80 protein-coding genes, 2 tRNA genes and 3 pseudogenes (1 of these 85 running past the window's edge) are annotated in these 100,247 nt (G+C 72.4%); 45 read left to right on the top strand and 40 right to left on the bottom strand.

The window, feature by feature from the left end:
• Positions 1-122: 122 nt before the first annotated feature.
• The 4 genes from MTQ01_RS19555 to MTQ01_RS19540 form a co-directional block, all read right to left on the bottom strand.
• Complete coding sequence (locus MTQ01_RS19555; RefSeq protein WP_247491966.1) at positions 123-1,820, bottom strand: hydantoinase B/oxoprolinase family protein; 1,698 nt, start codon at positions 1,818-1,820, stop codon at positions 123-125.
• Positions 1,817-3,871 carry a hydantoinase/oxoprolinase family protein gene (locus MTQ01_RS19550; protein ID WP_247491965.1) on the bottom strand — a complete coding sequence of 685 codons (2,055 nt, stop codon included), beginning with the start codon at positions 3,869-3,871 and terminating at the stop codon, positions 1,817-1,819. The genes MTQ01_RS19555 and MTQ01_RS19550 overlap by 4 nt, the downstream gene beginning before the upstream one ends.
• A 239-nt stretch (positions 3,872-4,110) precedes the next feature.
• A complete protein-coding gene (locus MTQ01_RS19545) occupies positions 4,111-4,389 on the bottom strand; it encodes a hypothetical protein (RefSeq protein WP_247491963.1) in 279 nt (92 codons plus the stop codon).
• Between the two features lie 264 nt (positions 4,390-4,653).
• Complete coding sequence (locus MTQ01_RS19540) at positions 4,654-5,670, bottom strand: ABC transporter substrate-binding protein (protein WP_247491961.1); 1,017 nt, start codon at positions 5,668-5,670, stop codon at positions 4,654-4,656.
• An 83-nt stretch (positions 5,671-5,753) separates the two neighbouring features.
• Between MTQ01_RS19540 and MTQ01_RS19535 the strand changes: the two genes are divergently transcribed.
• The 13 genes from MTQ01_RS19535 to MTQ01_RS19475 all read left to right on the top strand — a co-directional run bounded on the left by MTQ01_RS19535 (position 5,754) and on the right by MTQ01_RS19475 (position 22,705).
• Entirely contained in the window at positions 5,754-6,806 is a 1,053-nt protein-coding gene (locus MTQ01_RS19535) for an iron ABC transporter permease (protein ID WP_247491958.1), read from the top strand.
• Positions 6,803-8,083: an iron ABC transporter permease gene (locus MTQ01_RS19530; RefSeq protein ID WP_247491957.1), complete on the top strand. Its 1,281-nt coding sequence runs from the start codon at positions 6,803-6,805 to the stop codon at positions 8,081-8,083. Before MTQ01_RS19535 ends, MTQ01_RS19530 begins: the two co-directional genes overlap by 4 nt.
• 134 nt (positions 8,084-8,217) lie before the next feature.
• Complete coding sequence (locus tag MTQ01_RS19525; RefSeq protein WP_247491989.1) at positions 8,218-9,012, top strand: ABC transporter ATP-binding protein; 795 nt, start codon at positions 8,218-8,220, stop codon at positions 9,010-9,012.
• A gap of 487 nt (positions 9,013-9,499) precedes the next feature.
• Positions 9,500-11,089 (top strand): aspartate aminotransferase family protein, encoded by a 1,590-nt coding sequence (locus MTQ01_RS19520; RefSeq protein WP_374207804.1) that lies wholly within the window; start codon positions 9,500-9,502, stop codon positions 11,087-11,089.
• A gap of 117 nt (positions 11,090-11,206) precedes the next feature.
• On the top strand, positions 11,207-11,782 hold the full coding sequence (locus MTQ01_RS19515) for a hypothetical protein (protein WP_247491955.1): 576 nt from the start codon (positions 11,207-11,209) through the stop codon (positions 11,780-11,782).
• A gap of 227 nt (positions 11,783-12,009) precedes the next feature.
• Positions 12,010-13,278, top strand: a complete 1,269-nt coding sequence (locus MTQ01_RS19510; RefSeq protein ID WP_247491954.1) for an alanine racemase — start codon at positions 12,010-12,012, stop codon at positions 13,276-13,278.
• A complete protein-coding gene (locus MTQ01_RS19505) occupies positions 13,275-15,236 on the top strand; it encodes an IucA/IucC family protein (protein WP_247491953.1) in 1,962 nt (653 codons plus the stop codon). The genes MTQ01_RS19510 and MTQ01_RS19505 overlap by 4 nt, the downstream gene beginning before the upstream one ends.
• Complete coding sequence (locus MTQ01_RS19500; RefSeq protein ID WP_247491952.1) at positions 15,233-16,627, top strand: lysine N(6)-hydroxylase/L-ornithine N(5)-oxygenase family protein; 1,395 nt, start codon at positions 15,233-15,235, stop codon at positions 16,625-16,627. Before MTQ01_RS19505 ends, MTQ01_RS19500 begins: the two co-directional genes overlap by 4 nt.
• Positions 16,624-18,216 carry a hypothetical protein gene (locus MTQ01_RS19495; RefSeq protein ID WP_247491951.1) on the top strand — a complete coding sequence of 531 codons (1,593 nt, stop codon included), beginning with the start codon at positions 16,624-16,626 and terminating at the stop codon, positions 18,214-18,216. The genes MTQ01_RS19500 and MTQ01_RS19495 overlap by 4 nt, the downstream gene beginning before the upstream one ends.
• Positions 18,213-20,069: an IucA/IucC family protein gene (locus tag MTQ01_RS19490; protein WP_247491950.1), complete on the top strand. Its 1,857-nt coding sequence runs from the start codon at positions 18,213-18,215 to the stop codon at positions 20,067-20,069. Before MTQ01_RS19495 ends, MTQ01_RS19490 begins: the two co-directional genes overlap by 4 nt.
• On the top strand, positions 20,066-21,430 hold the full coding sequence (locus MTQ01_RS19485; protein ID WP_247491949.1) for a glutamine synthetase family protein: 1,365 nt from the start codon (positions 20,066-20,068) through the stop codon (positions 21,428-21,430). The genes MTQ01_RS19490 and MTQ01_RS19485 overlap by 4 nt, the downstream gene beginning before the upstream one ends.
• 559 nt (positions 21,431-21,989) lie before the next feature.
• A complete protein-coding gene (locus MTQ01_RS19480; RefSeq protein ID WP_247491948.1) occupies positions 21,990-22,202 on the top strand; it encodes a hypothetical protein in 213 nt (70 codons plus the stop codon).
• Positions 22,199-22,705, top strand: a complete 507-nt coding sequence (locus MTQ01_RS19475) for a type II toxin-antitoxin system HicB family antitoxin (RefSeq protein WP_247491947.1) — start codon at positions 22,199-22,201, stop codon at positions 22,703-22,705. Before MTQ01_RS19480 ends, MTQ01_RS19475 begins: the two co-directional genes overlap by 4 nt.
• 551 nt (positions 22,706-23,256) lie before the next feature.
• On the opposite strand, the gene MTQ01_RS19470 is transcribed toward MTQ01_RS19475, so the two are convergent.
• The gene (locus MTQ01_RS19470; protein WP_247491946.1) at positions 23,257-24,468 is read right to left on the bottom strand and encodes an acyl-CoA dehydrogenase family protein; all 1,212 of its coding nucleotides are present in this window, start codon (positions 24,466-24,468) and stop codon (positions 23,257-23,259) included.
• A gap of 14 nt (positions 24,469-24,482) precedes the next feature.
• Complete coding sequence (locus MTQ01_RS19465) at positions 24,483-24,944, bottom strand: SCP2 sterol-binding domain-containing protein (protein ID WP_247491945.1); 462 nt, start codon at positions 24,942-24,944, stop codon at positions 24,483-24,485.
• Between the two features lie 68 nt (positions 24,945-25,012).
• Here MTQ01_RS19465 and MTQ01_RS19460 point away from each other — a divergent pair, with 68 nt between their 5' ends.
• A complete protein-coding gene (locus MTQ01_RS19460) occupies positions 25,013-25,672 on the top strand; it encodes a TetR/AcrR family transcriptional regulator (protein WP_247491943.1) in 660 nt (219 codons plus the stop codon).
• Positions 25,673-25,852: 180 nt separating this feature from the next.
• Here MTQ01_RS19460 and MTQ01_RS25000 read toward each other — a convergent pair whose 3' ends face one another.
• Together MTQ01_RS25000 and MTQ01_RS19450 are read right to left on the bottom strand one after the other, a co-directional pair.
• A complete protein-coding gene (locus tag MTQ01_RS25000) occupies positions 25,853-26,728 on the bottom strand; it encodes a MaoC/PaaZ C-terminal domain-containing protein (RefSeq protein WP_282613865.1) in 876 nt (291 codons plus the stop codon).
• Between the two features lie 4 nt (positions 26,729-26,732).
• Positions 26,733-28,082 (bottom strand): 3-oxoacyl-ACP reductase, encoded by a 1,350-nt coding sequence (locus MTQ01_RS19450; protein WP_247491941.1) that lies wholly within the window; start codon positions 28,080-28,082, stop codon positions 26,733-26,735.
• Positions 28,083-28,156: 74 nt separating this feature from the next.
• Here MTQ01_RS19450 and MTQ01_RS19445 point away from each other — a divergent pair, with 74 nt between their 5' ends.
• From MTQ01_RS19445 to MTQ01_RS19430, 5 genes are all read left to right on the top strand, one after another.
• On the top strand, positions 28,157-29,467 hold the full coding sequence (locus MTQ01_RS19445) for an acetyl-CoA C-acetyltransferase (protein ID WP_247491939.1): 1,311 nt from the start codon (positions 28,157-28,159) through the stop codon (positions 29,465-29,467).
• A gap of 104 nt (positions 29,468-29,571) precedes the next feature.
• Positions 29,572-31,488 (top strand): long-chain fatty acid--CoA ligase, encoded by a 1,917-nt coding sequence (locus MTQ01_RS19440; protein WP_247491937.1) that lies wholly within the window; start codon positions 29,572-29,574, stop codon positions 31,486-31,488.
• A gap of 196 nt (positions 31,489-31,684) precedes the next feature.
• Positions 31,685-32,662, top strand: coding sequence for a hypothetical protein (locus MTQ01_RS19435; protein ID WP_247491935.1), 978 nt, complete (start codon positions 31,685-31,687; stop codon positions 32,660-32,662).
• Between the two features lie 352 nt (positions 32,663-33,014).
• The gene (locus tag MTQ01_RS25320) at positions 33,015-33,128 is read left to right on the top strand and encodes a putative leader peptide (protein ID WP_374207802.1); all 114 of its coding nucleotides are present in this window, start codon (positions 33,015-33,017) and stop codon (positions 33,126-33,128) included.
• A gap of 385 nt (positions 33,129-33,513) precedes the next feature.
• Positions 33,514-34,404 (top strand): glutathione S-transferase C-terminal domain-containing protein, encoded by an 891-nt coding sequence (locus MTQ01_RS19430; RefSeq protein WP_247491933.1) that lies wholly within the window; start codon positions 33,514-33,516, stop codon positions 34,402-34,404.
• Between the two features lie 143 nt (positions 34,405-34,547).
• Here MTQ01_RS19430 and MTQ01_RS19425 read toward each other — a convergent pair.
• The 6 genes from MTQ01_RS19425 to htpG form a co-directional block, all read right to left on the bottom strand.
• A tRNA-Cys gene (locus MTQ01_RS19425) sits at positions 34,548-34,619 on the bottom strand.
• Positions 34,620-35,001: 382 nt separating this feature from the next.
• Positions 35,002-35,499, bottom strand: coding sequence for a DUF5709 domain-containing protein (locus MTQ01_RS19420; RefSeq protein ID WP_247491932.1), 498 nt, complete (start codon positions 35,497-35,499; stop codon positions 35,002-35,004).
• Between the two features lie 142 nt (positions 35,500-35,641).
• A complete protein-coding gene (locus MTQ01_RS19415; protein WP_247491931.1) occupies positions 35,642-36,487 on the bottom strand; it encodes an ABC transporter permease in 846 nt (281 codons plus the stop codon).
• The gene (locus MTQ01_RS19410; protein ID WP_247491930.1) at positions 36,484-37,503 is read right to left on the bottom strand and encodes an ATP-binding cassette domain-containing protein; all 1,020 of its coding nucleotides are present in this window, start codon (positions 37,501-37,503) and stop codon (positions 36,484-36,486) included. The genes MTQ01_RS19415 and MTQ01_RS19410 overlap by 4 nt, the downstream gene beginning before the upstream one ends.
• A 195-nt stretch (positions 37,504-37,698) precedes the next feature.
• Complete coding sequence (locus tag MTQ01_RS19405; protein ID WP_247491929.1) at positions 37,699-38,547, bottom strand: pentapeptide repeat-containing protein; 849 nt, start codon at positions 38,545-38,547, stop codon at positions 37,699-37,701.
• A 310-nt stretch (positions 38,548-38,857) separates the two neighbouring features.
• Positions 38,858-40,780 (bottom strand): molecular chaperone HtpG, encoded by a 1,923-nt coding sequence (htpG, locus tag MTQ01_RS19400; RefSeq protein WP_247491928.1) that lies wholly within the window; start codon positions 40,778-40,780, stop codon positions 38,858-38,860.
• Positions 40,781-41,462: 682 nt separating this feature from the next.
• Between htpG and MTQ01_RS19395 the strand changes: the two genes are divergently transcribed.
• Complete coding sequence (locus MTQ01_RS19395) at positions 41,463-42,947, top strand: Glu/Leu/Phe/Val dehydrogenase dimerization domain-containing protein (RefSeq protein WP_247491927.1); 1,485 nt, start codon at positions 41,463-41,465, stop codon at positions 42,945-42,947.
• A 301-nt stretch (positions 42,948-43,248) separates the two neighbouring features.
• Here MTQ01_RS19395 and MTQ01_RS19390 read toward each other — a convergent pair.
• From MTQ01_RS19390 to MTQ01_RS19355, 8 genes and pseudogenes are all read right to left on the bottom strand, one after another.
• A pseudogene (locus MTQ01_RS19390) lies at positions 43,249-43,899 on the bottom strand (lactate utilization protein C); the annotation flags it as partial.
• Positions 43,896-45,346, bottom strand: a pseudogene (locus tag MTQ01_RS19385) (lactate utilization protein B). The pseudogenes MTQ01_RS19385 and MTQ01_RS19390, both read right to left, overlap by 4 nt.
• Positions 45,343-46,107: a (Fe-S)-binding protein gene (locus MTQ01_RS19380; protein ID WP_247491926.1), complete on the bottom strand. Its 765-nt coding sequence runs from the start codon at positions 46,105-46,107 to the stop codon at positions 45,343-45,345. The pseudogene MTQ01_RS19385 and the gene MTQ01_RS19380 overlap by 4 nt, the downstream one beginning before the upstream one ends.
• Positions 46,108-46,487: 380 nt before the next feature.
• Positions 46,488-47,030, bottom strand: coding sequence for a hypothetical protein (locus MTQ01_RS19375; protein WP_374207801.1), 543 nt, complete (start codon positions 47,028-47,030; stop codon positions 46,488-46,490).
• Positions 47,031-47,357: 327 nt separating this feature from the next.
• On the bottom strand, positions 47,358-49,598 hold the full coding sequence (locus MTQ01_RS19370) for a helicase (protein ID WP_374207803.1): 2,241 nt from the start codon (positions 49,596-49,598) through the stop codon (positions 47,358-47,360).
• Between the two features lie 520 nt (positions 49,599-50,118).
• Entirely contained in the window at positions 50,119-50,364 is a 246-nt protein-coding gene (locus tag MTQ01_RS19365) for a hypothetical protein (RefSeq protein WP_247491923.1), read from the bottom strand.
• A gap of 348 nt (positions 50,365-50,712) precedes the next feature.
• Positions 50,713-51,090, bottom strand: coding sequence for a VOC family protein (locus MTQ01_RS19360; protein ID WP_247491922.1), 378 nt, complete (start codon positions 51,088-51,090; stop codon positions 50,713-50,715).
• Positions 51,091-51,234: 144 nt separating this feature from the next.
• Positions 51,235-51,308, bottom strand: a tRNA-Pro gene (locus MTQ01_RS19355).
• 275 nt (positions 51,309-51,583) lie between these two features.
• Here MTQ01_RS19355 and MTQ01_RS19350 point away from each other — a divergent pair.
• Together MTQ01_RS19350 and MTQ01_RS19345 are read left to right on the top strand one after the other, a co-directional pair.
• On the top strand, positions 51,584-52,147 hold the full coding sequence (locus MTQ01_RS19350; RefSeq protein WP_247491921.1) for a hypothetical protein: 564 nt from the start codon (positions 51,584-51,586) through the stop codon (positions 52,145-52,147).
• 240 nt (positions 52,148-52,387) lie between these two features.
• Positions 52,388-52,612 (top strand): CDGSH iron-sulfur domain-containing protein, encoded by a 225-nt coding sequence (locus MTQ01_RS19345; RefSeq protein WP_247491986.1) that lies wholly within the window; start codon positions 52,388-52,390, stop codon positions 52,610-52,612.
• A 60-nt stretch (positions 52,613-52,672) separates the two neighbouring features.
• Here the strand turns inward: MTQ01_RS19345 and MTQ01_RS19340 are convergent, their stop codons facing one another.
• Positions 52,673-53,713, bottom strand: a complete 1,041-nt coding sequence (locus MTQ01_RS19340; RefSeq protein ID WP_247491920.1) for an iron-containing redox enzyme family protein — start codon at positions 53,711-53,713, stop codon at positions 52,673-52,675.
• Positions 53,710-54,924: a glutamate--cysteine ligase gene (locus tag MTQ01_RS19335; RefSeq protein ID WP_247491919.1), complete on the bottom strand. Its 1,215-nt coding sequence runs from the start codon at positions 54,922-54,924 to the stop codon at positions 53,710-53,712. Before MTQ01_RS19335 ends, MTQ01_RS19340 begins: the two co-directional genes overlap by 4 nt.
• A gap of 457 nt (positions 54,925-55,381) precedes the next feature.
• Here MTQ01_RS19335 and MTQ01_RS19330 point away from each other — a divergent pair, with 457 nt between their 5' ends.
• The 7 genes from MTQ01_RS19330 to MTQ01_RS19300 all read left to right on the top strand — a co-directional run bounded on the left by MTQ01_RS19330 (position 55,382) and on the right by MTQ01_RS19300 (position 63,239).
• Entirely contained in the window at positions 55,382-56,623 is a 1,242-nt protein-coding gene (locus MTQ01_RS19330; protein ID WP_247491918.1) for a PP2C family protein-serine/threonine phosphatase, read from the top strand.
• A 174-nt stretch (positions 56,624-56,797) separates the two neighbouring features.
• Entirely contained in the window at positions 56,798-57,247 is a 450-nt protein-coding gene (locus MTQ01_RS19325) for a VOC family protein (RefSeq protein WP_247491917.1), read from the top strand.
• A 704-nt stretch (positions 57,248-57,951) separates the two neighbouring features.
• Positions 57,952-58,713 (top strand): DeoR/GlpR family DNA-binding transcription regulator, encoded by a 762-nt coding sequence (locus MTQ01_RS19320; protein WP_211039924.1) that lies wholly within the window; start codon positions 57,952-57,954, stop codon positions 58,711-58,713.
• 284 nt (positions 58,714-58,997) lie between these two features.
• Positions 58,998-60,362 (top strand): sugar ABC transporter substrate-binding protein, encoded by a 1,365-nt coding sequence (locus MTQ01_RS19315; protein ID WP_247491916.1) that lies wholly within the window; start codon positions 58,998-59,000, stop codon positions 60,360-60,362.
• On the top strand, positions 60,359-61,360 hold the full coding sequence (locus MTQ01_RS19310; RefSeq protein ID WP_247491915.1) for a carbohydrate ABC transporter permease: 1,002 nt from the start codon (positions 60,359-60,361) through the stop codon (positions 61,358-61,360). Before MTQ01_RS19315 ends, MTQ01_RS19310 begins: the two co-directional genes overlap by 4 nt.
• On the top strand, positions 61,360-62,253 hold the full coding sequence (locus tag MTQ01_RS19305) for a carbohydrate ABC transporter permease (RefSeq protein WP_247491914.1): 894 nt from the start codon (positions 61,360-61,362) through the stop codon (positions 62,251-62,253). The genes MTQ01_RS19310 and MTQ01_RS19305 overlap by 1 nt, the downstream gene beginning before the upstream one ends.
• Positions 62,250-63,239, top strand: a complete 990-nt coding sequence (locus MTQ01_RS19300) for a zinc-dependent alcohol dehydrogenase family protein (protein WP_247491912.1) — start codon at positions 62,250-62,252, stop codon at positions 63,237-63,239. The genes MTQ01_RS19305 and MTQ01_RS19300 overlap by 4 nt, the downstream gene beginning before the upstream one ends.
• A gap of 216 nt (positions 63,240-63,455) precedes the next feature.
• Here MTQ01_RS19300 and MTQ01_RS19295 read toward each other — a convergent pair whose 3' ends face one another.
• Complete coding sequence (locus MTQ01_RS19295; RefSeq protein WP_247491910.1) at positions 63,456-64,652, bottom strand: thiolase family protein; 1,197 nt, start codon at positions 64,650-64,652, stop codon at positions 63,456-63,458.
• Between the two features lie 120 nt (positions 64,653-64,772).
• Here MTQ01_RS19295 and MTQ01_RS19290 point away from each other — a divergent pair, with 120 nt between their 5' ends.
• The 4 genes from MTQ01_RS19290 to MTQ01_RS19275 all read left to right on the top strand — a co-directional run bounded on the left by MTQ01_RS19290 (position 64,773) and on the right by MTQ01_RS19275 (position 68,186).
• Positions 64,773-65,798 carry an NAD(P)-dependent oxidoreductase gene (locus tag MTQ01_RS19290; protein ID WP_247491908.1) on the top strand — a complete coding sequence of 342 codons (1,026 nt, stop codon included), beginning with the start codon at positions 64,773-64,775 and terminating at the stop codon, positions 65,796-65,798.
• A 245-nt stretch (positions 65,799-66,043) separates the two neighbouring features.
• Complete coding sequence (locus MTQ01_RS19285) at positions 66,044-66,709, top strand: glycosyltransferase family 2 protein (protein ID WP_247491907.1); 666 nt, start codon at positions 66,044-66,046, stop codon at positions 66,707-66,709.
• Positions 66,706-67,491 (top strand): DUF2064 domain-containing protein, encoded by a 786-nt coding sequence (locus MTQ01_RS19280; RefSeq protein ID WP_247491906.1) that lies wholly within the window; start codon positions 66,706-66,708, stop codon positions 67,489-67,491. Before MTQ01_RS19285 ends, MTQ01_RS19280 begins: the two co-directional genes overlap by 4 nt.
• Entirely contained in the window at positions 67,488-68,186 is a 699-nt protein-coding gene (locus MTQ01_RS19275; protein ID WP_247491905.1) for a bifunctional 2-polyprenyl-6-hydroxyphenol methylase/3-demethylubiquinol 3-O-methyltransferase UbiG, read from the top strand. Before MTQ01_RS19280 ends, MTQ01_RS19275 begins: the two co-directional genes overlap by 4 nt.
• 195 nt (positions 68,187-68,381) lie before the next feature.
• Here MTQ01_RS19275 and MTQ01_RS19270 read toward each other — a convergent pair whose 3' ends face one another.
• Both MTQ01_RS19270 and MTQ01_RS19265 read right to left on the bottom strand, forming a co-directional pair.
• Positions 68,382-69,752, bottom strand: a complete 1,371-nt coding sequence (locus tag MTQ01_RS19270) for a hypothetical protein (RefSeq protein WP_247491904.1) — start codon at positions 69,750-69,752, stop codon at positions 68,382-68,384.
• Between the two features lie 87 nt (positions 69,753-69,839).
• Positions 69,840-70,043 carry a hypothetical protein gene (locus tag MTQ01_RS19265; protein WP_247491903.1) on the bottom strand — a complete coding sequence of 68 codons (204 nt, stop codon included), beginning with the start codon at positions 70,041-70,043 and terminating at the stop codon, positions 69,840-69,842.
• A 222-nt stretch (positions 70,044-70,265) separates the two neighbouring features.
• Between MTQ01_RS19265 and MTQ01_RS19260 the strand changes: the two genes are divergently transcribed.
• Entirely contained in the window at positions 70,266-71,324 is a 1,059-nt protein-coding gene (locus MTQ01_RS19260) for an MsnO8 family LLM class oxidoreductase (RefSeq protein ID WP_247491902.1), read from the top strand.
• Here MTQ01_RS19260 and MTQ01_RS19255 read toward each other — a convergent pair.
• From MTQ01_RS19255 to xylB, 6 genes are all read right to left on the bottom strand, one after another.
• Complete coding sequence (locus tag MTQ01_RS19255) at positions 71,264-72,625, bottom strand: carboxyl transferase domain-containing protein (RefSeq protein ID WP_247491901.1); 1,362 nt, start codon at positions 72,623-72,625, stop codon at positions 71,264-71,266. The genes MTQ01_RS19260 and MTQ01_RS19255 overlap by 61 nt on opposite strands.
• The gene (locus MTQ01_RS19250; protein WP_247491900.1) at positions 72,622-74,073 is read right to left on the bottom strand and encodes an acyl-CoA synthetase; all 1,452 of its coding nucleotides are present in this window, start codon (positions 74,071-74,073) and stop codon (positions 72,622-72,624) included. The genes MTQ01_RS19255 and MTQ01_RS19250 overlap by 4 nt, the downstream gene beginning before the upstream one ends.
• A 238-nt stretch (positions 74,074-74,311) precedes the next feature.
• Positions 74,312-75,082 carry a DUF4239 domain-containing protein gene (locus MTQ01_RS19245; RefSeq protein WP_247491899.1) on the bottom strand — a complete coding sequence of 257 codons (771 nt, stop codon included), beginning with the start codon at positions 75,080-75,082 and terminating at the stop codon, positions 74,312-74,314.
• A gap of 218 nt (positions 75,083-75,300) precedes the next feature.
• Positions 75,301-75,879, bottom strand: coding sequence for a hypothetical protein (locus MTQ01_RS19240; RefSeq protein ID WP_247491898.1), 579 nt, complete (start codon positions 75,877-75,879; stop codon positions 75,301-75,303).
• A 391-nt stretch (positions 75,880-76,270) separates the two neighbouring features.
• The gene (locus MTQ01_RS19235; RefSeq protein WP_247491897.1) at positions 76,271-77,617 is read right to left on the bottom strand and encodes an ROK family transcriptional regulator; all 1,347 of its coding nucleotides are present in this window, start codon (positions 77,615-77,617) and stop codon (positions 76,271-76,273) included.
• A 175-nt stretch (positions 77,618-77,792) separates the two neighbouring features.
• Positions 77,793-79,220 carry a xylulokinase gene (gene xylB, locus MTQ01_RS19230; RefSeq protein ID WP_247491896.1) on the bottom strand — a complete coding sequence of 476 codons (1,428 nt, stop codon included), beginning with the start codon at positions 79,218-79,220 and terminating at the stop codon, positions 77,793-77,795.
• Positions 79,221-79,351: 131 nt separating this feature from the next.
• Between xylB and xylA the strand changes: the two genes are divergently transcribed.
• The 4 genes from xylA to MTQ01_RS19210 all read left to right on the top strand — a co-directional run bounded on the left by xylA (position 79,352) and on the right by MTQ01_RS19210 (position 83,447).
• Positions 79,352-80,548: a xylose isomerase gene (gene xylA / locus MTQ01_RS19225; protein ID WP_247491985.1), complete on the top strand. Its 1,197-nt coding sequence runs from the start codon at positions 79,352-79,354 to the stop codon at positions 80,546-80,548.
• 175 nt (positions 80,549-80,723) lie between these two features.
• Positions 80,724-81,023 (top strand): hypothetical protein, encoded by a 300-nt coding sequence (locus MTQ01_RS19220; RefSeq protein WP_374207798.1) that lies wholly within the window; start codon positions 80,724-80,726, stop codon positions 81,021-81,023.
• 467 nt (positions 81,024-81,490) lie between these two features.
• Entirely contained in the window at positions 81,491-82,387 is an 897-nt protein-coding gene (locus MTQ01_RS19215; RefSeq protein ID WP_247491895.1) for a septum formation family protein, read from the top strand.
• A gap of 262 nt (positions 82,388-82,649) precedes the next feature.
• On the top strand, positions 82,650-83,447 hold the full coding sequence (locus tag MTQ01_RS19210) for an SGNH/GDSL hydrolase family protein (RefSeq protein ID WP_374207797.1): 798 nt from the start codon (positions 82,650-82,652) through the stop codon (positions 83,445-83,447).
• 304 nt (positions 83,448-83,751) lie between these two features.
• Here the strand turns inward: MTQ01_RS19210 and MTQ01_RS19205 are convergent, their stop codons facing one another.
• Both MTQ01_RS19205 and MTQ01_RS19200 read right to left on the bottom strand, forming a co-directional pair.
• Positions 83,752-85,068, bottom strand: a complete 1,317-nt coding sequence (locus tag MTQ01_RS19205) for an SWF or SNF family helicase (RefSeq protein ID WP_247491894.1) — start codon at positions 85,066-85,068, stop codon at positions 83,752-83,754.
• Positions 85,061-88,096: a DEAD/DEAH box helicase gene (locus MTQ01_RS19200; RefSeq protein ID WP_247491893.1), complete on the bottom strand. Its 3,036-nt coding sequence runs from the start codon at positions 88,094-88,096 to the stop codon at positions 85,061-85,063. The genes MTQ01_RS19205 and MTQ01_RS19200 overlap by 8 nt, the downstream gene beginning before the upstream one ends.
• Positions 88,097-88,414: 318 nt before the next feature.
• On the opposite strand from MTQ01_RS19200, the gene MTQ01_RS19195 reads away from it, so the two are divergent.
• On the top strand, positions 88,415-88,597 hold the full coding sequence (locus MTQ01_RS19195; RefSeq protein WP_247491892.1) for a hypothetical protein: 183 nt from the start codon (positions 88,415-88,417) through the stop codon (positions 88,595-88,597).
• A gap of 91 nt (positions 88,598-88,688) precedes the next feature.
• Positions 88,689-89,594: pseudogene (locus tag MTQ01_RS19190) on the top strand (oxygenase MpaB family protein); the annotation flags it as partial.
• A 222-nt stretch (positions 89,595-89,816) separates the two neighbouring features.
• On the opposite strand, the gene MTQ01_RS19185 reads toward MTQ01_RS19190, so the two are convergent.
• Entirely contained in the window at positions 89,817-90,245 is a 429-nt protein-coding gene (locus MTQ01_RS19185) for a PPOX class F420-dependent oxidoreductase (RefSeq protein WP_247491891.1), read from the bottom strand.
• Positions 90,246-90,373: 128 nt separating this feature from the next.
• On the opposite strand from MTQ01_RS19185, the gene MTQ01_RS19180 reads away from it, so the two are divergent.
• Positions 90,374-90,766 carry a roadblock/LC7 domain-containing protein gene (locus MTQ01_RS19180; RefSeq protein WP_247491982.1) on the top strand — a complete coding sequence of 131 codons (393 nt, stop codon included), beginning with the start codon at positions 90,374-90,376 and terminating at the stop codon, positions 90,764-90,766.
• A 576-nt stretch (positions 90,767-91,342) separates the two neighbouring features.
• Here the strand turns inward: MTQ01_RS19180 and MTQ01_RS19175 are convergent.
• On the bottom strand, positions 91,343-93,856 hold the full coding sequence (locus MTQ01_RS19175) for an RNA helicase (protein ID WP_247491890.1): 2,514 nt from the start codon (positions 93,854-93,856) through the stop codon (positions 91,343-91,345).
• Positions 93,857-94,012: 156 nt separating this feature from the next.
• On the opposite strand from MTQ01_RS19175, the gene MTQ01_RS19170 reads away from it, so the two are divergent.
• Positions 94,013-94,807 carry a metal-dependent hydrolase gene (locus MTQ01_RS19170; RefSeq protein WP_247491889.1) on the top strand — a complete coding sequence of 265 codons (795 nt, stop codon included), beginning with the start codon at positions 94,013-94,015 and terminating at the stop codon, positions 94,805-94,807.
• A 212-nt stretch (positions 94,808-95,019) separates the two neighbouring features.
• Here the strand turns inward: MTQ01_RS19170 and MTQ01_RS19165 are convergent, their stop codons facing one another.
• Positions 95,020-95,472 carry a MarR family winged helix-turn-helix transcriptional regulator gene (locus MTQ01_RS19165; protein WP_247491888.1) on the bottom strand — a complete coding sequence of 151 codons (453 nt, stop codon included), beginning with the start codon at positions 95,470-95,472 and terminating at the stop codon, positions 95,020-95,022.
• 213 nt (positions 95,473-95,685) lie between these two features.
• Here MTQ01_RS19165 and MTQ01_RS19160 point away from each other — a divergent pair, with 213 nt between their 5' ends.
• Entirely contained in the window at positions 95,686-97,500 is a 1,815-nt protein-coding gene (locus MTQ01_RS19160; RefSeq protein WP_247491981.1) for an ABC transporter ATP-binding protein, read from the top strand.
• A gap of 103 nt (positions 97,501-97,603) precedes the next feature.
• On the opposite strand, the gene MTQ01_RS19155 is transcribed toward MTQ01_RS19160, so the two are convergent.
• Positions 97,604-98,008: an NUDIX domain-containing protein gene (locus tag MTQ01_RS19155; protein ID WP_247491887.1), complete on the bottom strand. Its 405-nt coding sequence runs from the start codon at positions 98,006-98,008 to the stop codon at positions 97,604-97,606.
• A gap of 196 nt (positions 98,009-98,204) precedes the next feature.
• Here MTQ01_RS19155 and MTQ01_RS19150 point away from each other — a divergent pair, with 196 nt between their 5' ends.
• Positions 98,205-98,867, top strand: a complete 663-nt coding sequence (locus tag MTQ01_RS19150; RefSeq protein ID WP_247491886.1) for a nuclease-related domain-containing protein — start codon at positions 98,205-98,207, stop codon at positions 98,865-98,867.
• 169 nt (positions 98,868-99,036) lie between these two features.
• Here MTQ01_RS19150 and MTQ01_RS19145 read toward each other — a convergent pair whose 3' ends face one another.
• Positions 99,037-99,432, bottom strand: coding sequence for a VOC family protein (locus tag MTQ01_RS19145; protein WP_247491885.1), 396 nt, complete (start codon positions 99,430-99,432; stop codon positions 99,037-99,039).
• Between the two features lie 346 nt (positions 99,433-99,778).
• Here MTQ01_RS19145 and MTQ01_RS19140 point away from each other — a divergent pair, with 346 nt between their 5' ends.
• On the top strand, positions 99,779-100,247 hold the 5' portion of the coding sequence (locus tag MTQ01_RS19140; protein WP_247491884.1) for an O-acetyl-ADP-ribose deacetylase. It continues 68 nt past the right edge of the window; the window shows 469 of its 537 coding nt (coding positions 1-469); its start codon is at positions 99,779-99,781; the stop codon falls past the right edge of the window.

Genomic DNA, 100,247 nt, shown 5'->3' with positions numbered 1-100,247 from the left:
CGTGCCCAACCGCCGTGCCCAACCGCCGTGCGCCGCCCCGCCGTTCGCCCCGAGCGTCCCCGCGGCCCCGGCGGCTCGTCCCCGCCGGCCCGCCCGCGCCGCGCGTCAGTCCGCGCCGTGCGTCAGTCCGCGGGGGCGGCGTACGCGGTCCGCGCGGCTTCCGGGGTGATGTGACCGTCCCGCAGATCGGCGGCGACCGCGGTCCGGTCGCGCTGCTCGACCGGACCGAAGCCCCCGCCGCCGCCGGTGGCGCACCGCACCACGTCGCCCGCGCGCAGCGCCATGCCGTTGCACTTGAGCAGTCGGCGCTCGTCCTCGCGGCCGGGGTTGACGACCACCTCCGGCGGCGCGGCGTCCCGGCCCTCGAAGAGCCCCCAGGCCGGGGTCAGCGAGCGCTCGAACCACAGCGAGACGGTGCAGTCGGCCAGTGCCTCGTACTCGCGGACCACCCCGTTGCCGCCGCGCCACCGACCGGCTCCGCCGGAGTCGGGGCGGATGCCGTACTCCCGGACGCGCAGCGGGAACCGGCTCTCCAGGACCTCGACGGGGATGTCCTTGAGCGAGCCGTTGACGTTGTTGATCAACGCGTCCTGGCCGTCCGAGCCCTCCCAGGCGCCCCAGCCGCCGAGGGTGGCCTCCAGGCTGACGTACGGCCTGGTGTTGCGGGGGTCGACGCCGGCGAACATGACGATCATCGAGTCGCCGTGGCTGGCCGCGGCGACCCGGTCGGGGAGCACGGGTGCGAGCGCCTTGGCCACCAGGTCGATGAGCAGACCCAGATGGGAGAAGTACCACTGGCAGGCGGCGGGCGGCAGGGCGCCGAAGACCGAGCCCTCCCGGACCCGTACGGACAGCGGTCGGAAGGAGCCGCCGTTGCCGGGGACGTCCGGGCTGACCAGCAGCTTGTAGCCGACCCGGCAGGCCGAGACGGCCTGTGCGGCACCGCAGTTGATCGGCCCCACCGTCTGGTCGGCCGATTCGGTGATGTCGAACTCCAGCCGGTCGCCGCTGACGGTGACGCGCAGCCGCACCGGGACGGTGGTGTCCAGGTCGATGCCGTCGTTGTCGAGCACTCCCTCGGCGGTGTACACCCCGTCGGGGATGCCGCGCACGACCTCGCGCTCCAACTCCTCGGTCTGGCGGAAGATCTCGTCCCGGGCCGCGCGCAGCCGTGCGGTGCCGAAGCGGTCGACCAGCTCGGCGAGCCGGGTCTGGCCCATCCGGATGGTGGCGATCATGGCGTTCATGTCGCCGGTGGTCGGGTACGGGAAGCGCACGTTGGTGGCGATGGTGTCGATGACGCCCTTGACCTCCTCGCCGCCCTCGACGAGCTTCTGCGGCCCCATCCGCAGACCCTCCTGGAAGATGTTCACCGAGTCCATCGACCCGCCCGGGTCCTTGGAGCCGACGTCGATCCAGTGCGCACGCGTCGCGGTGAAGCCGACCAACTCCTCGTCGGTGAAGACGGGGCCGAAGATGGTCACGTCGTTGAGGTGGGTGCCGCCGAGATAGCTGTCGTTGAGGATCCAGACGTCACCGGGCTGCCACACCTCCCGCCCGAAGCGCTCCTCGGTGGCGCGGGTGCAACTCTCCAGGTTGCCGAGGAAGATGGGCAGTCCGGCGGACTGGCCGAGCACCTGGTGCTCGTCGTCCAGCAGCGCCACCACGCAGTCCCCGCACTCGTAGATGATCGGGGTGTAGGCCGAGCGCATCAGGGTGGCGTTCATGTCGTCGGCGGCGGAGATCACGGCGTTGCGGATGATCTCCACGGTGACCGGGTCGACGGTGACCGGGTCGAGTGTGGTGTCCGGAGCGGTCACTTCTTCTCCTCGCGTATGACGAGCGAACCGTGCGCGTCCAGGCGCAGCCGGTGTCCGGGCGGTACGACGGTCGTCGCGGTCGGCTCCCGCACGAGTGCGGGGCCGCTCAACTCGTGGCCGGGCGCGAGCACTTCGCGGTCGACCACGACGGTCTCCAGCGGTCGGCCGTCGAAGACCACCGGACGGGTGCGGTGCGCGAAATCCTGGTGCGCGGCCGCGGGCAGCAGCTCGGGCGGCGCTGCGTCCAGCGCACCCAGCGCGGTGGTGCGCAGCGCGACGAACTCCAGCGGGGCGCCGGGGTTGGCGTGGCCGTACCGCTCCTGGTGGAGGTCGGCGAAGCGCGCGGCGATCCTGGCCGGGAAGTCCTCGTGCAGCGGCTCGCGCGGGTCGGTCAGCGGCACGGTGAGCGTGTACTCCTGCGCCTGGTACCGGATGTCGGCGGCGCACTCGGTGCGGCGGCGTGCGGCGGGCACACCCTCGCTGTCCAGCGAGCCGAGGGCTTCCGCCGCGGTCTTCTCCAGCAGCTCGGCCATCTCGGCGCGGTCGAGGTCCTCCTCGGGCCGGAAGAACGGCTCCGCGAAGTCCCGGCGGATCTCCGTCTCCAGCATTCCCCAGGCAGAGAAGGCGCCGGGGAAGCGCGGGACGACCACTTCGGGGATGCCCAACTCCCGTGCCAGGGCGACCGCGTGCATCGGCCCCGCGCCGCCGAAGGCGACCAGCGAGAACTGCCGCGGCTCGATGCCGCGGGAGACGGTGATGGTCCTGACCGCCTGCGCCATCTTGGCTCCGGCGACCTCGCAGATGCCCTCGGCCATCGCGACCGTGTCCAGGCCCAGCCGCTCGCCGAGCGATCCGACCGCTTCCAGGGCGAGTTCGGAGCGCGGCGCGAACTCCCCGCCGGCGAAGGTGGCTTCGTCGATCCTGCCGAGCACCAGGTCGGCGTCGGTGACGGTCGGTTCGGTTCCGCCGCGCGCGTAGCAGGCAGGGCCGGGAGTGGCGCCGGCGGAGCGCGGGCCCACCCGCAGCCCGCCGGCCTCCTGCCAGGCGACGCTGCCGCCGCCGGCGCCGATGGTGTGGATGTCGACCACGCTCATCAGGACCGGCAGCCCCTCCAGCCGGGCCTCGGAGGTGACATCCGGTCGGCCGTCCACGACCAGCGAGACGTCGAAGGAGGTGCCGCCCATGTCCATGCAGATCAGATGTGGCCGCTCCAGCGTCCGGGAGAGTGCGACGCCGCCCATGGTGCCGCCGACCGGTCCCGAGAGCAGCGTCTGCAACGGGCGATGACGTGCGGAGTCGGCGGTGTTGACGCCCCCGGAGGACTGCATGACGTGCAGTGGCACCGCGAGCCCGCGCTGCTTCAGGGTCGCGCCCAGCGTGCTCAGATAGCGCTGCACCACAGGCCCGATGTACGCCTCCAGCACGGCCGAGGAGGTGCGCTCGTACTCCCGCCACTCGTTGGCGGCCTCGTGCGAGAGCGAGACGGTGACGTCCTCGCCCAGCTCCTCGCGCAGGAGTTCGCGGGTGCGCAGCTCGTGTGCCGGGTTCGCGTGGCTGAAGAGGTACGCCACGGCGACCGCCTCGAAACCCTCGTCCCCGAAGCGGCGGGCGGCGCGGCGCACCGCGTCCTCGTCCAGCGGCGTCAACTCGCTGCCGTCGGCGGCGAGTCGGCCGCCGATCGGCTCGATGTCACCGCGCGGCACCAGCGGTTCGGGCTTGCGGTAGTGCAGGTCGTACAGCCTCGTCCGGGGGCCCCGGGCGATGTGGTACGTGTCCGAGGCGCCTTCGCTCGCGAGCAGGAGGACACGGGTGCCGCGGCGCTGGAGGAAGGCGTTGAGGCCCTGGGTGGTGCCGTGGACGAGGAAGGAGATGTCGGCCGGACCCGCTTCCCCGGGCGGTAACACTGTGGACAGCGCGGCGATGACGCCCTCGGTCAGATCGTGCGGAGTGGTCGACGCCTTGCCCGCGCGATAGCGACCGGTCCTCTCGTCGTAGGCCACGACATCGGTGAAGGTGCCCCCGATGTCCATGGACACACGCAACCCGCTCATCTTCGAGCCCTCGCTTTGTGCTCTCGGTGGCATGAACGCGCTCAGGCTAGGCGAATCGCGACAACTTCGTCAGGGGTCAAGCGGGTTGTCGGCCATGACTGCGACCGGAAAGATGCAGGTGGGGGCCGTGGGAGTGGTGGAGCCGGTGGGGAAGGCGGAGGCAACGGGGTGTGGGGGACGCGGCGGAGAGAAGTGTCGCAGGGTGCGGGTGCGGTGGCGGTGCGGGCACAGGTCCGGTGCTACTGGCGAGGCAGACGAGGTTGGCGGCGTCGCCAGGTGGCGTAGTCCACCAGCGTGGTCCACTCCTGGTCGAAGTCGCCGGGGACGGTGCGGTGTTCGGCGCTCCACTGGCGCGCCAGTGCGGCGTAGATGGGGGTCGGGGCGGCCTGCTGAACCGTTTCGTCTGCTGCAGACCCGGAGGGCTTCCGTTCGCCCGCGAGGAGGGCGTCGGGCCTTCGCTCCTCGGGTCGTTCGCTCCGCCAGCGGGTCGCGGACTGTGGGGTACTGGTGGAAGTCACGTTTCTTCAACGCCCCACCGGTGCCCGGGGTCACGCGCCCCGCACATCGGGACGCGCATCGCTCGCGCACCCCGCGCGCACTCTCCCGCTCACGCCCGTCCCGCACGCCCGCACGCCCGCCCGTCCCCACCCGGCCGGCCGCACGTCCGCATGCCCCCGCACGTCCCCGGCCGCACGCCCTCGTGCGCCGTGCACCCGCCCGGACGCGGCGCGAGGGCCGGAACCGGCGGTCCGGTCCCGGCCCTCGCGGGCGCTGCGGCGGGGTCAGTTGCGGGCGGCGTCCACCTTGTACGTCTTGGCGATGTCGTCGAGCACCGAGTCGGCGCCGTAGAGGCCGACCGCCAGCATCCACGTGATGTCGCTCATCTCGTGGACCTCGCCCTTGAGTTGCTTCCACAGCGGATTCGCCTGGAACTTGTCCTTGGACTTCTGCGAAGCGCCCTCGGGGTCGGGGAAGGCGGTGACGAAGATGTCGTCGGCGTCGATCCGCTTGATCTCCTCCTCGGAGATGTCCGCGTTGAAGCCCTTGCCCCGGGCGTCCTCGGGCATCTCGAAGCCGAGGTCGCCCACGATGACGCCGGTGTAGGTGTCCTCCTTGTACAGGCGGGTCGGGCCGTCGACGAAGCGCACCACGGAGACCGTCGGGTTGCCGTCCTCGGACTTGCGGACCGCGTCGCCGATCGTCTTCGCCCGCTTCTCGAAGCCCTCGATCCGGTCCTTGGCCAGGTCCTCCTTGCCGAGGGTCTCGCCCACCAGTTCCAGGTTCTCCTTCCAAGTGGCCCCGGTGGTCTCGGTGAAGACCGTCGGGGCGATCTTGGAGAGCTGCTTGTAGATCTTCTCGTGGCGGACCTTCGCGGAGAGGATCAGATCCGGCTTGAGCTTGATGATCTCCTCGAGCTTGACCTCCTCCAGGAGGCCGACGGGCTTGGCGTCCTTGCCGTACTTGCGGGCGTCGTCGCCGAAGTACTCCGGCAGCGGCTCGTCGGGGGCGGCGAAGGTGGTGTAGCCGACGACGTCCGTCTTGAGGGCCAGCGTCGCGTCGACGAAGGTCATGTCGAGGGCGACCACGCGCTCGGGGACCTTCTTGACCTCCGTCTCGCCCATGGCGTGCTCGACGGTGCGGGGGAAGGCGGAGCCTGAGGAGCCGGAGGAGCCGCCCTTGGACCCGTCCGTATCCTTGTCCGAGTCCGAGCTGCCACACGCGGCGGTGGCGAGCAGTCCGGCGGTGATGGCGACGGCGCCGACGGTACGGCCGAAGCGACTGAGCCAACGGGCTCTCATCAGGGGTCCCCTCTCTCATGGGATTGCGCGACCTAAAGATAGGCTCGCCTAACTTAAAGCACGGCGCCGCGGAGGGAATCGTGATGCAAGCGCTATCTGCGCCGCCCGCAGAACGGGTGACGTCGCAGGTCGCGAGGGGGCAGCGGGGCAAACGGTGGCTGGGGCTGCTGGTGTTGGCGGCGCTGGTCGCGGTGGCGGTGCTGCTGAGCGTCGCCTACGGGGCCAACTCGCTGACTCTCGGGCAGGTCTGGCACGGACTGTGGTCGCCGAACGGCACCGAGGGCGACATCGTGGTCCGCCGACTCCGGCTGCCGCGCACGGCGTTGGCGCTCGTCGCCGGACTCGCGCTCGGCGTCGCCGGGGCGCTGATGCAGGGCCACACCAGGAACCCGATCGCCGACCCGGTGGTGCTCGGCGTCAGCGCGGGGGCCGGGATGTGCGTGGTCGCCTCCATCTCGCTGCTGGGGATCGGGGGGCTCTACGGCTACATCTGGTTCGGCTTCGTCGGTGCGGCGGTGGCCAGCGCCATCGTCTACCTCGTCGGCACCCTCGCACGCGGCGGTGCCACCCCCATCACCCTCGCCCTGGCCGGAGCCGCGGTGCACGCGCTCTTCACCGCTCTCACCGCGGGCATGGTCATCATGGACCGCGCGGCCCTGGACACCTACCGCTTCTGGACCGTCGGCAGCGTCAGCGGACGCCCGATCGAGACGACCGTCCAGTTGCTGCCGTTCATCGCGATCGGACTGCTGCTCGCCGCCGCCAACGCACCCGGCCTGAACGCGCTGTCGCTGGGCGAGGACGTCGCCCGCTCGCTGGGCGTACGGATCGGCGCCACCCGGGCAACGGGGATGGCCGCGATCACTCTGCTCACCGGCGCGGCGGTCGCGGTGTGCGGGCCCATCGGATTCGTCGGTCTGGTGGCGACACATGTGGCGCGCCACTTCACCGGCCCCGACTACCGGTGGATCGTCGCGTACTCCGGGCTGCTGGGTGCCGCGCTCATGGTCGCCGCCGACACCCTGGGCCGACTGGTGGCGCGGCCGGGGGAGTTGGAGGTGGGCATCATGCTGGCGCTCCTCGGAGGGCCGGTCTTCGTCTACCTGGTGCGCCGTGTGAAGCCGGTGAGGCTGTGAACGACGACACCACCGGTACGGGTGGACGGGCCGCTGCGCCCGTCGACGACGGAGCAGACGCGACGACGGAGAAGACCGTGAGCGGAGCCCAGCGCGGAACCGGCGGCGAATCGGGGCCTGCGAGCACCGAACCCCCGACCACCGGACCTCCGAGCACCGGGCTTCCGGGCGGCCCGAAGGCCGGGCCTGCGAGCGCGAAGGCGCGCGGCGCCGTCGCCGTACCCGGCCGCAGACCGGTGCGGCTGGGGCCCGTTTCCACCGTGTGGCGCCCCCGTGCGGTGCTGCTGCCGATGGTCGTCGCGGCGCTGCTGTGCGCGGCGGTGGTGATGAACGTCGGACGCGGCGACATCTCCGTGCCGGTGCCGAACGTCATCGCCGTCCTGCTCGGCGGCGGCGAGGACATCGACCGGCTGGTGGTCTACGAACTGCGGCTGCCGCGCTCCCTGGTGGGGGCGCTGGTCGGTGCCTCGCTCGGCCTGGCCGGCGCCATCTTCCAGAGCATCGCCCGCAACCCCCTCGCCAGCCCGGACATTCTCGGCATCACCTCGGGCGCCGGCGTCGGTGCGGTCGCGGTGATCGTGATCGGGGGCGCCAACGGGGGAGTGGGCGGCCTGCTGGCCGAGGTGGGCGTTCCGCTGGCGGCAGTCGCGGGCGGCCTGGCCGCGGCGGGGGTGGTCGCGGCGCTGTCCCTGCGGCACGGACTCAGCGGCTACCGCGTGCTGCTGATCGGCGTCGGCGTCAACGCCGTGCTGACCAGCGTGCTCTCCTGGCTGCTGCTCAAGGCCGACATCGTGGACGTCGGACGCGCGCTGATCTGGCTCAACGGCAGCCTCAACGGCGCGGGTTGGGACACCGCCAGACCCGCGGCGCTGGCACTGGCCGTACTGCTGCCGCTCGGTGCGGTGCTCACCTTCCAGCTCGGCGCGCTCGCCTTCGACGACGACACCGCGACCGCGCTGGGCGTACGGCTGGCCCTCGCCCGCGGTGCGCTGCTGATCACCGCGGTGCTGCTGACGGCCACCGCGACGGCCGCCGCGGGGCCGATCGCCTTCGTGGCGCTCGCCTGCCCCCAACTCGCCCTGCGGCTGCTGCGGTCCGGCACACCGCCGCTGCTGACCTCCGCGCTGCTCGGCGCGGCGGTGACGGTGTGGGCCGACGTGCTCGCCCGCACCGCGTTCGGCGGTGTGGAGCTTCCGGTCGGTGTGCTGACCGCGGCTCTCGGAGCGCCCTATCTGCTGTACTTGCTCATCCGGAGCGGAAAGGCCCGTACGTCGTGACCGACATCCTCAAGGACCGCGGCACCCCGGGTGACCGCGGCGCCCCGAAGAACGGCGGTGTCCCCGACGGCAGCCCGCGCGCACGCCGTTCGCCGGAGGAGGCGAAGGCGCCCCGCACCGCGGACGGCCGGGCGGTGCGGCTGCGCGCCGACCGGCTGACGCTCGGCTACGGCGGCCGGGCGGTCGTCCACGAGCTGGATCTGGACATCCCCGACGGCTCGGTGACCGCGATCATCGGCCCCAACGGCTGCGGGAAGTCGACACTGCTGCGCGCCTTCGGACGGCTGATGAAGCCGATGAGCGGCAGCGCGCTCCTGGACGGAACGCCGATCCACCGGCTGCCGACCCGTCGGGTCGCCGAGACGGTCGGCCTGCTGCCGCAGACCCCGCTGGCGCCCGAGGGGCTGACCGTCGCCGACCTCGTCGCGCGCGGTCGGCACCCCCACCAGACCTGGTACCGCCGCTGGGACGCCGGCGACGAGGAGGCCGTCGCCCAGGCGCTGCGCCGCACCGGCACCTACGAGTTGGCCACGCGCACCCTGGACGAACTCTCCGGCGGTCAGCGCCAACGCGCCTGGATCGCGATGGCGTTGGCCCAGGAGACCGAGCTGCTGCTGCTGGACGAGCCCACCAACCACCTCGACCTCGCGCACCAGGTCGAGGTGCTGGACCTGGTGGGCGAGCTGAACCGGGAGACGGGCCGTACGGTGGTGGTGGTGCTGCACGATCTCTCGCTGGCCGCCCGCTGCGCGGACACCCTGGTGGTGATGAAGGACGGCAGGATCGTCGCGCAGGGGGCGCCCGCCGACGTCCTGACCGAGGAGCTGCTCGCCGACGCCTTCGGCCTCCGGGCGCGGGTGCGCCACGACGAGGAGACCGGCGTGCCGCTGGTCATACCGCTCAGCAGGCAGGCGGTGAGGAGCGACTGACGGGCCGTGGGCCCGCGGCAGGACGCGGCTCGGATGTGACCACCGCCATGGCGTTCCGAGATCCACGACCAAGGCGGTTAGGGTAGCCTAAGTACCTGCGTCGGTCGGTTGTCGCGCACGAGTCATGGCACCAAAACGGCCGTGGTCGATCCGTAATACCGCGGCAGTCCGGGCACACTGCACAGCAGCACTGACCCGCCAACTCGCCCACCTCTTCGAAGGGTTCGCTCATGCTGCGTTCTCCCTCCTCGGCGTGCCGGAAACCGTGCGTCCGCGCCGTTTCCCGCCCCGGCTCCGCCGCCCACGGCGGCAGAACCGGGACACCCGAGGTGCCCGAGGCCGTCGTACCCATGGATCAGGAGCCTGCCGCGTGAGCGAGTACGCAGCCGGGGCCGAGCGCCCCGCAACCGACGCCGACCCCGTACACGGCGCCGACCCCGTACACGGTGGCGGGTTCGCGCACCGCACCGAGAGCCGGGACCGCTCCGTGACAGCTCCGGCGGCCGGAGCAGCCCCGGCCGGAGCCGCCGCGGACGCCACCGCCGTCGCGGCGGGGGCCGGCGACCCCGCCGCGCTGCGTGCCCTGACCGCGGTCGCGCTCGAGGCGCTCGCCGACGGCGCCGCCCGACGGGACGGCCCGCTGCCCGCCGGCGGTCCCGAGGAAGTCGCCCGGCGGACCCGGGCGTTGATCACTCCGCTCCTTCCCGAGCAGGGTGTCGGTGCCCAGGACGCGCTGTACGACGTCGTACGGGCCGCCGCCGAGGGCGCCGCCGACCCGGCCGACCCCTACTGCGTCGCGCACCTGCACTGCCCGCCGCTGGCCGTGGCCGCTGCCGCGGACCTGGCGGCCTCCGCGCTCAACCCCTCGATGGACTCCTGGGACCAGGCGCCGGGCGCCGCGGTCATCGAGGAGGAAGTCACCGCGGAACTGGCCTCGTTGGTCTACCCCCGGGAGTCCGCCCCGGACGCGGTGATCACCAGCGGCGGCACCGAGTCCAACCTGGTGGCGCTGCTGCTGGCCAGGGAGCGCGCCCAGGCGCGCGGCGAGCGCACCGTGCAGGTGCTGGTCGGGGAGAACGCGCACCACAGCGTCCGACGGGCCGCCTGGATGCTGGGGCTTCCGGTACCGGTGACGGTGGAGTGCGTGGAGGGGCGGATGGTGCCGGCCGCCCTGGACCGGGCGCTCGCCTCGCTCGGTGGCGGTCCCGCGCTGGTGGTGGCGACCGCCGGCACCACCGACGAGGGCCTGATCGACCCGCTCGCCGAAATCGCCCGAGTCTCCCGGGCGTTCGGCGCCGAGATGCATGTGGACGCCGCGTACGGCGGACCGCTGCTGTTCAGTCCGGAGCTGGCGCCCCGGCTGCACGGCATCGAGGAGGCCGTCTCGGTCACCTACGACCTGCACAAGCTCGGTTGGCAGCCGGTCGCCGCGGGCGTACTCGCGGTCGCGGAGGCGGACAGCCTGAAGTTCCTCTCGCTGAGCGCCGACTACCTCAACGCCGACGACGACACCGAAGCCGGCCTGCCCGACCTGCTCGGCCGCTCCATCAAGACCTCCCGGCGCCCGGACGTGCTGAAGATCGCCGCCACCCTGCGCGCGCTGGGCCGCGACGGTCTCGGCCGCACCGTCGAGCACTGCGTGCGCACGGCGACCCGCTTCGGTCAGGACATCGACCGGAACGAGGCGCTGCGCCGCCGGACGGGGGCTGAGGGCATCTCCACGGTGCTCTTCCGGCCCGTCGCGGCCGACCGACTGCCCGACGAGGCCGGTGACGCGCTCGTCGCGGCGATCCGGCGGCAGCTGCTCGCCGAGGGGCTGGCGGTGCTCGGCCGGGCGACCGTACCGGACTCCGACGGGGTCAGGCGGGTCTGGCTCAAGGCGACGCTGCTGCACCCGCGCACCACCGCCGACGATCTGGGCGGACTGCTGCAACTCGTCGTGGAGCGCGCGGAGTTCCTGGCCGGGCAGGTGCCCGGACCGCGGCAGGGACAGCCCGCGCCGCGGCAGGGACAGCCCGCGCCGCTGGAGGGGCCCGGCTCGTCCGCCGCCACCCGTCTGCAGTCGGTGACGCTCTGAGATGACCGGCCTCTTAGCCCACCCCCCGACCCGCCGGGCCGCACCGGGTCGTCGCCGCTGAGCGACGGCCCCGGCCGCCCGCTCACCGACCCTGCCACCGCCCGAAGGGGATGCCGCATGAAGAACGCCACCACCGAGAGACCCGCCGGCGCAGCACCGACCTTCGTCCGTCTGGACGGCCCGGCCGTCGCCGCGGACCCGCAGCCCTTCGCCCGGGCCTACGAGCAGTGCTACGCACACGCCGCGCAGCTCAGCGACCACAGCGACCCGCCGATCGGCGACCGGCTGATCCGGCACGGCGACCGGCCCGGCTTCGAGCTCCTCGCAGCCATGGACGGCGAACGGGTCGCCGGCTACATCTACGGCTACACCCTCCCCGTCGACACCCTCTGGTGGGACGGGCTCGCCCCGGCGCCCGCGCCCGAGCTGATCCGCGAATGGCCGGGCCGCACCGTGGGCGTCTGCGAGCTACTGGTCGGACGGCCGTGGCGGCGCTCGCAGTTGGGGGCGCAGCTCTTCGACGGATTCCTGCGGGGACGGACCGAGGAGCGTGCGGCGGCACTGGTGGCGGAGGGCAACGACGTGATCCTCGACCGCTGCGAGAAGTACGGCTTCGCGCACGTGGGAACGATGGAGCCCTACCCGGGTTGGCGGCCGCACCACATGGTGGTCCGCTCCCTGCGCACCGGCTGAACCGCCCGCCGGCGCGGACGTACGGTACCGGTCGCGCGGTGCGTGCGGGACCGGCTCCGTGGGCGGTGCGCCGCCCGCACCGCGTCCCGCTCGCCCGCACGGTCCGTGGCCTCCGTACAGTCCTTGTCCGTCAGCCGGTCTCCCGCGGCCGGTCCGTCAGCACTCGTCGGGCGACGCACCAGTCGGCCCACTCGTCCTTTCCGTCACCGAGACTCGAAGGCAGCACCGTGTCCGTTGAGTTCCCCCCGTCCGCCGCCCCGCGTTCCGCGTACCCCGCCGATGCACTGCCCGAGGCCGTCCGCGAACGGCTGCGGGAGCTCTCCGCGCGCAGCGAGGAGCCGCTGGCCACGTATCTCTACGACGGCGAGGTGGCCGCGGGACGCGCCCGCGAACTGCGCGCCGCACTGCCCGAGTGGGCGCAGGTCTACTACGCGGTGAAGGCGAACTCCTTCCCCGGCGTACTGGCCGCGCTCGCCCCGCACGTGGACGGGTTCGAGGTCGCCTCGCGCTCCGAACTTGCCCTGGCCCGCGAGGCGTTGGCGCCCGGCGCGACGGGATCGGGTTCGGGCCCGGCGGGGACGCTCGCGGTGGTGGCAGCCGGCCCCGCCAAATCCGTGCCGGTGTTGACCGACCTGGTGCGCGCCGAGGTCGAGTCCATCAACGCCGAGAGCCTGCTGGAGCTGCACCGGATCAGCGCCGTCGCCGTCGAGCAGGGCACCACGGCCCGGGTCGCGCTGCGGGTCAACCCCCAGAACATCCCGGTCACCGGCTCCCTGCACATGGGCGGGGAGCCCTCGCAGTTCGGCGTCCCCGAGCCGGACGTGCCGGAAGTGCTCACCGAGGCCGCCCGGCTGCCGGGGCTCGACCTCGTCGGCTTCCACATCCACGCCGCCTCCAACAACCTGGACGCCGTCAGCCAGGCCGCGTATCTGCGCTGGTGCGTCGAGTGGTCCGCCGCGACGGCTGCCGCGCACGGCATCGAGCTGCGCCAGATCGACATCGGCGGCGGCATCGGCGTCAACTTCGAGGGCGAGGAGCCCTTCGACACCACCCGATTCGGTGAACTCATCGCTCGGTCCGCGCCGCCCGAGGGGGCCCGCGTGATCATGGAGCCGGGCCGCTTCCTGGTCGCCGACTGCGGCTGGTACGCGGCCGAGGTCACCGATGTGAAGTCCTCCTACGGGCATGCGTACGCGATGCTGCGCGGCGGCATCAACCACTTCCAGCTGCCCACCTCCTGGGACATCGTGCACAACGTCGCGGTGCTGCCGATCGACGCGTGGCCGGCCGGGCTGCCGCGCCCCGAGGCCGCCCGGACCCGGGTGACCGTCGTCGGGGAGCTGTGCACCCCCGAGGACACCCTGCTGCGGGAGGTGCACATCGACCGGGTACGGGCGGGGGACCTGGTGGTCTTCCCGTACTCCGGCTCCTACGGCTGGGAGTTCGCGATGCCGCACTTCCTCGGCCACCCCGCCGCCGAGCGGACGATGCTGTGACCGCCGGCCCCCGGCCCGTTCGGCCGCAGGCCACCGAGCCCGCGCCCGAGCGGACCGCCGCCGCGCCCGAACCGCCGCCCCTCCCCGCCCCGTTGAACGCCTCGCACCCACCGCTCGCCCCACAACAGCACACGGCCCCCGACCCGCCGGAGGCCCCCGACCCGCTGGACGACCCGCGCCCGCTGGACGGCCCCGATCCGCTGGACGACCCCGACCCGGCGCGCGCCGGTGACTCGGCGGCCTGCGAGTCGTTGCTGCGGGCGTACGTGCGGGAGACCGGCACCGAGGTGCCGGTGGCCGGAGCGCCGCTCGAACTCGCCCTGCCCGCAAGCGGGTTCGGGCTGAGCGTCCCGGTGCGGCACCGCTCGCGCACCGGCTGGCACCGGTTCGGCACGCCCACCGTGGTCACGCCGGCGGGAGCCGCGCCCGCGGACGTGGCGCTCGTCGCCGCGGCGGCGGTCCGCGAGACGACGGTGACCCGCGGAGTGCCGCCGCACCTGGGGACCGACGCGGTGGCGCGGGTGCTGAACTCCGCGCAGCGCACCACCGCCCATCTGGCCGCGCGCCGCGCAGAGCCGGACCCGCCGGGCGCCGCGGAGCCGGGGTTCGTGGAGAGCGAGCAGGCGCTGCTGCTCGGCCACCCCTTCCACCCCGCCCCCAAGAGCCGGGAGGAGGCGTCGGAGGCCGAACTGCGCGACTGCTCGCCCGAGTTGCGCGGCTCCTTCGCGCTGCACTGGTTCGCCGCCGATCCGTCGATCGTCGTGGGCGAGTCCGCGGACGGACGCGAGGCCGCCGAACTGCTCGGCGAGCTGGGCCGGTTCGCCGGTCTCGACGGCGACGGACTGCTGCCGCAGGGGATGCTGGCGCTCCCCGCCCACCCCTGGCAGGCCAGGGACATCCTGCAACGGCCCGCGGTACAGGGCCTGTTGGCCGACGGCACCCTGCGCTCACTGGGCGCACACGGGCCCCGGTGGTCGCCCACGTCCTCGCTGCGCACCGTCCACCACCGGGCGAGCGAGACGATGCTCAAGCTCTCCCTCGGCATGCGCATCACCAACTCCCGCCGCAACAACCTGCGCGGCGAGATGCGCCTGGGCGTCGGCGCGGCGCGGCTGCTGGCCGCCGGGCCCGCAGACTGGCTGCGCCGCGAGCACCCGGAGTTCACCGTGCTGCGCGACCACGGGTGGTTCTCCGCCGGTCCCGGCCGGGAGGAGACCGGACTGGAGACGTCGCTGCGGGACAACCCGTTCACCTCCGGCGGCCCGGCCGGCCTGTGCGTGGCCGGCCTGCTGGCCGAACGCACCGGCCCCGGCGACGGCTCGCCTCCCCGCCACCGCGCACTGCTGTGCCGCGCGGTGGAGCACACCGCCGCCCGGCACGGACTGTCCACCGGCCAGGCGTCGGCGCGCTGGCTCGATCGCTACCTCGACGTGCTCGCCGTACCGCTGCTGCGGCTCCAGGCCCGCTACGGCCTCGCGCTGGAACCGCACCACCAGAACACCCTGGTCGCCCTCGGCCGGGACGGACTTCCCGAGGCCGGCTGGTACCGGGACAGCCAGGGCTACTATCTGGCCGCCTCCCGTGCCGAGGAGCTGGAGGCGCTGCTGCCCGGCGTGGCCGACGGGGTGGAGCTCGTCTTCGACGACGCCCTCGTCGACGAACGCGTCGTCTACTACCTGGGCATCAACAACCTGCTCGGTCTGATCGGTGCCTTCGGCGCCCTGCGGCTGGCCCACGAGGAGGACCTGCTCCGGCGGCTGCGCGCGCGTCTGGAGCAGCTGCGCGCCACCGAGCCCGGCGTACGGGGGGTGCTCGACCTGATGCTCGACGCTCCCACCCTGCGCTGCAAGGGCAACTACCTCACCTGTGTCGACGGCCTCGACGAGCTCGTCGGCGACGTCCACACCCAGTCCGTCTACGTCGATCTCCCCAACCCTCTCGCGGAGGCCACGCGGTGACCGCTTCCACTGACCACCCCCGCTACGACCTGGTCGGCGTGGGCATCGGCCCGTTCAACCTGTCGCTGGCCGCGCTCGCCGACGGCGCCCCCGGGCTGAGCACGCTCTTCCTCGACGCCAGGCCCGCCTTCTCCTGGCACCCCGGCCTGCTGCTGGAGGGCACCGTCCTCCAAGTCCCCTTCCTCGCCGACCTGGTGACGATGGCGGACCCGACCAGTCGGTGGTCGTATCTGAACTATCTGCGCGCCCACGACCGGATGTTCCCCTTCTTCTTCTCCGAGCGCTTCCACATCCCGCGCCGCGAGTACGACCACTACTGCCGCTGGGTGGCGCAGTCGCTGCCCTCCTGCCGCTTCGACGCCCGGGTCACCGAGCTGCGCTGGGAGGAGTCGGAGCAGGCGTTCGCGCTGGTGCACCGCTCGGCGGAGGGCGCAGAGCAGCTGGTGTACGCCCGGCAGGTCGTCCTCGGGGTCGGCACCACTCCGCAACTCCCGGCGCCGCTGCGGCAGTTCCTCACCGAGGAGCACCGCGGGCGGGTTCTGCACAGCGCCGACTACGGACACCACCGCGCAGCTCTGGCGCAGGCGGAGGACGTCACGGTGATCGGCGCCGGGCAGTCGGGCGCCGAAGTGGTGCTGGACCTCGTGCGGCAGCAGGACGGCGAGGGCTCGGGCGGCCCGTACGTGCGCTGGCTCGCGCGCACCCCGGCGTTCGCGCCGATGGAGTACTCCAAGCTCGGGCTGGAGCACTTCACCCCGGACTACATCCACTACTTCCGCGCGCTGCCAGAGGAGCGGCGCGAGGAACTGGTCGCCCAGCAGTGGCAGTTGTACAAGGGCGTCAGCGCCGAGACGCTCGCCGACATCCACGACGAGCTCTACGAGCGCACCATCGGCGGCGGCGCACCCCGGGCCGGGCTGCACCCGGGAGTGGAGCTGCTGACCGCCGAGCGGGAGGGCCGGGGGTATCTGCTCACCTGCCGCCACCGCCAGCAGGACAGCGAGTTCACCGTGCGCACCGACGCCGTCGTCTCGGCCAGCGGATACGCCGCCCGGCGCCCGGACTTCCTGGACGGCCTCGCCGAGCTGGTCGACTGGGACGAGCGGGGACGCTACCGGGTCGACGGGGAGTACCGGGTCGCGCTGGACGCCCGCGTGGTCGGCAACCTCTACGTGCAGAACGCCGAGATGCACACCCACGGCGTCGGCGCCCCCGACCTCACCCTCGGCGCCTGGCGGGCCGCGACCATCCTCAACTCGGCCGCCGACCGGGTCGTGCTGCCCGTTCCCGAGCGGGCGGCCTGGACCACCTTCGGTGCCCCCGACCCGGGCGTCCGGGCGGTGCCCACCGCGCGCGACGGCGCCGAGGAGCAGACGGGCAGCCACCCGTGACCGCTTCCCCGGCCGCGGCACCCGCACCGGAGACCGGCGGCGGGCGCCGCGCACGACTGGTGCTGATCTCGGTGATCGGCCTCTACCTGGTCTCCGAGACCGCGCTGGCGCCGTTCCTGCCGCAGCTCTTCGAACGGCTCTACGACATCGACGACCCCTCGGCCACCGGCGTCTACCTCTGGGTCTGCCGCGTCGTCGGACTCGCGGCGCTCCCGCTGTGGGGACTGGCCGCGCGCCGCTGGCCGCTGCACCGACTGGTCCTCACCGGGCTGTGCGGGGCCGCGGTGCTCGACCTCTCGCTCGGTCTGGCGCCGAGCCACGCGGCGTTCACGGCCCTCTCCGCCGCCTCCGTCGCCACCAACGCCGCGCTGCTGCTGGCCTATCCCGCCTTCATCGCCGAGCACGCCCGGCACCACAGCCGGCAGCGGAGCGCCGGACTGCCGAAGGCCGCGGACGACGGCGACGAAGCGCGACTGGCGGGCATCTGCGCGGTGGTCGTGGTCTTCCACCTGTCGATCGTCGCCTCCACGATGGTCGGCGCCGGAGTGCTGGCCCTGCCCGACCCCCGTATCGGCATCTCCGCCTTCGCGCTGCTCGACGTGGTCCTCGCGGTCCTGATCCACCGATCGCTCGGCCGCCTGCCGGCACGCCCCGAGGCGACGACGGCCGCCCCCGCCGCGGCCCCGGCGACCACCGCGGCGGCGCCCGGTGCGCCGGTCACACCCGCCGACTCGTCCGTCGCGCCGCCCGCCGACCCGCCCGCCGGCGCGCTGCGTCCCGGCCGGCGCGGCTGGCTGCTGCTCCTCGCCCAGGTCGCCCTGATCGGCGTCGCGTTCGACTTCGCCGCGGCGCTGGTGCGCCCCTTCTTCACGGCGTACGCCCTGGACCTGGAGAGCGGGGCGACCGGCGCCGCCGTGCTGTTCTTCCTGCCCAGCGTGGCGGCGCTGGCGGTGCTGCCGCTGGCCGCGCGCTGTCGGCGGCTGCTCGGCGAACGGCTGCTGCCCGCCGGCCTGTTGCTGACCGCCGCCGGGCTCTGGTGGCAGTACGCGGCCGACTCGGTGCCCGGACTGGTCTGCGGCAGGCTGCTGTTCGGCCTGGGGCTCGGGCTGGCGCAGGTCGCCGTCGAGCTCCGGATGTTCCGCGCCACCGGTACGGCCGGCCCGGCGTTCACCGTGGTCCAGACCGTGCGGTCGGCCGGCCTGATCGCGGCGCCGCTGATCGCGGCCACCGCGGTCGCCCGGGACCTCGCCCTGCCGCTCGCGCTCGCCGCGCTCACCCTGGTGGTCGCGGGCCTGCTCGCCGCTCTGCGGCCCGGCGCCGCCCGCCGCTCGGACATCCCTCGCCCGGACCCCCGTCGCCGGGACGTCCCCCGCCCGGACGCCCCCGGCGCCCGTTCCGGCTCCACCCGCCCCGAGAACGTCAACACGCCCACCGGCGGCGGGGGTTCGGCGGCCCCGGGCACGTCCGCGTCCGCCCCGCCCGTGCCCGCCGGCGCTCCCGGAGCGTCCGCCCCGACCGCCCACGTGTCCGCACCCGTCGCCGTCCGCGTACGTCCCGGCCGCGGCCTTCCGGAGGAGAAGCAGCAGTGAACCCATCCACCCACCAGGCATGGCAGCGCGCAGGCGAGCGGCTGCTGCTCAAGGCGGTCGAGGAGTTCGCCTACGAGGAGCTGCTCGTCCCAGTGGCGGACGATCCCGCCGAGGAGTCCGAGGGCGAAGAGGCGTCGTACCGGCTGGAGTTCGGGCCGGTCCGCTGGACCTTCCGCGCCCGTCGGGGCACCTTCGGCACCTGGCGCGTCACGTCCGGCAGCTTGGCCCGCCACCCCGTCGCCGAGGGCGAGGCGGGACCCGAACGGCTGCTGCTGGACGCCCGCGCCGTGCTCGACTGGGACGGGCCCACCACCGCCGAGGTGCTGCGCGAACTCACCGCCACCCGCCGGGCGGACGCCCGTTCGCTGGCCACCGCGCTGCCCGCGGCCGCGCTCGCCGACCTGGACCACCTCGATCTGGAGGCCCACCAGGACGGCCACCCCTGCATGCTCCTCAACAAGGGCAGACTCGGCTTCTCCGCCTCCGACACCGCCGCCTACGCACCGGAGTCCGCCGGCGAGGTACGGCTGGTGTGGGTCGCCGCGCACACCTCGCTGGCCGCCTATTCGGGCGTCCCGGGGCTGGACGCCGAAACCCTGCTCGGCGAGGAGCTGGACCCCGCCGTCCGAGAGGCCTTCGCCGACGCGCTGCGCGAGTCGTGCGCGGTCGGCGGTCTCGAGCCGGAGGACTTCGTCTGGCTGCCGGTGCACCCCTTCCACTGGGACGAGGCCGTCTCCACCCTCTACTGCGCGGAGCTCGCCGAGGGACGCATCGTCCACCTGGGGGAGGGGCCGGACCGCTACCGGCCCCTCCAGTCCATACGCACCCTGGCCAACCTCGACCACCCCGGGCGCCGCAACGTCAAGGTGCCGTTGATGATCCGCAACACCCTGGTCTGGCGCGGACTCTCGCCGGCGCCCACGCACGCCGCACCCGACATCAGCCACTGGCTGCACCGGCTCCGTGCCGAGGACCCCTTCCTCTCCGAGGAGCTGCGCTTCCACCCGCTCGGCGAGGTCGCCGCCGTCTCGGTGCGCCACCCGCTCTACGAGTCGGTCGCCGACGCCCCCTACCGCTACCACGAGCTGTTCGGCGCGGTGTGGCGCGAACCGGTGAGCGAGCTGCTCGGCGAGGGCGAGCGGGCCCGCACGATGGCCGCGCTGCTGAAGACCGGTTCCGACGGGGCCACCCTGGTGGGCGAGTTGGTCGACCGCTCCGGGCTCTCCGCCGTGCAGTGGCTCGACCGCTTCCTCCGCGCCCTGCTGCCGGGACTGCTCCACCACCTCTACCGGTACGGTGTCGCCTTCTGCCCGCACGGCGAGAACACGGTGATCCTCTACGACGCCCGGGACGTCCCGATCGGCATCGCGGTCAAGGACTTCGCCGAGGACGTCAACCTGCTCCCCGGCGAACTGCCCGAGTACGCCGCGCTGACCGACCGCGCCCGCGAGGTGCTGCTGCGCTGGCCCGCGCACGAGCTGGCGCACTCGTTGCTGAGCGCCGTCTTCGCCGGCCACTTCCGGTTCTTCGCCCCGCTGCTGGCAGACGAACTCGACGTGCCGGAGCCGGAGTTCTGGTCCATGGTGCGCCGGGAGATCGAGCGCTACCACGACAGCCGGCCCGAACTGGCCGACCGCTTCCCGGAGTTCGGGCTGCTGGCCGCCGACTTCGACCGGGTGGCGCTCAACCGCGAGCAGCTGCTCGGCGGCGGCTTCCACGACCGCGCCGAGCGCGACGAGGGGTTCGACGTCGTCCACGGCCGTATCGCCAACCCGCTCGCCGCAGCAGGCACTTCGGCCGCACCCGCCACGTCCGCCGCCGCATCCGGCACGTCCCCCCGGGAGACCCGATGACCACCGACGCCCCGCCCCTGGAACGACTGCGCGCGGAGGTCGCCGCCGGCCGGGTGCAGGAGGTCATCGTCGCGGTGCCCGACCTCCAGGGACGTCTCCAGGGCAGCCGGCTCTCGGCGGAGCACTTCCTCGACGAAGCCGCCGAGGAGGGGTTCGGCGCCTGCGTCTACCTGCTGGCCACCGACGCCGAGATGGAGACCGGGCCCGGTTACGCCATCGACGCCTGGCAGTCGGGCTTCGGCGACTTCGTACTGCGCTCCGACCCGGCCACCCTCAGGTTCCTGCCCTGGGACGAGGGCACCGCACAGGTCATCGCGGACGCCACCTGGCCCGGCGGGGATCCGGTGGAGATAGCCCCGCGCCGCGTGCTGCGCACCCAGCTGGACCGGTTGGCCGACCGCGGACTGACCGCCTTCGCCGGCACCGAGCTGGAGTTCCTGGTCTTCGACGAGACCTACCAGCAGGCCTGGGACCGCAACTACCACGGGCTGCGCCCCGCCACCCGGTACAACGTCGACTACGCCCTCCAAGGCCTGTCCTCCATCGAGCCCGTGGTGCGGCGCATCCGCCGCGAGATGGTGCGCGCCGGGCTGCGGATGGAGACCGCGCGCGCCGAGGTCCACCCCGGCCAGTACGAGATCGTCTTCCGCTACGCAGAGGCGATGGAGACCTGCGACAACCACGTCGTGTTCAAGAACGGCGCCAAGCACATCGCCGCCGAGATGGGCCACGCCCTGACCTTCATGCCCAAGTTCGACGAGGGCGAGGGCAACTCCTGCCATCTGCACCTCTCGCTGCGCGGCACCGACGGCAGCGCGGCCTTCGCCGAGGAGGACGATCCGGCGCAGATGTCCGCGCTGATGCGGCACTTCGTCGCCGGGCAGCTGGCCTGCATGGCCGATTTCGCGCTGCTGATGGCGCCGAACATCAACTCCTTCAAACGCCTCCAGCCCGGCGCCTTCGCCCCCACCGGCATCGGCTGGGGCCGCGACAACCGCACCTGCCCCGTACGCGTCGTCGGCAGCGGCCACTCGCTGCGCCTGGAACACCGGGTGCCCGGCGGGGACGCCAATCCCTATCTGGCGGTGGCCGCGGCCGTGGGCGCGGGGCTGTACGGCATCGACAACACCCTGCCGCTGCCCGCGCCGCACAGCTCCAACGCGCTGGCCGACCCCGAGGTGCCGCAGCTGCCGCGCACCCTCACCGAAGCGCTGCACCGCTGGGAGTCCAGCGAGATCGCCGCCGCGGTCTTCGGCGAGAGCGTGGTGGCGCACTACGCGCGTGCGGCACGCACCGAACTGGCCGCCTTCGAGCGCTCGGTCACCGACTGGGAGCGCGTCCGCGGCTTCGAACGCCTCTGACCCCGCCACGGCGCACTGTCCGGCTCCGCGCAGCCCGCGCGGCGGCGTGCGCACCTGCGGCACACGCACGTGCGGGGCCGTCAAGCAGCGGCGGTATGCCGCTGCTTGCACCGAAAGGGCCGTCCTCCCGAGTGGGCGGCCCTTTCGTATGCCAGGGCAAGGCCCACTCGTACTGGCCGCCCTGCCGGCGCCCGCACCCGCAGCGGGTGAGCGGCTGGTCGGTGCGCGAAGCACTGTCCCCGGCCGAGTGCAGCTGGATGGGGTGATGAGCCCCGGGGCGCTCTGATGTCGAAGCGCTTTCTGCGTGCGGCCGCCACATCCCGGCAGTGCGTCCTGCTCGATCTCGCCCCTGAGGCGGGCCGGGAACCGGGCACACTCGCAGATCCGCCGAAGCTTCGCCGACGGCGCGGTCTCGAGTCCGGCGAGGGCGCACTTGGGCACGGCGCTGAACGCGGAGAGCCCAACCACGCGGTCAGGCAAGGACACGGGGGCGTCGCATCCGGAATCGGCCTGTCTGGCTCAAATTGACTTGACTTGTCCAGTGTTCCTAGACCTATCTGTGAAGCACGGAGTTCTGGTCAAGAAGATCAGAGACGCCGCGAGTGCTCAGGGCATCGACTTCGAGATGAAGCGCCAGAAGGGCAGCCACCAGATGTGGTGCTGCGGCGACATCTCCGTCGTGATCCCCAAGCACGCCGAGGTCAACGAGATGACAGCCGAGGGGATCTGCAAGCGGTTGGAGACAGCGCTTGGGAAGGACTGGTGGCGATGAGAACCTACGAAGTCACGGCCCGCCGCTCCGGCGACTGGTGGGCGCTCGAAGTACCCGAACTTCCCGGAGTTTTCAGCCAGGCGAAACGCCTCGACCAAGCCGACGAGGTTGTGCGGGAAGCCATTGCTGCCATGACCGACGTCGAACCCGAGGATGTGCGGGTCCGTGTTGCGCCGGTGCTCTCCGCCGAGGAGCGAGAGGCCCTGGCGCGAGTCCGAGAGGCGCGGGCGGAATCGGAGAGGGCCGCGGCCAAGGAGCGCGAAGCCATGCAGTCCGCGGCGGCGATGCTCGCCGAAGGGCTGAGTCAGCGGGACACTGGACGCATCCTCGGCGTCTCGTTCCAGCGCGTCTCCCAGTTGATAAAGGAACGTTCCAAGGGTGAAGCGCTGAAGGCTGAGGGGGCGAAGACCAACCGCGGCTCACGCCGGGCCGAGTCGGATCGGGCGGAGGAAACGGCTGCACCTGAGTCCGCACCCCGCGGGGAGACACGCTCGGCAGCCTGATGCCCAGACCGGAGGTGCCCCATCCAGCTGGATGGGGCACCTCCGGTCTGGGTGTCGCCTGTGAACGCAGCCCCATCACACACCGGTTCACGGCCTCGAACGCTCGCAGCTCAAGACCGTCGGCGCGCAGTTCCAGCACCGTTGTGACGAGTTCGCCGTCCTCCCGTCGGCGCGGTGCCGGCCCGTGGCGGTCCTGGCGCGCGACGGCGTCGCCCCGGGTCCGGGCCACGCGTCGGACAGTGGCTGCCGACGAACGGGGCTCGGAAGGAGATTCCCGGGCTGGGCGCGCATCACCCCGCAGGGTGTGGAGGCGCCCGGTCGCAGGCGACGTCGGCGACTGGGCGGCGGATCGTCGCGCGTCTGGAGGAGGTGCGGCGGGCGGCGGATGCGTCCGGACGTGGTTGAGCGGGGGTACGAGTTGTACCCCCGCTCAACCAGGAGACGCGGTGTGTCTCCCAGAACCCTCCCGACGCCCGTCGACAGGACGCGACACGCCAGTCGAGTCTCCGCGGGGTTCAGGCGTCCGCGGAGAGGTGCGATGTCGTCCGACCTCAGCGGATGTGCCGCCCGGAGATGGCTCGGGCGATGACCAGCCGCTGGATCTCGCTGGTGCCCTCGAAGATCGTGTAGATCTTGCTGTCGCGGTACATCCGCTCCACCGGGTGCTCCCGGCTGTAGCCCGCGCCGCCGAGGACCTGGATCGCCTTCTCCGTGGCGCTGACGGCGAGTTCGCCGGCCCGCAGCTTGGACATCGAGCCCTGCCCCGCGGTGAAGGACTTCTCGGTGCGCGCCATCCACGCCGCCTGCCAGATCAGCAGCCGTACGGCCTCGATCTCGGTGCGCAGGTCGGCCAGGGTGAAGGCGATGGACTGGTTGTCGATGATCGGTCGGCCGAACGCCTCCCGCTCACCGGCGTACTCCAGCGCGTACTCGTATGCGGCGCGGGCGATGCCGAGCGCCTGGGCGCCGACGGTCGGTCGGCTGACCTCGAAGGTCGCCATCGCCGCCTGGCCCTTGGAGGTCCTGCCCTCGCGGGCGGCTGCCAGTCGGCGGTCGAGGCGCTCCTTGCCGCCGAGGAGGCAGTTGCCCGGCACTCGTACGTCGTCCAGGAAGACGTCGGCGGTGTGCGAGGCGCGCAGCCCCAGCTTCTTGATCTTGCGACTGCCCTCCAGTCCCGGAGTGTCGGGCGGCACGATGAACGCGGCCTGTCCGCGCGCACCGAGTTCGGCGTCGACGGAGGCGACCACGACGTGGATGTTGGCGATGCCGCCGTTGGTGATCCACGCCTTCTGGCCGCTGAGGACCCACTCGTCCTTGGCCTCGTCGTACCGGGCGCGGGTGCGCATGGCCGAGACGTCGGAGCCGGCCTGAGGCTCGGAGACGCAGAAGGCGGCGAGCTGCGGCTCGGACTCGTCGCCGAAGCACTGGGGGACCCACTCGGCGAGCTGGTCGGGAGTGCCGGCGGAGAAGATCCCGGCGACCGCGAGGGAGGTGCCGAAGAGCGACATGCCGATGCCGGCGTCGCCCCAGAACAGTTCCTCGTTGGCGATCTGGAGCGACAACCCGGTCGGGTCGCCGAAGAGTTCGGCGAGCGACTCGAAGCCGTAGAGGCCGATCTTCGCGGCCTCCTGGATGACCGGCCAGGGGGTTTCCTCGCGCTCGTCCCATTCGGCCGCGGCGGGGCGTACGACGTCGGCGGCGAAGCCGTGCACCCACTCCCGCAGGTCCTTCTGGTCCTCGTCGAGTTCGAGAGAGAAGCTCATGTGCGGTGCGCCCCTCAGGCCTTGGGGATGTCGAAGAGCCGCGTCAGACCGGAGGCGAGCGCGACATCGCCGGCGATCTTCAGCTTGCGGGTCATGAACATGGTGACCGGGCTGGAGTTGCCGGAGACGAGCTTGAGGAACTCCGCGTCGCCCATCAGCAGGGTCACGCGGGGTTCGGCGTCGCTGCGGCCCTCGGTGACGGTGCAGGTGCCGCCCGAGATCAGGGTCTCGTAGACGACCTCGCTCTCGCCGTCGATCTTCCAGCGGATCAGGGCCTCGGTGGAGCCCGCCGCCTCCGCCTTGAACTGCTTCTCCATGCGGCCGAAGACCTCGCTGAGCACGCGGGTCCGCAGCTCGCCCTGCGCCAGCTCCTTGATCTCCTTGGTGGAGAGCTTCTTGACGATGCGGGCGAACTCCTCGGGGGAGACGCTGGCGAAGTCGAGCTTGCTCAGATCGCTGGTGATGTCGTCAGCCATGACCGATCCTTACTGAGAAGTAATCTTACTGCGAAGTAAGGTAGCTCGGGCTGGGTAGGCTGGCAAGGGTGAAGGAGCAACGCAAGCGCAGAGTGCCACGGAGGATCCGCGAACAGCAGATCATCGACGTGGCGGTGACGGTCTTCTCCAAACGCGGCTACCACGCCGCCTCGGTGGACGAGATCGCCGACCTCGCGGGCATTTCCAAGCCGATGGTCTACCTCTACCTGGAGTCCAAGGAAGGTCTGTTCGTCGCCTGTCTGCGGCGCGAGGCCGAGCGCCTGGTGACGGCGTTCCAGGCCGCTGCGCGTGGTCAGCAGGGGCCGGACGCGAGGCTGTACGCAGGGCTCGGGGCCTTCTTCGGCTTCGTCTCCGAACACCGGGACAGCTGGGTGGTGCTGCACCGTCAGGCGTCCGAGCTGAGCGAGACCATCGCGGGCGAAGTGGCGCTCGCCAGGCGGGCGGTGATGGAGCAGGTCGCGGGGCTGATCAGCGACGGCATCGCGGAGAGCGGCAGCACCGCCGATCTGCGCGAGGAGGACGCCGACTTCGTCGCGCACGCGCTGGTGGGCGCCGCCGACTACGTGACCGACTGGATGGAGCGCCATCCGGGCCAGGCTCCCGAGGCCGTCACCCTGCGGCTGATGAACATGCTCTGGGTCGGCATGCGCAACGTCCTGAACGGAGAGGCGTGGCTGCCGCCGGTCGCACCGGACCCGCCGCAGTGACCCCGGCCCCCACGCCGGACCCGATCCAGGCCCAGACCCCGGGCCAGACCCAGACTCCGGGCCCGCCGCCCGCGCCCGCCAACGGGGGCGGCGCCGTACGGAGTTGACGACCCGTACGGCGCCGAGCCCTCCGGCCGGGGCCTCCGGCCGAGTCCTCCGGTCGCGGCCGGCGGAGACCTGTCAGTCCAGCGCCGTCAGTGAGCCGCGCAGATGCTCGCGCTCCTTGCCGCTCGCGCCGCGCAGCCCGAAGTGCCAGTCCCGGCCGGTCTGCGCGGCCGCGAACCGCACCGAGGCCGGAAGCAGCACCGGAGACCTGAAGGCGACCTCCACCCGGTACGCCTCCGGGAGCCGCTCCGAGAGCGCGGCCAGGCAGCGGGCCTTGGTCCACATGCCGTGTGCGATCGAGCTGCGGAAGCCGAACGGCCTTGCGGCCAGCGGGTGGAGGTGGATCGGGTTGCGGTCGCCGGAGACCGAGGCGTACCGGCGTCCGACCGAACCGGGCACGTGCCACTCCTGGGTCAGTCCGGCGTCCTCGAAGGAGGCCGCGGGCGGTTCGGCGCGCCCGGATCCGGCGGCCTCCTCCCCGTCCCCGCCCCGGCGCAGATACGTGCTGGTCGAACGCCAGACGGTGGCGGTGCCGTCGTCGGCCTCGGCCCTGATGTCGAAGACCCTGCCCCTGGGGTGCGACCGCAGGTCCTGCGCCCACACCTGGTACGTGAGAGTCTCGCCGGCCCGGAGGGGGCGCAGCTGCTCGATCGTGTTGGACACATGCACCAGGCCGAGCAGCGGGAAGGGGAAGTCCGCCGCCGTCATCAGGGCCATCGACGGCCCGAAGGCGACCATGTGCGGATACGTGGCCGGCAGCACCGAGTGCTCCTGGAAGCCGCAGACCCGGGCGTACTCGGCCAGGTGCTTCTCGCTCGCGGTCCGGCCGCGCAACACCAGTCGCCTGTCCGGCAGTTCGCGCGGTGCGCCCTTCTTGGGCAGCACCGCCCTGAGGTACATGCCGGCGAGTCCCGGCGCCCCGGTGAGCTCCTGTGTGGTGTACGCGCTCATCCCCTCACGCCCCCAACAGGCCCTGGCCGCACACCCGCAGGACCTGGCCGGTCACCGCGCCGCTGGCCGGGGACGCGAAGTAGGCGACCGCCTCGGCGACGTCGACCGGCTGCCCGCCCTGCTTCATGCTGTTCAGACGGCGTCCGGCCTCGCGTATGAAGAGCGGCACCTGGGCGGTCATCTGCGTCTCGATGAAGCCCGGCGCCACCGCGTTCACGGTGACCGAGCGGTCCGCGGTGTACGGCGCCAGCGAGCGGACGTGGCCGATGAGGCCGGCCTTGCTGGCGGCGTAGTTGGTCTGGCCCACGTTGCCCGCGATGCCGCTGATGGAGGAGACGCAGACGATGCGCCCGCCCTCGGCGACGACCGGGTCCTTCTCGTCCAGCAGCCGGTCGTTGAGCCGCTCGACGGAGGAGAGGTTGACGGCCAGTACGGAGTCCCAGCGGTCGCGGCTCATCCGGCCCAGGGTCTTGTCCCGGGTGATGCCGGCGTTGTGCACGACGATGTCCGCGCCGCCGTGCTTCTCCAGGAGCTCGCGGGCCAGTTCCTGCGGGGCGTCCTCGGCGGTGACGTCCAGTTCCAGTGCGCTGCCGCCGATCCGCTGCGCCACCGCGCGCAGTTGCTCGCCCTGGGCTGCGATGTCCAGGCAGACGACGTGGGCGCCATCGCGGGCCAGTGTCGCGGCGATGACCTCGCCGATGCCGCGCGAGGCGCCGGTCACCACGGCGGTTTTTCCCTCCAGCGGCAGGTCCCAGCTCTGCGGGGCGCTGCCCCGGTCGCCGTCCACCACGAGGACCTGGCCGGAGACGTAGGCCGAGCGCGGCGAGAGCACGAAGCGCGTGGTCGACTCGATCGCCTCCTCCGAACCGGGTGCCACCAGCAGCAGTTGGGCGGTCGCGCCGCGCCTGAGCTCCTTGCCCGCCGACCGTACGAAGCCCTCCAGCGCGCGCTGGGCGGCGGCCTCGCGGGCGGTGGTCGTGTGCTCCGGGGGAGTGCCGATCACCAGCAGCCGGCCGGAGGGGGCCAGCGAGCGGATGCGCGGGTGGAAGAAGGTGTGCAGCGCGTGCAGTTCGTCGCTGTGGCGGATGCCGGTGGCGTCGAAGACCAGCGCGTCGGGGCGGTGGTCGGCGCGCGGCTCGGTGCCGCTCTCGACCTGGGCACCGGCTGCCTCCAGCTGGCTGTGCAGCGACTTCAGCACGCGCCCGGAGGGCTGACCGCCCAGCACGATCGGGCCGGGGAAGGCGGGTGCGCCGGGGAGATGGCGACGCAGCGGTTCGGGCTGGGGAAGGCCCAGCCGCTTGGCGAGGAAGCCTCCCGCACCCCCGGAGGTCAGTTTTTGGTAGCGGTCAGCCATTGATTTCTCCCTACGCGTGAGTAAGTTTACCCAACAGTAAGAACTGTACGGTCAGACCACAAGGAGCAGCAGACATGGCTTCGATCGGGCGCCGCGTCGCGATCATCGGCGGTAACCGCATTCCGTTCGCCCGCTCGGACGGTGCCTACGCCACCGCCTCCAACCAGGAGATGCTCTCGGCTGCCCTGGGCGGGCTGGTCGACCGGTACAACCTGGCCGGAGAGGTGCTCGGCGAGGTCGCCGCGGGCGCGGTCCTCAAACACAGCCGGGACTTCAACCTGGTGCGCGAGGTCGTCCTCGGCAGCGAACTCGACCCGCGGACACCGGCGTACGACCTCCAGCAGGCGTGCGGCACCGGCCTGGAGGCGGTCGTCCTGGTCGCCAACAAGATCGCGCTCGGCCAGATCGACGCCGGTGTCGCCGGCGGCGTCGACACCGCGAGCGACGCACCGCTCGCCCTCAACGACCAACTGCGCAAGGTGCTGCTGCGCACCCGGCGGGCCAAGAGCGTGCCCTCCAGGCTCGGTTCGCTGGCCGGGATCAGGCCGCGTCACGTGGTGCCCGAGATCCCGCAGAACTCCGAGCCGCGCACCGGGCTCTCGATGGGCGAGCACGCCGCGGTCACCGCCGCGCAGTGGGGCGTCACCCGCGAGGACCAGGACCTGCTCGCCGCCACCAGCCACCAGCGCCTTGCCGCCGCCTGGGAACAGGGCTTCCAGGACGACCTGGTGACGCCCTTCCGCGGCCTGGAGCGCGACCAGAACCTGCGTCCGGACAGCAGCGTCGAGAAGCTCGCCAAGCTCAAGCCCGTCTTCGGCGGCTCCGGCGGCACCATGACCGCCGGCAACTCCACTCCGCTCACCGACGGCGCCTCCACCGTACTGCTGGCCTCCGAGGAGTGGGCCGCCGAGCGCGGACTGCCGGTGCTCGCCTATCTGCGCGCCTCGCGCACCGCCGCGGTGGACTTCGTCGGCGGCCGGGACGGTCTGCTGATGGCTCCGGTGTACGCGGTGCCCCGGCTGCTGGAGGACGTCGGCGTGCGTCTGGGCGACCTCGACTACTACGAGATCCACGAGGCGTTCGCCTCCCAGGTGCTGGCCACCCTCGCGGCCTGGGAGGACGCGGACTTCTGCGCCGAGCGGCTCGGTCTGCCGGAGGCGCTCGGCAGCGTGGACCGCGACCGGCTGAACGTCAACGGCTCCTCGCTGGCCGCCGGTCACCCCTTCGCCGCGACGGGCGGACGGATCGTGGCCAACCTCGCCAAGCTCCTCGACCAGAAGGCCCGCGAGCGCGGTCCGGCCGAGGACGGCGGCCCGGTCGCCCGCGGACTGATCTCGCTGTGCGCCGCCGGCGGGCAGGGAGTGACGGCCGTACTGGAGCGCTGAGTCGGACCGCCCGGGGGAGCCCGCCGCACACCGGCGGCGGGCACTTCATCGACCACGACCGCGACCCGCAGACCGACGCACGAGCCGCGAACAGGAGCCACAGGATGGGCGTACGCAAGGACCTCAAGAGGGCGCAACAGCATCCCGAACTCGCCGACCGGGTGAAGGTGGAGACCGTCAAGGAGGGCGGCGTCGTACGGGAGGCGCGCGCCTCCCGCCTGGTCGAGCCGCCGGCGAGCGGCAGCACCGCCGACATCCCGTTCACCAACGCCCAGGAGCAGCCCGGGACGCTCGCGCTGCGCCGCCGCACCGCCGACGGCTGGGACGAGGTCAACGCGAAGGTCTTCGCCGACGAGGTGAACGCCGCGGCCAAGGGCCTGATCGCCGCCGGGCTGGAGCCCGGCGGGAGGGTCGCGCTGATGTCGCGCACCCGCTACGAGTGGGCGGTTCTGGACTTCGCCATCTGGGCCGCGGGCGGCCAGACGGTGCCGATCTACGCCACCTCCTCCGCGGACCAGGTCCGCTGGATCCTCCAGGACTCCGACGCGCGGCTGGTGGTCGCCGAGACCCCGGAGAACGCGCAGACGGTGGAGCTGGCGGCCGAGGCGCTGGAGGAGGACCGCCGGATCTGGCAGCTGGACGCCGGCGGCATGGACGAACTGGCCGCCGCCGGGCGGGAGATCGACGACGCGGAGGTCACCCGCCGCCGCGCGGCGCTGACCCCGGACTCCATCGCCACCATCTGCTACACCTCCGGCACCACCGGCCGTCCCAAGGGCTGCGTGCTGACCCACGGCAACCTGCTCGCCGAGGCCGCGAACACCATCGAGCTGCTGCATCCGGTCTTCCGCGAGGTGACCAAGCAGGACGCCTCGACGCTGCTCTTCCTCCCGCTGGCGCACATCCTGGGTCGCACCATCCAGATCGCCTGCCTGATGGCGCGCATCGAGGTCGGGCACTGCCCGAGCATCAAGCCCGACGAACTCCGGCCCGAACTGCGCAGCTTCCGGCCGACGTTCGTGGTCGGCGTGCCGTACCTCTTCGAGAAGATCCACGACGCCGGCCGGGCCACCGCGGAGAACCTGGGGCGCGGCGCCTCCTTCGAGCGCGCCGACCGGATCGGCGTCAACTTCGGGGAGGCGTCGCTGGCGAAGTACCTGGGCACGGGCGCCGGCCCGAAGCTGGGGCTGCGACTGGCGGCGGGCCTGTACGACCTGCTGGTCTACCGCCGCATCCGCAAGGAGCTCGGCGGTCGGCTCAGCTACGCCATCAGCGGCGGCTCTCCGCTCGACAAGCGGCTGAGTCTCTTCTTCTACGCCGCGGGCATCGTCATCTACGAGGGTTACGGACTGACCGAGACCACCGCCGCGGCGACCATCACCCCGCCGCTGAGCCCGCGTCCGGGCACCGTCGGCCAGCCGGTCCCCGGCACCACCATCAGGATCGCGGACGACGGCGAGGTGCTGATCAAGGGCGGCATCGTCTTCGGTGAGTACTGGAACAACCCGGCCGCCTCCCAGGAGGTGCTGCACGACCAGTGGTTCGCCACCGGCGACCTCGGCGCGCTCGACGAGGACGGCTACCTCAGCATCACCGGTCGCAAGAAGGACATCCTGGTCACCTCCGGCGGCAAGAACGTCTCGCCCGCGGTGCTGGAGGACCGGCTGCGCAGCCGTCCGCCGGTCGGGCAGTGCATCGTGCTCGGCGACGGACGCTCCTACATCTCCGCCCTGGTCACCCTGGAGCCGGAGGCCAGGGAGCACTGGCTGGCGGTGCGCAAGCGGCCCAAGGACACCCCGCTCTCCGAGCTGCGCGAGGACCCGGAGCTGATCGCGGACGTCCAGAAGGCCGTCGACTACGCCAACGAGGCGGTCTCCAAGGCGGAGTCGATCCGCAAGTTCCGCATCATAGACGGGGAGTTCAGCGAGGAGAACGGCATGCTCACGCCCTCGCTGAAGGTGAAGCGGGCCGCGGTGCTCAAGGCGCACGAGTCGGAGATCGAGGCGCTCTACGGGCGCTGACCACTCGGGCACGAAGAGCGGTGCGGCGTCCCCCGGGGTGCCGCACCGCTCGTGGTTCGGGCCGGTCCGCTCGTGGTTCGGGGCCGGTCCGTGCTCCCCGAGTGGCTTGAACCTGCCTGCTTTTCACGGATCCGTACTGCTGCGAGCATGACAAGCGCCAGTGATTGTCCCGTACACGAGTGACAGCGAGGCAGTGATGAGGAGCAACCGGAATGACACGGAGCAACCCGCGAGGCAGACCGACCCGGCGGCCGCCGTGCCCGACAGCGCGTCCGCGACCGGCGGAAAATCGTCGTTCGACGACATCTACGACCAGCCCGACCCCCGTGCGTACTACCGCACCCTGCGACCGTACGAGTACCGAATCCCGCACCACGCACAGCAACTGACCCGCCGTCTGCTGGGCACCAAGCCGCTGGTTGCGGCTGCCGAGCGCGGCCCCCTCGCAGTGCTCGACCTGTGCTGCTCCTACGGGCTGAACGCCGCCCTGCTCAACCACGCGCTCACCCTGGACGACCTCTACCGCCACTACGCACGGCACGACACCGGCGCCGAGGCCGCGGACCCGGGCGGCAGCGCGACCACCCGGCCCGGTCCGGCCGAACTCCTCGCCGTCGACCGGGAGTTCTACGCCGCACACCGCCGCTACGACGCCGTGCGGACCCTCGGCCTGGACGCCGCCGCGAACGCCGTCGGCTACGCCCGGGACGCCGGCCTCCTGGAGCGGAGCCACCACGAGGACCTGGAGCGGAACGAACCCAGCGAGGCACTGAAAGCGGCGCTCGGCGGCGTCTCGCTGGTCACCGTCAGCGGTGGCGTCGGCTACGTCACCGAACGAACCTTCGCCCGGCTGGTGCGCCATCTGCCGCCGCACGCCTGGGTGTTGGCGCTGGTGCTGCGCACGGTCGACTACGGCGGGATCGTCCGCACCCTCGCCGAGCACGGGCTCACCACGGTCCGCGGCCCGGGCACCCACCGACAGCGCCGCTTCACCTCCGCCCAGGAGCAGCGGCACGCTCTCGAGGCGGTCCGGGCGGCCGGTCTGACGCCCGAGGGGTACGAGGCGGACGGCTACTACCACGCCGAACTCTGGCTCTCCGGCCCCGGCGACCGCGAGTCCGTCCTCGCCGTGCTCGACGAGGTAGCCGTACCCGACGAGGCCTCCGGCGGCTGAACCGCCCGCCGGGCTCCGGGCCGCCGCCGGGCCGGCCGCGGGTGCCGGCGGCGGACCGGTCGGACCGCCGCCGGGTTCCGGGCATCCGACGGGCAAGGCTCGAAGGGTCGTCGGGGCGCCGCAACCGCGGTGACAGCCGGCTTCTCGCGACGGGAAGCACCGGCCGCGGTCGATCAACCGCGGCCGGCGGCACCGGAGTTCAGGGGCGCCCGACGGTGAACAGGCGCTCTTGACCGGTTCCCGGGACTCACGGAGACTCGGCAGGAAGCGCCGGTACGGGCTTCGGCGGCCGACGAGGGCCGTCCGCCGCCGAGCCCTTCCGGGCTCGGCATCGACCGACAGACGGGATGCCATGACCGGCGCACCGGCACAGACGCACAGCGAGGCGGTCGAGAAGCCGCCCGTGTGTCCGCTGCTGACCTGTCGTCGCCACATCGATCTGCTGCGGGTCGCCGGCGCGAGCTAGGCCCCGCATCGGCCTCCCCCTCCGCTTCCGGGCGGAGGGGGAGGCGTGCGTGCGCCCCGACGCCGCCCGTGTCCGGGCGAGCAGAGCCCGCGCATCTCGACGCGGCACGCGGGGGTTCCACACTTCGCCCCTCCCTGCCCCGCCCGGTTCGGCCCGTCCCGCTCCGACCTCCGCGCACCTGGCGCCACGGCGCGCCCACCGCTCCGGCAGCGGTGCCCGTACGCGTCGACGCAGCTTCGCCGTCGCGTGCCCGGCCGACTCGCGCACCCGCCTGCCGACCGCCCCGTCAGCCAGTCGTCCGTCCCCACCCGTCGTCCGTGCCCGCCCGCTGTCCGCAGCCGCCATGCGAACCCGTGTCTCGACCCGCCTCTCCAAGGAGCCAGTCATGTCGGGAAAGAACGCACCCGCACCCACCACCCCCGGTTTCAACGGCCGCCTCGGTGACGCCCGAAGCGGCGGCTTCTATCCCGCTCCGCAGCGGTACGGGCTCCATCTCGCACTCTCCTGCCCGTCCGGGCTGCGCATCGCGATCACCCACGCGCTGCTGCGGCTCGAGGACCGAGTCGCACTGCACCTGTTGCCACCGGTTCCGGGGGAGGGCGGCGACCATCCGGAGCTGCGCCCCTGGTACCAGGCGTCCCGCCACGGCCATCCCGGCCCGTACACCGCGCCGCTGCTCACCGACGCCTGGACCGGCCGTATCGTCAGCGACCGGCCCGGCGACATCGTCACCGACCTCGCCACGCACTACGGGGACGCGCGTGAACTCCTGCCCGTCGGCGCCTCGCAGCGGTCCCTGGCGCGGGAGCTGGCGGAACTGTTCGACCGGGACATCGGCGAGGCCGCCGGACTCGCGGGCGAGGCCGGCCCCGGGGCCGCCGAGGCACTCGAAAGGCTGCTGACCGCACTCGGTTCGCTCGAAACACTGCTGGAACGCCGCCCGTACACACTGGGGGAGCGACTGACGACCACCGACGTCCATCTGTGGACCACCCTCGTACGGCTGGACCACGTGGACCGCTGGCACCTCGACGCCGCGGCCACCCGCCGGATCGCCGCGCACCCCCGACTCTGGTCCTGTGCAAGGAGGTTGCTCGCTCTGCCGGAGTTCGGGCAGCAGCTGCGCACCTCCGACATCCTCTCCCGGCACCATGTGCACTGCCGGGGTCTCGAGGCGGCCGGAGCGGCGGTGCGCATCATCGACTGGCAGCGTCCCGCCCCGCCGCCCGAGACGCGCTCCGAGCAGCGCAGCCCCGTCGCCGGAAGCCGCCGCTAGCCGGAGCCGCGGGCTGCTCGACCGGCGTGTCCTCGCGGGTCGCCGGAGACTGTGCCGGCTGCCGCGGGTGGCGCCGCGCGGCCGGGCGGCGGTGCGCGTCAGCCGGGTCCGGACGAGCGTTCCGGCCCGGCTGACGCGACCCGAGACCGTGGCGGGATTCGAACCCGCGTAACCCGCTTTGCAGGCGGGCCCCTGAGCCACTCGGGCACACGGTCCTGCGCCGGGGAGAGCCGGCCGGTGGCCGGCGGCCAGGTTCCGCCCCGACGAGTGGTCCGACGCTAACCGGCTCCGCGGCCGTCCCGGAAGCGCCCGCCGCGCCCCGCAACACGATCGCCATACGCCCGTCACGCCCATCCGCGCACCGGCCGCGACTCGCACCGGCCACAACCCGCAGTGGGCCGCCGCCCCCGCGCCGGATCGGCCGCGTCGGAGCATCCGCCCCGGGCCACCGCCCCGTGCCACCGCCCCGTGCCACCGCCCCGTGCCACCGCCCCGTGCCACCGCCCCGCGCCACCGTGCTGAGGCACCGCCCTGCGCCGCGTACGGCGTGTGCACCCCCCGCCGACCCGACCGCGACCGTCGCCCGCTCGGGGCGGGTCAGTCGAGTCGGTACGGGTTGCCGGAGTCCTCCGGCTCGTCGGGGTCGTCGACGACGGTGTGCATGGCGGCCTCCTCGGCGGAGGCCGCCGCGCTGTCGATCCCGACGTCCGTGGCGTACACGTCGCCCTCGGCATCGGACCGAACGCCCTCGCCCAGCGCGACGATCCGCCCGGAGCGCAGCGAGCCCACCTCGTCGTCGATCGGTTCGCCCTCGCCGGAGGGGAGGTCGCCGACGCCGTCGCCGTCGGGCACCCCGACTTCGGGCACCTCGTGCGAGAGCCGCACCTCCAGCGGCTCGCCGTCGTGCTGCTCGGAGGCCGTGGTGCCCCAGCTCTCCACCGCCAGAGGGCGTTCGGGCGGCGAATAGCCCTCGATCTCCGGGTCGACGCCGCGGTCGATCAGGGTGTCCTCGGGGCCGAGCAGCCCCGCGTCGTCCTGCACCTCCGAGCCGTCGGGCTGGTGGACGTCGTCGCCCATCGCGCTCTCGCCGCTCATACCCCACGCTCCGTTCAGCCGTTCCGTACGGTCCGATCCCCGGGGCCTGCCCACTCGGGCACCATCAAATCTAGGGACCCGCGACGGGGCGTGCCAGGCAGACCGGCACGGTCGGCCCCGGGGGCGGAGCAGCGCGGCTGCCTCACACGGTCGCGCGTCGGCGGCGGAAGAGCGCCGCCGCCAGCGGTACGAGCAGCGCCAGCGCGCCCGTCCACCAGGCGGTGGCCAGCCACGCCGAGTCGCCGATCGGCATGTCCAGCAGCAGTCCGCGCACCGCGTCGATCAGCGGCGAGAACGGCTGGTGCTCGGCGATGCCCCGCAGCGCGCTCGGCATCGTCTCGGCCGGGACGAAACCGCTGCTGAGATACGGCACGAAGACGATGATCAGGCCCAGTCCGCTGGCGCCCTCCGGAGTGCCGGTCACCAGCGCGAAGATCACTGCGAGCCAGGAGACGGCGGTGACGAAGAGCAGGAGCAGCGCCAGCGCGCCGAGCCACTGGCCGGGGCCCGCCTGGGGCCGGAAGCCGACGGCCACTCCGGCCGCCATGATGATCGTGATCGACAGGAAGTTCCGTGCGACCGAGGCGACGACGTGCCCCGTCAGTACGGCGATCTCCAGCGTCGGCATCGAGCGGAAGCGTTCGACGATGCCTTCCTGCAGATCGTTGGCCATGCTCACCGCGGTGCTGGAGGCGTTGAAGCAGACACTGACCACCACCAGCCCGGCGATGACGTAACTGGCGTACTCCGTGGTGCCGGTGTCGATCGCGCCGCCGAACAGGTAGCGGAAGACCAGCAGTTGGACGAGCGGCAGCACCATCGCCACCACCAACTGCTCGCCGTTGCGGGTCAGATGGCGCATGCTGCGGCCGATGAGGACCAGTGTGTCGCTCAGGCCCAGGCGTACCCGCTCCACCGGTGACCGGCCCGTACCGGGGGGCGTGTCCTCGGGGCGGGGGAGCGCGGTGGTGCTGGTGGTCGTGGTCACCGTGCGGTCACCGGCCCTTCGGCGGAGTGGGAGTCGGTCGCGGCGGGTTGCGCGGGGGAGCGGTGGTCCTGTGCGGTGTCGGCGGGGGCGCCGCCGGTGAGGCTGAGGAAGACGTCGTCCAGGGTCGGCCGGCTGAGGCCGACCCGTTCGATCTCGATGCCGTGCGCGTACAACGCGTCGAGGGCGCCGTGGAGTTGGCGGGGGCCGAGGACCGGAGCGGTGAGCCGCAGCCGTTCCTCGTCGTGGGAGTCGGTGAGACCGTCCAACACCCGCAGCGCGTCGCGCAGTTCGTCCCTATCGGCGAAACACAGCTCCAGCCGTTCGGTGCCGACGCGTTCCTTGAGCTGTTCGGGGGTGCCCTCGGCGACCACCGCACCGGCGTCCAACACCCCCACCCGGTCGGCGAGTTGATCGGCCTCGTCCAGGTACTGGGTGGTGAGGAGGATGGTGGTGCCGTCGCCGAGGAGCCCCTTGATCAGCTCCCACATGGTGGCGCGGCTGCGGGGGTCGAGACCGGTGGTGGGCTCGTCGAGGAAGAGCACCCGCGGCCCGGCGATCAGCCCGGCCGCCAGGTCCAGCCGCCGGCGCATGCCGCCGGAGTACGTCCGTGCCGGCCGGTCGGCGGCGGCGCCCAGGTCGAGGCGCTCGATCAGGTCCTCCGCCCTGCGGCGCGCCTCGGCCCGGCCCAGGCGGTGCAGCCGGCCCATCATCACCAGGTTCTCCCGGCCGGTGAGCAGCAGGTCGAGGGCGGCGTACTGCCCGGTCAGGCCGATGGTGTTCCGGACCTCCCGGGCCTGTCGCACCACGTCGAATCCGCCGACGTGTGCGGCTCCGCCGTCCGGGTCGAGCAGCGTGGCGAGGATGCGCACGGTGGTGGTCTTGCCCGCGCCGTTGGGGCCGAGCAGCGCGTACATCCGGCCGCGCTCGACGGTGAAGTCCACGCCGCGCAGCACGGGTCGACCGTCGTAGGACTTGTGGAGGTCGTGCACCTCGACGGGGTCACGAGGGTTGGGCACGGCGGCCACCCGCTTTCTGTGTATGCCATAAACTCGAGTGTGGATAGCGTACGCAGTAAGAGGGTTGCGGGGCAATCGAGGGGACCGCGAGCTCCCCCGCCCCGTGCGGGGCAGGGACAGTCGCGGTTGAGGAAGACGCTCTTGGGCGGACGTGCAGACGTGCAGACGCGCGGATGTGCGGACGCCGGGCGGGTCCTACCAGTGAGCGGGGCGCGTCAGCGAGGCGGGCAGCACCGTGTCCGCGTCGCCGCGTGCGGAGTCGATCTGCGCCTGGGTGAGGAAGAGCGCGCCCGCGAGGTTCGCCCCGCACAGGTCGGCGCCACGAAGATCCGCACCGATCAGGTCGGCGCCGCGCAGATCCGCGTGCCGCAGATCGGCGGCGACCAGCAGTGCTCCGCGCAGGTTCGCCGCACGGAGCCGGGCCGATTCCAGCCGCGCCCCGGCCAGATCGGCACCGCGTCGGTTCTGCTTCCTGCCCGGCGTGCGGGAGCGCTGGAGCTCGCCGGCCCGCAGCAGCAGCGCGCCCACCGAGGCGCGGTGCTCCTCGACGTCCAGCGCACGCAGCTCCTGCGAGGTGCCCAGCGTGAGCTGCTCGGTCCGGCGCAGTGCCCGGCGCAACTCCCCGCGCAGCGCAGTCGCGCCGGGGAACCCGAGCGCTTCGGTCAGGTACCACAGCAGCTCGTGCAGGGTCCGCATGACCGGGAAGACCTCGAACATCTCGCGCGCCCGGCCGGCGTCCCCACGCCAGTCGACGCCGCCGAACGTCACCCGGGAGACCTTCTGGCCCGCGCCGAAGCACTCGTAGACCGTGCAGCCGGCGAGGCCCCGCTCGCGCAGCTGCGGATGGACGCCGCAGCGAAAGTCCTGTTGGAGGTTGCGGCAGGGGCTGCCCGCCGGCTTGTCGAACGCGAAGTCGGAGGAGGCGAAGAACGGGAGCGCCACACAGCACAGCCCGAAGCAGTCCCCGCACTCCGCCCGGAGCCCGCCGGTCTCCCGTGGCTCCGGCTGGGGCCGGGACGGAGACGGGTCGGCTGTGTCGGTCATTTGGGCCCTCGGTTCGTGCGCGCGCAGTGGAGCGCCGACCGTAGCCGCGCGGCGGCAGCGGGGGCCAACCCTTTTACGCCGTACGGGCGGTGTCCGCACGACTCCGCCCGCCCGGCCTTCCGGCAGCGCGTGCGTACGGACACATACGGACACGTACGCACGCCCCCGCACACGCCCCGGGACCGCGGCGAAACGCGGCGGCCCGGCACCGGTCGGCCGTGTGCCACCGGTGCCGGGCCGCCGCTCGACGTTCCGCGCTGCTCCTCGACGAGCCGACCGCCGCTCGTGGAGGAGCAGCGGTCGGTGCGGGTTACAGGCCCGCGGCCAGCCGTCCGGCGAGCAGCCTGCTGAAGCGTGCCGGGTCGCTCAGCTCCCCGCCCTCGGCCAGCAGCGCCATGCCGTGCAGCAGCTCGGCCGTCTCCGCCAGGCCCGGGTCCTCGCTGTCCTTGGTGTGCGCCTCCCGCAGCGCCACGACCAGCGCGTGCTCGGGGTTGAGCTCCAGAATGCGCTTGACGTGCGGGAGTTCCTGGCCCATCGCCCGGTACATCTTCTCCAGGGTCGGGGTCACATCTCCCGCGTCGCCCACGATGCAGGCCGGCGAGGTGGTCAGCCGTGAGGACAGACGCACCTCCTTGATGTCCTCACCGAGCGAGTCGCCCAGCCAGGCGAGCAGCGGGCCGAACTCCTCGGTGCGGCGCGCGGTCTCCTCCTCCGCCTCCTCGCCGTCCTCGGAGCTCTCCAGGTCGACCTGGCCCTTGGCGATCGACTGCAGCGGGGTGCCGTCGTACTCCGTGACCTGCTCGACCCACACCTCGTCGACCGGGTCGGTGAGCAGCAGCACCTCGTACCCCTTCTCGCGGAAGGCCTCGATGTGCGGGGAGCTCTCCAGGCGCGCGCGGGAGGGCCCGGTGAGGTAGTAGATGTGCTCCTGCCCCTCCTTCATCCGCTCCTTGTAGGCGCGCAGCCCGGTCTCCTCCTTGGGGTCCTCGGTCGAGGGGAAGGAGCAGACCTCCAGCAGCGTCTCGCGGTTGTCGAAGTCGCTGAGCAGCCCCTCCTTGACCGCGCGGCCGAACTCCTGCCAGAAGGTGCGGTACTTCTCCGGGTCCTTGCCGCGCAGCGCCTTGACCGTGGAGAGGACCTTCTTGACCAGGCGGCGGTGCATCAACTGGATCTGCCGGTCCTGCTGAAGGGCCTCCCGCGAGACGTTCAGTGAGAGGTCCTGGGCGTCCACGACGCCCTTGACGAACCGCAGGTAGTCGGGGAGGAGCGACTTGCAGTCGTCCATGATGAAGACGCGCTTGACGTAGAGGTTCACGCCCCGGCGTGCGTCCTGGTGGAAGAGGTCCAGCGGCGCGCGGGAGGGGATGAACAGCAGCGCCTGGTACTCGAAGGTGCCCTCCGCCCTGGTGTGGATCGTCTCCAGCGGGTCGGACCAGTCGTGGCTCACGTGCCGGTAGAACTCGCCGTACTCCTCGGCGGTGATCTCCTCGGGCGAGCGCGACCACAGCGCCTTCATCGAGTTGACCGTCTCCACGGTCGACTCCGTCTCGCCGTCCTCGCCGGTCTTCTCGACGGGCAGCCGCACCGGCCAGGGGATGAAGTCCGAGTGCTGGCGCACGATCGCGCGCAGGGTGTCCGGCTTGGTGTAGTCGTACAGGTGGTCCTCGGTGTCGACCTCCTTGAGGTGCAGGGTCACCGAGGTTCCCTGCGGGGCGTCGTCGAGCGTCTGGAGGTCGTAGGTGCCCTCGCCCGCCGACTCCCAGCGCGTGCCCGTCTCCTCGCCGGCGCGGCGGGTCACCAGCGTCACCCGGTCGGCCACCATGAAGCTGGAGTAGAAGCCGACGCCGAAGCTGCCGATCAGATCGGCCGAGGCGGCGCCGTCCCGGTTCTCGTTCGCCTCCTTGAGCTTTCTGGCGAACTCCGCGGTGCCGGACTTGGCGATGGTGCCGATGAGCGCCACCACCTCCTCGCGGGACATTCCGATGCCGTTGTCGCGGACGGTGAGCGTGCGCGCTTCCTCGTCCGGCTCGAGGGCGATGTGCAGATCGGAGGTGTCCACCTTCAGCTCCCCGTCGCGCAGGGACTCGAGGCGGAGCTTGTCCAGGGCGTCGGACGCGTTGGAGATCAACTCACGGAGAAAGATGTCCTTGTTGGAGTAGATCGAGTGCACCACCAGCTGCAACAGCTGGCGGGACTCGGCCTGGAACTCGTACGTCTCGACCTTGCCGCTCACGGCGCTCCTCCCGAGGAGACTCTCGATGGCTATGTGGAGCACCCGGCCGTCGACCGGGTGCGCGGGCGCGTCCCCGACGCGGCCCGAGGGGTCTGATATTGCCCGGTCACCACGCGATTGGTCGAACCGGAGCGTCCGTCTTCCGCCGCGCCGGGACCCCGCGCGGGCGGCGCGCGCGGCGCAGGAGGGGGTGCGAGGAGGCCGGCGGCGCGACGCGGCGCGCTCCGACGCTTTGTCAGCTAAATCCTTAGCCAGCCGTAACACCGCTCTGAGCTGGCATTTCTCACCCATCCCGAAGGTCGCCGAGCACCCCGAAAGTTGATGACAGAACGGACCCAAGTCACGCCTTGACAAGGGATCTCTGCCGACCTCACAGTGGGCGCTACGCACAACGCATCCGAATGCGTTCTCTGCGTATTCCTGAAGAACCTTTTTGCGCCCCGTCCAGGGTCCGCTTCGGTGTGCTCTTCACCCGGCGCAATCCGTCCCGCCGTATGGCTGCGGTTTCCCCGCCGAGGGTTTCCGCTCACATTGCGGATGAATTCCGCACAGTTGTCGAACGGGCTTACCCGTCGCTGGTTCCGCGGCCGGTTCCGGTGTGCCCGAAGGCGCTGACTGTACGTGCCTATCAGTGACAGGAAAGGGTGAGTGCCAAGTGACGCAAACTGCCGTCGAGACGCCAATGCAGGTTCTTGAGCATGAACCTTACCTCCAGGTCACCTGGCGTGACACCGTGACCTCGGCCCGTGGATACGTCGTCATCGACCAGCTGGTGACGGGCATCGCCACCGGCGGTCTGCGAATGCGGCCGGGCTGCACACTCAACGAGGTCACCGAACTCGCCCGTGAGATGACCCTGAAGATGGGCGCCTTCGGAATTCACGTGGGCGGCGCGAAGGGCGGAATCGACTTCGACTCGACCGATCCGAGAGCGGAGGAAGTGCGGGAGCGCTTTCTCGAAGCGGTACGTCCCCTGCTCGAACGCTTCTGGGTCACCGCGGGTGACCTCGGAACCCAGCAGGAGCAACTGGACCGTGCCTTTTCCCGTGTGGGAATCGGCGAGAACTCCTTCCACGCCGCTGTGGTTCGCGCCCCCGCGGCGGACGAGGTGAGCGCACGAATCCGCCACGCCTTCACCGCCGAGACCGAAGGGCTGAAGCTCTCCGAGCTGGTCGGCGGCTACGGAGTCGCCGAGGCGGCGCTCGCCGCCCTCGAACACCGGGGCATCGCAGCCGGCTCCGCCCGTGCCGTCCTCCAGGGCTTCGGCGCCATGGGCGGCTCGACCGCCCGCTATCTGGACCGTGCCGGAGTGAAGGTCGTCGGCATCACCGACGCCCAGGGGCTCATCCGCAACACCGAGCGCGGTCTGGACGTGGATCTGCTGCTCGCCGCGCGCAGCCCCGGCGGTCTCATCGACCGCTCGGTACTGCGGGCGGACGACGAGGAGCTGCCCGGCGACAGCTGGCTCGACCAGGACGTCGACCTGCTGGTGCCGGCCGCGGTCTCGTACACCATCACCGCCGAGAACTGCGACCGGATCCGCGGCAGCATCATCGCCGAGGCGGCCAACGTGCCGACCACCCCCGAGGCCGAACAGCGGCTGCTGGAGCGGGGCGTGACCGTCGTGCCCGACTTCATCGCCAACACCGGAGCAGCCGCCGGCGCCTGGTGGGTGATCCTGGGCGAGGTCGTCAGCCCCGGCGGCGCCTGCAGCCGGCTGTCGGACGAGATCCGTCCGCTGGTGCGCGGGCTGATGAGCCGGGCCGACCGGACGGGCACCTCGATGCGCACCGCGGGCGTGCTCTTCGCCCGCGAGAACTCCCAGCGCATGATCCGCGAGTACGGCGAGGCCGTCGCGTACCGGGACCTGTACCCGGCGACGCCGCAGGGCCAGCCGTTCATCGAGCCGGACGGGCCCGCCATCGTCGAGCTGGCCGAGCCGGTCCAGCCGGTCCAGCCGGTTCGCCACGAGGAGCCCGCACCCTTCGCGCCGACCGCCGCACCCGCGTCCGGTGCGGGCGGCCACTTCGCCGAAACAGCCGGGTACAACCCGCCGAACGGCGCGTACACCGCCGCGGTCGAGCTGTCCGACTCCGGGCGCGAACCCGCTGCCGCCTGTCCGGCTTACTGGCCCGGGCCGGCCGATCCGGCCGGCGAGCAACTCTGAGGCCCACGTGCCTCGCGGCGCCCCCGCCGCCGGACCGGATCCGGCAGCGGGGGCGCCGCGCGTGGTGCGAGAGCCGACCTGCGCCTCGGAGTTCGGCCGCCCGAAAGGGCGGTGTGTCGCCCCAGAAGCGCGATGCGCGGCGATCCGCCCCCGGGCGTTCGGGCGTTCGGGCGTTCAGCCCCAGGTCCGTCCGACCGGGGCCCGTCCGGCTCCGACCCGCCTGATGGAGCCCGCCTGATCGAGCGCGCCTGATGGAGCCCGCCTGGCGGGCTCGGCCGAATCCCGAATCAGAGCGGGGGTTGAGGAGTACGACCTCCAGCGTGCGCGGGCCGTGTACGCCCTCGACCCTGTCCAACTCGATGTCGCTGGTGGCGGAGGGGCCGGAGATCCAGGTCAGCGGTCTGGTCAGGTCCAGTCGTTCCAGCGCCCGCACCACCGAGTCCACCACCTGGGCCCCGCAGTCCACGACACAGACGTGGTGGTCGGGAACGAGCGTGCTGCGCCGACGCCCCTGCCCGGGCCCGGAGTCCAGGACGATCGTGCCGGTCTCGGCGATGGCGAGCGCACAGCCCGTCACGACGGTGTCGACATTGTCGAGGTCCGCGAGCGTCAGTCCGTCGTGCTCGGTGACGACGGTGGCCGCGCCGCCCGGTGAGCCGACGGCCGAGACCCAGGCCGGCGGCAGCCCGGCGGCGGCCAGCACGGTTCGCGCCTCGCGTTCGGCGGTCAGCCGTGCGAGGAGTCCGGGCAGGTCGGCGGCGCCGGTGCGGTGCACCCGGGCGCGGTAGTCGGCGAGGTTCTCCGCGAGCAGGTCGACGGTCTGCGCCCGCGTACGGCTGCCGTGCACCTCCAGGTACCCGCGGTCCACCGCGACGTCCTGCGGTCGTTCCTCCCGCGGTACGTCGGCCAACGCCCGCCGCACGCGCGCCAGTACGCGTTCACGACTGCTCATCGCTCCTCCTCCTGCCGTCCCTCGCCACCGCGCGTGCCGTCAGTGCCGTGCGGGCCGTGTAGTGGGCCGGCCTCGCCGCCGCGGTCCGGGCTCTCCCGAGCCTCGCCCCGGGTGCGCCGCCACCAGTCGCGGAACGGTTCCGGCGGCACCTGCGGCAGCTCCCTGCTGTCCGTCCACGCGCGGCCGGGTCCGGGCAGCCGCCGAGGATGCAGCCCGCGGGTGCGGGAGGCCAGGCGCTGAGCGGCGCGCAGCGCGCGCGGACGCTCCAGCACCCACTGGGCGGCACGCAGCACCGCCCGTTCGCTGGTGTGCCCGCGCGCCGGTCGTACGGTGCGGCGGCGGCCGCGGACGGTCACCCGCCCGCCCTGCACGACCCGTTCACGAAGGTGGAGCAGCACCTCGGGGATGTCGATGGCGACCGGGCACACCTCGTAGCAGGCTCCGCACAGCGTGGAGGCGTACGGCAGCGAGGCGTCCAAGGCGGTTGACGTCCCGCGCAGTTGGGGTGTGAGGATGGCACCGATCGGCCCGGGTCGGTGCGGCCGTTGTCCAGGAGCACCAGATGGAAGGTGCTCGGGCCGTCGCCGTCCGTCGTTCCCGTCCACATCGAGGTGTAGGGGTTCATCCGCTCGGCCGTCGAGGAACGTGGCAGGAGTTGCAGATAGACCTCGAGGTCCCGCCGGCTGGGCACGATCTTCTCGATGCCCACCACGGAGATCAGCGTCTCCGGGAGCGTAAGACACATCCGGCCGTTGCCCTCGGACTCGACGACCACCGCCGTCCCGGTGTCGGCGACCAGGAAGTTGGCGCCGCTGATCCCGACCCGGGCCCGCAGGAACTTCTCCCGCAGATGCAGGCGGGCCGCGTCCGCCAGCTGTTCGGGGCTGTCGGTCAGGCCCTCGGGCGCCGCACGGCCCCAACTCGCCATCCGTTCGCGGAAGATGTCGCGGATCTCGGACCGGTTGCGGTGGATCGCGGGCACGAGGATGTGCGAGGGGAGATCGTCGCCGAGCTGGACGATGAGCTCCGCCAGATCGGTCTCGTAGCTGCGGATGCCCTCGCGCTCCAGCGCTTCGTTGAGGCCGATCTCCTCGGTCGCCATGGACTTGACCTTGACCACCTCGCGCTCGCCGGTCGCCCGTACGAGCCCGGTGACGATGCGGTTGGCCTCCGCGGCGTCGGCGGCCCAGTGCACCACACCGCCGGCGGCGGTCACCTTCTCCTCCACCTGTTCCAGGTAGTGGTCCAGATGCCGCAGCACCCGGTTCTTCAACGCCGCACCCGCGGCGCGCAGTTCGGCCCAGTCCTCCAGTTCGGCGACGGCCTTCGCACGGCGGTCGCGGATCGTGTGGGTGGCGTGCCGCAGATTCGCCCGCAACCGCTCGTCGCGGGTGGAGGCGGCGGCTGCCTCCGGAAAGGCGGGCATCCCCAGATACGTACTGCTCATACCGCTGCCTCCGCGTAGGGTGCGTCGGCGGTCGACGCCAGGATCTCGGCGATGTGCACGGGCCGCACGGTGGAGCCGCGCCGGGCGAGCAGACCGCCGATGTGCATGCCGCAGGAGTTGTCGACGGTGCAGACGGCCTGCGCGCCGGTGGCCTCGACACTGCGCGCCTTGTCCCTGCCCATGGCGGTGGAAACGGCGCTGTTCTTCAGCGCGAAGGTGCCGCCGAAGCCGCAGCACTCCTGCGCACCTTCCAGCTCCAGCAGCTCCAACCCCCGTACGTTCTCCAGCAGTCGGCGGGGCCGGTCGTCGAGGCCGAGCATCCGCAGCCCGTGGCAGGTGGGGTGGTACGTCACCCGGTGCGGGAACCAGGCGCCCACATCGGTCACCCCCAGCACGTCGACCAGGAACTCGGTCAGTTCGTACGTCCGGTCGGCGGCCCGCTGCACGGCGGCCGTCGACAGTTCACGTCCCTCCTCCCGCGCCCGCCGCGCCACCCGCGGATGGTGGTCGCGCACCATCGCGGCGCAGGAGCCGGACGGCGTGACGACGTAGTCGTACTCGGCGAAGACGCGGGCGTGGCGCCGCACCAGCGGCTCGGTCTGGTGCCGGTAGCCGGTGTTGAAGTGCGGCTGGCCGCAGCAGCTCTGCTCCTCGGGGAAGTGCACCCGTACGCCGAGTCTCTCCAGCAGCGTCACCACCGCTCTGCCCGTGGCGGGGTGGAGCGTGTCGTTGACGCAGGTGATGAACAGTGCGACCCGCATGGCCTCTCCTCTCCGTGCCGCACCCGCCCGCCGACTCGTGGCGGTGTGCCGCGTCGCCCCGCGCGCGGCGCGGCCTCGGCAGCCACCGGACGGCGACCGGGGGAGCGGCATCCTGCACAGTGCACTCGGACCGGTGCGGGCGCGCCGCGTGTGCGCGCCCGCACCGGCAGCCTGCCCCACCGTGCGCCGCTCACCGCCCCGGCGCACCGCTCGTGCGCTCGGCGGGGCGCTCCAGCGCCCGGCGGGGCGCATCGCTCGGGCACACCACCCCGGCGCACCACGCCGGCACACCGCTCGTACGCTCGGCGGGGCACACCGCTCGCGGCCGTGTCGGCAGGATGCGGACCCGGGCCGCCGTCGACGCGGCCCGGGCTCCGGAGTCAGGAACGCGTCCACCGCCAGGAGTCGCCGTTCTGCCTGCAGGTGATGCGGGCGCCGGAGGAAGTGGTGGTGCTGGCGCCGCGGTCGCTGTTGCGGCAGAACTGGCCCGGGCTGTAGCAGTTGCCCGCGTTGGAGACCAGGGAACAGCTCGCCGCCGCGCCGCCTCCCGTACCGCCGCCACTCGCGCTCCCGCCCGAGCCACTGCCGGTACCGCCCCCGGAGCCGGAGCCGCCCGGGGCTGAGGTGACCGTGACGGTCGGGCCCGGGGTCTTGACGGTCTTGGTCCGGGTGACCGTCGGTGCCGGCTCGGGCTCGACAGTCACCCGCTCGGTGGCGGTGGCCTCGATCGTGGCGGTGACCGTCGAGGCGGGCTTGGCGGAGTTCCCGGACGCCGTTGTGGTGTCCGGCTGTTCACCGGCGCCGCCCACCAGCACACCGAACATGAGGAGCCCGATCCCGCCGCCCCAGACCCGCTTGCGGCGGCTCAGCGGTCGCAGGTCCGGCGGGCGGGGAGGCGGACTCGGACGGTTGTACGGATTCACGGTGCCCCCTGGGCTGGTGAAGGCACGGCCGAGCACGCGAAGGCGCGGCCGGGACCACTGGGACGCCGGGCCTCCGCGCGGCGTTGAGAGTGACGCCCCCGCTGCCGGCTGCCCCGGAGGCGGGCGGGCACGGCGTTGCGTGGAGCGGTGCACAGAAGACACCCGAACCCGAGCGAAGGTTGTACGCCTTCACCCGTGCGAGTGGCCTCGCCGTGGAGACGCCCGGGGTACGTCGACAGCAACCCGTGTGCGCCCAACCCGTTGCCCAAGAAGGGGAGTTGACGCCGTTGTCTCGCACCCGGCTGCGCCACCGCCCCTCCGCGCAGCTCAGCCGGCCCGTCGGCCTTCGCCCTCCGTCCCGGCCTGCTCTTCGAGCCCGCGCGGCAGCCGCCCCGTGTGCAGTACTCCCAGGCGCTGGGTTGCGCGGGTGAGCGCGACGTATAGGTCGCTCAACGCGTACGCAGCCGGCTCGACCACCAGCACCGAGTCGAACTCCAGCCCCTTGGCGCCCCGAGGCGTCAACAGCACCACCTCGCGGGTGAGGTCGGGCTGTGCTCCGGAACCGGCGTCGGGCAGCTCGACGAGGAGCGCGGCGTGCAGCTCCTGCGGGGCGATCACCGCGGTCCGCCCTCGGCCGCTCCTGCCGTACGCCTCCCGGGCCACCGCGCCGGCCAGTTCCTGCGCGCCCACCGACCGCACCCACGGCCGCACTCCGGTCCAACGGACCGACTCCGGAGGGGTGAAGTCCGGGTCGTGCGCCCGCACCACATCGGCCGCGACCTGCATGATCTCCGCCGGCGTACGGTAGTTCACCCGCAGCCGCACCCGTTCCCAGCGGTCGCCCACATGAGGACGCAGTGCGCGCGCCCAGCTCCCGACCCCTGCCGGGGCGGCGGTCTGCGCCGGATCCCCGACCAGCGTCATCGAGCGAGTCGGCACCCGTCGCATCAGCAGCCGCCACGCCATCGCGGACAGCTCCTGCGCCTCGTCGACGATGATGTGGCCGAACGCCCAGGTCCGGTCTCCGGCCGCCCGCTCGGCCGCACTGCGGTCGTCGGTCTCCTCCTGGCGCTCGGCCATCCGCTCGGCGTCGATGATGTCGTGCGCGGCCAGCACCTCGGACTCCATGTCCTCGAACTCGTAGGACTGCGATCCGGCGGACACCTCCAACACGCCCTGCGCATAGGCGATTTCCTCCTGACGGCCGGCCTCCGCCCTGGCGCGCGCGGCGCTGTCGTCCTCGCCGAGCAGCTCTGCCGCCTCGTCCAGCAGCGGTACGTCCGCCTCGGTCCACGGACCGCCCTCCCGCCGGATCAGCTCCGCGGACTCCTCGTCCAGGTGCACCGGCTCCGCGAGATAGTCGGCGAGGAAGCGCTGCGGGGTGAGCTGCGGCCACAACTCCTCGACGGCGTCGTGCACTTCGGGGCTGGTCGCCACGTCCCGGCCGAGCTGGGCGATGTCGTCGGGGCCCAGCAGATTCTCCCCGCCCAGCGGGTCCGCGCCGATCCGCTCGACGAGCTGGGAGGTCAGCTCGTCGATGATCCGGAACGCGAAGACCGGACGGGCCAGGTTGTGCGGCAGGCTGCTCTCGCGTGCGGCGTGCCGGGCGTCCTCGGCGGTCTCGCGGTGCAGCAGGAGCGTGCCGTACTCCTCGTGGTCGATCTCCCGCACCCTTTCGGGAACGGTCTGCCGGCCCCGCAACGCCTTCGCCAGCACATCGGCCATCTCCGGGCGCCCCTTCACCTCGGCGGCGGCCGGACTCTCCTCCCCGGTGGCCCGCACGCCGGGGAAGAGCTCACCGGGCGTGGCAAGCAGCACCCCGGTCTCGCCGAGCGAGGGCAGCACCTCGCCGATGTAGTCGAGGAACGCCGGGTTGGGGCCCACGATCAACACGGCCCGGCGGGCGAGCAGTTCACGGTGCTCGTAGAGCAGGAACGCCGCCCGGTGCAGCGCCACCGCCGTCTTCCCGGTGCCCGGCCCGCCCTCGACGACCATCACCCCTCGGTGCGGTGCGCGGATGATCCGGTCCTGCTCCGCCTGGATGGTGCGCACGATGTCGTGCATCCGGCCGGTGCGAGCCGCGTCCAGTGCGGCGAGCAGCACCGCGTCGGCGTCGCTGCTCTCGTGCCCGGTGCGGGTCGGGTCGCTGATGTCCATCAGCTCGTCGTGCAGCGCGGTGACGGTACGACCCTCGGTCGTCAGATGCCTTCTGCGTCGCAGCCCCATCGGGGAGTGGCCCGTCGCGAGATAAAAGGGACGTGCCGCCTCGGCCCGCCAGTCGATCAGCATCGGCTCGCCGGTCAGCTCCTCGTGCTGAATTCCCATGCGTCCGATGTGATGTGTTCGACCGTCCCCGAAATCCAGCCGACCGAAGCACAGGCCGTGCTCGGCGGCATTGATCGCCGCGAGCCGACGGGACCCCTCCGAGACCGCGACCTCCCGCTCCAGCTTGGCCTGGTAGGCGTTCCCGACCTGCGCAAGCGCCCCGCGCGCGGACTCCTGAGCCCGCGCCCTGAGCACGTCGAGACGTTCGTGGAGCGCACTGACGAATTGCTGCTCCCGCTCGATTTCACTGTTTGACAATTCCGCTCCCGCCGAGTTAGGCTGACTCCAGCGCATTAATCAATGTGCCGATCGCAGGCAAATGAAACATTGAATATACGCTGAATCGAGTCGTGGATGTCAAATTCATCCGCGACTTTCTTTTTGCCTCGACTCCCCGCCCGCCACCGGCACCGGTCGATGTGCGGCTCGCAGCCGAAGCGTCAGATGTGCGCCGAGGAGCGCCGGCTCGCACGGGGCGCCGCCCCTGCGGTCAGGCAGAGTGCCCTCGTCCCCGTCGGACGGCTCGACGTTCCTGCCCGCTGATCGGGAAACCCGGCTCACCCTTCACCACATGTCACGTACGGGTGGGCGTCGGGGGCGAGGCTCCGGCCCCTTCTCGACGCTGTGGGAACATGCCGGGCACGCGGCGCCCACCCTGCGTTGCCCCGTGAGGCCGCTGCTCAGAGGGTCGACCGACCGTGGCAGTACACGGCTCGACCGCGCAACAGCGCGGCACGGGACGGCTGGCGGCTTGCGGAACTGTTCACCCCTCTTGTGAGGTGCCGCCCCGTTCGGGTGGAGCGGCCGGCGCCCACGCGTAGGGGCCGCCGCCCTGCCAGTCGAAGATGTCCGTGTCCTCGAAGGCGGTGGCGGCGGCGTTGAGCCCCGCCCCGTTCAGCAGGTCCATCACCTCGTAGAGGCTGCCGGCCCGCCCCAGTTCCTCGCCCGCGCACGTCACCCGGCGGCGCCCGTCGGAGTCCGGCGGGAACACGGTGACCAAAGTTGCCATGCGGACAGTCTGTGGCTGCGCCCGCCCGGCCGGTGTATGCCACACCGGGCAACGATCGCCCCCACCACTGCCCCCGCCGGCTATCCGAACCACGCGGCACCCCGGCGACAACCGACGGATGGCGGGGCCTCGTCCGCTGTGACAACTGCCCGTCATACGCCGGACCGAGAGCCGCCGAACGGCCCTGATCACCTCTCAACTCCAGCTGTGGAACCCGAGGCTCACCAAGCCCTCGCACACTCCCCGCCGTCGGGCTGGATGCGGCGCTGCGGCCCGCGGCCACCGCATCGATCGGCGTCCGCACAACTCACGACGGTCCGAGGTGTCTGCGCCACTTCGGGCTGCCGGTCAGTCCCGTACGAGACAGAACGGGTGGCCTGCCGGGTCCGCGAAGATGCGCCAACTCCGAGCGCCGTCACCCTCGTCGAGCAGTGTGGCGCCACGTTCGAGGACGTCCTGCTGGGCCTGATCCAGGTCCTCGACCCCCAGGTCGAGGTGGAACTGCTGGGGGCGAGCAGGGTCCAGCCACCTCGGCGGCTGATGGTCCTGCACGCGTTGGAAGGACAGCACAAACCCACTGTCGGTGTGGAGCGTCGCCCAGTCGTCGTCGACCGACCACCGCGGATCCGGCTGGTTCACCACACCGCCGAGAAGCGACTGGTAGAACCGGGACAGCTCGACGACATCCGCACAGTCCAGCACCACACACTGCAGCTTGGCGATCATGAAGGCCAGCGTAGGACACCCCTGCGCGCGCAGATCCCGATCGCGCTGCAGTCGGAGCGCCAGGAGCCGTGTGAACGACGGGGCAATGTCACTCACTCACGCCAGAAGCCCTCTGCGAAGATCGCAAAGGGCTTCTGATCACCGTCGGGACGGCGGGATTTGAACCCACGACCCCTTGACCCCCAGTCAAGTGCGCTACCAAACTGCGCCACGTCCCGGTGCTGCTCCGGTCCTGGGCTCTGCCCCTGACCGGCCGTGCACGAGAACAATACCTCACTTCCGGGGGTGCTCGCGCACAGCGTCGGGGCCGCTCAACAGCGGTACGGGCGGGGGTGCGGCAAGCAGAACGATCAAGAGCCGAACGTGGGTCGGGAGATGCTCTCCCGAGCCGGCGGTGAGGCGCCCGGAGCCTCGGAGAGCCTGCCAAGCGGCGGGAACCTCCGTCGAGAACATCGCCGGCGTGTGAATCCCGACAGCCCGGCAGGCCCTGGTGTTGATCGACACCTATGACCACCTGGGTGCGGATGCTCTGCACGCCTCGGTGCGCAGGGCGCTGCCCGGGATTGTCGAGCTGCTGGAGCAGGCACGCCGCGCGAACGTTTCCTTCGTCCACGTCAACGACGAGTTCGGCCGACGGCGTTCACACCACGGGGAGTTGATCGAGTGTGCGCAAGGCGGCCCCGAGGAGCCTGGCGGCACCCGTGCACCCGTCCGAGCGGCGGCGAGCCGGCGTGCACCCTGGATGGTCGCGCATACCCCGGCGTGCGATTTTCGCGGGGCCGGTGCGTGTGCACGTTCGCTGTGCGGCGTCACCGGACTGTCGCGGGTCGGGCTGTCCGGCCAACGGTCGCGAGGTAATGGTCCGCTCCGTGGCGGCGGCAGGGGCGCCCTGCCGTTTGACTTCATGGATGCGGGGGACCCGGGGCAGATGTCTCTGCTGCGACCGCCGGGTGGGTGTGCCAGGCAGACCGCCTCCGACCTGCTGGCCGACGTACCCGAGGCCGCGGAAGCGGCGGCCGGGGCGATGACCCTTGGACGCGCCGAGAACGGGTGGTGATCCGTGCCGACCAACCCCACCGAGGGCCAGGGGCAGAGCGCGCTGCCGCCTGCGGAGCCGAACGGGCCCGCGAGGTGTCCCGCAGGCTCCGACGTCCCTGCCGGGCAGCCCGTACCCGTCGATCGGCCCGCACCCGAGGAGCCGTCCGAGCCGCGGTCCGCGCCAGAGGAGCAGAACGGACCCGGGGCGCGGGACGTGCCTGCGGTGTGGGAGGTGTCCGGGGGGCCGCAGGCGGACCCGGTGCCGGTGTGTGCGTCCGAAGGCAGGCGGGTCCGCACCGAACCGGGAGGTCCGGCGTTGGTGGAGGGGCCGGTGGAGGTGCGCCTGCCGGACGGCGGCACTGCCCGCTCCGACCGTTTTCTGGTGGCGATCTGCATGTGCCGTAGGAGCGCCTGCTACCCCTGGTGCGACACCAGCCACCGTCGTCGGCAGCGACGAGCCGGCCCCGCCGCCGACGCGACCTGATCGGCGTGGGACCGGACCGGCGCCGCCCGGACGGGATTTCGGACCGGTGCCGGTTGCGGCTCAGTCGGCGGGAAGCGGTACGGGGAGGGAGCCGGGCAGCGGGACCCGCAGTGACGAACTGCCCTGCTCCCAGGCGTGGTTGAGATGGCGGGCGAAGTCGTCCTCGACCAGCTCGGCGGCGCGTATCCCGAACACCACGTCGGGAGCGAGCGCGGGCTCCTGGGTGAGGAGATCGTCGATCACCTCGTGCCGCATCACCTGTTCGTGGACGGCGTCGGCCTCGATGTGCTCGGCGTAGAAGTGCACACATGCCTTGTCGGCGCCGAAGCGCCGCAGTGCGTTGACCATCCGCCGGGCGCTCGGGGCGGTGGTGATCTCGGCGGCGGCGAAGTGGCCCACCAGCGCGCCGCGCAGCGACCGGTGCAGACCGAGGAGCGACATCAGGTTGACCCAGGCCAGGGTCGGCGCGGGTACGTGCGGCAGATAGCGCAGATAGCCGGGGTCGAGCCCCGCGCCCTCCAGGAGGTCGGTGTAGAGCCGGGAGTGTGCGCGCTCGGCGTGACCGCCGCCGAACTCGTCGTACTCCACTGCCACCAGTGCGGCCTTGGCCCGCCCCCGCAGACGGGGGATGACCCAGGCGTGCGGATCGGCCTCCTTGAGGTGGTAGACGGAGCGGTGCGCCAGGAACTCCTGCATCTGCCACCACTCACCGCGTCTGGCGAGGTGTCGGGACGGGCCGCCACCGCCGATCGGCTCCACGAGCAGTTCCTCCACCACGGCCGACACGTCGTCGCCCTCCGGCAGACGGGCCCGGAGCCCCGTCAGGAACACCGCCTCCACCTCGCCGCGGAAGCGCAGCAGCTCGGGGTCCCACTCCCACTGGTCCGGCACTCCGGGAAGGCCCTGGTAGTGCAGCTCGTAGCAGAGCAGCAGGGCCAGTTGAAGGTCGTCGCCGAACGGTTCGGCGCCGGCCGGGCTGGGCAGTGCGGTTGCGCCGACGCGGGGTTCGCCGGTCAGTGTCGAGAGCACTGCGGACGACAGCGGCCCACGGGCCGGCGGCAGCGCGGCCTTGGGCGGGGCGGGGTCGGTGAGGGTGGTCATGTGCGGTCTCCCTTCGGGTGCGGACGTCGTACGGGTGCGGTCCCCGCCGGGGCCGTGACCGCCGGCGCACCGGTCACGGGCCGGAGCAGCTCCCGGTTGAGCTGCGTCATCAGGGCCCGCCGCCCCCGGGCGCCGGCGCGCAGCTGCCGTTCCGCGCCCGTGCCGCGAGCCAGGAGCTCTTCGACCGCGCCGACAACCCACTTCTGGTCGCCGCTCACCCGCAGCGCCTGGTCGACCTCGGCGAGGAGGCGTTCCACCAGCTCCTGGGCGGGCACCGGGCGAGCCGCCCACGGGTCGACCCCCGCTCCCCGCAAGCCGTGCCGGGCGGCGGCCCACACCGCGGCGGCGGCCGTCTGGGCGCCGAAGTCGGCCGGCGGCCGTCCCTCCTGCGCGGCGATGTGCGCGGTGGTGACCAGGGCCCGGGCGAGCGCTGCCTGAAGTACGGCCTCGTCCACCGATGCCGCGGTGTCCGCGACACGGAACTCCACGGTCGGCCAGGCGGGGGAGGGCCGAACCAACCAGAAGCTCATCCGTTCGTCCACGAGGCATCCGTACGCAGCCAGGCGCGCGACCTCCTCCCGGTGGCCGGCGGCCGAGCCGAACAGCGGAGGGACGCCCGAGCCGGGCAGCCGCGCCTGTTCGAGCAGGCGCCAGGAGACGAAACCGGTGTCCCTGCCGAGGTGGTACGGAGAGTTCGCGGACAGCGCGAGCAGAGTCGGCAGCCACGGGCGCACCCGGTCCACGACCTGCACGGCCGTCTCCGTGTCCGGCACACCGACATGGATGTGGCAACCGCACACCTGGTAGTCGGCGACCACCTCGCGGTGAGCGGAGTGGATGCGCCGAAAGCGCGCACCCGCGCTCAACGGCACCCGGCCACCGGGGAACGGGGCGGTGGCGGAGGGAAGCAGTGCCGCTCCCGCACTCCGTGCGGCCTCCGCCAGGGCACGTCTGTTGTCCCACAGCTGCCCGGCTGCCTCGGCGATGTCCTCGCAGACGGCCGTGGTCGACTCCACCTGGCTGGTCAGCAGCTCCGGTTGGTAGCGGGCCGGGTCGCCGCCGGCCCGCCCCACCAACTCCAGCACCTCCGGCGCCTTCCCGCAGGGCCGACCGGTCTCCCGGTCCACCAGCAAGAACTCCTCCTCGACGCCGAGCGTCGGGCTTCCTGCCGTAACCGCTGCCGGGGCCGCGGCCGAGCCCGCGGTTGTCATTGCGCCGTCCTGTGCGGACCGGGACCGTGCGCCCAGCGCGGACCGGGGCCGTGTGGACCTCGGCCCCGGTACGGCACACCAGTGCTCGTGCTCGATGCGGTCATCGGACGCGTGCCTCCCTCGGTACCGGCTCTGCCGCGTGTTGGTGCGGGCTCGAGGCCGACGTCGCCGCTGCCGACGGCCCCGGGCCCGAGGCAGTGCGGCCTTCTGCGCACGCCGGGTGCCCGCCGGGAAGGCGGAAGAAACAGGAGAGTGCGAGGAGCGGCGGTTCCCACCCAACCCACCCGTGCTCGTCCACCGGGAGTCCCGCACGGGCGCGACCTGCTCCGCGCCCGTGCGGCTTCTCCGCGGAGTTGGGACGATGTACACGCCACGGAGTGCCTGCGGGCGTCGTGCGGCGACCCCACTCGTGACGTCGTCCGCGGGCCGCGGTTCCGTCTGAGGAGGTGGCGCGGGGATGAGCGGGACCTCGACGAGCATGGCGCGGTTGCTGGCGGCGGTGGAGGAGGCGCCGCCGGTCGACTCGGTGCTGGTGGTCGCCGGCCTGCTGGCCGAGCAGCTCCGGGCCACCGAAGTGTGCTTCCTGATCACCGACGTCGGGGGCAATGTGGCCTGGCGGCTGCCGGCGGCGTGGGCGAACAGGCACACGGACGGCAGCCCCGAGTCGTTGCGCGGAACCCTGTACGACGAGGTGATCCGTGCCCAGAGCCTGCGCGTCGTTCCCGAGGCCGTTGCGGGCGGCGGCGGGGAGATGAGTCGGGCGGTGGCCCCGGTGACCGCCCGCGGCGACTCCATCGGGGTGCTGGAGTTGCTGATGCCCGGCAGACCGAGCACCCAGGACGAGCTGTACATCGCGCAGGCCGCTCACGCGCTGGCGTACGTGGTGACGAGCAACCGCCGCTTCACCGACCTGTACGAGTGGGGCCGCCGCAGCGTGACCCCCACCCTGGCCGCCGAGATCCAGCAGAACCTCCTGCCTCCGGCGCTGACCGTGGAGGCGGGGCAGGCAACGGTCGCCGCCGCGCTGGAGCCGTCCGCCGAAGTCGCGGGAGACACCTACGACTTCAGCCTCGACGAGGGCACCCTGCACGTGGCCGTGACCGATGCCATGGGCCACAACGAGGACGCCGCCCTGCTCGCCACCCTGGTGACAGGCGCTCTGCGCCAGTCCCGCCGCTCCGGTGCCACCTTGGCCGAACAGGCCCGTGCCGCCCACCGGGCCCTCCTGGACCACAGGCCGGACGCCACCGCCACCGGACTGCTGCTGCGCGTCGACCTGACCACCGGCGGCGTGCGCATGGTCAACGCCGGCCATCCGTGGCCACTGCGCCTGCGCGACGGCAGGTCGCAGGAGATCGAGCCGGAGGTCGACCTCCCCTTCGGCTCTCCCTGGAGCGGCGAATACCGGACGCAGGTGGTCGATCTGGACCCCGGCGACCGGCTGCTGCTGTTCACGGACGGCGTGACCGAGCGCAACACCGAGGCTCTGGACCTGCCGGCTCTGCTGGAGCGGGACGCGCAGCTGCACCCCCGCGAGGCCGTCCGCTTCCTCGCCCGCGCGCTGCGGGAGGCGACCGGCGGCCACATCATCGACGACGCCACCGTCGTCTGCCTGGACTGGTACGGGCCCGGCTCCAGCCGCCGCGAGAGCAGCAGCGGCGCCGAACAGGGGCATGCGCCGGGCGCACTCGGCACCTGAACGAGGTCCGCGCAAAGGCGCGAGAGCTCGCCGGCGTCCGCGCCGCCGCCCGGCGTCCCACCCCCACGTCGCGTAGGCCCGCGCGCGACCGCGCGCGCAGGTCAACCGGCGGGTGCGACGGGGCGGTTCGGCGCCTGCCGGGTTCCTCCTTGTCTGCTCAGTAGCATGCCGAGCATGGCCATCAGACTTGAGAACGTCGGTATCGCCGTTCGCGACATCGAAGCCGCGATCTCCTTCTTCACCGACCTCGGTCTCGAGGTCGCCGGTCGGGACACGATCAGCGGCGAATGGGCCGACACCGCCGTCGGACTCGACGGCAATCACGCGAAGATCGCGATGCTTCGCACTCCAGACGGCCAGGGGTTTCTGGAGCTCTTCGAGTACATCCATCCGGAAGCCGTCGAGACGGAGCCCACTCGGCCGCACGAGATCGGTATGCACCGCGTCGCCTTCTCCGTCGACGACATCGACGCGGCGCTCGAGGTCGCCGCGGGGCACGGGTGCCACCCGCTTCGAGGGGTGGCGAACTACGAGGACGTGTACCGGCTCGCGTATGTCCGCGGACCCAGCGGAATCATCGTGATGCTCGCGCAGAACCTCGCGCAGAACCTCGGGCGGAGCTGACCGTTCGCTGCCCGCCTGCCCGCCTGCCCGCCTGCCCGCCTGCCCGCCTGCCCGCCTGCCCGCCTGCCCGCCTGAGGTCCTGGGGCCTGTACGGCCGGGACTCCGCTCGTGCGGCGGGGTGCGGGTGTGTACCGGGGCGGAAGGGCGGCGGGCCAACTCCGGTTCAGAGGGCTCTGGTTCGGGCATGTCGGAACGGTGGACGTCGAGCGTTCTCGAATCGTTGCCTGTGTCGGGGCCGGTTCGCGGAGTCGCTGGGCGTCGCTCGGGGAGTGCCGGTGTGCGTCTCGTGCCCGGGCGGGCGGTTCGGTGCCCGACTCGCGGGCAGGGAACGGGCGGGTTCGGATGGCTGAACGGGCGCTCCGTCGATTGACCGTCGCTTCGGGAGACCCTTGCCGGCGCTGGGTGGTCGCGCTTTCCGGCATTACTTGCTCGTACGGAAACGGGCAGACTCGGGCATGATCGATCTCACTGTGTGTCTGGTGACGCCCGTCACTGCACGGTAAAACTCTGTGGCAAGGAGCCCGAACGGGCACGAACGGTCGAACGCGGCCCGTGCGTGCCCCACCCGGCGACCGGCCGTACCGCGCACAGCGCCGGACAGCGGCGGTCGCGGGCCGGTTGGGCGGTCGGACGGCATCAGTGCGCGGACCGGCCGGACGACCGGCGGGCGCAACGAAAGTCGCGAAGAAATACCGAGGTGGCCGGTGAGCGCGGAGGACAGACAGCGGGCGATCGTTGCCGCTGCACGCAGCGCCGGCTCAGTGGACGTCGGCGAGCTGGCGACCGAGCTGGGCGTCGCGAAGGAGACGGTCCGCCGCGATCTGCGGCTGCTGGAGGACCACGGGCTGGTGCGCCGTACCCACGGCGGCGCCTACCCGGTCGAGAGTGCGGGATTCGAGACGACCCTCGCCTTCCGCACCACCATGAACGTCCCGGAGAAACGCCGGATCGCCAGCGCCGCGGCGGGACTTCTGGGCGACGCGGAGACGGTCTACATCGACGAGGGGTACACGCCCCAGCTGATCGCCGAGGAACTGCCCGTCGGGCGACCGCTGACCATCGTGACGACCTCGCTGGCGACGGCGGGCGTGCTCGCCGAGCGCGAGGAGTGCACCGTGCTGCTGCTCGGCGGCCGGGTGCGCGGCGGCACCTTGGCCACGGTCGAGCACTGGGCGGTGCGGATGCTCTCCGGCTTCGTCATCGACCTCGCCTTCCTCGGGGCCAACGGCATCTCCCGCGAGCTGGGCCTGACCACTCCGGACCCGGCCGTGGGCGAGGTCAAGGCCCAGGCGATCAAGGTCTCCCGGCGCCGGGTCCTGGTCGGGATGCACACCAAGTTCGCCGCGGTGAGCTTCGCGAGGTTCGCGGAGGTCTCCGACTTCGAGGCGATCGTCACCAGCAGCGGCCTTTCGACCGCCGAGGCGCAGCGCTACTCCCTGCTGGGCCCGCAGGTCATTCGGGTCTGAGCCGACCGGACTGTCCGGGCCGCACCACCCCTCCGCGGCCCGGGGCGTCCGACCGGCGAGCGCCCGGGCACTTCGTGCCGCAGATCCGGTGCGCCGGCACCCCACGCGCCGGCGACGTCCGCGCCGGACACCGCACCACCCGTACGAGAAGGCGTACCCGCAACCCCCCATACCGCAATTCCACGATGGCGACCCATCCGGACGAGACGGGTCGTCGGTCCGACTCCCCAGCCGGCAGACGGCGTTGTTCCGTCTGCCTGAGAGAAATGTGAACGGAGCTCTCGATGCGCAGTCAGAGCCGACATCGCAACCGCGCAGCACTCGCCCTCCTGACCGCCGGTGGGCTTGTGGTCGTCAGCGGCTGTGCGGGCGCGGGAGACCTGTTGGGCGGTGGTGGTGACACGATCAACGTGCTGATGGTCAACAACCCGCAGATGACCGACCTGCAGAAACTCACCGCCAAGCACTTCACGAAGAAGACCGGCATCAAGGTGCAGTTCACCGTGCTGCCGGAGAACGACGTGCGGGACAAGATCGGGCAGGACTTCGCCAACCAGGCCGGCCAGTACGACGTCGCGACGATCAGCAACTACGAGACGCCGATCTACGCCCGCAACGGCTGGCTGCACGAGCTGGACCCGTATCTGGGCAAGGACAAGAAGTACGACGAGAAGGACGTCCTGGACCCGATGCGCCAGTCCCTCACGGGGGACGACGGCAAGATGTACGCGCAGCCGTTCTACGGCGAGTCCTCGTTCCTGATGTACCGCAAGGACATCTTCGACAAGGCCGGGCTCGAAATGCCGGACAAGCCCACCTGGAAGCAGGTCGCCGACCTCGCTGCGGAGGTGGACGGCGAACAGAAGGGCATGAAGGGCATCTGCCTGCGCGGACTGCCCGGTTGGGGCGAGCTGACCGCGCCGCTGACAACGGTGGTCAACACCTTCGGCGGCACCTGGTTCGACGAGAACTGGGAGGCGCAGCTGACCTCGCCGGAGTTCACCAGGGCGACCGAGTTCTACGTCGACCTGCTGCGCAAGCACGGCCAGGCCGGCGCCGCGCAGTCCGGCTACGCCGAGTGCCTCAACAACATGACGCAGGGCAAGAGCGCGATGTGGTACGACGCGACCGCCGGCGCCGGTTCGCTGGAGGACGGCAAGTCCCCGGTCAAGGGCAAGATCGGCTACGTTCCCGCGCCGGTGGAGAAGACCGAGAGCTCGGGCTGGCTCTACACCTGGGCCTGGGCCATGCAGAAGGCGTCGAACAACAGCGACAAGGCGTGGAAGTTCATCTCCTGGGCGTCCAGCAAGGAGTACGAGGAGCTGGTCGGCAAGGAGCGCGGCTGGGCCAACGTACCGGCCGGCAAGCGTGCTTCGACGTATCAGAACGAGGAGTACAAGAAGGCCGCGGACGGGTTCTCCGAGGTGACCTTCCAGGCCATCAACCAGGCCAAACCGCGTGAGCCCGGAGTCCAGAAGCGTCCCGCCCCCGGCATCCAGTTCGTCGGAATCCCGGAGTTCACGGATCTGGGCACCAAGGTCTCGCAGGAGATCAGCGCGGCCATAGCCGGCCGGCAGTCCGTCGCCAGTGCGCTGAAGAAGTCGCAGGAGCTGGCCGACAAGGTGGGCAAGGAGTACCAGAACCGATGACAGCCACATCCACCTCCACCGAGGCCACCGCCGAGGCACCGAAGTCGCCTCCGGGCGGCGGGAGTTCGGGACGCGGACGCAAGAACGCCGAAAGCGGGGGAGCCCGCCGGCTCAGCCGCTGGTCGACCAGGGCACCGCTGCTGCCCGCGCTGGTCTTCCTGATCGTGATGACCCAGCTGCCGTTCGTGGCGACGCTGGTCATCTCGCTCTTCGACTGGAACTCGCTCTACCCCGACGCCCGCGAATTCAGCGGACTCGGCAACTACGGCACGGTGCTGAGCGACGAGGCCATGCGCGGCTCCGTCCTCAACACGGTGCTGCTGACCGCCACCGTCGTCATCGTCTCGCTGGCGCTCGGTCTGGCCATCGCGCTGCTGCTGGACCGCAAGTTCCGCGGCCGGGGCCTGGTCCGCACGATGATGATCGCGCCCTTCCTGATCGTCCCGGTCGCCGCGGCGCTGCTGTGGAAGCACGTGCTGTACAACCCGGAGTACGGCCTGTTCAACGGCGCCATCAACTGGCTGGCCTCGCTGGTCGGGGTCGAGGACCCGGTGCAGCCCGACTGGGTCTCGGAGATGCCGCTGGTGGCGGTGCAGGCCTCGCTGATCTGGCAGTGGACGCCGTTCATGATGCTGATCCTGCTGGCCGGCCTCCAGAGCCGACCGCTGGACGTCATCGAGGCGGCCCGCATCGACGGCGCGAGCAACTGGCAGATCTTCCGCTACATCACGCTGCCGCATCTGCGCCGCTACCTGGAGCTCGGCGGACTGCTCGGCTCCATCTACGTCGTGCAGAACTTCGACGCCGTCTACACCATCACCCGCGGTGGCCTGGACACCGCGAACCTGCCCTACACCATCTACGAGACCTTCTACCAGGCGCACGAGTACGGACTGGCCTCCGCGGCGGGCGTACTGGTCGTCATCGGTTCGATCATCCTCGCCACCTTCGCGCTGCGAGTGGTTTCGTCCCTGTTCAGTGAGGAGGCGTCCCGGTGATGAGTACCGCGACAGTCACCCGTACACCTCGCGGCGCGGACAAGGTCCGCCCCGATCCCCGGACCCGCTCGCAGCGTCGGCGCAACGCGGCGCTCGGCCTGCTGGCCTGGGCCGTGGCCCTGATGTTCTTCCTGCCCGTGGCGTGGATGGTGCTGACCTCCTTCCACGCCGAGTCGGACGCCGCGACCAACCCGCCCTCGCTGATGGCCCCGTTGACCCTGGACAGCTACCGGGAGTTCTTCGGTGCGGGCGGCGGTGCCAGCCCCTGGCCGCCGCTGCTGAACTCGGTCGGCGCCTCGCTCATCTCCACCGCCCTGGTGCTGCTGCTGGCCATTCCGGCGGCGTACGCGCTGGCGATCCGTCCGGTGGAGAAGTGGCGCGACGTCCTGTTCTTCTTCCTGTCCACCAAGATGCTGCCGGTGGTCGCCGGTCTGCTGCCGATCTACCTCTTCGCCCGCAACGCCGGGATGCTGGACAACATCTGGCTGCTCATCCTGCTCTACACCTCGATGAACCTGCCGATCGCGGTGTGGATGACGCACTCCTTCCTCGCGGAGGTGCCGGTGTCGCTGATCGAGGCCGCGCAGCTGGACGGTGCGAAGCTGTCGACGATCCTGCTCCGAGTCATCGCGCCCATCGCCGGGCCGGGCATCGCGGCGACGGCGCTGATCTGCTTCATCTTCAGCTGGAACGAGATGCTGTTCGCGCGGGTGCTGACCGGTGTCACCGCCCAGACCGCGCCGGCCTTCCTGACGATGTTCATCACCAGCCAGGGGCTCTTCCTCGCACAGCTGTGCGCAGCCTCGTTCATCATCTCCCTGCCGGTGCTCGCCGCGGGGTTCGCCGCCCAGGACAAGCTGGTCCAGGGCCTGTCGCTTGGAGCCGTGAAATGAAAGCCGCCCTCATCGAAGCCCCCGGCGTCGTCACCGTCACCGAGGTGCCCGACCCGACGCCCGGTCCGCGAGAGGTGGTCGTCAAGGTCGCCTCCTGCGGGCTGTGCGGGACGGATCTGCACATCATGGAGGGCGAGTTCGCGCCGACCCTGCCGGTCGTACCGGGCCACGAGTTCGCCGGCGAGGTCGCGGCGATCGGCACCGGGGTGACCGAGGTCGCGGTCGGCGACCGGGTCGCGGTGGACCCCTCGCTGTACTGCCACGAGTGCCGCTACTGCCGTGAGGGCCACAACAACCTCTGCGACCGCTGGAACGCCATCGGCGTGACCACCGCGGGCGGGGCCGCCGAGTACGCGGTCGCACCGGTGGCCAACTGCGTGCGCCTGCCCGACCACGTCGGCCTCCAGGACGCCGCACTGATCGAGCCGCTGTCCTGCGCGGTGCGCGGCTACGACATCCTCTCGGCCAAGATGGCCTCCAAGGTGCTGATCTACGGATCGGGAACCATGGGCCTGATGATGCTGGAGCTGGCCAAGCGCACCGGCGCGGCCTCGGTCGAGATGGTCGACATCAACGCCGAACGCCTCGCCACCGCCGAGAAGTTGGGATGCAGCGCGAGCGCGACCAACGCCGACGAGCTGGACCGGCCCACCGGCTGGGACATCGTCATCGACGCCACCGGCAACGCCAAGGCCATCCAGGACGGTCTCGGCCGAGTGGCGAAGGCGGGCACCTTCCTCCAGTTCGGTGTCTCCGACTACGCCACGACCGCCACCATCGAGCCGTACAAGATCTACAACCAGGAGATCACCATCACCGGCTCGATGGCGGTCCTGCACAGCTACGAGCGGGCGGCCGAGCTGTTCGCGACCGGGGTCATCGACCCGAAGGTGTTCATCAGCGACCGCATTCCGCTGGCCGAGTACCCGCGTGCGATCGACCAGTTCAAGGCCGGTATCGGCCGCAAGGTGCTGGTGGTGCCCTGAACCACCGCCGCCCGGCCGTACGGCGGGCAGTGAGCAGGTGAACGGGGAGCGGGCCCCGGTCGGCACATGTCGACCGGGGCCCGCTCTCGCTCCGCGCCGGCCCGGCCCGGCGTTCCGCGACGGTCGAGCCCTCGTCCCGCCCCGGCCGCCGTCGGTCCGCCCCGGCCGCCCCCGCGCCCGTGCGCCGGGCCGTTTCGCCGGGCTCCGGGGGCGGGTTCAGCGTTCCAGCACGAGGGCCTGGCCCTGGCCCACGCCGATGCACAGGGCGGCCAGTCCGGTGCCCGAGCCGGCCGCGGCGAGCTGGTGCGCGACCGCGCCCGCGATGCGCGCGCCCGAGGCACCCAGCGGGTGGCCGAGAGCCAGCGCGCCGCCGCGCGGGTTGACCGACTCCGGGTCCAGTTCGGGCCATTCGGCGAGGCAGCCCAGCACCTGCGCGGCGAACGCCTCGTTCAGCTCCACGGTGGTCAGCGCGGCAAAATCGGTCCCCGCCCGGGCCAGCGCCCGCCGTACGGCCTCCACCGGGCCGAGCCCGAAGAGCTGCGGCTCGATCCCGGTGGTGGCCGAGGCACGGATACGGGCCAGCGGCTCGCGCCCGGTGGCGGCGAGCCCGTCCTCGTCGGTCAGCAGCAGCGCCGCCGCGCCGTCGTTGAGCGGTGAGGAGTTGCCCGCGGTGACGGTGCCGTTCTCCTGACGGAAGACCGGCTTCAGCTTGCCCAGCGCCTGCGGGGTGCTGCCGTCCCGCACGCTCTCGTCGCGCGGCAGCTCCACTCCCGGCACCGCCACCGTCTCCGCGTCGTACAGTCCCTCCTGCCACGCCCGTACGGCCTTGCGGTGGCTGGCGGCGGCGTACTCGTCCTGCTGCTCACGGGTGATCGCGTGGCGGTCGGCGACGAGTTCGGCACCCTCGCCCAGGGAGACGGTCCACTGCGGGGGCATCGCCGGGTTGGTCATCCGCCAGCCCAGCGTGGTGGAGTGCATCTGCGGGGCGGCGGCGGGGAACGCCCGCTCGGGCTTGGGCACCACCCACGGGGCGCGGCTCATCGACTCCACTCCGCCCGCGACCACCACGGACGCGTCGCCGCAGGCCACCGTACGGGCCGCCTGGAGCACGGCCTCCATCCCGGAGGCGCACAGCCGGTTGACCGTCACTCCGGGAACGGAGACGGGCAGCCCCGCGAGCAGCACCGCCATCCGTCCGACGTTGCGGTTCTCCTCGCCGGCGCCGTTGGCGTTGCCGAACACCACATCGTCGATCCGGGCCGGGTCCAGGTCGGGAGTCCGGTCCACCAGTGCCCGCAGCACATGTGCGGCCAGATCGTCGGGCCGCACCCCGGACAGCGCGCCGCCGTACTTGCCCACCGGCGTGCGGACGGCGTCGACTACATAGACATCGCGAAGACGGTCGTTGGTCATGGAACCGGATCGTGTCAGCAGCAGGAGGAGTTGACCAGACGCCCGGGTCGGGAACGCACCGGCCGCGGGCGCACCCGCGCGCTTCCCGGCGCAACGGGCGTGCGGTCCTAGCGTGGAGCGATGGACGTACTGGTCACCGGAGGAGCGGGCTTCATCGGCTCGCACATCGTCAACGCACTGCGGGAGGCGGGCCATCGCACCGTCGTACTGGATCTGCGGCCCTCGCCGCCGGACGCGCGCGCCGACCGCGAGGTGAGCGGGGACGTGCGCGATCCGGACACCGTCCGCAGGGCGCTGGACGGCGTCGACGCCGTCTGCCACCAGGCCGCGAAGGTGGGGTTGGGCAAGGGGCTTTCGGACGCCGCGGACTATGTGTCGACCAACGACCTGGGCACCGCCGTACTGCTGGAGCGGATGGCGGACGGGCCGCAGCGCCCGCTGGTGCTCGCCGGGTCGATGGTGGTCTACGGGGAGGGGCGCTACGAATGCGCCGAGCACGGAGTGCAGCGTCCCGGCCCGCGTCCCGAACAGTCCCTGCGCCAGGGGTGGTTCGAACCGGCCTGTCCGCGCTGCTCGGCGCCGCTGTGTCCCGGACTGGTCGGCGAGGACGCACCGGTGGACCCGCGCAACGTGTACGCCACCACCAAGCTCGCCCAGGAGCATCTGGCCGCCGCCTGGGCGCGCGCCACCGGCGGCGGCGCGATCAGCCTGCGGTACCACAACGTCTACGGCCCCCGGATGCCCCGGGACACCCCGTACGCCGGTGTGGCCTCCTTCTTCCGGTCGGCGCTGGCCCGCGGCGAGGCGCCCCGGGTCTTCGAGGACGGCGGCCAGCGCCGGGACTTCGTCCACGTCGCGGACGTCGCCCGCGCCAATGTCGCCGCCCTGGAGGAGCTGGCGGCCGGTGGCGCAGGCGGGCTGCGCGCGTACAACGCGGGCAGCGGCGATCCGCACACCGTGGGCGAGATGGCGACCGCGCTCGCCGACGCCCACGGCGGCCCCGCCCCGGTGGTGACCGGCGAGTACCGGCTCGGCGACGTCCGGCACATCACGGCGGACTCCGCCAGATTGCGCCGGGAACTGGGCTGGCGGCCCGAAGTGGGCTTCCGCGAGGGCATGGAGGGCTTCGCTGCGGCGCGTCACTGACAGTGGCGACGGTCCGCCGCGCACCCGTGGCTCCGGGCCGGTGGCGCGCGGACCTGCGTGCAGACCCGCCCGCCACCGCAGCCCCGGGCGGACCCTGAGCGGATCCGGGCGGCCCCGGCGAGGTGCACCGGAGGTCCGACCGGGCGGCACTGGTGCCGCCGGGAGGCGCTGTGCGGGCGGCCCGTCCGCGTTTCGTACGTCCTTACGCCCTGATTATGGCGTTGTGTCCTCGTACTCTGAGGGAGATGAACACCACGCCAACACCCCGAGGAAATCTGGTGCTGCCGTGCTTGGACGAGGCGGCGGCGCTGCCCTGGGTCCTGGCGCGGGTGCCGGTCGACTGGCAGGCGATCGTCGTCGACAACGGTTCGACCGACGGTTCCGCGCGGATCGCCGCCGAGCTGGGCGCCACTGTCGTGCACGAGTCCAGACGCGGTTTCGGCGCGGCCTGCCACGCCGGGCTGCTGGCGGCCAAGGCCGATCTGGTCGCGTTCTGCGACTGCGACGGTTCGCTCGACCCGGGTGAGGTGACCCGTGTCGCCGAACCGGTCGCCGCGGGCCGAGCCGACCTCGTGCTCGCCCGGCGCAGGCCCACCGGGCGCGGCGCGTGGCCGGTGCACGCCCGCGCCGGGAACCTGGCGCTCTCCCGCATGGTCCGACGGCGCACCGGCGTACGGCTGCACGATCTGGGCCCGCTGCGCGCCGCCCGCCGGCTCGAACTGCTGGAGCTGGGACTCAACGACAGACGCAGCGGCTACCCGCTGGAGATGGTCGTCCGCGCCGCCGACCGGGGCTGGCGGATCAGCGAGACCGCCGTGGCCTACCGGCCGCGCACCGGCCGTTCGAAGGTCACCGGGACCTGGCGCGGCACGTACCACGCGGTGCGCGACATGCGGGCGGTGCTGCGATGACCACCCCCGCGCCGCACCGCCGCACCGCCCCCGCTCCGCACACCGCGGGCCGGGACCTGACGGTCCTGGTCATCGCCAAGGAACCGGTCCCGGGCCGGGTGAAGACCCGCCTCACCCCGTGCTTCACCGCGGAACAGGCCGCGCTGCTCGCAGGCGCCGCCCTGGCCGACACCCTGGCAACCGTGCGCGCACTGCCGTGCACCCACCGCATCGTGGCACTCCAGGGGCAGCCCGGCCCGTGGCTGCCGGACGGCTTCGAGGTGGTGCCGCAGGGCACGGGCGGACTCGACGAACGCATCGAGCGCGCCTTCGCCCGCTGCGTGGGGCCGACCCTGCTGCTGGGCATGGACACCCCGCAACTGCACGCCGGGCACCTCGCCCCGCTGCTGGCCGCGGACGCCTGGGAGAGCTGCGACGCCTGGTACGGGCCGGCCACCGACGGCGGGTTCTGGGCGTTGGCCCTGCGCGAGCCGCGCCCCGGACTGGTGCGCGGCGTACCGATGTCGCGGCCGGACACGGGCGCGCTCCAGCGGTCGCGACTGACCGGGCAGGGGCTGCGCGTCGCGGACCTGCCGGCGCTCACCGACGTCGACACCGCGGCCGACGCGGCCGACGTCGCACCGCTGTGCTCGGGCGAGTTCGCCGCCGTGCACCGCGCACTGCTCGCCGACCGTCCCGGCGCCGAGCCTCCCGCCGCGTCCGGCGCCGAGCGGCCCACCGCCCGTTCCCTCCGGGCCGAAGCCCCGTACCCAGCCGCCGAGACCACCTCGGAGACCCGATGACCGCCACCTCGCCGCAGCAGCCGGGCGACGAACTCTCCTGGCGCACCGACCCCTACTCCGACGCCCTGCGCGAGGGCCGGGGCCCGCTGTATCTGCGCCGCAGCGACGGCTGGCTGCTGCCGCTGGAGGTCGAGCGCTGGTGCGGGGGTGCGGACGCCGCCGACATGACGGTCCTGCGGCGCTGCCGCGGATCGGTGGTCGACCTGGGCTGCGGGCCCGGCCGGCTGGTCGCCGCGCTCGCCGCGCTCGGCCATCCCGCGCTCGGCATCGACGCCTCACCGGCCGCCGTGCACAAGGCCAGACGCCGTGGAGGCGCCGCGCTGTGCCGTTCCGTCTTCGACCCGCTGCCGGCCGAAGGCGGTTGGGGCAGCGCGATCCTGCTCGACGGGAACATCGGTATCGGCGGTGATCCCGAGATGCTGCTCGGGCGGGTGCGCGACATCCTCGCGCCCGAGGGCACCCTGCTGGCCGAGGCGGCCCCCACCGAGGTCGAGGAGCGCGTCGAGGTGCGTCTGGACGACGGCAACGGCGGCAGCGGTCCGGTTTTCCCGTGGGCCCGCATCGGCGTACCGGCGCTGCGCAAGCGTGCGCTCGCGGCGGGCTGGGAGGTGCTGGAGGAGTGGTCCAGCCGGGAGCGCTACTTCTTCAACCTGCGGCCGATCGACGCCGCCAGGGGCGCCGTCGAGCCCGGGTAGACACCGCGCAGCCGTCCGGGAGTCCGCACCGTAGGGGCTCCCGGCCGCCGCCCGCCGCACGGCGGCCGGGACCACCGGAGCCCCGGAGCCCTGCCGCGCCCGGCTCGGCCCTCGCGTCCGACGGGGCGCATTGCCACGCACGGACGGCGCTCTGCGACGGGGCACCCGGGCGCGAGGCGCTCGCCGCCCGGTGTCTCACCAACCGGTGAACAGCAGGTGGTTGACCGCGAGGGCGAGCGCCGCCTGCGCCGCGAGCCACCAGCGGTGGTCGCGGAGCGGCAGCAGCGCCGCCGCCGGCAGCAGCCACAGCGCGAACGGCAGCCAGATCCGTTCGGTCTCCGCCTTGCTCATGCCGGAGAGGTCGGCCGCCAGCACGGTGCACAGTGCTCCGAGGAGCAGCACCACCAGCGGAAGCGCCCTGCGCCGGGAGCGCCTCGTCGCGGCCCGCCGCAGTCCTGCGACCGTTGCCAGCCCGATGACGACGACCTGCGCGGCGAGGTTGGCCCACACGTAGTACCCGTACGGTCGTACCCTCGCGGCGCCCTGGTAGTACCGCTCGACCAGGGTGAAGTACCCCTCGAACCACCAGAACTCGGCCAGCGCGAACGCCACCACCACCGGGAGCGCACCGAGCACCACCCAGCCGACGGGCCGCAGCGTACGGGCGATCCACAGCACCGCGGCGACCAGCAGCGCCAACAGGACCAGCCCGTAGGAGAGATGGAGCACCCAGCCGAAGAGCAGTCCCGACCCGAGCGCCGCCCACCGCGGGTGCCGGACGGTACGGGTCGCGGCGAGCGCGAGCAGCGCGACCGCCCAGGCCGCCACCGCGGTGAAGTAGCCGTCGGCCGAGACGCCGATCCACACCGCGGCGGGTGCCAGCACGAGGAACGGCGCGGCGCGCCGGGCCAGTTGCTCCCCGTCCAGCGCCTCCGGGCCGGACGGCGGCCGGTGGTTGCCGAGCGTCCGGAGGGTGACAAGGACGGCCGCGGTCGCCGTCGCGCCGAGGGTGATGCACCAGACCCCGCCCCAGGCGCCGCCACCGAGCCCGATGCGGTCCAGCCAGACGAAGGTGAGCAGCGCGCCCGGCGGATGGCCGGCCACGTGCGGGGGCCAGTTGTCCGGAGCGTCCATCAGGATGCGTGAGGTGAACTCCCGCAGCATCGCCGGGATGTCGTCGACCTCCCCGACGGACTGGAGGTACTCGTAGCTCGTCGTCAGGCGCCGGGCGACGCCGCGGTGCCAGCCGTCGACGAGCGCCAGCGACCAGATCCACGCCATCGACCCCAGCCAGCTCGCCCACAGCAACGCACGCCAGCTCAGCCGCCGTGCGACGGTCGGACCGCAGACGACGACGAGCGCGGCGACGATCAGCGCGGCGGGTGTGCCGGGGCCCCAGTGGGGGTCGGCGTAGGCGTACAGCGGCGGCCAGTGCAGCCGCAGTGTTCCGTGGTCGTTCTCCAGCGCGTGGCCGACGAGCGCGGCGACGACGAACAGCAGTACGGCTCCGGTGGCCGCCAGCAGATCGGCGGCCACCGCGCGGCGGCGGTGGGGAGCGGGCTTCACCCGCCCACGGTAGGACCGGAGTGCCGTTCGGTCCGGGAGCTCGGGCCGCCGGGGCTGTCGGCGGCGATCCGTGCGGTGCGTACGGCCTCAGCCGCGGACCCGGTCGGACGCCATTCCGACCCCCAGCGCCGCCGCCAGCAGCAGCACCGCTGCCGGCACCTCGTGTCCCTCGACGAACGGCAGGCGGTGGGCGAGAGGCAGCAGATCGAACCAGCCGACGAAATGGTGCACCAGCAGCCCGGCGCCCTGCAGGAAGAGCACGAACGCGAGGAACTCCAGGATCTTCTTCATGGGCCCGAACGGTAGTCAGCGGCGAGGGGCGCGGCGTCGGCGGAAGGTCGCGGCCGACGGTCGACTTTCGTCGCGCGCCGCACGTACCCGCCGGGCACCTCCCCGCACCACGCACGTCCCCGCCACGGTGGGCCGATGACCGGCGGGGCCGGGGGAGACCGTACGTCGGCGCCCGGCCGCGCCCGGGGAATGAGGGACGCCGGTTCCGGCGTTGTGCCGGACATGACTGGGACGGACGCACGGGGCCCGCGGCCCGGGTACGCCTCTTCGCGGGGCCTGGCCTCGGCACGGCTGTCGGTGCTGGACCGTTCGCTGGTGCGGGCGGGCAGGGCGCCGGGGGAGGCGGTGCGCGGGACCGTGGCCTTCGCCCGGGAGATCGAGGCACTGGGGTACCACCGCTTCTGGGTCTCCGAGCACCACGGGGTGCCGGGAGTGGCGGGCTCCGCTCCGACGGTGCTGGCGGCCGCGGTCGCGGGGGCGACCTCGCGCATCCGGGTCGGCACCGCCGGGGTGATGCTCCCCAACCACCAACCCCTGGTGGTCGCCGAGCAGTTCGGCGTGCTGGAGGCGCTCCATCCTGGGCGGGTGGACATGGGCCTGGGGCGCTCGGTCGGCTTCACCGCCGAGGTGCGACGAGCGCTGCGCACCGACCGCGCCGCCGCCGAGGAGTTCGAGCCCGCGGTGGTGGAGCTGCTCGGCTACTTCGACGGCGTCCATCCGGTCCCCGCGCTGCCCGCCGAGGGGGCGCAGGTGCCGGCGTTCGTGCTGGCGACGGGCGCCGGAGCGCAGATCGCGGGGCGGCTGGGGCTGCCCGTGGTCGTCGGAGGGCCCGACCGGGAGGCGGTCCTGGCGGCGGTGGAGCGGTACCGCGCCGCCTTCGTTCCGTCCTCCCGGGCCGCGGAGCCGTTCGTGGTGGTCGCGGTGAACGCCGCGGTCGGCGCGACCGAGCGCGAGGCCGCGCTGTTGCAGGTCCCGGAGGCGTGGGCGATGACGGAGTCCCGCGTACGCGGCGTCTTCCCTCCGCTGCTGCCGCCCGCGCAGGTGCTGGAGCAGCCGCGCGGCGAGCGCGCGGAGCGGTACTTCCGGCAGGCCCGAAGCGGTCAGGTGCACGGCACCGCGGAGCAGGTGGCCGAGGAGCTGGACGCTCTGGTGCGGGCCGCCGGCGCCGACGAGCTGATGCTCACGCTCAACACCCACGATCCGGCCGACCGCCTGGACTCCTATCGGCGGTTGGCAGCGCTCACCACTCCTCTGGCCACGCCCAGCTCCACCAGGTCCTGAGGACGCAGCCGCAGCCGGTCGGCGAGCCCGGGCACTTCCTGCGGCGGCAGCTTGAGGATCGCGGCGGCCGACTCGGGGGCGATGACGGAGAAGTAACTGTCGGGCGTCACCCAGGTGTTGCCGGGTGCCGCGAGTGCCAGCGCGCCGCCGGAGCCGCCCTCGCCCACCACCAGCGTGGTCAGCGGCACGCTCGCCTCGGCGACGGCGGCGAAGCAGTCCGCGATGGCTGCGCCCGCGCCCAGCCGCTCCGCCTCCGCGTCGTTGGCGGCGCCGGGGGTGTCGACGAGGGTGAGCACGGGCAGCCGCAGCCGGTCGGCCAGTCGCAGAAGCCGCGCGGCCGTGCGGAAACCGGCCGGGGTGTTGGCGGTGCCGCACTGTGCGGCGTAGGCGACCGTACGGCCGTCGTGGCGGCCGAAGCCGCAGCGCATACCGGGGTCGACGCCGCCGCTGCGGTCGCCGCTGATCTCCACCCGGTCGGTGAGGTGGGCGTCCAGATACGCCTCGGCGCGCGGCCGGTGCGCAGCGCGGGCGCCGGCGACCGCCTGCCACCCGTCCGCGGGCAGCGCCTGCCCTCCCAGCGCGGCGGGCGGTGGCACCGGTGCCGGCTCGGTGAGGGCCCGGTCGCGGCCCGCCGGGCCGAGCAGCGAGAGCCACCGGCCCAGCACGTCGGGAAGCTCCTCCTGCGGGACAATCCGGTCCAGCTGCCCGGCCAGATGCCGGCTCTCGGCGAGGTAGGCGAGCGGATCGGCGTCCGCCGGGCGCACTCGGCTGCCGGCGAAGGCGACCTGGGCGCCCGGCAGAGCCAGCGTCACGTCCGAACCCGCGCCGAGCGTCGCCCAGCCGCCGCCGGTGGCCGGCTCGCGCAGCACCGCGAGCTGCGCCAGGCCGGCGGCCCTGGTGCGGGCCGACTCGGCCGCCACGAGCTGGAGTTGGCCGAGCGCCCGCATACCCTCCTGCATACGGCTCCCGCCGGTCGCGATCAGCGAGACCAGCGGGAGTCGTTCGGCTCTGGCCGCCCGGTGCGCGGCGGCGAGCCGCTGGCCGGTGCGCTCGCCGAGCGAGCCGCCGAGCCAGCCGAACTCGAAGGCGATCAGCACGGTCCGGACTCCGCCCACGGTGGCGACACCGCACAGGACGGATTCGCTCTCGCCGGTGCGCTCGGCGGCACGTGCGCGCGCGGCGTCGTAGCCGGGCCAGCCGAGCGGTCCGTCGGCGGACTGGGGCAGGTGGTCGACGGGCAGCTCGGTGAACTGCTCGGTCAGCGAGCCCACCAGCTCCCGCGCGCCCGTACGTCGGCTCACCGCAGCTCCCGCTTGAGCACCTTGCCCATGTCGTTGCGCGGCAGGCTGTCCAGCAGACGCACCTCGCGGGGCCGCTTGTGCGGCGAGAGCGCACCCGCGACCAGCTCCACCAACTCGGTCGCGGAGACCGGGCTCCCGGGGTCCCGGGGCACCACCCAGGCGATGATCCGCTCGCCCAGGTCCGGGTCCGGTTCGCCGGTGACGGCCGCCTCGGCCACCCCGGGGTGCTGGAGCAGCACGTTCTCGATCTCACCGGCGCCGATCTTGAAACCGCCGCTCTTGATCAGGTCCGTGGAGCCGCGGCCGACGATCCGGTAGAAGCCCTCCGCGGTCCGGGTCGCCATGTCGCCGGTGCGGAACCAGCCGCCCGCGAAGGCGGCGTCGGTCGCCTCGGGACGTCCCAGGTACTCGGTGAACAACTGCGGGCCGCGCACCTGGATCTCACCGATCGTCACCCCGTCCGACGCCTCGATGCGCTGCCCCTCCTCGTCCACCAGCCGTACGTCGACGCTGGGCAGCGGCACCCCCACACTGCCCGGCAGATAGGGGCCGCGGGCGTGGACGCTGGTGTTCATCAGGGTCTCGGTCATCCCGTAGCGCTCCACCACGTGCCGTCCGGTCGCCGCGGTGATCCGCTCGTGGTCCGCCACCGGCAGCGCGGCCGAGCCGGACACCAGCAGGCGCGCCCCGCGCAGCGCGCGCACCAGCGTCGGCTCGCTGTCGAGCGATTCGGCGATGCGGTGGTACATGGTCGGTACGCCGAAGAGCATCGTGCCGCCGCCGTCCAGCCCGGCGGACACGGCCTCGGTCGAGAAGCGACCCAGGTGGTGCACGGTGCCGCCGCGCCGCAGCGGGCCCAGTACGCCGAGGATCAGCCCGTGCACGTGGAACAGCGGCAGGGCGTGGACCAGAGTGTCGTCCTGCGTCCACTCCCACACCTCGGCGAGGTCGTCCAGGGAGGCCGCAATCGCCTCCTGGGACAGCACCACGCCCTTGGGTGCACCGGTCGTCCCCGAGGTGTACACGATCAGCGCGGGCGTGGCGGAGGCGGCGGCAGCGCCGAACTCGCGGTGCGAGACCGCCTCTTCGGGACTCACGTGCACCTGCACGTCGATCCGGGAGAGCTCGGCGAGCGGCGCCGGCAGCTCGTCGTCGGCGGCTGCCAGGACCAGCCCCGGCGCACTGTCGTTGACGATGTGCGCCAGCTCCTGCTCGCCGGAGCGGGGGTTGATCGGCACGACGGGGACCCCGGCCAGCAGCGAGGCCACCACCGCGACGACCGTCTCCAGCGACGGGGTGGCCCAGACCGCGACCCGCGCCGGATGGGTGAGGCTGCCGGCCAGAGTCCGCGCGGCGGCGGCGAGTTCGGAGTAGTCCAGTGCCCGGTCCCCGACGCGCACGGCGGTCCTGGCTGGCTCGGTCTCCAGAGTGGGCAGCAGGTGTGACACCTGGACTCCTTCGCTGGTGGTCAGTGTCGCGATGGCTGTGCGTCACGATCTCATCAGCGAGTGCCCGGCGGGGGCAAGGGCCGTCCGAAGCCGGTCGGTCCCGCCCACGACTGCCCGGTACGCGCGGTCGGGCTGCGCGTACCGCGGGCGCCTCCGCCTCCGGCCGCGTCGGCCCCGTGCGGCGGCGGTCTCCAGCGCGGGGCCGGTCTCCCGTGCCGCGTCGGTCTCCAGCGTCGCGTCAGCCTCCGGTCACGTCGGGGAAGAGGGTGTGGAACGCCTCGGCCGGATCTGCCAGGCCCCGCGCGTACGGCTCGTCGAAGACCCAGATGAGGAAGAGCAGAAACGCGATGAGCGCGCTGAAGAGGCCGGCGAGCACCAACTCCCGCGCGGAGCGGCGGATCTGCAACGCGAAGACCATGCCCACGGTCGCCACCGCCCCGACCACCAGACCGAACCAGACCACCGCGGGCAGGGTGGGTTCGATGCTCTGTCCGCGGCCGATCCGGGCCTGTTCGGCCGCGGTGATCTGGTCGACCATGCCCTGGTAGGCATGGGACTGGAGCGTGGTGCGCGGCTCGAAGCCGCTGACGTGGGAACGCACGGCCGCGATCAACTCGTCGCCCCGCTCGGTCAGTTCGCCGTCCTCCACCATCCGGGACCATTCGGTGCCCACGACGTGTTCGACGTACCGGTCCACGTCGCGGCGGATGTCCTCGCGCACCTGTGCCGGGTAGACCTCCGAGCGTGCGCCGACCTCGTGCAGCGCCTGAGCCTCCCGCACGACGAGGTCCTCCGCCGCGTTGCGCTCCTCCCAGACGCCGGCGATGGCCAGTCCGAGCACGATCGCGTAGACGACGCCGATCATCATGGTGATGTACTCGATGACGTCCGGGGTCTGTGAGGTGTCCTCCTCGGCGTCGCCCAGCCTGCGTTGACGCAGCAGCGCCACGCTCAGTACGACCGCGCACGAGGCGGCCATGGCCAGCGCGAGGACAAGCCACTCGGACACGGGGGCTCCTTGTCGGCAGGGGGGAGTGCACCGGCGTCGGGGGTGCCGAGGCCGGCGCGGGACGGCGAAGCGGGCGATAGGTGTGCGGTGCGTGGGCGGACGGGCCGCGGCGTCGTGGGCGGGCGCGGCGGTGGGCGGACGGACGCCGGGTGCGCAGCCGCGTGCCGCCTCGCGGCTGTGCTCGGTTCAGGACTGGGTCGGTTCAGGACTGGGTCGGTTCAGGACGAGGAGGACGAGCCGCCACCGCGCGGTTTGAGTGCGGCGGCCGCCAGCACGGCGGGGGCCAGGATCAGCAGCATCCGGCCCATGAGCGAACTGCCCTGCTGCGCCGGCTTGTTCTCCACCGGCGCGTGCAGCGGTGCGGCAAGCGGCGAGGGCGACCGGCTCGGCGGGGGAGTGGAGGGTGTGGGGCGGACGGTCGGCCTGCTCGTCGAGGGGGTGGGTGCCGGCGGGGGAGTGGTGGCCGGTGGTGGCGGCGGTTCGGGCGTGGGCGTGGGCGGCGGTGGGGGCGCGGGTGGCGGCGGTGGTGTGGGTGCGGGCGGGGTCGGCGGGGTCGGACGTGGCGGTGTGGGCTCCGGTGGCGCCTGCCGACAGAGCTGGGCCACGGGTTCACCGCTCAGCGCCCGTTCCATCAGCTCCTTCACGGAGCGGTCCGAGTCGGCGAACGCACAGGCCTCGTGGGGTGCCGCGAACGCCACAGGGGCGGAGCCGAGGACGAGTGCGGTTCCGCACACCGCGCCGGCCAGGAGCGTTCCCGGCCGCAGCTGTCGCCCGGCTCGCCTCGCACTTGGGGTCATGGCGCTGACCCTGCTCGGTGCGTCGGCGGTTCATGAGGCCGATCGGCACAGTTCGCCGCATCCGGTGAACTCCCGTCGCAGAGGTGGGAGTTGGCCGTTCGGTGGGTACCTACCCGCCTTCGCGGCCGCCGGCGGAGCACAACGCGTCGGATCAGCGCTGCTTCCGGCCGCTCCGATCGGCGCCCGGGCCGTCGCCGCGCGCCCGCGTCCACGCCCCCGCGCTCCGGTGGGCCTCCGAGGTTGCCGGCTCCGCGTGTGCCTGGCGGGCGCGTGCCCGGCTCCGGGCGTGTCCCGTGGGCGCGTACCGCTCAACGAGTGCGTACCACCGGAGGCGTCCCGACCAGGGCGTACGAGCCGTCCGTCCGCGTCTCGGCGGATGCGTGCACCCGGCTTAGCTCTCCTCGGCGAGGAGCGGCCTGCGGGTGGCGGTGCCCAACGGATCGTCCAGGACGGCCCGCACCACCGCGTGTGCGGCGCCGAGCAGCGGCCCGTCCGCGCCGAGCCGGGCGACCGCGACCACCGAACCTCCCGCGGGGCCGCGCGCCAACTCCTCCTCCAGCGGGGGCAGCAGCCACGGAGCCAGCCGGGCCATGGCGCCGCCCAGCACGATGGTCCGCGGGTCCAGCAGGCTCGCGGCGCCGCTCAGGGCAACCCCCAGATCGCCGCCTGCCGCCCGCAGCGCCCTGAGGACCTGGCGGTCGCCGTCCTCGGCCCGGCGTGCGAGCATCTCCACCCGGCCGCCGGGCCCGGGGTGTTCGGCCAGTGCCCGTGCGGGGTCCAGCCCCACGGCGCGCAGCACCGCCTCCTCGCCGGCGTACTGCTCCAGGCAGCCGTTCCTGCCGCACCCGCAGGGACGGCCGCGGCGGCGCACCGGTACGTGCCCCAGCTCGCCGGCGAACCCCCGTGAGCCGCGCAGCAGTTCGCCGTCGACCAGGACGGCCGCACCGATACCGACCTCCGCCGAGACGTGCAGGATCTCGCCCGGCGTCTCCTGCGAGGTGCCCGGCGCCGCGGCCTCCTGCGCGCTCGCGGACCGCGGCGCGGCTCCGTCGGGGCCCTCGTCCTCGCCGTCGCCGGGGGGCTCGGTCCAGACCTCGGCCCGGGCGCCGAGGTGCGCCTCGTTGTCGACGAAGAAGTACGGCGTCCTGCGCTGAGCGGCCGACAGCCCCAACTCCCGGTCCAGCTCCGCGAACCACGGAGCCAGCTCCACGTCCTGCCAGCCCAGGTTGGGGGCGCGGACCACCCGTGTCGTCCTGCGCGCCACCAGGCCCGGCACCGCCACGCAGACCCCCGCGGGCCGCAGCCCCTGTGCGGCCGTGTCCTTGGCCAGACGTGCGGTCAGCTCGGCCAGTCTGCGCAGCACCAGCTCCGGCGAGCTCTCCCGGTTGGCGGCGTCCACGGCCGTGCGGGCCCGGACCCGGCCCCGCAGGTCCACCGCGCACACCGCGAGGTGGTCGACGCCGATCTCGGCGCCGACCCCGCACGGTCCGCGTTCGCTCAGGCCCAGTACGGTCCCGGGCCGCCCGACCGTGCCCGACCGGCCGGGCCCCTGCTCCTCCAGCAGGGCGGCCGTGAGCAGCTCGTCCACCAGCGTCGACACCGCGGCGCGGGTCAGGCCGATCCGCGCCGCGACGCTCGCCCGGGACGCGGGGCCCGCGTCCGCCACGGCGTACAGGACGGCCGCGAGGTTGCGGCGGCGCATGTCCTGCTGGGTGTGGAGCCTGGGCGCGACGGCCATCGGGTGGCTCCCCTTCCTCGGTTTCCGTGGGGCTTGTTCGGGCTGTGCGGCGTGATCGGCGGTCCGCCGCCTCCTCGCGGCCCGGGCCTGCGGTGCTCGGTTGCGGCTGCACGGGCGACCGGTGCGCGCCGAGCGGGTCGCCCGTTGCTCCCGATGACGCGCCGTGGTTCCGCGCTCACTGCCGGCGCAGCAGCGTATCCGCATCGGCGAGGGTGGTGGCGAGCCGGTCGAGGGTGGCACGGTCGGTCTCCACCGCCGGGTGGTGCGCACCGTCCGCGGTGCCCCAGCTGCGTGCCAGCGCCGCCGGGTCCTCGCCGAGCACCAGTCCGGCGGCCTGGGCGGCTGCCCCGAGTGCCACCAACTCCTGGGCGTGCGGCACCTGTACGGGCCTGCCGGACAGTCGGCGCACGGTCTCCCGCCAGGCGGTTCCCCGGGCGCCGCCGCCGATCAGCAGGATCGGGGAGTCGGAGGGGCTGTCCGGGTCGAGCACCAGCTCGACGGCGCGCAGCAGCGCGTACACCGCCCCGTCGTAGGCGGACTGGAGGACCTGGCCGCCGGTGGTGTCGTGGGTCAGTCCGTACAGCAGGCCGCCGGCGTAGGGCAGGGCAGGGGTGCGTTCGCCGTCCAGGAACGGCAGGACCGTCGCGCCGCCGCCGGGCTCGACCTGCTCGCGGTCCCGGCCGAGGAGCGCGGCGATGCGGTCGACCGCCAGCGTGCAGTTGAGGGTGCAGGCGAGCGGCAGCCAGCCGTCGAGCGCGTCGGCGAAGCCTGCGACCGTGCCGGAGGGGTCGACGGGGCGCTGCCGACCGACGGCGTAGACCGTTCCGGAGGTGCCGAGGGAGAGCACCGGCTGACCCGGGCGCAGCCCCAGACCGAGCGCCGCGGCCATGTTGTCCCCGGTGCCGCCGGCGACCAACGCCCCGGCGGGCACGGGGAGTTCGAGCCCGCCCCGTACGGTCCCCGCCGCCTCGCCGCGAGCCACCACGCGGGGCAGCATCTCCCGGTCCAGGCCGAGATGGGCCAGCACCTCGCCGTCGTAGTCGCCGCTCTCGCTCGACCACCAGCCGGTGCCGGAGACATCGCCGCGGTCGGTGGTCGCCGCACCGGTGAGGCGACCCGTCAGATAGTCGTGCGGCAGCTGCACCGAGGCGGTCCGTGCCACGGACTCCGGCTCGTGCTCCGCCAGCCACAGCCACTTGGAGGCGGTGAAGGAGGGTGCGGGCACCAGGCCGGTGCGCCGCGCCCACGCCTGCGGTCCGCCCAGCTCTGTTGCCAGCCGCTCCGCCTGGGGCGCCGAGCGCACGTCGTTCCACAGCAGCGCCGGGCGTACGGGGTCGCCGTTCTCGTCGAGGGTGACCAGGCCGTGCTGCTGGCCGGCCACGGAGATCGCGGCGGCGCGCTGCGCGTGGGGCCCGCACTGCTCGATCGCCGAGACGAGCGCCCGCCACCACTGCTCCGGATCGCTCTCGTGGGTGGCGCCGACCGTGTGCGCGGCGCGGCCCTGGGCCAGCACCTCGCCGGTCGAGGCGTCCACCGCCAGCGCCTTGGTCGACTGGGTCGAACTGTCGACGCCGATGACCAGCGGGCCCTGCGGTTCGGCCATGCCTGCTCCTTCTTGTGCCTGTTGTGCTCTCGTTCCGCGACGGAGGGCGTCGCGGGGTTTCCTCAGGATGCCTCGCATACTAATTTGTTAACGCCGATGACGAAATAAGCAGAGAGAAGGGCAGCATGCCGATGGCGACGACGGCAGCACACAGCGACTACGTGCCCGTCCCCGAGGACCGGTTCAGCTTCGGGCTGTGGACGGTGGGATGGCAGGGCAGGGACCCCTTCGGCGAGGCCACGCGGCCCGCGCTCGACGCCGTCGAGGCCGTCCACCGGCTCTCCGAACTCGGCGCCTGGGGCATCACCTTCCACGACGACGACCTGATCCCCTTCGGTGCCTCGCACCACGAGCGGGAGGAGCAGCTCGGCCGCTTCCGCAAGGCCCTGGCCTCCACCGGGCTCACCGTGCCGATGGCAACGACCAACCTCTTCGCCCACCCGGTCTTCAAGGACGGCGCCTTCACCGCGAACGACCGCGACGTGCGCCGCTACGCCCTGCGCAAGACCATGCGCAACATCGATCTGGCGGCTGAACTGGGCGCGCAGACCTACGTCGCCTGGGGCGGCCGGGAGGGCGCCGAGTCCGGCGCGTCCAAGGACATCCGGCTCGCGCTGGACCGGATGAAGGAGGCCTTCGACCTGCTCGGCGAGTACGTCCACGAGCAGGGCTACGCGCTGCGGTTCGCCGTCGAGCCCAAGCCCAACGAGCCGCGCGGCGACCTGCTGCTGCCCACCGTCGGCCACGCGCTGGCGTTCATCGAACGGCTGGAGCGGCCCGAGCTCTTCGGCGTGAACCCCGAGGTCGGCCACGAGCAGATGGCGGGCCTCAACTTCCCGCACGGAGCGGCCCAGGCGCTGTGGGCGGGCAAGCTCTTCCACATCGACCTCAACGGTCAGAACGGGGTGAAGTACGACCAGGACCTGCGCTTCGGAGCCGGTGATCTGCGCGCCGCCTTCTGGCTGGTGGACCTGTTGGAGACCGCCGGCTACACCGGGCCGCGACACTTCGACTTCAAGCCGCCGAGGACCGAGGACGTCGACGGTGTGTGGCAGTCGGCCGCCGGCTGCATGCGCAACTACCTGATCCTGCGCGACCGTGCCGCCGCCTTCCGGGCCGACCCGGACGTCGTCCAGGCGCTGGCGGACTCCCGGCTCGACCAACTGGCCAGGCCGACGCTGGAGCCCGGCGAGACGCCCGCCCAACTCCTCGCCGACGTCGGTGCCTTCGAGCAGTTCGACCCCGACGCGGCGGCCGAGCGCGGAATGGCGTTCGAGCGGCTGGACCAGCTCGCGATGGACCATCTGCTGGGCGTGCGGGGCGCGTGACGGACGACGGCGGCAGTCGGTGGTACGGGCCGGGCGGCTGCCCCGTCCGTGCCACCGGACCGGGCCGGATGCGGGCGCCGCGGATCGTGTAGGGCCCCGTCGTGGCGGGAACCATCACGGTGCGCCACGCGTTCAGGCAGTGTGCGGAAGCCGTGATCGGCGACGGGAGGCTGGAGTGGGCACCGAGCCGCGAGGACAGGGCGAGGACGAAAGCTCCGGCGGTGCCGGAGGCAGGGGCGGCAGCGCCGACTGGGACGATCTGGTCCTCGACGAGAACTTCATCCGCGGCGCAGAGGTCAGCGAGCCCGCCGCGCGTACCAGGATGCTGCAGGAGCGCTGGCGGAATCAGCCCCCCGAGCCCCAGCCGTGGCGGGCCGACGAGCCGCCTGCGGGCTGGTTCTTCAGCAAGAGCAGACGCAAGGCCCGCAAGACGCGCAAAACGCGCCGCTGGAGACGTCGCAAGAACGAGGACTGAGCCTCGGAGGCCAGGGGGCTGCTCGGTTCTCCGAGGGGTCGTCCCGGTCTGTGGTCGTGCGATGGCGGTGTGTCTGCCGCGCGGCCTGCGGCCCGTGGGGGAGTCGAAGCCTCGCACTGCCCGGTCGCTTCGGCCGTCCTCGGCCGCTTTCGGTGTTGCAGGATGCGGCGGAAAGCAGTGCGTCGTGAGTGCTCGATGCTCTCCGGGGTCGGCCTCTGGCAGGGGCCAGTGCGGGCCACGCCGCGGAGGATGCGCGAACGGACAGCCTCCGTCTCGGGATCGCACGGGTGGCAACAATCGGGACAAAAGCCAACAAGTCCCTGTTCAACGCCTGTTCGTCGTCATGCGGTCAGTGGTCGGCTGCGCCGGTGTCCGGCTCCACAAGATCCACCGATGATGACACTCCTGTAGCAGAGCTGTGAGGACCTCGATTCCTGCGCCCGTTGGGAACATGACAGAGTTGGCGCATGACGATTCCACCCCCAGGTCAGCAGCCCCCGGCCGGTGGCCCGCCGGGCCCCGGCGGCTTCGGCCCGCCCCAAGGTTATGGATACCCCGGCCCGCCGCAGCCGGGCGGTTTCGGTCCTCCCGGACCGCAGGGCCCTCCCGGCCCGCCCGGCGGCGGACAGGGCGGTTACGGCCCGCCTCCCGGCGGCGGTCAGGGCGGCGGTTTCGGCCCTCCCGGTCCTCCCGGTCCGCCGTCCGGCGGTTGGCAGCAGCCGCCTCCCTCTGGCGGCGGCAGCAACCGCAAGGCGGTGATCATCGCCCTGGTCTCCGTCGTGGTCGCGGGTGCGCTGATCATCGGAGGCGCGTTCCTGTTCACCGGTGGTGACGGCGACAAGGACGACGAGGCGAAGAACTCCCCGTCCCCGTCGGCGACCAGCGAATCGCCCTCGCCGACTCCCAGCGAGTCGGAGACCGATGACGAGGAGTCGGACGAGCCCTGGGTCGACCCCTCCGAGACCGAGACGGACCTGCCGGACTTCGATCCGGAGGACCGCCCGACCCCGAGCACCGGGCCCCGGCCCGCGTACCAGCTCAAGGTCGGTGACTGCTTCGACATGTCGGAGAGCCAGGAGGGCTACAACGAGAAGCTCGGCTGCTCCAAGTCGCACGACGGCGAAGTCGTCCACCGCGAGAAGCTGAAGGAGAAGGAGTACGCCTCCGACTCCGCGCTCCAGACCGAGGCGAACGGCATCTGCAAGAGCAAGCTCGAGGCCAAGGCGCGCAAGCAGGCCGCCGGCACCAAGTTCCGTACGCTCTCGCAGTTCCCGAAGCGGACCGGCTACCTGACGGGGCTGCGCACGGTCACGTGCAGCCTGGTGGCCGAGGAGGGCGAGAAGCTCAGCGCGAAGCTGAACTAGGCACGCCACGGCGGTCGTCGGGCCTCGTGCCTCGGCGCTGACGGTGCGTGGAATCTCATTCCCGCGGTCGCACGGAGCGACGCGGGCAGATGGGGCGGGTGAGGTCACCTCACCCGCCCCATTGGTGTGCAAGAGGATCAATCGGCCCAATCCCAGGGGTCGTTGCACGGAACAACCGGCAGGACCACTTCTCGAAACCGCTGGTTGTTGCTAGGACAAGGGACCACAGCAGTTCTTCTTGACCCCCCACAAGGGAGATCCTGTGCGACCCTCCAGATTCATCAAGGCAACCGCCGTTTTCGCGGCGCTCGTTACGCTGCCACTGGCGAGCAGCGGCACCGCGCTCGCGGACGAGCGCGCGGCCGAGTCCTACGTCGCCGTCGGCGACTCCTACTCCTCGGGCGCGGGCGCGGGCGACTACCAGGACAGCGGCTGCAAGCGCAGCAACAACGCGTACCCCGTGCTGTGGAGCAACGCCAACTCGCCCAGCTCCTTCGACTTCACCGCCTGCTCCGGCGCGACGACCGACGATGTCGTCAACAACCAGCTGGGCCCGCTCAGCGGCAGCACCAGCCTGGTCAGCATCAGTGCGGGCGGGAACGACGCCGGGTTCGCCGGCGTCATGACCACCTGCGTCCTGCAGGGCGAGAGCGCCTGCATCAGCGCCGCCGAGGAGGCCCGCGGCTACATCAACAACACCCTGCCCGGGAAGCTCGACACGGCCTACAACGCGATCAGCGCCAAGGCGCCGAACGCCAAGGTCGTCGTGCTCGGCTACTCGCGTCTCTACGAGCTCAACGGCAGCTGCTCCGTCGGCATCAGCGAGGCCGCCCGTGCGGCACTCAACAAGGTGGCCGACGAGCTGAACGAGGTCACCAACAAGCGTGCCGCCGACCACGGCTTCACCTTCGGTGACGTGCGCTCGGCCTTCACCGGCCACGAGATCTGCTCGGCCGACACCTGGCTGCACAGCGTGACCTTCCCGCTGGGCGACTCCTACCACCCGACCGCCGCCGGGCAGTCCGGTGGCTACCTGCCGGTGTTCAGGTCGGCGGTCTGACCGGGAACGTCCCCACGGCGGCGGGGCGGGCGCCCATCCGGTGAACCCGCCCCAGTCCACGCGGCGTTGAAGTGCCCCGCGACCGGCTCTCTGCGGTCGCGGGGCACTTCCGTGCCTCCTGCCGACCCGGCGTACGGCGACGCCCGGCTGCTGCTCCCGTCTCCGCCGCTTCGGGGCCGGCGCTCCGACGGCCGGGCGCGGCCGGACGTCCGTGTGCGGGCCGGGCGTTCGGGGTGCGGGCCCGCAGCAGGCGCCCGAGGAGCCTCCGTGTCGCATCCCGCGCGCCCCGCGGGGCCGACTGCCGTCAGCGCGGCCCGAGGCCGTCGAGTTCGGCGAGCAGCACCGCCGGATCGTGGCCGGCGGGCCCGCTGAGAAGCCAGCGCTCCCCGTCCCACCGAAGGGGCCACCAACGACCGTCGGTACCGATGCGGAGCTGGACCCCCGCCCCGAGGAGAGTCCAGCGGTTGCCCTCCCGGCTGAACTCCGGCATCCGCTCGCCCTCGCCCCACGCCGAGGCCAATCTGCTGCCTGCGCGCGCGAGTTGCGTCTCGTCCGCCTCCAGCGCGGAGCCCTCCTGCACGAGCAGCCCGTCCCGTCCGCCGAGCCGCCACGCGTGGACCGCCGTCTCGAACGCCCTCGCGTCGAAACCGCCCTCCGCGAGGATCCTGCGCCGCACCGTATCCGGGCACACCGGCCGCGCCGCGATCCGCACCGCGTCCTCCCGCAGATCGGCAGCGGGCGCCGGCACGCTCGTGGCGTGGCCGGGGGAGAGCGCCTCCGCCAGCGCCTCACGGGCCCGCCGGGCGGCGTCCCACACCAGCAGTCCGAGCGCGTCGACGTCCACGCCCGGCGCCGACGGCCCCTCCTGGCGCACCCACTCGGGCAGCTCCGCGGACTCCCGCACCGCGGCCGGAGGCGCGGGCAACTCCCAGAGCGCCGTGCGCGCGTACGCCTCGGCCGCCGGAACGGTGCCGAACTCCCCGACGGCGCGAGGGCTCGAATCCCGTTCCTCCTCCGAGAGTTCACCCATCGCCCGGACGAAGCTCAGCTCGCGCAGCTCCGCCAGGATCCTGCGCTCGCCGCGGCCCAGAAGCAGCAGCAGGATCATCGGATCCTCGTCCAGCAGCCGGGCGAGCTGGTAGCAGACCGCCGCGGTGTGCGTGCAGTGGTCCCACTCGCCGCAGTCGCAGCTGGGCTGGAGATCGCCCATGCCGGGCAGCAGCTGCACCTGTACGGCGTCGGCGTCCTCCACCAGCTCGGGCGGCAGTTCGCCGTCCAGCAGCGCGGCGAGGTGCCCGGCGGTGCGCGAGGTCACCTCCAGCAGCCTCTCCCAGGCGGCGTCGTCCAGCCGGGGCACCAGCACGTCGGCGCGGTGGACCTCCCCGCCCGACTCGCGCACCATCGCGGTGATCCGGCCGGGACGCACCGCGACGGCGCCCACCGCGCCCGACCTCGCACACTGCCGGCCCTTGCGCAACTGCCCCGAGTCCAGGGCCGAGTCCTCCAGGGCACGCTGCCACGCGGCGCCCCACGGAGTGCGGGCGAAGCCCTTGGTGCGCAGCGGTGCGAGCGCCTCGAAGACCCGCTCGACCTCCGTCTCCCGGGTACCGTCCTCACTCACCGCGGACTCCCTTCAGACTCACCAGTTCCGCCAGCTCACGGTCGTTCAGCTCGGTCAGGGCGGCCTCGCCCGACTCCAGCACCGAATCGGCCAGCGCCTGTTTGCGCGCGAGCAGTGCCGCGATGCGGTCCTCGATGGTGCCCTCGGTGATCAACCGGTGGACCTGCACCGGGCGTTGCTGCCCGATGCGGTGCGCGCGGTCGGTGGCCTGCGCCTCCACGGCGGGGTTCCACCAGCGGTCGAAGTGGATCACATGCTCTGCCCGGGTCAGGTTGAGACCGGTGCCGGCGGCCTTGAGCGACAGCAGGAAGACCGGCGCCCGGCCCTCCTGGAAATCGCGCACCAGCTGCTCGCGTCGGCGCACCGGCGTTCCGCCGTGCAGCAGCAGAGCGGCCACGCCGCGCTCGGCGAGGTGCCGCTCCAGCAGCCGCGCGAGCTGCACGTACTGGGTGAAGACCAGTACGGAGGCGTCCTCGGCGAGCAGGGTGTCCAGCAGCTCGTCGAACAGCTCCCACTTGCCGGACCTGCCGGCCAGCACCGGATCCTCCTCCTTGAGGAACTGTGCGGGGTGGTTGCAGATCTGCTTGAGCGAGGTGAGCAGCTTGATCACCAGCCCGCGTCTGGCCAGCCCGTCCGCGCCGGCGACCTCCGCCAGGCCCTCGCGCACGGTCGCCTCGTAGAGCGCGGCCTGCTCGCGGGTGAGCGAGACGGCCCGGTCGGTCTCCGTCTTCGGCGGCAGCTCCGGCGCCACGCCCGGGTCGCTCTTGCGGCGGCGCAGCAGGAACGGCCGTACCAGACGGCCGAGTTGCTCCGCTGCCGCGGCGCTGTCGGGATGTTCGGCGCCCGCCTCGACGAGGTCCGCCCAGCGCCGGCGGAAGGCGGTGAGACCGCCGAGGAGGCCCGGCGTCGCCCAGTCCAGGATCGCCCACAGCTCGGTGAGGTTGTTCTCCACCGGGGTGCCGGTCAGCGCCACCCGAGAGCGCGCGGGAATGGTGCGCAGCGCCTTGGCGGTCGCGGAGAACGGGTTCTTCACGTGCTGCGCCTCGTCGGCCGCGACCAGCCCCCAGTCGGCGTCCGCGAGCTTCGCGGCGTCCAGGCGCATCGTCCCGTAGGTGGTGAGCACGAACTCGTCCGCCGCCGTCCGCTCCAGCGTGCGGCCCGGTCCGTGGAAGCGCCGTACGGGCGTGCCGGGAGCGAAACGTTCGATCTCGCGCTGCCAGTTGCCGAGCAGCGAGGCGGGGCAGACGACCAGTGTCGGGCCCGCGGCACCCTCGCCGAGGGACTGGCGGTGCAGATGGAAGGCGATCAGAGTGATCGTCTTCCCCAGGCCCATGTCGTCGGCGAGGCAGCAGCCCAGTCCCCACGAGGTCAGCTGGTGCAGCCAGTTCAGACCGCGCAGCTGGTAGTCGCGCAACGACGCCTGCAGGAGGGCCGGTTGGGGCACCGGGGGCGCGTCCTCGGGCGACCGGGCCAACCGCTCCCGCAGCTGTGCCGGCCAGCCGCGAGCGGTCACCTCCACCCGCTCGCCGCCGCTGTCCACCTCGCCACTGAGCAGACCGCGCAGCGCCTCCAGGGGCGCCACCGAATGGGCCTTGCGCTCCGCGGCCCGCCGCACCTCCTGCGGATCCAGCAGCACCCACTGGTCGCGCAGCCGCACCAGCGGCCGGTCCGCCTCCGCCAGACGGTCCAACTCGGCCCGCGTCAGCTCCAGATCGCCCACCGCGAAGCGCCAGTCGAAGCTCAGCAGCGCGTCGGGCCCGAGCAGCGAGGGCATCGCCGACTCGGGGCCCTCACGGCGCCCCCGGACCTCGTCGGGCCCCACCACCGCGCGCGTGGTCAGCCGTCGCACCAGGCCCTTGGGCCAGTGCACCCGCATGCCCACAGCCGTCAGCGCGGCCGCGACCGACGGGGCGAGCAGGCCGGCCAGGTCCTCCGGCCCGAGTTCCACGCTGTCCGGCACGGTGGCGGTGAGCAGCGGCGACAGCGGCTCCCACACCGCCGCGGCCCGACGCAGCGCCACCAGCACCTCGGGCTGCGCACGGGGCCCGAAGGTGCGCAGCGCGGGGCCGCCCGCCTGCCACAGCTCACGGGCGTCCACCACCACCGAGGGGTCGGAGACGCTGTGCACCTGGAGGACCGCGCTCATGCCGCGGACCGCGGGGGCGTCGGGCCCGTTCGCGTCCCCGGCCGACTGCGCCGCTCCGTCCGCGTCGTCCGGTGCGTCCGCTCCCGACTCGCGTCCGTCCGCTCCCGACTCGCGTCCGTCCGCTCCCGACTCGCGGATCAGGGCAGGTGCCTCGATGCGCAGAGACAGGCGCACCGCGCTGTCGTGGCGGGCCACCACCTCCTGCGCCCACGGCCGCACCGCCGGCACCTTGTGCACGGCGGGGGAAGCGTAGGCGGGGGAGCCCGCGGCCAGAGCGGCGGCGGGCGTGCGCGGCAGCCCGTCGGCCACGGCTGCGAGGAACCCGCGCAGCAGCGACTCGGGCTCGGTCAGCTCCACCGCCCCGCCGTCGGCGGGTGCGCCGTCCCCCTCGGACGTCACCGGGACCGCGTGTGCGTGCGCAGGCATGGTCTGCGCCAGCTCCTGGACGCGGCGGAGGTCCTCGGGGTCGAGCGGAGCGAGCCGCCAGACGTCGTGGTCCTCGGCGTCCAGAACCGGCAGCAGCCGTCCGCGTGCGGCCAGTTGGAGCGCGAGAACGGCCGCCGCACCCCAGTGGGCGGCCGCGGGATGCGCACCGGACGGAGAACCGGTCGCCGCCGCTCTGGCCCTGGTGAGCACCGGTACCGCCGCGGCGACGGGCATCCGCAGCGCCGATGTCTCCCGCACCACGATCCCGCCCGTGCCGTCCGGCAGGGCGACCGTGAGCGGCGGTGTGCCACCCATCGCCCGTACCTCCTCGGGCAGTTCCCCGTCCGGATGCCAGAAGGCGATCTGCGAGGTGCGCGGTGGATCGCCGGGCAGCAGTACGGCCGCACACTGAGCGAGAGCGGTGATCTGGGCGGGGGTTGCCCGGGGCGACGACACGGCGCTTCGGCTCTCCTCAAATTTGACTATCAGGGGCGCGGGTCGCCGAGGGTACAGCAGTCGACGACGCGGGGCACATGGCGTCGGTTCCGCTCCGACCAGCTATTTTCGGCGGGTGCCGGGCTCGGGCGCACTGTTGGGCCCGGCCGCCGGGGGCGGGAACCGCCGGAGCCGGGAGGTCACGGTCGTGCTTCGGTGGAGTGCGAGGGGTTGGCGCGGCCTCCCGCGCGGGAACGCGAGAGATGCTGACGGCGTTCAATGGAGGGAGCGGCGCCGGACCGACCGGTCACGGCCCGCGCGCACTGGGAGGCGAAAGGCATGAGCACACAGGGGAAAGTCGCCATCGGAGGCGTCGCGATCGGTCTGCTGCTGCTGATCTGGCTGCCGTTCTGGGCGGTTCTGCTGATCGTCTTCGGCGTGCCGGCGATCGCGTACCTCACACTCGACCCCTCGCAGCGTTCGAGGCTCAAGCGAGTCTCGCGCAAGCAGATCGGACGCTGACGGCCGAGGAAGCCGCTGAAGCAGGACGGCGGGCGGGGGCGGGAAGGTAGCCTTCGTCCGTCCCACCGTCCTGCGCAGAGGAGTTCTCCGGATGCGGCGCTACGACCGGCTCAGGCACATCCTTCGGCTGGACCCGGTCGAGGACTGCGAGGAGATCTTCCGCCTCATCGTCACCCGCGAGTTCCCGTGGGACACCGCCCGCGCCCTTGAGTTCGCGCTCTACCGCACTTACGCCGTGCCCAGCATCGGCCGGCTGCTCGCCGAGACCGCGGAGCTGACCGAGCGCAGCCAGAAGCGGTACGACGACACCGCGCTGCTGCTGGACGCGCTGATCGAGCACGGCCACTCCTCGCCGGAGGGCCGGACCGCGATCCGCCGGGTCAACCAGATGCACCGCTCCTACGACATCTCCAACGACGACATGCGATACGTGCTGTGCACCTTCGTCGTCGTCCCCGTGCGCTGGCTGGAGAGCTACGGCTGGCGCGCCCTCACCGCGCACGAGCGCACCGCGGTGGCGACGGTCTACCGCCAGCTGGGCAAGCTGATGGGCATCCGCGAAGTACCCGAGGACTACGAGGGTTTCGCGCGCTTTCTGGACGAGTACGAGGCCGCGCACTTCGGATACGACGAGGGCGGACGCGCCGTCTCCGACGCGACACTCGATCTGATGGCCTCCTGGTATCCGGGGCCCCTCGCGCCGTTCGCGCGTCGAGCCGCTCTTGCCCTGATGGACGAGCCACTGCTGCGGGCCTTCGACTACCGCACTCCGCCGGCATGGTTGCGCCACACCGCGCGCGGTGCGCTCAGGCTGCGCGGCCGAGCCGTACGTCTGGTGCTGCCGCCCCGCCGTCATCCCCACTTCGCCCGGCAGAACTCCCAGATCAGGGGCTACCCGAACGGGTACGCGCTGGCCGAGCTCGGCACTTTCCCCGGGGCGTGCCCGGTACCGCACCCGGCATCCCCTGCCGATCGCGAAGAGCGTGCAGCGCAGGAGAGCCGTGGAGTGCGGGAGGGCCGTGCAGCGATGGAGGAGCGTGCAGCGATGGAGGAGCGTGCCGATCGCTTCGGCGGGGCTGCCGAGGGCGGGAGCCCCGCCACCGGTCCGGACGGTGCCGTGACGACCGGTGGCCCCGAGCACGAGGAGCAGTGACCACCACCGCGCTGCCGTGAGGCGCACGCCCCGGTCCGGCCGGAGTGGGCCGGACCGGAACGCCGCTCAGTCGGCGAGGCCGGCCAGCGCCACCGTCTTGTCGATGCGCAGTCGGACGAGAAGCTCGCCGGGTACGCCGTTGCGCGCGCCGAACTCCTCCGCCCGCTCCTCGCCCATGTAGCGCGCCGCGATGCGCGTCGCCCAGTGGCGGACCTCCTCGAGCTCCTCCACCAGCTCGACCCGCCCGGTCACCACCGCGAAGGAGAAGGGCGGTGCCTCGTCGTCCACGCACAGGCTCGCTCGCCCGTCGCGGGCGAGATTGCGGCCCTTGACCGTGTCCGCGCCGGTGTTGAAGACGATGTCCGCGCCGTCCAGCACGAACCACACGGGCGCCACGTGCGGGCTGCCGTCCGCGCGGACCGTCGCGAGCTTGCCGGTCCTGGTTCCCTCGGAGAGGAAGGAACGCAACTGATCCTCGGTCATCTGCTGTGCCATGTGCCCATCCTTGGCCCCGGCCCCACGTGCCGCAACCGCCACCCCGTACGCCTCAATTGGTTGGACAGGCTTATGAGATGGGTAGGTGAGCCACGGCGGTTGCCATGAGATGGAACGAAGGGGACGGGATGGCGCTGAGCGCGAGCCTTGACTGGCTGCTCGACGACCTGAAGCAGCGCATGTCCAGTGTGCGGCATGCGTTGGTGCTCTCCACCGACGGTCTGGTGACCAGCTCCGATGCGGAGCTGGACCGCGGTGACAGTGAGCATCTGGCGGCGGTGGCCTCCGGGTTGCACAGCCTTGCCCGCGGTGTCGGTACGCACTTCGACGCGGGACGGGTCCAGCAGACGATGATCGAGTTCGAGGAGGGTCTGCTCTTTGTGACGGCTGCGGGGCAGGGGAGTTGCCTGTGCGTGCTGACCGGCGCGCACGCGGACGTCGGGCAGATCGCGTACGAGATGACGCTTTTGGTCAATCGCGTCGGGGAGCATCTGGGAGTGGAGGCGCGCCAGGAACCGTGAGGTGTGCGGCCTGCCCTCGCGCCCGTGTCCCTCGGCCGGGACGGGCGCGGCGGGGCGGGCCGCGCGGGTGAGAGCGGTGGTGTGCGGTGTGCGGGTGTGCTGCGCGGGTGCGGTGTGAGGCCAGGGCCGGGAGCGGAACACGTCCGGTGTCCTCCCCATGGGGTGAGAAGCCCTGAGCGGCGTCAACAGCTCCTCGGGCAGGGCCGGTTCGGAGTTTTCCACAGGCCCGCCGCGGGACATTGCGGATTCGGATAGCGTTGCTCTCCAAGGTTCCCTTTCGGCAGTGGAGGTGTCCGCCCGTGTCCGCGATCCCGTGTCGGCGTGTGTCCCCGTGTGTCTCCCCGAGGTGTGATCGCGGCAGGGGCGCCCCGGCCGCTCCCGCTGTGCGGAAGCGGCCGGGGCGCGGCGACTTCTCCCCGACGTTCGCCGCCCGGCCGGCGGCGCGGGGGCCGGTGCTCGCGGCCGGCTCGGCGCCCGCGCCGAAAGCCGCGGTGCCCCGGTGTGCGTGCTCCGCGGCTGCCGGCAGTGGAGAGGAGGGCAAAAGACCGCGAGCCGCGTGCTCCCGGCCGAGTGGTGCTAGAGCGGCCCCACTCCGGTGACCTGCAGGACCGCTCGGCCCTCTTCGTCCGAGGCGGCGAGATCCACCTCGGCCGAGATGCCCCAGTCGTGGTCCCCGCGCGGGTCGTCGAAGGTCTGCCGCACCCGCCACAGCCGGTCCTCGGGTACTTCCTCGATCTGCAGAAGCTTGGGACCGCGCGCGTCCGGTCCGGAGCCGAGCTCGTCGTACTCCTCCCAGTAGGCGTCCATCGCGGCGGCCCAGGCGTCGGAGTCCCAGCCCGATTCGCCGTCCAGCGCGCCGAGTTCGTCGACCCGGTCCATCGCGGCCAGCTCGACCCGCCGGAAGAGTGCGTTGCGCACCAGCACCCGGAAGGCGCGGGCGTTCGCCGTGACGGGGCGCACCTGGTCGGCGCGCGCCTGCGCCTCCTCGGCGGTCTCCTCGGCCGGGTTCGCCAGCTGCTCCCACTCGTCGAGCAGGCTGGAGTCGACCTGACGGACCATCTCGCCCAGCCAGGCCACGATGTCCTGGTAGTCCTCGGACTTCAGGTCGTCGGGGACCGTGTTCTCGAGGGCCTTGTAGGCGCTGGCGAGGTAGCGCAGCACGATGCCCTCGGTCCGGGCGAGTTCGTAGTGGGAGACGAACTCCGAGAAGGACATGGCCTGTTCGTACATGTCCCGCACCACGGACTTCGGCGAGAGCGGGTGGTCGCTGACCCAGGGGTGCGAGCGGCGGTAGAGGTCGTAGGCGTGCCAGAGCAGTTCGTCCAGCGGCTTGGGGTAGCTGATGTCCATCAGCCGTTCCATCCGCTCCTCGTACTCGATCCCGTCCGCCTTCATCTCGCCGACGGCCTCGCCCCTGGCCTTGTTCTGCTGTGCGGCGAGGATCTGGCGCGGATCGTCCAGCGTCGACTCCACGACCGAGACCATGTCCAGTGCGTAGGAGGGGGATTCGGGGTCCAGCAGGTCGAAGGCGGCCAGTGCGAAGGTGGAGAGGGGCTGGTTGAGCGCGAAGTTCTCCTGGAGGTCCACGGTCAGGCGCACGGTGCGGCCCTGTGCGTCCGGCTCTTCGAGCCGCTCCACCACGCCTCCGTCGAGCAGGGAGCGGAAGATCGCGATGGCCCGCCGGATGTGGCGCAGCTGGGAGCGCCGGTCCTCGTGGTTGTCCTCCAGCAGCCGGCGCATCGAGACGAACGGATCGCCGGGCCGCGCGATGACCGAGAGCAGCATCGCGTGGGTGACCCGGAAGCGCGAGTTGAGCGGTTCCGGCTCGGCGGCGATCAGCTTCTCGAAGGTGTTCTGGCCCCATCCGACAAAGCCGTCGGGAGCCTTCTTGCGCACCACCTTCCGGCGCTTCTTCGGGTCGTCGCCCGCCTTCGCCAGCGCCTTCTCGTTCTCCACCACGTGCTCGGGCGCCTGGGCGACGACGAAGCCGGAGGTGTCGAAGCCCGCGCGCCCCGCGCGCCCCGCGATCTGGTGGAACTCACGGGCACGAAGCACCCGCACCCGGGTGCCGTCGTACTTCGCGAGCGCGGTGAACAGCACCGTGCGGATGGGGACGTTGACGCCCACGCCGAGGGTGTCGGTGCCGCAGATGACCTTGAGCAGACCGGCCTGCGCCAGCCGTTCCACGAGCCTGCGGTACTTCGGGAGCATTCCCGCGTGGTGCACCCCGATGCCGTGCCGGACATAGCGGGAGAGGTTGCGGCCGAAGCGGGTGGTGAAGCGGAAGTTGCCGATCACCTGCGCGATCTCGTCCTTCTCGGCGCGGCTGCACATGTTGATGCTCATCAGCGCCTGCGCCCGTTCCACCGCCTGTGCCTGGGTGAAGTGGACGATGTAGACCGGAGCCTGGTGGGTCTGGAGGAGCTCGGTGAGCGTCTCGGTGAGCGTCGTGGTGCGGTATTCGTAGCTCAGCGGCACCGGCCGGGTCGCCGAGCGCACCACCGCGGTCTCGCGCCCGGTGCGGCGGGTGAGGTCGTCCTTGAAACGGCTGACGTCGCCGAGCGTGGCGGACATCAGCACGAACTGCGCCTGCGGGAGTTCGAGCAGGGGGATCTGCCAGGCCCAGCCGCGGTCGGGTTCCGCGTAGAAGTGGAACTCGTCCATCACCACCTGGCCGATGTCGGCATGCCTGCCGTCGCGCAGCGCGATCGAGGCGAGCACCTCCGCGGTGCAGCAGATCACCGGTGCGTCGGCGTTGACGGAGGCGTCGCCGGTCAGCATGCCGACGTTCTCGGTGCCGAAGATCTTGCAGAGATCGAAGAACTTCTCCGAGACCAGGGCCTTGATCGGTGCTGTGTAGAAGGTGACCTTGTCCTGCGCGAGGGCCGCGAAGTGGGCGCCGGCCGCCACCAGGGACTTCCCGGAGCCGGTCGGGGTCGAGAGGATCACGTTCGCCCCGGACACGACCTCGATCAGGGCCTCCTCCTGCGCGGGGTAGAGGCTGATGCCCCGCTCTTCGGCCCAGGACGAGAAAGCGTCGAAGAGGGCGTCGGGGTCTGCGGGCCGGGGGATCTGATCGATAAGGGTCACGGTCTCCATACTGCCCTCCGGGAGCGCCCGGACGGGAACCGGCGGGGAAGGCGGAGAGCGGAGGCGAGCGCGGAAGCAAGATCACGCGGCAGTACGCTGTGGCGCCGGCCACGTGTTCGGGGCGGCTCAACTACACAGCGATGGGGTGGAGTACAGATGATGGGACCGGCGCACTCTCTGTCAGGGGCCACGGCCTGGCTGGGAGCGGGGGCGGTGGCGGCGGCGCTCGATCGCCCCATGCCCTGGACCGTGTTGGTGGTCGGCGCCCTGATCTGTGCCGGTGCCGCTCTTGCACCCGATCTCGACCACAAGTCGGCGACGATATCCAGGGCGTTCGGGCCTTTCTCGAAGATCCTGTGCGGCGTGGTCGACAAGCTGTCGGCCGCCGTGTTCAACGCGACCCGGGGCAAGGCCGAGCGGAAGCGGTCCGGCGGCCACCGCACCCTCACCCACACCTGGATATGGGCGGTGATGGTCGGTGCGGGCTTCTCCGTGGCGGCGGTGACCGGAGGTCGCTGGGCGGTGCTGGTGATCCTCTTCATCCACATGGTGCTCGCTGTGGAGGGCCTGCTGTGGCGGATGGCGCGGGTCTCCAGCGACGTCCTGGTCTGGCTGCTCGGGGCGGCAACCGCCTGGATCCTGGCCGAGGTTCTGGACCAGCCGGGGAACGGCGCGAACTGGCTCTTCGGCGCCGAGGGCCAGGAGTACATGTGGCTGGGGCTGCCGATCGTACTGGGCGCGATCGTGCACACCATCGGTGACTCGATCACGATCTCGGGCTGCCCGATGCTCTGGCCGCTGCCCATAGCCCGCAAGCGCTGGTACCCGCTGGGCACCCCGCGCTTCATGCGCTTTCGCGCCGGCACCTGGGTCGAGACGCGTGTGCTGATGCCCGCTTTCGGCGTCATAGGGATAGGCAGCACGCTGATCGCCCTCGGCGTGGTCGGCTGAGCGAGCCGGCCCGGGATCCGCTGCGACCGGGTCCCGGTGCCGGGAGGCGCCGGCGAGTGCGAGAGAGGCAGTGCCGACAGCGACGAGGCACGGTCAAGCCCCTGCTGAACGCCGACCGAGTGTCTGTGGGGCGAGGATCAGGCCACCTGCCGGTGCGCCCGGCCCGCAGCGGCGGCGTTCTCCCGCAGCTCCCGGTTCCGCTCGGTCCCGGCTCAACAGCCGGACGAGGGCTGGGCGTTGGTCTCGGGTTCGAGCGCGGAGAGCAGTGTGCTCAGCTCTTCCTGCTCGGCCCCGCTCAGCGGTGCCAGCAGCTCTCGCACGGCGGAGCGCCGAGCTTCCCGGAGCTCCCGCAGCAGCCCCGCCCCTTCCTCGGTGATCTCGACCCGGGTGACCCGCCGGGAGGCCGCGTCCGGTGCCCGGCGTACGGCGCCGTGCTCCTCGAGCGCGTCCACGAGGCTGGTGATCGCGCGCGGCACGACATCCATCAGCGCGGCGAGGTCGGCCATGCGCGGCGGTGAGTCGCAGCGCTCCAGGGTGCGCAGCAGCCGGGCCTGGGCCGGGGTCACGCCGAGCGGTTCCAGCCGACGGCGCTGAGCGCGGTGCAACCGACGTGTGAGGTCGGCCAGTTGGTCGGCCAGCCGGCCGGAGGAGTCGACGGAACTCATGACGGGAGCATAACAGGACCCACTTCATTGTGAACATAGGTAACTGTGTCCTATGCTCGGTGACGCGGGAGTGTCCGGCACTCTGTCCTGCGTGCGCCTGCCCGACAAGGGCGGGACGTACATCGGACAGCGTGGTCGACGGACAGCGCCGTCCCGTACCGAGGAGGTCAATCCGTGCAGAACGACGTGCTGCCCAGCCCGCCGACCACCCCCGTGCCGCAGCAGGCCACCGACCACGACCCGGAGACCCGTCCGGGACAACTGCGCCGCATCCTCGTGCTGTTCCGTCCCTACCGGGCCCGGCTCGCGCTCGTCGGGGTGCTGGTCGCGGCGGCTTCCCTGGTCTCGGTGGCGACGCCGTTCCTGCTGCGGGAGATCCTCGATGTGGCGATTCCCGAGCAGCGCACCGGCCTGCTGACGCTCCTCGCGCTCGGCATGATCGCCGCCGCCGTGCTCACGAGCATCTTCGGCGTTCTCCAGACTCTGATCTCCACCACCGTCGGGCAGCGCGTCATGCACGATCTGCGCACCGGCGTCTACACGAAGCTCCAGCGGATGCCGCTGAAGTTCTTCACCAGAACGAAGACCGGAGAGGTCCAGTCCCGCATCGCCGGCGACATCGGCAGCATGCAGGCGACCGTCACCTCGACCGCGACCTCCCTGGTCTCCAACGCCACCAGCGTGATCGCGACAACCGTGGCGATGCTCGCGCTGGACTGGCGACTGACTCTGGTCTCGCTCGCACTGCTCCCGCTGTTCGTCTGGATCAGCCGGCGGGTCGGGCGCGAGCGCAAGCGGATCACCGCCGAGCGACAGAAGCAGATGGCCACCATGGCCGCCACGGTCACCGAGTCGCTCTCGGTCAGCGGCATCCTGCTCGGTCGCACCATGGGCCGCAGCGAGTCGCTCAGCCGGGACTTCGCCGGCGAGTCCCAGCGGCTGGCCGACCTGGAGGTGCGCTCCAGCATGGCCGGGCGCTGGCGGATGGCCACCATCGGCATCATCATGGCCGCGATCCCCGCCCTGCTCTACTGGGCGGCGGGCGCGCTGCTGCTCATCGGCGGGCCCACGCTCTCGATCGGCACACTCGTCGCCTTCGTCACGCTCCAGCAGGGGCTGCTGCGGCCCGCCACCTCCCTGCTCAACACGGGTGTGGACATACAGGCTTCCCTCGCCCTCTTCCACCGGATCTTCGAGTATCTGGACCTGCCGGTGACCATCACCGAGCCCGCCGAGCCACGCCGCCTGCACCACGCCCGCGGCGAGGTCCGCTTCGAGAACGTCACCTTCGGCTACGAACCGTCCGGGCGCCCCACCCTCAGCGCGGTCGACCTGACCGTTCCGGCCGGCACCAGCCTGGCCGTCGTCGGCGCCACCGGAGCGGGCAAGAGCACCCTCAGTTACCTGGTGCCGCGGCTCTACGACGTGAGCGACGGCCGCGTCACCCTCGACGGAATCGACGTGCGCGACCTGGACTTCGCCTCGCTCGCGGCTGCGGTGGGCGTCGTCTCCCAGGAGACCTACCTCCTGCACGCCTCCGTGGCGGCGAACCTGCGCTTCGCCAAACCCGCCGCCACCGACGCCGAGTTGGTCGCGGCCGCCGAAGCGGCCCAGATCCACGACCACATCGCGGCCCTTCCGGAGGGCTACGAGACCGTGGTCGGCGAACGCGGCTACCGGTTCTCCGGCGGCGAGAAGCAGCGCCTCGCACTGGCCCGTACGATCCTGCGCGATCCGCCCGTCCTCATCCTCGACGAGGCGACCAGTGCGCTGGACACCCGGACCGAGCACGCGGTGCAGCGGGCGATCGATGCGCTGTCCGCGGGCCGCACCACACTGACCATCGCGCACCGTCTCTCCACGGTCCGCCAGGCCGACCAGATCGTCGTCCTGCACGAGGGGCGCATTGTCGAGCGCGGCACGCACGAGGAGCTGCTGGCCAGGGACGGCAGATACGCGGCACTGGTGCGTCGCGAGACGGGCGGCCGGGAGCCGGTGGAGGCGACGATCGGCAGGAGCCCGGCGTAGCGGACCCCGAGCGGCCCCGAACGGAGGGCCGATCGGCGCTGGCGTCGCATGCGCAGCGCCTCTGCGCTGCCAGGGCGTCAACCTCGCCCGGAAGGACGGGCGTTCAGCCCTCGATCCAGCCGCGTGCCAGCAGCTCGTCGAAGACCAGCCGATCCACGGGCGGTGTGCGGAAGCGTTCCGCGTACCCCAGCCAGGCCATCTCCTCGATCTCCGCAGAGGGTTCCGGCTCTCCCGAGAAGGCCGCCGTGTAGCAGGCCATTCGTACACGGGGAACGGGCGAGTGGGGGCTTGCCGGAGCCTCGTAGGTGCCGAAGTGGCGGGCGGTGTCCGGGTCCAGTCGCACTGTGAGCTCCTCGTGGGTCTCCCGGACGAGCGTGTCCAGATCGCTCTCTCCGGGGTGGCGCTTCCCGCCGGGAATGAAGAACAGATCCTTGCCGCGCGACCTGGTGCCCAGCACCAGGCGCCCGCGCAGGTGGATCCAGGCGACAGTGTCGATCAACTCGTGCATTCCCGTGGCTCCGGTGGTTCGTCGGTCGGCGCGGAGGCGGCGTGTGCACCGCGGCGGCACGCCGGTACTCGGGAACGGCGCGTCCCGCCCGCTGGGGTCGGAGCGCCGCGGCCCGTCAAATGCCTGCCGTCCCCGACCTGTTGGCCGTGACGAGCAGCCATGCTGTCATGTGCGGGAGCCGGGAGAGGGGGCGCAGATGCGTGGAACACCCGAGGACGGCCGACTCTGGCTGCATCCGGACGACGACCTCGCCCCGAACCGCCCCGGGGAGTGGCTTCCCCGTCAGGAGGAGTCGGAGCAGCGCGGAGCCCTCGCCCGGTCGGTCGCGCGACTGCTGGGTCGGCCGCTGCCCGAACGCGACGCCGCGAGCGCGCTGCTCGCCGCCGAACGGGTCGCCGACGAGCTGGAGCAACTCGAACTCGGCGGCTGGTACGTACTGCACTCGCTGCCGCTGCCCGACGGCACCGAACTCGGCCATCTGCTGGTCGGTCCGGGCGGCACGTACGCGGTGTCCTCCCACTGGTATCCGGCCGCCCGCGCACGGGTGCGGGACGGGGACACGGTGCACGGGGCCGCGCTGCCGCTGCCACTGGTGCGCCACAGCCGCCGCGACGCGGCGCAGACCCGTCATGTGCTGTCCCGTGCGGTGGGAGCCGAAGTGCCGGTCACCGCGGTGCTGGTGCTGGTCGGCGCGCGCCGGGTGGAACGAACCGAGGGCGCGTCGGACGACGTCGCGGTGCTCAGCGACGGCAATGTGCGGGGCCACTTTCTGCGGCGCGGGGGAGTGCTCGGCCCGGCCGAAGCGGCCGGGCTCCATGCGCTGGCCCGCGACCGCCGCACCTGGCGGCCGACCGGCTGAGCCGGCCCGGAACCGGTTCGCGAGTCGAAGCTGGCTCCGGTCCGTACCGACAATGCTCGGTCCTCGCGAATGCGGCGGTTGCGGACCCGCTGCAGATGTCCCGCCGTGCGCTCGGTAGGGCGACGCGGTCGACGAGTGGTGTCGCGCAGCCGGCCGGCACCAACTGCCGCTAACGCGGGCGCAGGCGGATGACCGGACGGCTCGGCCTGTCGGGTGCGAACACATGGAACTCGTTGCCCTCGGGGTCGGCCATCACGTCCCAGCACTGCTCGGCATCCCCACGGCGGACCATCGTCGCTCCGAGCTCCAACAGATCCTCGGTGCGGCCCCACACGTCGAGATGCATACGATTCTGCGCCGACTTGGACTCCGCCGCCGGGTTGATCCAGATGACCGGCCCGCGCCCGCGTGGATCGTGAATCGGGACCGGGTACTCCGGCCGCGATCCCTCGCCGCCGGCAGGAGCCGGCCTGCGGGTGTATCCGAGTACGCGGCACCACCAGTCGGCGAGTGCCTGATGGTCCGTCGCGTCCAGCGCCAAATCCTTGAATTCCGCTACACCCATGGGCAAATCGTACGCAAGGGGCGAGTGCAATGGCCGTGTGCACGCCGTGAGTCGCAACGGCCGTGCCCCGAGCCCGCGCCGAGCGGTCCGAAGGGCCCGATTGCTCGTCAACGCCGCTCCGAGCCCGTCATATTGCCCAACCCACTGCGCACCGCCGCAGCACCGGGCTGCTTCGCGAGCCGCCCCGCAGTCACCCGCCTGCTCGCCGGCCGCACGCCCGGCTCTCGCTGCTGAGCCCGATCCGGGCTGCGCCGACCCGCTCGGCGCTCCCCGGAATCAGCGCCCCGAGCCCCGCAGGGAACGCGCCGCCCGACCGGGCGCGGACCCTCCGTCCTATCCTGGCCGCATGCCTGAAATCCGGATGCTGCTCGGTGACATCACGGGACAGCACGTCGACGTCATCGTCAACGCGGCCAACTCCTCACTGCTCGGCGGAGGAGGAGTCGACGGCGCGATCCACCGCAAGGGCGGCCCCGAGATCCTCGCCGAGTGCCGGGCTTTGCGTGCGGGGCACTACGGCGGCGGACTGCCGACAGGCCGCGCCGTGGCCACCACCGCGGGACGCCTGCCGGCCCGCTGGGTCGTGCACACCGTCGGACCGGTGCACGGGCCGAGTGCCGATGGACAGGAACTGGCTTCCTGCTACCGGGAATCCCTGCTCCTCGCGGACGAGCTCGGCGCCCGCACCGTCGCCTTTCCGGCAATCTCCACCGGCGTGTACCGCTGGCCCCTGGAGGACGCCGCGCGCATCGCGGTACGGACCGTGAGCACTGCGAGCACCGCGGTGGAGCAGGTGACCTTCGTGCTCTTGGACG

This window comes from Streptomyces sp. XM4193, from assembly GCF_023072595.1.
Taxonomy (GTDB): Bacteria; Actinomycetota; Actinomycetes; order Streptomycetales; family Streptomycetaceae; genus Streptomyces.
The sequence above is the reverse complement of the archived record's forward strand: the minus strand, read 5'-3'. Positions and strand labels throughout refer to the sequence as shown.

Bases quoted from the DNA above. Each gene is read 5' to 3' on its own strand.
- MTQ01_RS19550 (WP_247491965.1), bottom strand. From the start codon at position 3,871: ATGAGCGGGTTGCGTGTGTCCATGGACATCGGGGGCACCTTCACCGAT.
- MTQ01_RS19540 (WP_247491961.1), bottom strand. From the start codon at position 5,670: ATGAGAGCCCGTTGGCTCAGTCGCTTCGGCCGTACCGTCGGCGCCGTC.
- MTQ01_RS19535 (WP_247491958.1), top strand. From the start codon at position 5,754: ATGCAAGCGCTATCTGCGCCGCCCGCAGAACGGGTGACGTCGCAGGTC.
- MTQ01_RS19515 (WP_247491955.1), top strand. From the start codon at position 11,207: ATGAAGAACGCCACCACCGAGAGACCCGCCGGCGCAGCACCGACCTTC.
- MTQ01_RS19485 (WP_247491949.1), top strand. From the start codon at position 20,066: ATGACCACCGACGCCCCGCCCCTGGAACGACTGCGCGCGGAGGTCGCC.
- MTQ01_RS19475 (WP_247491947.1), top strand. From the start codon at position 22,199: ATGAGAACCTACGAAGTCACGGCCCGCCGCTCCGGCGACTGGTGGGCG.
- MTQ01_RS19470 (WP_247491946.1), bottom strand. From the start codon at position 24,468: ATGAGCTTCTCTCTCGAACTCGACGAGGACCAGAAGGACCTGCGGGAG.
- MTQ01_RS19465 (WP_247491945.1), bottom strand. From the start codon at position 24,944: ATGGCTGACGACATCACCAGCGATCTGAGCAAGCTCGACTTCGCCAGC.
- MTQ01_RS25000 (WP_282613865.1), bottom strand. From the start codon at position 26,728: ATGAGCGCGTACACCACACAGGAGCTCACCGGGGCGCCGGGACTCGCC.
- MTQ01_RS19450 (WP_247491941.1), bottom strand. From the start codon at position 28,082: ATGGCTGACCGCTACCAAAAACTGACCTCCGGGGGTGCGGGAGGCTTC.
- MTQ01_RS19445 (WP_247491939.1), top strand. From the start codon at position 28,157: ATGGCTTCGATCGGGCGCCGCGTCGCGATCATCGGCGGTAACCGCATT.
- MTQ01_RS19440 (WP_247491937.1), top strand. From the start codon at position 29,572: ATGGGCGTACGCAAGGACCTCAAGAGGGCGCAACAGCATCCCGAACTC.
- MTQ01_RS19435 (WP_247491935.1), top strand. From the start codon at position 31,685: ATGAGGAGCAACCGGAATGACACGGAGCAACCCGCGAGGCAGACCGAC.
- MTQ01_RS25320 (WP_374207802.1), top strand. From the start codon at position 33,015: ATGACCGGCGCACCGGCACAGACGCACAGCGAGGCGGTCGAGAAGCCG.
- MTQ01_RS19430 (WP_247491933.1), top strand. From the start codon at position 33,514: ATGTCGGGAAAGAACGCACCCGCACCCACCACCCCCGGTTTCAACGGC.
- MTQ01_RS19420 (WP_247491932.1), bottom strand. From the start codon at position 35,499: ATGAGCGGCGAGAGCGCGATGGGCGACGACGTCCACCAGCCCGACGGC.
- MTQ01_RS19405 (WP_247491929.1), bottom strand. From the start codon at position 38,547: ATGACCGACACAGCCGACCCGTCTCCGTCCCGGCCCCAGCCGGAGCCA.
- MTQ01_RS19395 (WP_247491927.1), top strand. From the start codon at position 41,463: ATGCAGGTTCTTGAGCATGAACCTTACCTCCAGGTCACCTGGCGTGAC.
- MTQ01_RS19380 (WP_247491926.1), bottom strand. From the start codon at position 46,107: ATGCGGGTCGCACTGTTCATCACCTGCGTCAACGACACGCTCCACCCC.
- MTQ01_RS19365 (WP_247491923.1), bottom strand. From the start codon at position 50,364: ATGGCAACTTTGGTCACCGTGTTCCCGCCGGACTCCGACGGGCGCCGC.
- MTQ01_RS19360 (WP_247491922.1), bottom strand. From the start codon at position 51,090: ATGATCGCCAAGCTGCAGTGTGTGGTGCTGGACTGTGCGGATGTCGTC.
- MTQ01_RS19340 (WP_247491920.1), bottom strand. From the start codon at position 53,713: ATGACCACCCTCACCGACCCCGCCCCGCCCAAGGCCGCGCTGCCGCCG.
- MTQ01_RS19335 (WP_247491919.1), bottom strand. From the start codon at position 54,924: ATGACAACCGCGGGCTCGGCCGCGGCCCCGGCAGCGGTTACGGCAGGA.
- MTQ01_RS19330 (WP_247491918.1), top strand. From the start codon at position 55,382: ATGAGCGGGACCTCGACGAGCATGGCGCGGTTGCTGGCGGCGGTGGAG.
- MTQ01_RS19325 (WP_247491917.1), top strand. From the start codon at position 56,798: ATGGCCATCAGACTTGAGAACGTCGGTATCGCCGTTCGCGACATCGAA.
- MTQ01_RS19315 (WP_247491916.1), top strand. From the start codon at position 58,998: ATGCGCAGTCAGAGCCGACATCGCAACCGCGCAGCACTCGCCCTCCTG.
- MTQ01_RS19310 (WP_247491915.1), top strand. From the start codon at position 60,359: ATGACAGCCACATCCACCTCCACCGAGGCCACCGCCGAGGCACCGAAG.
- MTQ01_RS19305 (WP_247491914.1), top strand. From the start codon at position 61,360: ATGAGTACCGCGACAGTCACCCGTACACCTCGCGGCGCGGACAAGGTC.
- MTQ01_RS19300 (WP_247491912.1), top strand. From the start codon at position 62,250: ATGAAAGCCGCCCTCATCGAAGCCCCCGGCGTCGTCACCGTCACCGAG.
- MTQ01_RS19295 (WP_247491910.1), bottom strand. From the start codon at position 64,652: ATGACCAACGACCGTCTTCGCGATGTCTATGTAGTCGACGCCGTCCGC.
- MTQ01_RS19290 (WP_247491908.1), top strand. From the start codon at position 64,773: ATGGACGTACTGGTCACCGGAGGAGCGGGCTTCATCGGCTCGCACATC.
- MTQ01_RS19285 (WP_247491907.1), top strand. From the start codon at position 66,044: ATGAACACCACGCCAACACCCCGAGGAAATCTGGTGCTGCCGTGCTTG.
- MTQ01_RS19280 (WP_247491906.1), top strand. From the start codon at position 66,706: ATGACCACCCCCGCGCCGCACCGCCGCACCGCCCCCGCTCCGCACACC.
- MTQ01_RS19275 (WP_247491905.1), top strand. From the start codon at position 67,488: ATGACCGCCACCTCGCCGCAGCAGCCGGGCGACGAACTCTCCTGGCGC.
- MTQ01_RS19265 (WP_247491903.1), bottom strand. From the start codon at position 70,043: ATGAAGAAGATCCTGGAGTTCCTCGCGTTCGTGCTCTTCCTGCAGGGC.
- MTQ01_RS19260 (WP_247491902.1), top strand. From the start codon at position 70,266: ATGACTGGGACGGACGCACGGGGCCCGCGGCCCGGGTACGCCTCTTCG.
- MTQ01_RS19240 (WP_247491898.1), bottom strand. From the start codon at position 75,879: ATGACCCCAAGTGCGAGGCGAGCCGGGCGACAGCTGCGGCCGGGAACG.
- MTQ01_RS19235 (WP_247491897.1), bottom strand. From the start codon at position 77,617: ATGGCCGTCGCGCCCAGGCTCCACACCCAGCAGGACATGCGCCGCCGC.
- xylB (WP_247491896.1), bottom strand. From the start codon at position 79,220: ATGGCCGAACCGCAGGGCCCGCTGGTCATCGGCGTCGACAGTTCGACC.
- xylA (WP_247491985.1), top strand. From the start codon at position 79,352: ATGGCGACGACGGCAGCACACAGCGACTACGTGCCCGTCCCCGAGGAC.
- MTQ01_RS19215 (WP_247491895.1), top strand. From the start codon at position 81,491: ATGACGATTCCACCCCCAGGTCAGCAGCCCCCGGCCGGTGGCCCGCCG.
- MTQ01_RS19195 (WP_247491892.1), top strand. From the start codon at position 88,415: ATGAGCACACAGGGGAAAGTCGCCATCGGAGGCGTCGCGATCGGTCTG.
- MTQ01_RS19185 (WP_247491891.1), bottom strand. From the start codon at position 90,245: ATGGCACAGCAGATGACCGAGGATCAGTTGCGTTCCTTCCTCTCCGAG.
- MTQ01_RS19180 (WP_247491982.1), top strand. From the start codon at position 90,374: ATGGCGCTGAGCGCGAGCCTTGACTGGCTGCTCGACGACCTGAAGCAG.
- MTQ01_RS19170 (WP_247491889.1), top strand. From the start codon at position 94,013: ATGATGGGACCGGCGCACTCTCTGTCAGGGGCCACGGCCTGGCTGGGA.
- MTQ01_RS19165 (WP_247491888.1), bottom strand. From the start codon at position 95,472: ATGAGTTCCGTCGACTCCTCCGGCCGGCTGGCCGACCAACTGGCCGAC.
- MTQ01_RS19155 (WP_247491887.1), bottom strand. From the start codon at position 98,008: ATGCACGAGTTGATCGACACTGTCGCCTGGATCCACCTGCGCGGGCGC.
- MTQ01_RS19150 (WP_247491886.1), top strand. From the start codon at position 98,205: ATGCGTGGAACACCCGAGGACGGCCGACTCTGGCTGCATCCGGACGAC.
- MTQ01_RS19145 (WP_247491885.1), bottom strand. From the start codon at position 99,432: ATGGGTGTAGCGGAATTCAAGGATTTGGCGCTGGACGCGACGGACCAT.